Annotated in this window: 100 protein-coding genes and 1 pseudogene (1 of these 101 running past the window's edge); 55 read left to right on the top strand and 46 right to left on the bottom strand. The window is 73.6% G+C overall.

The genetic code is table 11. The annotated features are described in order from the left end of the window. The 4 genes and pseudogenes from ABZ576_RS08715 to ABZ576_RS08700 form a co-directional block, all read left to right on the top strand. Positions 1-668: pseudogene (locus ABZ576_RS08715) on the top strand (hypothetical protein); the annotation flags it as partial. Between the two features lie 4 nt (positions 669-672). Then, the gene (locus ABZ576_RS08710) at positions 673-1953 is read left to right on the top strand and encodes a CHAT domain-containing protein (RefSeq protein WP_360737610.1); all 1281 of its coding nucleotides are present in this window, start codon (positions 673-675) and stop codon (positions 1951-1953) included. Further along, positions 1950-2981: a hypothetical protein gene (locus ABZ576_RS08705; RefSeq protein ID WP_360737607.1), complete on the top strand. Its 1032-nt coding sequence runs from the start codon at positions 1950-1952 to the stop codon at positions 2979-2981. Before ABZ576_RS08710 ends, ABZ576_RS08705 begins: the two co-directional genes overlap by 4 nt. A gap of 230 nt (positions 2982-3211) precedes the next feature. Beyond that, a complete protein-coding gene (locus ABZ576_RS08700) occupies positions 3212-4231 on the top strand; it encodes a hypothetical protein (protein WP_360737605.1) in 1020 nt (339 codons plus the stop codon). A gap of 129 nt (positions 4232-4360) precedes the next feature. Here the strand turns inward: ABZ576_RS08700 and ABZ576_RS08695 are convergent, their stop codons facing one another. Further along, complete coding sequence (locus ABZ576_RS08695) at positions 4361-4594, bottom strand: hypothetical protein (protein WP_360737603.1); 234 nt, start codon at positions 4592-4594, stop codon at positions 4361-4363. Positions 4595-4816: 222 nt separating this feature from the next. On the opposite strand from ABZ576_RS08695, the gene ABZ576_RS08690 reads away from it, so the two are divergent. The 3 genes from ABZ576_RS08690 (at position 4817) to ABZ576_RS08680 (ending at position 7585) form a co-directional block, all read left to right on the top strand. Next, on the top strand, positions 4817-5224 hold the full coding sequence (locus ABZ576_RS08690; RefSeq protein WP_360737600.1) for a YciI family protein: 408 nt from the start codon (positions 4817-4819) through the stop codon (positions 5222-5224). A gap of 49 nt (positions 5225-5273) precedes the next feature. Next, entirely contained in the window at positions 5274-6419 is a 1146-nt protein-coding gene (locus tag ABZ576_RS08685; protein ID WP_360737650.1) for a DUF6596 domain-containing protein, read from the top strand. A gap of 707 nt (positions 6420-7126) precedes the next feature. Beyond that, entirely contained in the window at positions 7127-7585 is a 459-nt protein-coding gene (locus ABZ576_RS08680) for a cyclic nucleotide-binding domain-containing protein (RefSeq protein WP_360737597.1), read from the top strand. A gap of 34 nt (positions 7586-7619) precedes the next feature. Here ABZ576_RS08680 and ABZ576_RS08675 read toward each other — a convergent pair whose 3' ends face one another. After that, a complete protein-coding gene (locus tag ABZ576_RS08675) occupies positions 7620-9350 on the bottom strand; it encodes a GAF domain-containing sensor histidine kinase (RefSeq protein WP_360737595.1) in 1731 nt (576 codons plus the stop codon). Positions 9351-9674: 324 nt separating this feature from the next. Between ABZ576_RS08675 and ABZ576_RS08670 the strand changes: the two genes are divergently transcribed. Together ABZ576_RS08670 and ABZ576_RS08665 are read left to right on the top strand one after the other, a co-directional pair. Continuing rightward, positions 9675-10139, top strand: coding sequence for a pyridoxamine 5'-phosphate oxidase family protein (locus ABZ576_RS08670; protein ID WP_360737592.1), 465 nt, complete (start codon positions 9675-9677; stop codon positions 10137-10139). Between the two features lie 592 nt (positions 10140-10731). Further along, positions 10732-11484, top strand: a complete 753-nt coding sequence (locus ABZ576_RS08665; RefSeq protein ID WP_360737588.1) for a hypothetical protein — start codon at positions 10732-10734, stop codon at positions 11482-11484. Between the two features lie 397 nt (positions 11485-11881). Here the strand turns inward: ABZ576_RS08665 and ABZ576_RS08660 are convergent, their stop codons facing one another. The 3 genes from ABZ576_RS08660 to ABZ576_RS08650 all read right to left on the bottom strand — a co-directional run bounded on the left by ABZ576_RS08660 (position 11882) and on the right by ABZ576_RS08650 (position 14701). Continuing rightward, positions 11882-12772, bottom strand: a complete 891-nt coding sequence (locus ABZ576_RS08660) for a prohibitin family protein (protein WP_360737587.1) — start codon at positions 12770-12772, stop codon at positions 11882-11884. A gap of 129 nt (positions 12773-12901) precedes the next feature. Continuing rightward, the gene (locus ABZ576_RS08655; RefSeq protein WP_360737585.1) at positions 12902-13480 is read right to left on the bottom strand and encodes a hypothetical protein; all 579 of its coding nucleotides are present in this window, start codon (positions 13478-13480) and stop codon (positions 12902-12904) included. A 150-nt stretch (positions 13481-13630) separates the two neighbouring features. Beyond that, entirely contained in the window at positions 13631-14701 is a 1071-nt protein-coding gene (locus ABZ576_RS08650; protein ID WP_360737582.1) for a zinc-dependent alcohol dehydrogenase family protein, read from the bottom strand. Positions 14702-14962: 261 nt separating this feature from the next. Here ABZ576_RS08650 and ABZ576_RS08645 point away from each other — a divergent pair, with 261 nt between their 5' ends. Both ABZ576_RS08645 and ABZ576_RS08640 read left to right on the top strand, forming a co-directional pair. Further along, positions 14963-15358: an STAS domain-containing protein gene (locus ABZ576_RS08645; RefSeq protein WP_360737580.1), complete on the top strand. Its 396-nt coding sequence runs from the start codon at positions 14963-14965 to the stop codon at positions 15356-15358. Positions 15359-15520: 162 nt separating this feature from the next. Further along, positions 15521-16204 (top strand): response regulator transcription factor, encoded by a 684-nt coding sequence (locus ABZ576_RS08640; protein WP_360737578.1) that lies wholly within the window; start codon positions 15521-15523, stop codon positions 16202-16204. 30 nt (positions 16205-16234) lie between these two features. Here ABZ576_RS08640 and ABZ576_RS08635 read toward each other — a convergent pair whose 3' ends face one another. Genes ABZ576_RS08635 through ABZ576_RS08570 form a run of 14 tightly spaced genes read right to left on the bottom strand, consistent with a single transcriptional unit; the run spans position 16235 to position 33560 of the window. After that, positions 16235-17173, bottom strand: coding sequence for an LLM class F420-dependent oxidoreductase (locus ABZ576_RS08635; protein WP_360737576.1), 939 nt, complete (start codon positions 17171-17173; stop codon positions 16235-16237). Next, positions 17170-18441: a nucleotide sugar dehydrogenase gene (locus ABZ576_RS08630; RefSeq protein WP_360737573.1), complete on the bottom strand. Its 1272-nt coding sequence runs from the start codon at positions 18439-18441 to the stop codon at positions 17170-17172. Before ABZ576_RS08630 ends, ABZ576_RS08635 begins: the two co-directional genes overlap by 4 nt. Further along, a complete protein-coding gene (locus ABZ576_RS08625) occupies positions 18441-19322 on the bottom strand; it encodes a glycosyltransferase family A protein (protein WP_360737571.1) in 882 nt (293 codons plus the stop codon). Before ABZ576_RS08625 ends, ABZ576_RS08630 begins: the two co-directional genes overlap by 1 nt. Then, the gene (locus tag ABZ576_RS08620; protein WP_360737569.1) at positions 19232-20062 is read right to left on the bottom strand and encodes a polysaccharide deacetylase family protein; all 831 of its coding nucleotides are present in this window, start codon (positions 20060-20062) and stop codon (positions 19232-19234) included. The genes ABZ576_RS08625 and ABZ576_RS08620 overlap by 91 nt, the downstream gene beginning before the upstream one ends. After that, entirely contained in the window at positions 20059-21543 is a 1485-nt protein-coding gene (locus tag ABZ576_RS08615; RefSeq protein ID WP_360737567.1) for an Ldh family oxidoreductase, read from the bottom strand. The genes ABZ576_RS08620 and ABZ576_RS08615 overlap by 4 nt, the downstream gene beginning before the upstream one ends. Beyond that, on the bottom strand, positions 21527-22306 hold the full coding sequence (locus ABZ576_RS08610) for a thioesterase domain-containing protein (RefSeq protein ID WP_360737565.1): 780 nt from the start codon (positions 22304-22306) through the stop codon (positions 21527-21529). Before ABZ576_RS08610 ends, ABZ576_RS08615 begins: the two co-directional genes overlap by 17 nt. After that, a complete protein-coding gene (locus tag ABZ576_RS08605; RefSeq protein ID WP_360737563.1) occupies positions 22303-26094 on the bottom strand; it encodes an amino acid adenylation domain-containing protein in 3792 nt (1263 codons plus the stop codon). Before ABZ576_RS08605 ends, ABZ576_RS08610 begins: the two co-directional genes overlap by 4 nt. Then, on the bottom strand, positions 26091-27680 hold the full coding sequence (locus tag ABZ576_RS08600) for a condensation domain-containing protein (RefSeq protein ID WP_360737561.1): 1590 nt from the start codon (positions 27678-27680) through the stop codon (positions 26091-26093). The genes ABZ576_RS08605 and ABZ576_RS08600 overlap by 4 nt, the downstream gene beginning before the upstream one ends. Before the next feature lie 58 nt (positions 27681-27738). Then, positions 27739-29055: an MFS transporter gene (locus tag ABZ576_RS08595; protein ID WP_360737558.1), complete on the bottom strand. Its 1317-nt coding sequence runs from the start codon at positions 29053-29055 to the stop codon at positions 27739-27741. A gap of 40 nt (positions 29056-29095) precedes the next feature. After that, complete coding sequence (locus tag ABZ576_RS08590; protein ID WP_360737556.1) at positions 29096-29881, bottom strand: sulfotransferase; 786 nt, start codon at positions 29879-29881, stop codon at positions 29096-29098. Continuing rightward, positions 29878-30750: a sugar phosphate isomerase/epimerase family protein gene (locus ABZ576_RS08585; RefSeq protein WP_360737553.1), complete on the bottom strand. Its 873-nt coding sequence runs from the start codon at positions 30748-30750 to the stop codon at positions 29878-29880. The genes ABZ576_RS08590 and ABZ576_RS08585 overlap by 4 nt, the downstream gene beginning before the upstream one ends. Next, a complete protein-coding gene (locus tag ABZ576_RS08580; protein WP_360737551.1) occupies positions 30747-31709 on the bottom strand; it encodes a hypothetical protein in 963 nt (320 codons plus the stop codon). Before ABZ576_RS08580 ends, ABZ576_RS08585 begins: the two co-directional genes overlap by 4 nt. Then, the gene (locus ABZ576_RS08575) at positions 31706-32680 is read right to left on the bottom strand and encodes a Gfo/Idh/MocA family oxidoreductase (protein ID WP_360737548.1); all 975 of its coding nucleotides are present in this window, start codon (positions 32678-32680) and stop codon (positions 31706-31708) included. Before ABZ576_RS08575 ends, ABZ576_RS08580 begins: the two co-directional genes overlap by 4 nt. A 49-nt stretch (positions 32681-32729) precedes the next feature. After that, the gene (locus ABZ576_RS08570; RefSeq protein ID WP_360737545.1) at positions 32730-33560 is read right to left on the bottom strand and encodes an amidohydrolase family protein; all 831 of its coding nucleotides are present in this window, start codon (positions 33558-33560) and stop codon (positions 32730-32732) included. A gap of 222 nt (positions 33561-33782) precedes the next feature. Here ABZ576_RS08570 and ABZ576_RS08565 point away from each other — a divergent pair, with 222 nt between their 5' ends. Next, the gene (locus ABZ576_RS08565) at positions 33783-34286 is read left to right on the top strand and encodes an NUDIX hydrolase (protein ID WP_360737542.1); all 504 of its coding nucleotides are present in this window, start codon (positions 33783-33785) and stop codon (positions 34284-34286) included. A 139-nt stretch (positions 34287-34425) separates the two neighbouring features. Here ABZ576_RS08565 and ABZ576_RS08560 read toward each other — a convergent pair whose 3' ends face one another. Continuing rightward, on the bottom strand, positions 34426-35160 hold the full coding sequence (locus tag ABZ576_RS08560) for a sulfite exporter TauE/SafE family protein (RefSeq protein ID WP_360737540.1): 735 nt from the start codon (positions 35158-35160) through the stop codon (positions 34426-34428). A gap of 287 nt (positions 35161-35447) precedes the next feature. Between ABZ576_RS08560 and ABZ576_RS08555 the strand changes: the two genes are divergently transcribed. Then, positions 35448-36164 (top strand): helix-turn-helix domain-containing protein, encoded by a 717-nt coding sequence (locus ABZ576_RS08555; protein ID WP_360737537.1) that lies wholly within the window; start codon positions 35448-35450, stop codon positions 36162-36164. 30 nt (positions 36165-36194) lie between these two features. On the opposite strand, the gene ABZ576_RS08550 is transcribed toward ABZ576_RS08555, so the two are convergent. The 3 genes from ABZ576_RS08550 to ABZ576_RS08540 form a co-directional block, all read right to left on the bottom strand. Beyond that, on the bottom strand, positions 36195-36638 hold the full coding sequence (locus tag ABZ576_RS08550) for a universal stress protein (RefSeq protein ID WP_360737535.1): 444 nt from the start codon (positions 36636-36638) through the stop codon (positions 36195-36197). A gap of 108 nt (positions 36639-36746) precedes the next feature. After that, a complete protein-coding gene (locus tag ABZ576_RS08545) occupies positions 36747-37622 on the bottom strand; it encodes a universal stress protein (protein ID WP_360737533.1) in 876 nt (291 codons plus the stop codon). Positions 37623-38082: 460 nt separating this feature from the next. After that, on the bottom strand, positions 38083-38655 hold the full coding sequence (locus tag ABZ576_RS08540; RefSeq protein ID WP_360737531.1) for a dihydrofolate reductase family protein: 573 nt from the start codon (positions 38653-38655) through the stop codon (positions 38083-38085). Between the two features lie 83 nt (positions 38656-38738). Between ABZ576_RS08540 and ABZ576_RS08535 the strand changes: the two genes are divergently transcribed. Both ABZ576_RS08535 and ABZ576_RS08530 read left to right on the top strand, forming a co-directional pair. Beyond that, positions 38739-39011: a hypothetical protein gene (locus ABZ576_RS08535; protein ID WP_360737653.1), complete on the top strand. Its 273-nt coding sequence runs from the start codon at positions 38739-38741 to the stop codon at positions 39009-39011. Positions 39012-39067: 56 nt separating this feature from the next. Continuing rightward, positions 39068-41050: an acetoacetate--CoA ligase gene (locus ABZ576_RS08530; protein ID WP_360737529.1), complete on the top strand. Its 1983-nt coding sequence runs from the start codon at positions 39068-39070 to the stop codon at positions 41048-41050. Between the two features lie 382 nt (positions 41051-41432). Here the strand turns inward: ABZ576_RS08530 and ABZ576_RS08525 are convergent, their stop codons facing one another. After that, on the bottom strand, positions 41433-42761 hold the full coding sequence (locus ABZ576_RS08525; protein WP_360737526.1) for a helix-turn-helix domain-containing protein: 1329 nt from the start codon (positions 42759-42761) through the stop codon (positions 41433-41435). A 208-nt stretch (positions 42762-42969) separates the two neighbouring features. Here ABZ576_RS08525 and ABZ576_RS08520 point away from each other — a divergent pair, with 208 nt between their 5' ends. The 3 genes from ABZ576_RS08520 (at position 42970) to ABZ576_RS08510 (ending at position 47054) form a co-directional block, all read left to right on the top strand. Then, positions 42970-43992, top strand: a complete 1023-nt coding sequence (locus ABZ576_RS08520; RefSeq protein WP_360737524.1) for an alpha/beta fold hydrolase — start codon at positions 42970-42972, stop codon at positions 43990-43992. 343 nt (positions 43993-44335) lie between these two features. Next, the gene (locus tag ABZ576_RS08515; RefSeq protein ID WP_360737522.1) at positions 44336-45550 is read left to right on the top strand and encodes a glutamate--cysteine ligase; all 1215 of its coding nucleotides are present in this window, start codon (positions 44336-44338) and stop codon (positions 45548-45550) included. Positions 45551-45704: 154 nt separating this feature from the next. Further along, positions 45705-47054, top strand: coding sequence for a vanadium-dependent haloperoxidase (locus tag ABZ576_RS08510; RefSeq protein WP_360737519.1), 1350 nt, complete (start codon positions 45705-45707; stop codon positions 47052-47054). A 66-nt stretch (positions 47055-47120) separates the two neighbouring features. Here the strand turns inward: ABZ576_RS08510 and ABZ576_RS08505 are convergent, their stop codons facing one another. The 6 genes from ABZ576_RS08505 to ABZ576_RS08480 form a co-directional block, all read right to left on the bottom strand. Next, complete coding sequence (locus tag ABZ576_RS08505; protein ID WP_360737517.1) at positions 47121-47549, bottom strand: DUF5959 family protein; 429 nt, start codon at positions 47547-47549, stop codon at positions 47121-47123. A gap of 103 nt (positions 47550-47652) precedes the next feature. Continuing rightward, positions 47653-49050: an FAD-dependent oxidoreductase gene (locus tag ABZ576_RS08500; RefSeq protein WP_360737648.1), complete on the bottom strand. Its 1398-nt coding sequence runs from the start codon at positions 49048-49050 to the stop codon at positions 47653-47655. A gap of 43 nt (positions 49051-49093) precedes the next feature. Further along, a complete protein-coding gene (locus ABZ576_RS08495; protein WP_360737515.1) occupies positions 49094-50263 on the bottom strand; it encodes a polysaccharide pyruvyl transferase family protein in 1170 nt (389 codons plus the stop codon). Between the two features lie 136 nt (positions 50264-50399). Then, a complete protein-coding gene (locus ABZ576_RS08490; RefSeq protein ID WP_360737513.1) occupies positions 50400-51140 on the bottom strand; it encodes an alpha/beta hydrolase in 741 nt (246 codons plus the stop codon). Between the two features lie 132 nt (positions 51141-51272). Beyond that, positions 51273-52496, bottom strand: coding sequence for a beta-ketoacyl-[acyl-carrier-protein] synthase family protein (locus ABZ576_RS08485; RefSeq protein WP_360737511.1), 1224 nt, complete (start codon positions 52494-52496; stop codon positions 51273-51275). Continuing rightward, positions 52493-52801 carry an acyl carrier protein gene (locus ABZ576_RS08480; protein ID WP_360737508.1) on the bottom strand — a complete coding sequence of 103 codons (309 nt, stop codon included), beginning with the start codon at positions 52799-52801 and terminating at the stop codon, positions 52493-52495. The genes ABZ576_RS08485 and ABZ576_RS08480 overlap by 4 nt, the downstream gene beginning before the upstream one ends. Before the next feature lie 202 nt (positions 52802-53003). Here ABZ576_RS08480 and ABZ576_RS08475 point away from each other — a divergent pair, with 202 nt between their 5' ends. Then, positions 53004-54218, top strand: a complete 1215-nt coding sequence (locus ABZ576_RS08475; protein ID WP_360737506.1) for a cytochrome P450 — start codon at positions 53004-53006, stop codon at positions 54216-54218. A 99-nt stretch (positions 54219-54317) separates the two neighbouring features. On the opposite strand, the gene ABZ576_RS08470 is transcribed toward ABZ576_RS08475, so the two are convergent. Together ABZ576_RS08470 and ABZ576_RS08465 are read right to left on the bottom strand one after the other, a co-directional pair. Further along, positions 54318-55040: a carbohydrate-binding protein gene (locus ABZ576_RS08470; protein ID WP_360737645.1), complete on the bottom strand. Its 723-nt coding sequence runs from the start codon at positions 55038-55040 to the stop codon at positions 54318-54320. A 216-nt stretch (positions 55041-55256) separates the two neighbouring features. Beyond that, positions 55257-56195, bottom strand: a complete 939-nt coding sequence (locus ABZ576_RS08465) for an AraC family transcriptional regulator (protein ID WP_360737504.1) — start codon at positions 56193-56195, stop codon at positions 55257-55259. A 111-nt stretch (positions 56196-56306) separates the two neighbouring features. Between ABZ576_RS08465 and ABZ576_RS08460 the strand changes: the two genes are divergently transcribed. Together ABZ576_RS08460 and ABZ576_RS08455 are read left to right on the top strand one after the other, a co-directional pair. After that, the gene (locus ABZ576_RS08460) at positions 56307-57290 is read left to right on the top strand and encodes a LysR family transcriptional regulator (protein WP_360737501.1); all 984 of its coding nucleotides are present in this window, start codon (positions 56307-56309) and stop codon (positions 57288-57290) included. 254 nt (positions 57291-57544) lie between these two features. Continuing rightward, positions 57545-58912 (top strand): trypsin-like serine protease, encoded by a 1368-nt coding sequence (locus ABZ576_RS08455; protein WP_360737498.1) that lies wholly within the window; start codon positions 57545-57547, stop codon positions 58910-58912. An 81-nt stretch (positions 58913-58993) separates the two neighbouring features. On the opposite strand, the gene ABZ576_RS08450 is transcribed toward ABZ576_RS08455, so the two are convergent. Both ABZ576_RS08450 and ABZ576_RS08445 read right to left on the bottom strand, forming a co-directional pair. Then, positions 58994-59764, bottom strand: coding sequence for a GNAT family N-acetyltransferase (locus ABZ576_RS08450; protein WP_360737642.1), 771 nt, complete (start codon positions 59762-59764; stop codon positions 58994-58996). 145 nt (positions 59765-59909) lie between these two features. After that, positions 59910-60866, bottom strand: a complete 957-nt coding sequence (locus tag ABZ576_RS08445) for a LysR family transcriptional regulator (RefSeq protein ID WP_360737495.1) — start codon at positions 60864-60866, stop codon at positions 59910-59912. Between the two features lie 120 nt (positions 60867-60986). On the opposite strand from ABZ576_RS08445, the gene ABZ576_RS08440 reads away from it, so the two are divergent. Next, positions 60987-61682: a type 1 glutamine amidotransferase domain-containing protein gene (locus ABZ576_RS08440; protein ID WP_360737492.1), complete on the top strand. Its 696-nt coding sequence runs from the start codon at positions 60987-60989 to the stop codon at positions 61680-61682. Between the two features lie 169 nt (positions 61683-61851). Here ABZ576_RS08440 and ABZ576_RS08435 read toward each other — a convergent pair whose 3' ends face one another. Then, complete coding sequence (locus ABZ576_RS08435) at positions 61852-62244, bottom strand: nuclear transport factor 2 family protein (RefSeq protein ID WP_360737490.1); 393 nt, start codon at positions 62242-62244, stop codon at positions 61852-61854. Positions 62245-62385: 141 nt separating this feature from the next. Here ABZ576_RS08435 and ABZ576_RS08430 point away from each other — a divergent pair, with 141 nt between their 5' ends. The 5 genes from ABZ576_RS08430 (at position 62386) to ABZ576_RS08410 (ending at position 67246) form a co-directional block, all read left to right on the top strand. Beyond that, complete coding sequence (locus tag ABZ576_RS08430; protein ID WP_360737487.1) at positions 62386-62949, top strand: PadR family transcriptional regulator; 564 nt, start codon at positions 62386-62388, stop codon at positions 62947-62949. Between the two features lie 160 nt (positions 62950-63109). Continuing rightward, positions 63110-64099 carry a GNAT family N-acetyltransferase gene (locus tag ABZ576_RS08425; RefSeq protein ID WP_360737484.1) on the top strand — a complete coding sequence of 330 codons (990 nt, stop codon included), beginning with the start codon at positions 63110-63112 and terminating at the stop codon, positions 64097-64099. Next, positions 64096-65424: an ABC transporter substrate-binding protein gene (locus ABZ576_RS08420; RefSeq protein ID WP_360737482.1), complete on the top strand. Its 1329-nt coding sequence runs from the start codon at positions 64096-64098 to the stop codon at positions 65422-65424. Before ABZ576_RS08425 ends, ABZ576_RS08420 begins: the two co-directional genes overlap by 4 nt. Further along, positions 65418-66380, top strand: coding sequence for a sugar ABC transporter permease (locus tag ABZ576_RS08415; protein ID WP_360737480.1), 963 nt, complete (start codon positions 65418-65420; stop codon positions 66378-66380). The genes ABZ576_RS08420 and ABZ576_RS08415 overlap by 7 nt, the downstream gene beginning before the upstream one ends. Then, positions 66377-67246: a carbohydrate ABC transporter permease gene (locus tag ABZ576_RS08410; RefSeq protein WP_360737477.1), complete on the top strand. Its 870-nt coding sequence runs from the start codon at positions 66377-66379 to the stop codon at positions 67244-67246. The genes ABZ576_RS08415 and ABZ576_RS08410 overlap by 4 nt, the downstream gene beginning before the upstream one ends. A gap of 46 nt (positions 67247-67292) precedes the next feature. Here the strand turns inward: ABZ576_RS08410 and ABZ576_RS08405 are convergent, their stop codons facing one another. Then, the gene (locus ABZ576_RS08405) at positions 67293-69377 is read right to left on the bottom strand and encodes a SpoIIE family protein phosphatase (RefSeq protein WP_360737474.1); all 2085 of its coding nucleotides are present in this window, start codon (positions 69375-69377) and stop codon (positions 67293-67295) included. Between the two features lie 869 nt (positions 69378-70246). Between ABZ576_RS08405 and ABZ576_RS08400 the strand changes: the two genes are divergently transcribed. The 3 genes from ABZ576_RS08400 to ABZ576_RS08390 all read left to right on the top strand — a co-directional run bounded on the left by ABZ576_RS08400 (position 70247) and on the right by ABZ576_RS08390 (position 76418). Then, positions 70247-74449 (top strand): bifunctional nitrate reductase/sulfite reductase flavoprotein subunit alpha, encoded by a 4203-nt coding sequence (locus tag ABZ576_RS08400; RefSeq protein WP_360737471.1) that lies wholly within the window; start codon positions 70247-70249, stop codon positions 74447-74449. Between the two features lie 64 nt (positions 74450-74513). After that, positions 74514-75476 (top strand): alpha/beta hydrolase, encoded by a 963-nt coding sequence (locus ABZ576_RS08395; RefSeq protein WP_360737468.1) that lies wholly within the window; start codon positions 74514-74516, stop codon positions 75474-75476. 132 nt (positions 75477-75608) lie between these two features. After that, the gene (locus ABZ576_RS08390) at positions 75609-76418 is read left to right on the top strand and encodes a maleylpyruvate isomerase family mycothiol-dependent enzyme (protein ID WP_360737465.1); all 810 of its coding nucleotides are present in this window, start codon (positions 75609-75611) and stop codon (positions 76416-76418) included. A gap of 19 nt (positions 76419-76437) precedes the next feature. Here ABZ576_RS08390 and ABZ576_RS08385 read toward each other — a convergent pair whose 3' ends face one another. Further along, positions 76438-77622, bottom strand: coding sequence for a PP2C family protein-serine/threonine phosphatase (locus ABZ576_RS08385; RefSeq protein WP_360737462.1), 1185 nt, complete (start codon positions 77620-77622; stop codon positions 76438-76440). Between the two features lie 130 nt (positions 77623-77752). On the opposite strand from ABZ576_RS08385, the gene ABZ576_RS08380 reads away from it, so the two are divergent. From ABZ576_RS08380 to ABZ576_RS08355, 6 genes are all read left to right on the top strand, one after another. Beyond that, positions 77753-78646 (top strand): hypothetical protein, encoded by an 894-nt coding sequence (locus tag ABZ576_RS08380; RefSeq protein WP_360737458.1) that lies wholly within the window; start codon positions 77753-77755, stop codon positions 78644-78646. Continuing rightward, complete coding sequence (locus ABZ576_RS08375) at positions 78643-79347, top strand: NAD(P)-binding protein (protein ID WP_360737455.1); 705 nt, start codon at positions 78643-78645, stop codon at positions 79345-79347. Before ABZ576_RS08380 ends, ABZ576_RS08375 begins: the two co-directional genes overlap by 4 nt. Further along, positions 79305-79625 carry a GMC oxidoreductase gene (locus tag ABZ576_RS08370; protein WP_360737452.1) on the top strand — a complete coding sequence of 107 codons (321 nt, stop codon included), beginning with the start codon at positions 79305-79307 and terminating at the stop codon, positions 79623-79625. Before ABZ576_RS08375 ends, ABZ576_RS08370 begins: the two co-directional genes overlap by 43 nt. A gap of 314 nt (positions 79626-79939) precedes the next feature. Beyond that, positions 79940-82552, top strand: coding sequence for a SpoIIE family protein phosphatase (locus ABZ576_RS08365; RefSeq protein ID WP_360737449.1), 2613 nt, complete (start codon positions 79940-79942; stop codon positions 82550-82552). 133 nt (positions 82553-82685) lie between these two features. Next, a complete protein-coding gene (locus ABZ576_RS08360; protein WP_360737446.1) occupies positions 82686-84206 on the top strand; it encodes an MFS transporter in 1521 nt (506 codons plus the stop codon). A 242-nt stretch (positions 84207-84448) separates the two neighbouring features. Further along, the gene (locus ABZ576_RS08355) at positions 84449-84664 is read left to right on the top strand and encodes a hypothetical protein (protein ID WP_360737443.1); all 216 of its coding nucleotides are present in this window, start codon (positions 84449-84451) and stop codon (positions 84662-84664) included. Between the two features lie 290 nt (positions 84665-84954). Here ABZ576_RS08355 and ABZ576_RS08350 read toward each other — a convergent pair whose 3' ends face one another. From ABZ576_RS08350 to ABZ576_RS08335, 4 genes are all read right to left on the bottom strand, one after another. After that, positions 84955-85212: a hypothetical protein gene (locus ABZ576_RS08350; protein WP_360737440.1), complete on the bottom strand. Its 258-nt coding sequence runs from the start codon at positions 85210-85212 to the stop codon at positions 84955-84957. Further along, positions 85209-86072: an isocitrate lyase/PEP mutase family protein gene (locus ABZ576_RS08345; RefSeq protein ID WP_360737437.1), complete on the bottom strand. Its 864-nt coding sequence runs from the start codon at positions 86070-86072 to the stop codon at positions 85209-85211. Before ABZ576_RS08345 ends, ABZ576_RS08350 begins: the two co-directional genes overlap by 4 nt. Before the next feature lie 159 nt (positions 86073-86231). Beyond that, complete coding sequence (locus tag ABZ576_RS08340; RefSeq protein ID WP_360737434.1) at positions 86232-86888, bottom strand: ThuA domain-containing protein; 657 nt, start codon at positions 86886-86888, stop codon at positions 86232-86234. An 87-nt stretch (positions 86889-86975) separates the two neighbouring features. Then, positions 86976-87566, bottom strand: coding sequence for a membrane lipoprotein (locus ABZ576_RS08335; RefSeq protein ID WP_360737431.1), 591 nt, complete (start codon positions 87564-87566; stop codon positions 86976-86978). A gap of 61 nt (positions 87567-87627) precedes the next feature. On the opposite strand from ABZ576_RS08335, the gene ABZ576_RS08330 reads away from it, so the two are divergent. From ABZ576_RS08330 to ABZ576_RS08320, 3 genes are all read left to right on the top strand, one after another. Then, positions 87628-88260: a VOC family protein gene (locus ABZ576_RS08330; RefSeq protein WP_360737428.1), complete on the top strand. Its 633-nt coding sequence runs from the start codon at positions 87628-87630 to the stop codon at positions 88258-88260. Positions 88261-88359: 99 nt separating this feature from the next. Beyond that, a complete protein-coding gene (locus ABZ576_RS08325) occupies positions 88360-89217 on the top strand; it encodes a DUF817 domain-containing protein (RefSeq protein WP_360737425.1) in 858 nt (285 codons plus the stop codon). Positions 89218-89241: 24 nt separating this feature from the next. Further along, positions 89242-89646, top strand: coding sequence for a VOC family protein (locus tag ABZ576_RS08320; protein ID WP_360737422.1), 405 nt, complete (start codon positions 89242-89244; stop codon positions 89644-89646). Here ABZ576_RS08320 and ABZ576_RS08315 read toward each other — a convergent pair. The 3 genes from ABZ576_RS08315 to ABZ576_RS08305 form a co-directional block, all read right to left on the bottom strand. Further along, a complete protein-coding gene (locus tag ABZ576_RS08315; protein WP_360737419.1) occupies positions 89626-90315 on the bottom strand; it encodes a helix-turn-helix domain-containing protein in 690 nt (229 codons plus the stop codon). The genes ABZ576_RS08320 and ABZ576_RS08315 overlap by 21 nt on opposite strands. Positions 90316-90320: 5 nt before the next feature. Continuing rightward, on the bottom strand, positions 90321-91301 hold the full coding sequence (locus tag ABZ576_RS08310) for a VC0807 family protein (RefSeq protein WP_360737416.1): 981 nt from the start codon (positions 91299-91301) through the stop codon (positions 90321-90323). Positions 91302-91717: 416 nt separating this feature from the next. Beyond that, positions 91718-92893 (bottom strand): YihY/virulence factor BrkB family protein, encoded by a 1176-nt coding sequence (locus ABZ576_RS08305; protein ID WP_360737413.1) that lies wholly within the window; start codon positions 92891-92893, stop codon positions 91718-91720. A gap of 331 nt (positions 92894-93224) precedes the next feature. Between ABZ576_RS08305 and ABZ576_RS08300 the strand changes: the two genes are divergently transcribed. The 15 genes from ABZ576_RS08300 (at position 93225) to ABZ576_RS08230 (ending at position 108454) form a co-directional block, all read left to right on the top strand. Then, on the top strand, positions 93225-94862 hold the full coding sequence (locus ABZ576_RS08300; protein ID WP_360737410.1) for an acyl-CoA dehydrogenase family protein: 1638 nt from the start codon (positions 93225-93227) through the stop codon (positions 94860-94862). Positions 94863-95242: 380 nt separating this feature from the next. Beyond that, positions 95243-96547 carry a GAF domain-containing protein gene (locus ABZ576_RS08295; protein ID WP_360737408.1) on the top strand — a complete coding sequence of 435 codons (1305 nt, stop codon included), beginning with the start codon at positions 95243-95245 and terminating at the stop codon, positions 96545-96547. A gap of 302 nt (positions 96548-96849) precedes the next feature. Then, positions 96850-98184, top strand: a complete 1335-nt coding sequence (locus ABZ576_RS08290) for a hypothetical protein (RefSeq protein ID WP_360737406.1) — start codon at positions 96850-96852, stop codon at positions 98182-98184. Between the two features lie 166 nt (positions 98185-98350). Continuing rightward, positions 98351-98923 (top strand): GNAT family N-acetyltransferase, encoded by a 573-nt coding sequence (locus ABZ576_RS08285; RefSeq protein WP_360737404.1) that lies wholly within the window; start codon positions 98351-98353, stop codon positions 98921-98923. Positions 98924-99050: 127 nt separating this feature from the next. After that, entirely contained in the window at positions 99051-99134 is an 84-nt protein-coding gene (locus ABZ576_RS08280; RefSeq protein WP_309474722.1) for a putative leader peptide, read from the top strand. Positions 99135-99259: 125 nt separating this feature from the next. Then, complete coding sequence (locus ABZ576_RS08275) at positions 99260-100960, top strand: nitrite/sulfite reductase (protein WP_360737402.1); 1701 nt, start codon at positions 99260-99262, stop codon at positions 100958-100960. Next, positions 100957-101139 (top strand): hypothetical protein, encoded by a 183-nt coding sequence (locus ABZ576_RS08270; RefSeq protein WP_360737399.1) that lies wholly within the window; start codon positions 100957-100959, stop codon positions 101137-101139. The genes ABZ576_RS08275 and ABZ576_RS08270 overlap by 4 nt, the downstream gene beginning before the upstream one ends. Continuing rightward, positions 101136-101855, top strand: a complete 720-nt coding sequence (locus ABZ576_RS08265; protein WP_360737397.1) for a phosphoadenylyl-sulfate reductase — start codon at positions 101136-101138, stop codon at positions 101853-101855. The genes ABZ576_RS08270 and ABZ576_RS08265 overlap by 4 nt, the downstream gene beginning before the upstream one ends. After that, positions 101852-102418, top strand: a complete 567-nt coding sequence (cysC, locus tag ABZ576_RS08260) for an adenylyl-sulfate kinase (RefSeq protein ID WP_360737395.1) — start codon at positions 101852-101854, stop codon at positions 102416-102418. The genes ABZ576_RS08265 and cysC overlap by 4 nt, the downstream gene beginning before the upstream one ends. After that, positions 102415-103350: a sulfate adenylyltransferase subunit CysD gene (gene cysD / locus ABZ576_RS08255; RefSeq protein ID WP_360737393.1), complete on the top strand. Its 936-nt coding sequence runs from the start codon at positions 102415-102417 to the stop codon at positions 103348-103350. Before cysC ends, cysD begins: the two co-directional genes overlap by 4 nt. A gap of 2 nt (positions 103351-103352) precedes the next feature. Continuing rightward, the gene (locus ABZ576_RS08250) at positions 103353-104687 is read left to right on the top strand and encodes a GTP-binding protein (RefSeq protein ID WP_360737391.1); all 1335 of its coding nucleotides are present in this window, start codon (positions 103353-103355) and stop codon (positions 104685-104687) included. A gap of 220 nt (positions 104688-104907) precedes the next feature. Continuing rightward, on the top strand, positions 104908-106011 hold the full coding sequence (locus ABZ576_RS08245; protein WP_360737389.1) for an aliphatic sulfonate ABC transporter substrate-binding protein: 1104 nt from the start codon (positions 104908-104910) through the stop codon (positions 106009-106011). Between the two features lie 12 nt (positions 106012-106023). Next, entirely contained in the window at positions 106024-106827 is an 804-nt protein-coding gene (locus ABZ576_RS08240; RefSeq protein ID WP_360737386.1) for an ABC transporter ATP-binding protein, read from the top strand. Continuing rightward, on the top strand, positions 106814-107698 hold the full coding sequence (locus ABZ576_RS08235) for an ABC transporter permease (RefSeq protein WP_360737383.1): 885 nt from the start codon (positions 106814-106816) through the stop codon (positions 107696-107698). The genes ABZ576_RS08240 and ABZ576_RS08235 overlap by 14 nt, the downstream gene beginning before the upstream one ends. A 6-nt stretch (positions 107699-107704) precedes the next feature. Further along, a complete protein-coding gene (locus ABZ576_RS08230; protein ID WP_360737381.1) occupies positions 107705-108454 on the top strand; it encodes a sirohydrochlorin chelatase in 750 nt (249 codons plus the stop codon). A gap of 55 nt (positions 108455-108509) precedes the next feature. Here the strand turns inward: ABZ576_RS08230 and ABZ576_RS08225 are convergent, their stop codons facing one another. Then, complete coding sequence (locus ABZ576_RS08225; RefSeq protein WP_360737378.1) at positions 108510-108830, bottom strand: hypothetical protein; 321 nt, start codon at positions 108828-108830, stop codon at positions 108510-108512. 923 nt (positions 108831-109753) lie between these two features. Next, a complete protein-coding gene (locus ABZ576_RS08220; protein WP_360737375.1) occupies positions 109754-110770 on the bottom strand; it encodes a 2-dehydropantoate 2-reductase N-terminal domain-containing protein in 1017 nt (338 codons plus the stop codon). A 267-nt stretch (positions 110771-111037) separates the two neighbouring features. Here ABZ576_RS08220 and ABZ576_RS08215 point away from each other — a divergent pair, with 267 nt between their 5' ends. After that, positions 111038-112638, top strand: partial view of an MMPL family transporter gene (locus tag ABZ576_RS08215; RefSeq protein WP_360737373.1) — the 5' portion only. Its footprint extends 643 nt past the window's final position; only the first 1601 of its 2244 coding nucleotides appear in the window; it begins with the start codon at positions 111038-111040; its stop codon lies off the right edge, out of view.

The following is a 112638-nucleotide window of genomic DNA, read 5'->3' as shown; positions in this document are numbered from 1 at the left end:
GCGTGGACCCCGAGGACGCCCACGAGGTCCTCACCCGGGAGGAGGCCACCTGGCTGTGGGTGGACACCGCCGCCGCGGTCGCCGACCACGGTGAGCCGCCGATGCTGGTCCGGCACCTGGAGTCGGCGGTACAGGGCACCGTGCCCCAGCTGCTCGACGAGGTCCGCGCCGTCGGCCACCCGCGCACGGTGCAGGTGCTGGTCGCGCTCGCCGCCGCGCATCCGGACCCGGCCCTGGCCAAGGCCGTACGCCGGGCCGCCTTCCAGGTGCACGACGGCGTGCCGCCGCGCTGCCGTGCCCAGGTGACGCTCGTGGACGGCGCTGCCCGCGCGGGAAGTCCCGTACGCCTGGCCATGCGGCTGGTGGCCGAGTCCGGGCACCCCTGGGCCCGCCCGGGGGCCCGGCCCGCGCTGGACATCGTCGCCGTACCACTGAGCCGTGCGGACGTCGTACCCGCCACCGTGCTCTACGGCCCGGAAGACACCGGAGCCGCGCAGTTCAGCGTCACGGCGGCGGAGCCGGGCACGCACCGGATCCGGTTCACCTTCCTGCACCACGCCACCGGCGTCGCCCTCCAGCAGGTGGAGACGGACGTGGACATCGCCGTGGCGGCCGGTCCCACGGGGGTGGGCGGGGGTCCGCTGCGGCCGCACGGGGGGAGGGCCTGACGACGTGCCACGCGCATTGACCACCCGCGTCGTCCAGGACCCGAGCGACGGCTTCCGCTTCCTGCCGCACCTGGAGACCGAACCGCCCGATCTGCGCGTCAGTTTCGATGTCCTCGGTGGCGGCCGGATCCGTGCCCGCATGACGGGCGCGGCCGTTCCCGCGCTCGCGGGCAGCGAGCACAAGGCCGACCTCGTCTGCGGGCCGGACGAGGTGCACGGAGCGGCGGCCCGGCTGTGCGCCCGGTGGAAGGAGCGGTTCGTCGACTTCCAGCCGGTCGACGGCCAGGGCCGGGTCATACGGAGCCGGCGGCGCCCGTACGCGCTGGCCGTGGACCTCACCGGCGAACCCGAGGACGAGCTGCGCACGGTGGTGGCCGACCTGGCCCGCGGCGGGGAATCCCTCCTGTTCGACACTCTGCTGCGCGGGGACGACGTACGGATCGAAGCGTTCCGCACGTATCTCCGGTCGGCCCTGTCCAGGGAGGGGCTCCGGGTGCGGTTCGACTCGGACCTCCAGCTTCCCTGGCCGATGCTCTGCGCCGGAGAGGCACCCACCGCCCCGGCGAGCCTCGACCAACTCTTCGCCCGCTTCCTCGGCCACCGGCACCAGATCGAGTACACGGGTGACGCCTACGCGTGGATCGGACCACCGCGCAGGGCGCGGCGCCGGCCCGCCGTCAGCCTGAACCACGACATCCACGTGGGTGGTGCGACCCGGGCCGACGAAGTCGCGAAGGCGCTGGCGGAGGGCACGGAGTGCACCGAACGCACGACGTACGCGGAACTCGTCCGCGACCTGGAGGATCCGCGCCTGGACGAGCAGTTCATGTACTTCTGGTGCCACGGCGAGTTCGTCGGCAACGCGCCCGAACCACACGTCCTGGTCATCCGGTTGACGGACGGCATCGCCTTCGACGGGCACCTCGTGCGCGAGTTGCGGTCGGGGCAGCGGCACAGCTGCTTCCGGCCGCTCGTCCTGCTCAATGCCTGCCATGCCGGTCTGCCCGGGGCGAGCGCGGACCGGGCCTTCCTGGGGCGCATGTTCATCGAACACGGTGCTCAGGGCGTGCTGGGGCCGCATATCGCGATGCCGCAGGCGTTCGCCGCCGAGTACGCACTGGAGTTCGTCCGGCGCTATCTGCGGGGCGAGTCCACGGCCGGCCGGATCGTGTACGAGCTGGCGCGGCACTTCGCGGCCCGGCACCGCAATCCGCTGGGATTCGCCTACGGGCTGCACGGAGGCATGGACGCCCGTCTGGAACGGACGAGCGGAGGTGACGCGTGAACGGCGGCGTCGCGGTCGTCGAGGCCGTCGACCTGGACGAGAGCGGCTGGCTGCTCGACGCCGGCACAGGTGAGCCGGTGCCCGACCACCGGCTGCGTCACTATTTCACGGAGCGCCTCGCCCCGCCGCCGTGGGCGACGGACGTCTTCGTCTACGTGCACGGCTGGCAGACGTCACCCGGCTCCGCCCACCGCACGGCGGAGCGGCTGCTCACCCTGGCACAGGCGGGTCTGACCACGGCCCCCGACCGGTACCCGGCCCTGGCGGCCGAGGGCTTCAGCCCGTGGTGTGTCGTGGTCCGCTGGCCGTCGTCCAGCCCGGTCAGCCCGGCCGGGTACCGCAGGGTCAGGGACCGGGCGCACGCGATGGGTGCCCGCGACGGCGCGGGACACGCCGCGCACATCCTGGGCCGGCTGCTCGGCTACCTGGACGAGGAGCGCGCCGACCCCGAGGCGGCCCCGGTGCTGGCCAACCGGGACGGTCAGTACCTCCATCTCGTCGGACACTCCTTCGGCTGCCGGTTCCTGTGCGAGGCGGTGCAGTGGGCGGCGGACCCCCGGCGCGTGGACACGCTCGGCTGGAGTGCGCCGGGCCGTTCGCCGGACCGTCCGTTCACCGTGGACAGCATGCTGCTGTTCCAGATGGCCGCCCGGCGGGACGCCTTCCTCTCCCTCTTCCCCCGCCTCCTGCCGAGTGGCCGGCACGACGGTGCCCCACTGCGCGGTCCCATCGTGGCCACGTACTCCCGCCACGACCGGGCGAACGGGTTCTGGCACCTGCGTGCCGAGGGGCAGCACGGCATCGGGCACTCCGGCATCGGCCCGGCGCCCGCGCCCATGTTCACCACGCGCCTGCTGCCGCTGGAGGAGCGGTACCCGCTCTCCGCACTGAACCACCGCTTCGTCAACGTCGACGCCTCCGACCTCTACGTCCGCGGCCGCCGCCTCAGCCCGGCGGGCGCCCACTCCGACCACGTGCGCCCGGAGTCGGCCCACCTGCTGCTCACACTCGCGGACTACTCGCGCTGACCCGACACCGCGTCGTTGCCGCGCATGACAGCGACGCGAGGGGCACATAGCATGGGAAGGGCCCGGCATGGACAGCGTCTTGTCGCCCTCCGGCACGCTTCGCGGCCGCGTTTCCCACTGCTCCGGCCCCCATGCGTTCCGCAGGCTTCGCCCGGGGCCGTCGTCCCCCACCCGGTGATGCCGACCGCCCTCCGGGCCCCCGTCTCACGGCTCCCGGCGCGGGAGGAACCATGGACGTCCCCGACGACCTCGTCAAGGCGAAGACCCGCGTCGAGCGGGACCTGCTGGCGTTGCCCGGCGTCACCGGTATGGGGATCGGGCTGCGCGAGGAAGGGGGCGAACTGCTGGACGAACTCGCGGTCCGCGTCCAGGTGGACCACCCCCGGCACATCACCGAGGAGATCCCCGACGAGATCGGGGGGCTGCCCGTCAGCGTCATCGTCCGGGAGATCCAGCCGTGCGTGGCGCCCGACACCCTGCGCTACGGTGACCTGCCGGGCGGTGTGATGGTGCGGAACCCGCTGGTCGCCGAGGGGACCATGGGCGCCGTCGTGGAGGACGCCCACACCGCGGAGCTGTTCGGGCTCACCTGTTACCACGTGGCCGGAGGTCCCGAGAACGACTTCCCGCACACCGTCTGGCAGCCGGTCAACCCACCGCTGGTCGTGGGCAGCACGGTCCCTCGCACCGACCACCTGGGGAGGGTGGACCGCGTCGACGTCCCGCGGACGCCTCCGCTGCCGGGCTCCCCCGTGCTCGTGGGGCTCGTCGACGCGGCGGTCTTCCGTCTGGACGACGCGACGTCGAACGGCCGGACGCTCTCCCGGCGGATCGTCGGCCGGACACCCGGCGGGGCGGACCTGATCGCCAAGGTGACCGCGACGGCCCGTTCCTCCGTCACGCAGCCCGTCCGCAAGCGGGGCAGCCAGACCCTCCTCACGTTCGGCAGGGTCATCGCCAACTTCTGGACCGTCCAGTGGTCGGCGGGCGCGTCGAACACCTGGCTCATCGACCAGGCCGAGATCCTCGCGGACGACCCGCGGCCGGCGGAGGACATCAATCCGGACGGGATCTTCGCCCGGCCCGGCGACTCGGGCTCCCTGGTCCTCGACGCCACCCAGCCGACGGCCGTCGGTCTGCTGTGGGGAGCGAACAAGGCCGGGGAGTTCGGCAGCGTCGAGGGCAGGATCGGCATGATGTCGGAGATCGTCAACGTCGAGGCCCAGCTGGGCGTGACGGTACCGGTCTGAGCGAGCGCCCCGCGTGCGCGACGCCTCGCCGCGCACGATCGCTCGCGCGCGGCGGGGCGGGGCCGGACGGCGGTGGCGCGGGGCCGCACGGCGGTGACGGCGCGGGGCCGCGCGACCGTGACGGCGCGCTCAGCTGCGCAGGAAACCGTCCCCGTGCGTGGCGATGTGGGCCTCCAGAGCGGCGAGGGCGTTCTGAGTGGCCTGCGCCGACCCGCTGCCGCGCTGCTCCGCGTAGTACGCCGCACCGAGCTGCTTCAGCAGATCGGTGCCGGCGCGTTGCGCCTGGACCTCCTCCACCTTCTGCTTGCCCTGGTTCAGGGCGCTCTGAGCCTGTTCCTTGGCCCGATCGAGAAAACCCGTCATGACCGCCTCCCAACGTGTCCCGGCATCACTTCCCTCCCCCGGCACGGCATATCCATGCGTACCCGCGCATGGGCTAGTCGTCCGAGTCACCGGACATGCCTCCGGAAGCGGCCGTGATCCCCGAAAAAAGTTCGGACCGGCGATGTCGAGAACGTGTGATCGGCTCCGTCCCCGAGGTGAAGGCGACCACAATGGGCCGCACCAGCACCGAGGAGAAGCACCATGGCCAAGTACCTGCTCCTGAAGCACTACCGCGGCGCTCCGGCACCGGTGAACGACGTGCCCATGGCCCAGTGGACGCCGGAGGAGATCTCGGCGCACGTGCGGTACATGCAGGACTTCGCGGCCCGGCTGGAGAAGACCGGCGAGTTCGTCGACGGCCAGGCGCTCGCCCCGGAGGGGACGTGGGTCCGGTACGACGGTGAGGGGCGCCCGCCGGTAACCGACGGGCCGTTCGCCGAGACCAAGGACCTCATCGCCGGGTGGATGGTGATCGACGTCGACAGCCACGAGCGCGCCGTCGAGCTGGCCGGGGAGCTGTCGGCCGCCCCCGGCGCGGGCGGCCGGCCGATCCACGAATGGCTCGAGCTGCGCCCGTTCCTGACCACTCCGCCCACCATCACGGAGTGACCTCTCCCAAGTGACTCAGCGGGATGACCTCATCGACATGACCTCATCGATGGACGAGGCCCTGCTCCGCAGCCTCACACCGAGCGTGCTCGCCGTCCTCGTCCGCCGCGGAGCCGAATTCGCGGCGGCCGAGGACGCCGTACAGGACGCGCTGGTCGAGGCGGTCCGCGTCTGGCCGGCCGACCCTCCGCGGGACGCGAAGGGCTGGCTGGTCACCGTGGCCTGGCGCAGGTTCCTCGACCAGGCCCGGTCGGACGCCGCACGCCGCCGGCGCGAGGACCTCGTCGAGGAGGAGCCGGCGCCCGGGCCCGCGGCCGCGGCCGACGACACGCTCCAGCTCTGTTTCCTGTGCGCCCACCCGTCGCTGACACCGTCGTCCGCGGTCGCGCTCACGCTGCGCGCCGTCGGCGGGCTGACCACCCGCCAGATCGCCCGGGCCTACCTGGTGCCGGAAGCGACCATGGCCCAGCGGATCAGCCGCGCCAAGCGCACCGTCTCCGGCGTACGGTTCGACCGGCCCGGTGACGTCGCCACCGTGCTGCGCGTCCTCTACCTCGTCTTCAACGAGGGCTACTCCGGCGACGTCGACCTCGCCGCGGAGGCCATCCGGCTCACCCGGCAGCTCGCGGCCGCGATCGACCACCCGGAGGTGGCGGGGCTGCTCGCCCTCATGCTGCTCCACCACGCCCGGCGCGCCGCGCGGACCGCGCCGGACGGCAGCCTGGTACCGCTCGCCGAGCAGGACCGTGGCCGGTGGGACACCGCCTTGATCGCCGAGGGCGTCGGGATCCTCCAGGCGGCCCTCGCCCGCGACCGGCTGGGCGAGTTCCAGGCCCAGGCCGCCATCGCGGCTCTGCACGCCGACGCGCCCACCGCCGCGGAGACCGACTGGGTGCAGATCGTCGAGTGGTACGACGAGCTCGCGCGCCTGAGCGACAGCCCGGTCGTCCGGCTCAACCGCGCGGTCGCCGTCGGCGAGGCGGACGGGCCGCGTGCCGGACTGGCGGCGCTCGCCGGACTGGACGCCTCGCTGCCGCGCCACACGGCGGTGGCGGCGTACCTGCACGAGCGCGACGGCGACCTGGCGACGGCGGCACGGCTGTACGCCGAGGCGGCTCACAAGGCACCCAACCTCGCCGAGCGCGACCACCTGACGCGCCGGGCCGCCCGTATCAACGCCGGCCGGAGCCGCTGACGCGGCGCGCTCGTCGAGCGCCACGCCAGGATTCGGCCACGTCCACGCCGTGCGTCCGGCCGCGTCCACGCCGTGGGTCCGGCCGCGTCCACGCCGTGCGTCCGGCCGCATCCACGCCGTGGGTCCGGCCGCACGAGCCGTACGGATCGGGTCGCCGCAGGGAACCGGACGGTCGGCTCTGGTGCGCGTCCGGTTTCCGTGGTGTCCTGGTGGGGACGGGAAGGACCCGTTGGAGACGCGGGGAAGCGGCTCACAGCCGCGCACCGCGCAATTCGGATCCGCGAGAAGCGGGTGGCGCCCTTCCCGTCCCTTCCGCCTGTCCGGCGGTCTGGTGCCCGGCTCCGTCTGGCTCCTTCGGCCGTCCGGGCGTGCCGCCTGGCTCTCCGCTGTCCGGTCTCTCTGCTGTTCTCTCCGTTGTTCCCTCTGCTGTTCCCTCTGCTGTTCTCGCTGCTGTTCTCGCTGTTCTCTCTGCGTCTGCCCGTCCGCCGTGCCCCGGGCGGTGGTCACGTGTGCCTCGGCGGTCCGGACGGCGGTGTCCTGGTCTCGGCGGCGGAGCCGCGCCCCTCGGTCCGCCTCTCGGTCCGCCACCCCGGCCGCGTCGCCCGTCCCGGGGCCGAAGGGCCCCACCCCCGGCCCGAGTGGCCCGTGGCACCCCTGACCGTACGCGCCCACGCTGGGAGCAGACGCACAAGAAGGGAGTCGGCGCGATGACCTCCGCCACCACCATGACCACGGCTCTTGAGCCCGTGCACCGCGAACGGCTGATGCGCCTGGCTCACGAGGTCTCCTTCGAGGCCGGGGCCCGCCTGTTCGAGGAGGGTCGGCGCGCCGACCGTTTCTGGATCCTGCGCACCGGCACCGTCGCCCTGGACCTGCACGTACCCGGCCGCCGGCCCGCCGTCATCGAGACACTCGGGCGCGGTGAACTCATCGGCTGGTCCTGGCACTTCCCACCGTATCTCTGGCAGCTGGGCGCCGAGACGACGAGCCCGGTGCGGGCCTGGGAGTTCGACGCCGAGACCGTGCGCGCGCTGTGCGCGGAAGACCCGGCGTTCGGCCGGGCGATCGCGGTCTGGGTCGGTCGCGTGGTCGCGCAGCGGCTGCACGCCTCCCGGATCCGGCTGCTCGACCTCTACGCCCCCTACGGCAGCGGTGGCCTGACGTGACCGTCGGGTTTCCGGTACCGCCGGGACCGGGGCCCTACGCGGTGGGCAAGGGGACCCGCCAGTCCAGCGTGGTTCCGTGACTTTCTTGGCCTTCTCCGGGGCCGGCCACCTCCAGTCCCCCGCCGAGGCTCTCCGCCCGCTCGGCCATGTTGCGCAGTCCGCTGCGCCGGCCGCCGGGCGCGATGCCCACGCCGTTGTCGGAGACCTTCAGGCACACCGCGCGGCCGTCGGTCGTGAGTACCACGTGGGCCCGGTCGGCGTGGGCGTGCCGGGCGATGTTGGTGAGGGCCTCGGAGAGCACGGCGACGACGTGGTCGGCGATCTCGGCCGGCACGTCGGTGTCGAGCAGCCCCTCCATGCGCACGCTGGGAGCGAAGCCGAGCACGGGGGCGGCCTCGCCGGCCACCCGGACGACCCTCGACCGCAGTCCGCTGCCGGCGCTGCCCTGGCGGGCTCGCAGCCCGAAGATCGTCGACCTGATGATCTTGATGGTCTCGTCGAGGTCGTCCACGGCCCGCAGCACCCGCTCGGCGGCCTCCGGGTGCTCGATGAAACGGCCCGCGCTCTGCAAGGTCATCCCGGTGGCGAACAGCCGCTGGATGGCCAGGTCGTGCAGGTCGCGGGCGATCCGGTCGCGGTCCTCCAACAGTGCGATCTGCTGGGCGTCCTGTCTGCGCTCGGCCAGCTCCATGGCGATCGCGGCCTGGGCGGCGAAGCCCTGGAGCATCTCGGTCTCCTTCTGCCGGAAGACCGGCCTGCCGGCTTCGCGGACCACCAGGACCACCCCTCGGACGCCGCCCTCCCCGGTGCCGATCGGGACGGCCGCGGCGGGGCCGAGCCCGCCGAAACGCGGGGGCTCGGGCGTGATCCGGGAGTCGTGCACGACGTCGTCGCTGGTGACCGGGGCACTCGCGATGTACGCCAGTCCCATCAGGCTCTCCTGCATGGGCAGCACCAGCCCGCGGTGTGCCTCCGCGTCCACGCCGACCGCGATCTCCACGGTGAGCGACTTGGTGCCCTCCATGGGCATGGCGACCGCGGCCAGCGCCGAGCCGGAGATCTCCCGGGCCCGCTCGGCGATCAGACCGAGGGACTCGGCCCGGTCGGTGCCGGACATCAGGCTGTGTCCGATCTCCGCGTTGGCCCGCAGCCAGCGCTCGCGCAGCCGGGAGTCCTCGTACAGGCGGGCGTTGTCGATGGCCACGCCGGCGGCCACGGCCAGCGTGGAGAGGACCGACTCGTCCTCCTCGTCGAATTCCAGCCCGCCGCGCTTCTCGGTGAGGTACAGGTTGCCGAAGACCTGGTCGCGGACCCGGATCGGGACACCCAGGAAGGTGTTCATCGGCGGATGGCCCGGCGGGAAGCCGTAGGAGGCCGGGTGACCGGAGATCTTCGCGAGCCGGAGCGGCTGCGGGTTGCGGATCAGCTCGCCGAGGATGCCGTGGCCCTCCGGGTAGGGACCGATCGCGGCGATCTGCTCCGCGCTGACGCCGACCGTGTGGAACGCGGAGAGCCGGGTGCCGTCGGGGCCGATGACGCCCAGGGCCGCGTACCCGGCGTCCACGAGCACCGCGGCCGCCTCCACGACGGAGCGCAGCGCCTGCTCGAGTTCCAGCTCGCGGCCGACGGTGAGCACCGCTTCCAGCAGGCTGTGCACACGGTCCTGGGTGCCCCGGGCCGCTTCGATGCGGGCCCGCAGCTCTTCCAGCAGTTCGTCGAGCTTCAGCTGCGGAAGTCGTACGCGGGGCTCCTCCGGGCTTGCCACCACGTTCCTCCTGGTTCTCGTCGCGCCGACCCGGCACCGGCGGGTCAGCTCCACCGTATCCCCTCCCCGGGGCACGACGGGACGCCGCAACGGCAATCGGCCACTCGTCCCCCTGCGGCCGGCCGGTGTCCGTGAGGCAGCCCGGGACGACCGGCCCCGGACCGGGGGCCGAACGGCACTGGAGCGGCGGCGGCCCGCGGAGGAGAGTGGAGTCAGGAGCGGCACTGAATCCCCCGCGGTGCCGCTCCGCCCGTGCGGCGCGGCAGCGCGCACCGGCGCCTCGTTTCCGGCGAGAAGGTAGCCATCGGCGCGAAGAAGCCAGTCATGATCCGTCATCCAGAACCGACGCGCCACCGCGTCGAACTCGACCGCTCCGAAGCCTTGCGCCTGCTCGGCAGTGTGCCCTTGGGCAGGGTCGTCTTCACGCGGCAGGCGCTGCCCACCGTCCGCCCGGTCAACCACATCCTGGACGGCGGTGACATCGTGATCCGCACGCACGAGGGCGCGTCCCTGACGTCCCAGGCCCAGCAGTCCGACGGCGCCGGTGTGGTGGTCGCCTACGAGGCCGACGCGATCGACATGGACACGCGCCTCGGCTGGAGCGTGGTGGTGACCGGCTACGCCCACCTGGTCACGGATCCCGCCGAACTGGCGCGCATACACGCGCTGTTGACACCCTGGGCGCCGCACGGGGGAACGGACCACGCCGTCCGCATCCATCCCGAACTGGTCACGGGGGTGCTGCTCACCGGGGCGGGCGACGCCTGGGGCGGGGGCGGGGGCGGTTAGCGCGCACGCGCTGCGGGTGGTGACTGGCAGCCAGCGCCTTCCGGGCGCAGGGAGGTGACTGGCAGCCAGCGCCTTCCGGCCGCAGGGAGTTGCAACGTGAGCGGGCTTGCGGCAGCATCTGTGGCCGGGCCGGACAGGCGGCCCGCCCCGGTGCCGCGCCACCTCACCTGCGGTGCCTTCCGAGGGGCGAAGAAGCCAGCGCTCCACCTGTCGTGGTCGAACTCTGCGCCGCATGCCCGGTCTCGGGCGTACCGATCAGTTTTCGAGTGCTTCGGGGTGGCAGCGCTCGGGGACGGATCTGACTATGGCCGCCGGTGGTCGTCTCACCCATCTTGCGCGCACTCGCAGTCGCTACTCGGGCGAGTCGGTTCAGTACGCCGCAGAGGCTATTCGGACGCAGCGTCAGCAGTCACTGCTCCCGGATGCTCGTGGGGAACAGGCGCTTCTCGAGGCCGAGGTGATGCGGGAGCTCGGCCGCGGAGGCGAATGGTGGGCACACCCGGTGGGGATCGCCGGAGTGCGCCTGGCACCCGGGTTCTCCGTGGTCATCCTCGACAGTCACAGCGGGTCGCGGCCCGGCCGAAGGTTCCCCATGAGCGACTATGCGCTGGCGCATCTGCTGCCGGTCGCGGAGCCCGGCTTTCAGGTCGGCGGTGTGATGCGGCTGCGTGTCGCCGGTGTCCGCGGCACTGATCTTCATCTCAAGCTGGCCGACACCGACAGTCGACTGGTACTCAGGGGAGCGCCGGGCACCCGCTGGCGTCACCTGCTGGCGGACCGAAGGCGCGCCCTTGAGGAGGACGGCTTCGTGCCCTTGTGGGACGAAGCCGAACCGTCGTCCTACGAGCTCGAGGACGAGCGTGAGTACGCGTCCCTGGTGTCGAGGAGCCAGGACCTGGCGTGGCTCGGCTCAGCGCTGCTCCGCCGTATCGCGATCTTCCAGAACTTCAGCACCGCCTACTCGACTCGATCATGGATCACCGGCGATGAGTGGATCTTCGAGCTGGATACACACCGAGATGTTCCGCTTGCGCACGACGTGTTCGTTGATCGCCTCGTGGACGACGTCTGGGGCCTGCCTCTGCGGGTCGCGCGCCGCCACTGCGACTGCGGCCTTCGGAGCACAACGGGGCGGGGATACCAGTGCACGTACTACCTACGGCATCGGAACCCCGACATGCCAGGGGTGATGCAGATTCGTTTCAGGTGGGGAGACCCCGTCTACGGCGATCCGCGGGAGAGGCTGCAAGAACTCCACGCTGATCGGGCATGGCTGGACAGGGTGTTGCCCTGCCGCCCGCACCGGCCCGCCGGGCCTGCTCTGCGGAAGGGTGGGCCCCGATGAACTGGGACAGCCTGGCCCTGTTGATCCTGGCTCTGTCGGGGGCCCTGAGTCTGCTGTTGTCACAGGTTCGCGATGTCCTGACGAAGACGGCAGAGGTCCTCCATGCCTGGCATGAGGTGCGCGGAAGTCTCCGAGAACGGGGCAGCGCCCGGAGCCGGCAGGAGACTGCTCGCGACCGAGGAGGCAGGCCGTCGGTGCACCGGTGACCCGTGTCGATCATCTTGACGTACGTGCTGGTCACCGCCGCGCCTGCATCAGCGATCCCCTGCGGCCTTCGCTGGACCGCCGGCACGGGTGCCGTGGGTGGCCACCGTTGGTCACCCATGACACCCATGACACCCATGACACCCATGACCCCCAGCGTGCTCGGGGCGAGGAGAGCGTTCCCCCGGCGGCCTCAGTTCTTGCCGGTGTCCACGATGACCGGTGTGCCGTTCGAGTCGGTGCCGCACGGCACCGCGTACACCGGGTGGGCCTTCGCGGCTTCCTTGTAGGCCTCGAGGCACTGGTTGTACAGCACCTTCTCGCTCAGCGACTGCTCGATGATCTTGTTGGCGCGGGCGGTGCCCTCGGCCTCGATCCGCTTGCGTTCCGCCTGCGCCTTGGCCGTGCGCGCCGCCTCGGTGGCCCGCTCGGTGGCCTGCTCCTGCTGGATCTTCTTGTCGATCTGCTCCTGCAGCTTCTTCGACGGCCGCACGTTGCGCAGGTTGACGGACGTGACGTCGATCCCGCGCGGTGCCAGGCGCTTCTTGACGAGGCCGGCGAGCTCCGAGCCGATCTGCTCGCGGGCGGACGCGTAGCCTTCCTCGCTGGTGTGCTTGGCGAAGACGTTGCGGATGATCTCGCGGCTGTCCGGCATCACCAGCCGCTCCTCCACGGCTTCCTCGCTCCCCGCCAGCCGGTACAGCGCGACCGCCTTGCCCGGTACCACGGCCCACTTGATGGTGACGTCCGCGTAGAGCACACCGCCCTGCGAGGAGCGGACCTCGACCACGTCCTCGTCGTTCAGGTCGAGGTCCACCGGGCGGGTGGAGAAGGACGTGACGTCGGTGAACGGTGACTTGACGTGGATGCCCGAGGTCAGCGGCGTGCCGATCCTGCCGAAGGTCACCGGCACGCCGACCTCGTAGGCGCTGACGACATGGACACAGGCGAAGGCGCCTGCCAGCACGCCCGCCACGGCGCTGAGCGCCGCCCCGAGCCTCCAGTGGCCCGCCGGGGTGCGGCCTCGGCCGACGAGAAGGAGCACTACGGCAGTTATGAGCAGCAGGATGGACAGCACGAACACAGGTATCCCCCTCCGGAAACGTTTCCGCGCCACCTGGGACGCGGCCCCGGCGCATCGTAGCGATCTCCGGTGACACGCGCCGCGGCTCCGGAGGGCATCCTCCGGCTCGGCGAATGACGCGTTCCCCGGTCAGGTCACCGAGACCCGCCACTTCCCGTGGTCGGAGAGGGTGACGTAGCCGTGCTGCGGGAGACGCAGGGTGCCCTTCTGGTTGACAGCGGAGGTGAAGCGGATCAGCTGCTTCCCGCCGTTGGCCGGCGTGTAGACGACGGTGCCCGGGGAGTCGACGAAGTCGTAGTGCACGACCGGGGCGTACTCGAAGTACGGCTTGGGGTCGAAATAGCCGAAGGTCTTCGTCCCCTTCCCCTGGGCTGCTCCGGCCGGCAGCCGGGGCAGCGCGTCGCTGTCCACCACGCGCAGCCTCCACCGGCCCAGGCCGCTGGCGCCCTCGTTGCCCACCGTGACGCGCCGGATGGCGAGGGCGTCGCAGTCGGCAGGCAGGACGATGTGCGACGGCCCGGCTCGGCCGATGGTGACGAACGTGTCCCGGGCCCGCTGGTGGTGGGAGCCCTTGCGCACGGTCGCCAGGTCGAAGCTGCTGGTGAGTCCCGCGCGGAACTCCAGGACGACCGGCTTCCCGTCCCCTGCCCCCGGTATTTCGACGGTCCGGCTGCGCCAGCCGGACCACGCGGCGGAGCTGCTGCCCACGTTCCCTCCCCTGTGTCGGTTGCGAAGCGCTCGGGAGGCATGGTGGCACGCGGGACCGGCAACCGGCTGCCACCAGAAAGGTGTTGTGCGCCCGCCCGGGGCGCTGCCTCCTCCGTGCGTCCGTCACATGGCCGCCGCGTCCCTGCTTCGTCAGGGCGTGGGGACGGCCACCTCCGCGTGCTGTTCGCCGCCGAGCACGACCTTCAGCGCCCCGGTCTCGGCGGCGCGGGAGAAGACGTCGTACGCCTGCTCCATGTGGTCGAGCGGGAAGGTGTGGGTGACCAGCCGGCCGGTCGGCAGCCGGCCCGCGGCGGCCATCCGGAGCAGGGTGGGGGTCGAGGAAGTGTCCACCAGGCCGGTCGTGATGGTCACGTTCCTGATCCACAGCTCTTCGAGGTGGAGCGTGGCCGGCCTGCCGTGCACGCCGATGTTGGCCACGTGCCCGCCGGGGCGGACCATGCGGGTACAGAGTTCGAAGCTCTCGGGGACGCCGACCGCCTCCATCACCACGTCCGCGCCGAGCCCGTCGGTCAGGTCGGCGACCAGCTGGGCCGGTGCCTCGCGCGCGTCCGCGACCGCGTCGGCGCCGAGCCGCCGGGCCGCCTCCAGGCGGGCCGGGACCATGTCGACCGAGATGATCCGTTCCGGGGCGAGGAGCCGGGCCGTGGCGATGGCCGCGAGACCGATGGGGCCGGCGCCGACGATCACGACGGTGTCGCCGGTGCGCACCCGTCCGTTGCGGACGCCCACCTCATAGGAGGTCGGGAAGATGTCGGCGAGCAGGACGGCGTCCTCGTCGCGGACGGCGCTCGGTAGCGGATGCACGGACAGGTCGGCGTGGGGCACGCGGACGTACTCCGCCTGCGTGCCGTCGACGAGGTGGCCGAGAATCCAGCCTCCGCCGCCCCGGCACTGACCGTAGGAGCCGTCCCGGCAGAACCGGCACCGGCCGCAGGCGGTGATGCAGGAGACCAGCACCCGGTCCCCGGGCCGTACGGTGCGTACGTCGCTGCCCGCCTCGACGATCTCGCCGACCGCCTCGTGTCCGAGTACCGTGCCGGTGCGGACCTCGGGCACGTCGCCCTTCAGGATGTGCAGGTCCGTCCCGCAGATGGTGACGGTGCCGACCTTCACGATCGCGTCCGTGGGTTCCTTGATCGCGGGGTCCGGGGCGTCCTGCCAGGACGCCTCTCCGGGACCGTGGAAGACGAAGCCCTTCATGGCGTTGTTCACCCTCTTCGGTCGGTCCGCCGCGGGACCCGCCGTCGCGGCACGCTGCCGGGACCGGTCCCGCGGGTCCAGCTTCGCCGACGGGTGGGCGGTGCCGCTTGGGCCGTCCGGCCCTGGCGTCCGGCCGTACGGTGCCCTCCCCCGCAGCCGGCGGCGGATCCGCCCGTACGCCTGGCGCGGTGCCCGGACGGGCCCTCGGCCAGGGCCGGACGGCCCTACCGCCCCGTCCGGTGTTGCCGGTTCGCTTCTCCCATGTCCGAGAAGCACACGGCCCGGGTGGCCGAGCACCGCGCCGCACAGGACGTGGTCGTGGCCCATGGGACCAGCGGCGGGGCCACCGTCGTGTCCCTGCGCGGCGACATCGATCTGCTGAGCGTCGCCACGCTGTCGGAACGGCTCGACGCACTCACCGCACACACGCGGCCCGACCTGGTGGTGGACCTGCGGTCGGTCACGTTCATCGACTGCACCGGGCTGGGCGCGCTGTGCCGCGCGCGCAACCGGACACTCGCCCGCCAGGGCCGGCTGCGGCTGGTCACGGAGAGTACGGCCTTCAGGCGGATGCTGCGGATCACGGGCCTGGCGGAGGTCTTCGAACTGCACACCCGGCTCCCGCGGCCGCTGCCCGGGGACCAGGAGGTCTCGTAGCACGGGTGGTGCCCGGCGGGCCGGGGCGCCCAGGTTCGTACTCACCTCACCACGCGGCCTCCGGTGGGGCCGGTCGGCCCTAGCCGTGGGGGCGGTGGCGGATGCATGATCAGGCGCGTGAACAGCACGCAGCGTCCGTTACCCGCGGAACGAGGGGTCGTCATGGCCGAGACACGCACCTTCACGGAGCAGGACCCGATCCGGGTGTTCCTGCTGGACGACCACGAGGTGGTACGGCGCGGACTGACCGACCTGCTGGACGCCGAACCGGACATCTCCGTGGTCGGCGACGCGGACACCGCCGAGCACGCCCTCGCCCGCGGCCCCGCCCTGCGCCCCCATGTCGCCGTGCTCGACGTCCGGCTCCCGGACGGCGACGGCATCACGGTCTGCCGCGAGCTGCGCAGCCGGATGCCGGAGCTCGCGTGCCTGATGCTGACCTCCTTCGACGACGAGGACGCCCTGCTTGACGCCATCATGGCCGGGGCCTCCGGCTATGTGCTGAAGCAGATCAAGGGCTCGGACCTGGTGTCGGCCGTACGCACCGTCGCGTCCGGGCAGTCGCTGCTGGACCCGGCGACGACGGCCCGCCTGCTGAGCTCCCTGCGGGCGGAGCCCGCCGCGACCGCGTCGCTGCCGCCCGAGCTCGCGAGCCTGTCGCCGCGCGAGCGGGACATCCTCGCGCTGATCGGGGACGGTCTGACCAATCGCGAGATCGGCCAGAGGCTGTACCTGTCGGAGAAGACCGTCAAGAACCACATCTCGCGGATGCTGGCCAAGCTGGGCGTCCAGCGCCGCGTCCAGGCCGCGGTCCTGGCGTCCCACCTGGAGCCACGGGAGTCCTGAGGGGCGTCACGGCGGCGGCCGTCACGGGCCTCAGGCGAGCTGGGGCATGACCTCCGCGGCGACGACTTCCAGGTGGTCGCGGTCCTCCAGGTCGAACGGCTGGAGGTAGACGCGGTCGACGCCCGCCTCGACGAACCGGCCGATCCGGTCGACGACCTCGGACGGCGTGCCGGAGATGCGGCTCTTGGCGAATGCGCCGCCCTCGGGCCCCAGGGCGGCGGCGCGGCGGCGCCATTCCGCGTCGGTGCGGCCGCAGCACAGCACCTGGGCGACGGAGAGGCCGAGGCTGTCCGGGTCGCGGCCGGCGCTGCGGCACGCCTCGCGGACGCGGTCGAAGAGCGGAACGGTCGCGTCCAGGGAGAGGAAGGGAACGTTGAACTCGTCGGCGTAGCGGGCGACCAGGCGGGGGGTGCGGATCGGTCCGTCGCCGCCGATCAGGAGGGGCGGCCTGGGCCGCTGGACCGGCTTGGGCAGGGCCGGCGAGTCCGTGAGCCGGTAGTACCTCCCCTCGTGGGTGAAGGTCTCCCCCGGTGGGGTCTCCCACAGGCCCGTGATGACGGCGAGCTGCTCCTCGAAGCGGTCGAACCGCTCCCCCAGCGGGGGGAAGGGGATGCCGTAGGCGGTGTGCTCCGCCTCGTACCAGCCGGTGCCCAGGCCGAGTTCGACCCTGCCGCCGCTCATCCGGTCCACCTGCGCCACCGTGATCGCCAGGGGACCGGGGAGGCGGAAGGTGGCCGAGCTCATCAGGGTGCCCAGCCGGATCCTGCTCGTCTCCCTGGCCAGTCCCGCAAGGACGGTCCAGGAGTCGATCGGACCCGGCAGACCCGGTACGTCGCCCAGCTTCAGGTAGTGGTCGGAGGTGAAGAAGCCCTCGTATCCGCAGTCCTCGGCGGTGCGGGCCACATCGAGCAGCCGGGCGTAGTCGGTGCCCTGCTGCGCTGCCGTGTAGACGCTCAGCCTGGGTTTCATGCGTGCCTCCGGGGGTCGTACACAAGACGTGCGCGGTGCAGGAGTGCGGTGTCGTAGACGGAGTGGTGCTGGGCGACGAGCACGAGGTCGGCCTCGGCGATCACCGCGCCGAGGCGGGACACGGACTTGTGGTGCGTGCCGTCCACCACCAGTTCGGGGACGTGGGGGTCGTGGACGCGGACCTGGGCGCCGCGGGCGGTCAGCTCGCGGACGAGGGGTACGACGGGGCTGTTGCGGATGTCGGACACATTGGGCTTGTAGCTGACGCCGAGGACGAGGACCTCGGCTCCGGCCAGTGGGGTCCCCGCCGTCCGCAGCAGCGTCTCGCACAGGTCGACGACCCTGACCGGGCGTTCGTCGTTGATGCGCTGGGCCAGCTCCACCAGGTGCAGCGGTGTCCCGGCGGCGCGCGCGGAGTGCGCCAGGTACAAGGGGTCCACGGGGATGCAGTGGCCGCCGACGCCGACGCCCGGGTAGAAGGGCTGGAACCCGAACGGCTTGGTCGCGGCCGCGTCGATCACCGCCGTCGCGTCGATGCCCAGGGCGTCGCAGTAGGCGGCGAACTCGTGGACGAGTCCGAGGTTGACCTGGCGGTAGGTGTTCTCCAGGACCTTCGTGGCCTCGGCCTCGCGCAGCCCTCCCGTGACGTGCACCGAGGACACGACGCCTTCGTAGAGCTCCTTCGCGCGCAGGGCGCACACCGGGGTGAGACCGCCGATCACGCGCGAGGTGTCGGCGGAGTCGAACACCGGGTTGCCGGGGTCCACGCGCTCCGGGACGTGCGCCAGGCCGAAGTGCACGCCGGCGACGAGACCGGAGCGTTCCAGGACGGCCCGGACCACGCCGTCCGTCACCCCTGGGTAGACGGTGGACTCGATCACCACCAGCTGGCCGGGGCGCAGGTGGGCGGCGACCGTGCCGCAGGCGGCACGCAGGGCGGTCAGGTCCGGTTCCCCGGCGGCGTCGACGGGGGTGGGCACGCAGACCACCACCGCGGAGCAGTCGGCCAGGGCCTCGGTGTCGTCCACGGCGGACAGCGCGTCACCGAGCCGTCGTATCCGGTCGTCGGGGACGGTGTCGACGGGGCTGCGGCCGTCGCGGAGCGTCGCCGTCACCTCGGGGCGGCTGTCCACACCGACCACCGGGTGCCCGGCCTCCGCGAAGGCGACCGCCTGCGGCAGTCCGGCGTAGCCGAGGCCGACGACCCCGACGCGGCAGCGTGCCGTCACGGGGGTGCGCCTGCTGACCGGCAGGGTGAGTTCCGTCATCACGCACCGCGCCGGATCGTCGTGGCGGCCGCGCTCTGCGCCGGCCGGTCCCCGGGTCCGTGCCCTACGGCCGCCGGGGCCGCCGTCTCCTCCCGGGTACGGGGCATCAAGCGGCCGAGGGCGTGCAGGACGCCGAGGGCCCGGTTCAGCTCGCGCACCGCGTGGTCGTCACCGACGGCGCTGTGGCGGGCGGTGGCGACGAGGTCGGAGACGGTCATGCGCTCGGGGTGATCGATTCCCGCGGACCAGGCGTTGCGCAGGGCGGCGGGCCAGCCCTTGCCGTTGCGGTGGGCGATCACCAGGTCGGGGTGGAACCGGACGGGCGTCCCCGCCTCGCGGAGGGAGCGGGCCAGGCTGTTGTCACCGCCCACCCCTTCGTTGCTGAATCCGTGCACCCCGTGGAACGCCGAGGTGAGCACGGAGCCGTTGCCGCAGGCGAAGAAGTCGACCGGGGTGCCCTCGCCCAGTCCCCGGTAGCGGGCGTCGTAGCGCGCCTGCCGGGCGCGGGAGACGAGACCGGCGTCGAAGCCCAGGACCCGGCCGGTGAGGGCCGGCCGGTCGGTGTCCACCCCGGCCGCCACCGCAAGCCAGTCGCCCCGCGGTACGGCGTCGTCGTCCAGGAAGGCCAGCACGTCGCCGTCCGCGACCTCGACGCCCAGGCGCCTGCTGGCCCCCGCGCCGAGCCGGTCGCGGTTGCGCAGCAGGACCACGGGGAGGCCGCTGTCGCGGGCCGGTGCCGTGGCGTCGGGGTCGGTGGAGGCGTCGTCCACCACGACGACCTGGTGCAGTGTCAGTCCGGCGGGCAGCCGGTCGGCGCACTCGGCCAGGCCGTCGAGACATCGGCGCAGGTCCGCTGCCCTGTTGCGGGTGGGGATGAGCACCGAGATCCGTACCACTGTTCTCTCCAATCTGCGGCCATCGCGGGCCAGCGGTCGGTCTCGTCGACCGGCAGGTAGGTGCGCCGGATCTCCAGCGGGCGATCCGTCCAGGGCGCGGGGGCGGACTTCACCGTGCCGAAACCGAGCACGGTGGACGGCACCGGGTTCACCTCGGGGACGAGGCCGTAGGGGTAGGCGAAGGAGTGCACGGGGCGGCCGGTCCGCTCGGCCACGTCCCGCAGCGCGCCGTGCACCTCGCGGGCGGCGCCCGCCGGGTCCAGGCGGTCGAGTTTCGGGTGGGTGCGGGTGTGCGCGGACAGGACGTGACCGGCGGCCGCCAGGTGACCGGCTTCCGCCCAGTCGAGGTAGGACTCCCTCGGCGGCAGGGCGGCGCGCTGCCGCGGCGTCATCGCGGACGCGGCGTCGAGCCGTTGTGTGGTGCAGAACAGCAGGACGCGGACGTCGAACTCGGCCAGTACGGGCGCGGCCAGGGTGAGCGTGTCGCGGTAGCCGTCGTCGAAGGTGAACAGCACGCTCGGTTCGTCGGGTGGTCGGAAGCCCGGTACGACGCCGGCGGGGTCCAGCGCCGGTCCGACCCGGCGCAGGACCGTTTCGAGGCCGCGGCGGAAGTCGTCCGGGTCCAGCGAGGTGTAGTGCCGGACCTGCGGGTTGACGTGGTGGAAGTAGAGCACGAGCGGCCAGCCCGCGGCGCTGCCGAGGGCGGGGTCGGCGAGCGGCGTCATGAGGCGTCCCAGCCCAGTGCCGTGACGATCGACGCGGGCAGTTCCAGGCCCTGCTTCTCGGCGTGTTCGGCCTTGGTCTCCTCCAGCTGGTCGGGGAAGTAGGGCCGTTCGGGCACGGTGTCGTGGCCCGCCTCCACGGCATCGCGCAGCTGTGTGACGAGCGCTCCGAGGCCGGCCGGTGCGGCGGGCGCGTCGGAGCGCACCGCGGGGTCGGTGAAGTGCCGGACCGAGAACCCGACGAACAGCTGCGCGCAGCGCATGACCTCGCCCGTCCGGGTGACCTGCCGGGCCACGTCCGGGCTGACCAGGCCGCCGGCCAGGCCGCCGGCCAGGATCTCGGCGATCAAGGTGATGCACAGGCCCTTGTAGTCGCCGAACAGGGGGATGGAACCGCCCTGGTCGAGTGCGGCGGGGTCGGTGGTGGGGGTGCCCTCCGGGTCCAGCAGCCAGCCCGGGGGGACGGGTTCGCCGCGGTGCCGGGCGTCCCTGATCTTGCCCGCGGCGACGACCCCGGTGGCGAGGTCGATACAGAACGGCTCTTCGGCCGGCGTGGGGGTGACCAGGCAGACGGCATTGCTGCCGAGGGTGGGGCGGCGGGCGCCCGGCGCGGCCACGGAGGGTGCCGAGATGTTGAGCAGCAGGCCGGCCACGCCGTGCTCCTGGAAGGGCCGGCGGTAGGCGGCGAGCATGCCCACGTGGTTGTTGGTGTGCACGGCGACGGCGGCCAGGCCGTGCTCGGCGGCGGTGCCGGCGCACCAGCGGGCGGCCAGGTCGGCGGCCGGCTGGCCGAACCCGCCGCCCGCGTCGACCGAGGCCAGCGTGGACGTGACGGGGGTGAGCCGGGGTTCGGCGGCGGCGACGATGCCGCCGTCCGCGATCCGCCGCAGATAGGTCGGCAGCAGGGCGACACCGTGCGAGGCGTGGCCGCGCCGGTCGGCGTCGACGAGGACGTCGGCGACGAGGGAAGCGGTGGCGGCGCCGGTGCCGGCCTCGGTGAGGGAGCGGTGGGTGCGCCGCCGTACCTCGTCCAGGGTCATGCGCACGGCCGGCGGGGGCGCGGGCCGCCGCGGCTCGGCCAGGAAGCGGCCGCCCTGGAGGGCCAGCGTGCGGTGGTCGCCCGGGACCGGCGCCGACGTCCAGCCGGGGCCGCCGAGCACCAGGACGGCGGCGCCCGGCCCGTTCGGGAGGGCCGGGCCGGTCCCCGTCCCGGCCGGACGGTCGCCGGCGTCCAGGACGAGCGTCTCCCCCGCGCGGGGGCGCGCGCCGAGGGTGGCGGTCCGGGCGCGGGCCGCCCGGACCGTGCCGTAGCGGGGGCGCAGGCGGCCGGTGAGCAGCGCGGTGAGGCTCCGCCGGGCCGGGGCGTCGAGACCGGTGACCAGCACCGTCTCGCCCTCGGCGACGCGCAGGTCGGCGCCGCGCAGCAGGACGCGTTCTCCTCCGTCCGGTCCCAGGGCCAGTACGACGTCAGACAGTTCCAGCACGGTGGTCCCCCTCCGGAGCGGTCGGCGGCAGCCAGGCGGTGAGCGCGGCGGCGACGCCGACGGGGTTGGTGGCCAGCAGCAGGTGGCCCCCCTTCACGGGAGCGATGTCCAGGGCCAAGACGCTGCCGCGCCATGCCTCCACGGAGTCGACCGGGCAGCCCGCGTCGTCGGGGGCGTGGAGCGCCAGGGCGGGAGCGGGCGAGGTCATCGCCGGGTCGGTCCGCTCGGGCAGCCACTCGGCGAGGGCGGTGAAGTCGGCTCTCAGGGAGGGCAGCAGCAGTTCGAGCAGCTCGGGCATGTCGGCGATCTCCTCCGGGACGCTTCCCATGGCGATCACCTGACGGATGAACTCGGCGTCTGGGGCGGTGGCGTCCGGCAGGTCGCCGGGCCAGGAGGGAGCCGACCGGGACACCAGGACGAGTCCCGGCACGGTCGTGCCCCGCCCGGCCAGCTCGATCGTGGCCAGCCAGGCGACGAGGGCGCCGGAGCACTGGCCCAGCAGGACGGGGGCGGCGCCGGTGAGGGCCGCGGCCTCGGTCGCTGCGGCGACGGTGTCCCCGACCATGTCGGCCAGCCGGGAGGGGGGTTCGTCGAGGAAGCGGGACTCCCGGCCGCCGAAGGCGACGCCTGCCACCAGCCAGTTCTCCGGGAGGGCGGCCCGCAGCGGGTTGGCGGTCGCGGAGCCGCCGCCGGCGTGCGGGACGACGAGTACGGTGCGTGCCGGATTCTCGGGGTGTTCCTCCGGCAGGGCGAATGTCGTCATGACGGGCGGCCTCCCACCGTGGTGAGCTCGGGGCGGATGAGTTCGGACAGCGTGCGGAAGGTGGGCGAGGCGTACAGCTCCCGGGGGGCGACACGCACTCCGTGCTCCCTGGTGAGCCAGGCCAGCAGACGGGCGAAGGCCAGGGAGTCGCCGCCGGAGCGGAAGAACTCCGCGTCCGGCCCGGAGGGCGGACGACCGAGCGCCTTCGTCCAGGCGAGCCGGGCGAGAGCGGCGGCGGGGTCCGGGGCCGGGTCGGCGGTGCGGGCCGGCCCCACCGCGGCAGCCGACTCGGGAACGGCAGCCGACCCGGGAGCGGCGGACGCGCGGGGTCCGGAAGCCGCGTCGGGACGGGCGGACGCCTCGGATCCGGAAGACGCCTGGGACCGGGGAGCCGCCTCGGGTGCGGCAGCCTCCCCGGGCCCCCCGGCCGCCTCCGGCCCCGATGCCGCCTCGGACCCCCAAGCCGCCTCGGACCCGGCGGACTCCCCGGCCCCGGCGGGCGCGTCGGTCGCCGAAGCCGCCGTGGCCCCGGAGGACCGCTCGGGCGAGGGAGCCGGCGGGCCCGGTTCCGGTGCCGTGGGTGGCCGCTCCTCGTCCAACGGCCGTGCCCCGGCCGCGACGGCCTCCGCGTCCACCTTCCCGTTGGTGGTCAGCGGGATCGTGTCGAGCACCGACCACAGGGCGGGGACGCAGTAGCCCGGCAGGATGCGGGAGAGGCGGGCGGCCAGTTCCGACGCGGACGGGCCGGACGGGCCGTCGGGTACGACACCGGCCACCAGGCGCCGCTGTGCCGCGTCCGGGCCGACGGCGACGACCGCGGCGTCCTTCACACCGGGCTGTGCGGCCAGCGCGAGACGGATCTCGTCCAGTTCCACCCGGTAGCCCCGGATCTTCACCTGCCGGTCCGCGCGGCCGAGGAAGCGCAGCTGCCCGGTACCGGTCAGCCGGACGAGGTCACCGGTGCGGTAGGCGCGCTCGCCCGCGGCCGGGACCACGCGGAAGGAGTCCGCCGTGCGTTCGGCGTCGCCCGCGTAGTCCAGCGCGAGGCCCAGCCCGGTGACGTACAGCTCGCCGGTGCCGCCGGGCGGCACCGGCCGTCCCGACGCGTCGAGGACCAGCGCTCCGCTGCCGGGCAGGGGGGTGCCGATGGGCAGTGGGCCGATCGCCTCGGAAGGGTCGTCGAAGTGGGCCACGGTGCTGAACGTGGTGTTCTCCGTGGGGCCGTAGCCGTTGGTGACGCGCAGGCCCGGGTACCGGGTGAGCAGGTCGCGCACCTGCTCGGGCGGCACCACGTCACCGCCGGCGAGGACGTGCGAGGCGCGGGCGAAGCCGTGCGGCGCGAAGTCGGCCATGAGCCGGAAGAGCCCCGCCGTCAGCCACAGCACGTCGACCTCGCGTTCCAGCAGGAAGCGGGCCAGCTCCGCCGGGGTGACCAGGCCGGGCGGATGGACCTCGACGCAGCCCCCGGCGACCAGCGGGGCGAAGACCTCCAGGGTGGAGGCGTCGAAGGCGAGCGGAGCGAGCCTCAGCATCCGCCGTCCGGGGCCGCAGGAGACGACCCGGCCGGGCGAGGGCCACACCAGCCGCGCCACGGCCCGGTGCGGCACCCGCACCGCCTTGGGCAGCCCGGTCGAGCCCGAGGTGAAGGCCGTGTAGGCCACCCGGTCGCCGCGCGGGGCGGGCGGCCGCACCTCGGGCCGCCGCTCGCGGGACGCGGGACGGGCGTCGGCGGCCGCGAGACGGCGTACCGCGCGCGGGCAGGCGCTCTCGGCCCGCCGGGCGAACGCGGCGCTCGCCGGATCGCTGCCGGCGAGGACGGCCGCGGGGGGCAGGACCCGCAGGAGCGTGCGCAGCCGTTCGTCGGGGGTGCCCGGGTCGATGGCGACGTAGTGGGCGCCGACGGCGAGGACGGACAGTACGGCGACGATCTCCTGGGCGCCGCGCTCCAGGGCCAGCAGCACCGGGTCGCCGTCGGTGACGCCGGCCTCGGTGAGTGCGGCGGCCTGGGCGGTCACGGCCCGGACCAGCTCCGTGTAGGTGAGCGTGGTGTCCCCGTCCCGGACGGCCGGGGCGTCGGGGTGGGCGCGGGCGGTGGCCAGCACCAGGGACCACAGGTCGCTGTCGGCGACCTCCGGCGGCAGCGCGGGCCCGGTGCGCAGCGCGTCGAGCCGGGCCTGCTGGGCGGGGGATATGGTCCGGACCCCGGCGAGCGGCCCGGCGGGCCGCCCGGCCAGTTCCTGCAGGGTCCACTCGACCGCGTCCAGCAGGTCGTGGGCCTCGTCGGGCAGGAAGGCGCCGTGCGCGTACTCGAGGACCAGTCGCGGCTCGTCGCCCGTGCGCTGGACGTAGAGGGTGGCGTCGAACGGGGCGCCGTGGCAGTGCCCTTCGTGCAGGCGGAGGGTGACCCCGCCCCGCCGTACCCGTTCCGGTACCAGGTCGTCGTGCGCGCCGAGGACGAACTGCACGAGCGGGTTGCGCCGGCGGTCGTGCGGCACGCCGAGGGCCGGTACGAGGTCCTCGACGGGGACGTCGGAGGCGGCCACGGCGTCCGCGAGCGCGTCGGCGACGGCTGTGACGTACTCGGTGACGGTCGCGGTGTCGTCCGGGACGCAAGCCACGGGGACGAGGTTGGAGCAGGGGGCGAGCACGCCGTGCAGGGCGGGGTCGCGGCGGCCCGCGACGGGCACGCCGACGAGGAGTTCCCGGGCGCCGCTGCGCCGGGCCAGGACCAGGGCGTAGGCGGCCAGCAGTACGGCGGTGCCGGTGGTGCCGGTGGCGCGGGCCAGGTCGCGCCAGGCGCGGGCCGCGGCCGGGCCGAGGGCGGCGGGCAGCCGCTCGCCGACCACCTCCCAGCGGGCGGGACGCCGGACGTCGCCGGGCAGTTCGAGCACGTGGGGCACCGAACGCAGGCGGTCGGCCCGGTCGCGCAGCGTCTCCTGCCAGGCGGGCGTGGCGGTGCGGGCCCGGTGGGCGGCGAGCACGCTCTCCGGGCTGGGGGCGGGGGCGGGCGGGGCCTGTCCGGCGAGCAGGGCCGCCAGTTCGTCGAAGAGGACGCCGAACGACCAGGCGTCCAGCAGCGCGTGGTGGGCCAGGACGGACACCAGCAGGCGGTCGGCGGCGCCGCTCCGGGTCACGCGGGTCACGGTGAAGTGGACCGGGGGCCGTTCGTAGGGGCGCAGCAGAGCCGTGCCGGCCCCCGCCAGCTGCGTGTGCACGACGGCGACGGGGTCGGTGCCGTCGGAGATCCGCAGGTTCTGGTGCCGGATGACGGGCCTGGCGTACGGGACGATCCGGCGGCCGACCCTGCCGGTCTCGGGGTCGGCCGGCAGGAACACGGTGCGCAGGCCCTCGTGCCGCTCGACCAGTGCGGTCAGCGCGGCGGGCACAGCGGAGGCGGGGGCGCCGTCCACCTCGGCGGTGAACAGCAGGTGGTAGGCGGCGCCGGGGGCGAGGTCCTCGACGCCGAGCATGCCGGTCTGCCCGGGCAGCGCGGCGCGTCCGGCGGCCGGCTCGGCGGGGTCGGGCGGGGGTGCGGCCGGGGGCGGCGGGCCGGCGGCGCGCAGCACCGCGGCGACGGGTTCCCGGCCGAGAATCCGGTGCAGGGGCAGGTCGGCGCCGGCCCGGGCGGCGTCGCCGACGAGACGCAGGGCCTGGAGGGAGGAGCCGCCCAGGGCGGTGAAGGACAGGCGCTCGGACCGCTCGCGTACCTCGGCGGGCGGCAGGCCCAGCGCGCCGGCGGCCAGCGGCAGCAGGGTCGCGAAGCCGGGTGCGGCGGTGGGCCCGGTCATCGGGGCGTACCCCCGTCGGCCGGGACGGGGTCGCCGCCGGCGAGTTCCGGCAGCAGCGCCGTCGCCCCGTCCAGCAGCTGCCGTACCGTTTCCTCGGTGTAGTGGTCCGTGCTGTACCGGATGGTCAGCACGAGCCGGTCGGCGACCACGTCGCCCTCCACGTTGAGCACCCACGGTTCGCTCTGCCGCGCCGACCGTCGGCTGCCGCCCGCGGTGTCGGCCGGGCGCAGCCAGCGGCCCACCCGGTCGTTGACCTGGTTGATGCGGCTGCGGAAGTTGAGCCGGATACCGCTGCCGCGCAGGGCGTCGGAGCCCTGCGTGCCACCGGCCGGCAGCCGGTCCCCCGCGTGGCGCAGTGCGTCGAAGCCGAACGTGTGCCGGGGGACGGCCGCGAGGTCGGCGAGGGCGTCGGTCCGCCAGGAGGCGCGCGGCCCGGAGTGGATGACCACGGGGTAGGTGGACTGGAGGTAGCCGAGTGCGCTGGTGATGTCGTGGCCGCCGGGGACGCCGTCCCGGCCGTGGTGGTACGTGTCCACGCTGACGGCGGGCAGGCCGAACCGCTCGGCCACGGACCGGGCGACGGCGGCCAGGACGAGCAGCCCGACCGGGTGTCCGAGCCGCCCGGCCGCCGTCTGGAGGGCGGCGGTGTGCCGTTCGTCCAGCCCTGCCGTGACGGCGGTGGAGGTCGCCAGCGTTCCCGGCCCGCCGGAGTCGGTGGGCACCGCGGGCACGTCCGGCAGGCCGAGCGCGGCCCAGCGCGCCGCGTCCTCCTCGGCCCGCGGGGACGCGAGCCAGCCGGCCAGGTCGGCGGCGAGGTCACGGGGCTGGGCGGCGGGCCGCCCGGGATCGCGGCCGGTCAGCGCGTCCTCCAGTTCGTCGGCCAGCATCGTCAGGGAGTAGCCGTCGAGGGTGAGGTGGTGCACGGCGATCTGGAGGTAGCGCTGCCGGGGCAGCCACAGGGCGTTGAACACGCGGCCCTCGGCGAGGCGGTGGCCGCGCACCGCCTCCTCGAACGCCTCGGCGAGCCGGCTGTCGTCGGTGTCCACGGTGGTGAACTGTCCGTCCGGTGCCCGCGCGAGGACCTCGGCGGCCGGGCCGTCGGGGCCGTCCAGCAGGTAGCGGGTGCGCAGCGCCTCGTGCCGGTCGCTGAGCCGGCGTACGGCGGCCTCGATCCGCTCGGCGTCGACCTTGTCGCCGCCGGGTGTGGTCTCGGGCACGTCGAAGACCCAGACGAAGCCGAAGTGGTCGGGGTCCGTGAAGGCGTTGGAGATCCAGCGCGACTGGCAGGGCAGCAGGGGCACGGGTCCGGCGGAGGGCGCCTGCGGTGCCCGGCTCGCGGTCGAGTTGTCCGCGTGCAGGCGGGCGAGGATGCCGCCGAAGGTACGGCCGTGCAGGAAGTCGGCGGGACCGGCGGCGTAGCCGGCCTTGCGCAGCTGGGTGACGCTGCGCACCATCAGCAGCGAGTCCCCGCCGGCGGCGAAGAAGTCGGCGTCCCGGCTGGACGGGGGCTTGCCCAGGGCGGCCTGCCACACGTCCGAGAGCAGCCCGGCGAGGGCGTCCGGGCCGGAGTCGACGGATTCCGTCATGGTGAACTGGGTCCTTTCCTTACGGTCTCGCGTACCGGCCGTGAGCCGGCGGTGGCGCTCAACTCGCGGGAGGGGTGGCGCTCTCGGACTCGGTCGGGGAGGCGGCGGGGGGCTGCGCGGTGTCCGGTCCGGCCGCCGTGCGCACCAGCCGCGCCGACGCCAGGCAGCCGACGGCGAGCAGGGCGGCCAGGGCGAACCAGGCCAGGTCCGCGTCGGCGGCGACGAGGGTGGTGACCAGCACCGGCCCGACCGCTTCCTGGGCGGCCAGACTCAGCCCGAACAGGGACAGGTAGCGGCCGCGCAGCCGCTCCGGTGCCAGGCTCATGGACACCGTCCACTCCCCGACCGCGCCGAAGAGCTCGGTCAGGGTGTGGGCGAGGACCGCCAGCACCAGCAGACCGATCACCAGCGCCGTGGTGTCGCCGGAGCGGTGCGCCGCCCAGTATCCGAGCGCGGCGAGGACGAACAGCAGCGCGGCCGCCCGGTAGACGCGCGGCGCCTGGGCGGGCGAGGTGCAGCTCTTGGCCGTGCGCATCTGCAGCAGCACGACGAGCACGGTGTTGAAGGTGAACAGCAGGCCGACGAGTCCTGCGGGGGCGCTGGTGTACTCGTACACCCACAGTGGCATGCCGATGGTGAACGCGGTCGAGTACATCAGGACGAGGACGTTGAGCACCGCGAGGCTCGTGTAGCGCCGGTCGGCCAGCACCTGCCGGTAGCCGGCGCGTGGGCCGCCCGGCTCGCCGGTGTGCGCGGGCCGCACGGGACGGATGACGGGGATGGTGAGGACGAGGGCGATGGCCCCCGTGTAGGAGACGGCGTTGACCACCAGCACCGCGTGGTAGCCGGTGTGCGAGCCGAGGGCCAGGACGGCCGCGGTGGCCAGGCCGCCGATGCCGAACCCGACGTTGAGCACGGCCCGTTGGAAGGCCATGAGGGGGACCTGGTCCTCGGCGTCGGCGATGGTGGTGAGGAAGACCTTCCGGGCCGGGTTGACCATGCGGTCCGCGGCGTGGGCGACGCTCGCCACGACGACGAGACCGGCCCAGTCGCGGACGCCGAGGAAACCGGCGTACGCCGCCGCGCCCGCCGCCCAGCAGGAGACCACCACCTTGCGCGCGCCGAACCGGTCGATCAGCGTGCCGGACAAGGGGGTGGCGAGGCTGCCGACGAGTCCGGCGATGCCGAGGCCGGCTCCGACGGAGCCGGCGCTCAGGCCGACCACGACCGTGAAGTAGAGGACCGAGATCGGCAGGAACATGCCGGTGCCGACGGCGTCCACGATCGCGACCAGGGCCCAGCGCTTCGCCGCGGGTGCGTCCGGCACGCCCGCGCGGCTCAGGACGGCCCGTCCCCACGCTCCCCTTGTGCTCATGGAATCTCCCTCGGCTGGTCGGTGGCGTCGGCCCGGCGGGTCACGGGGTGCGCAGGCCCAGCAGCGTCTGCCACAGGCGGGTGATGTGCTCGGGCAGCGGCTCCTGCTCGGGCTCGCCGGCCCGTTCGGTGAGCTGCGGCGCGTACGGCGACAGGTCCAGTCCGATCGCCCGGGACAGCCGGCCCAGGTCCTCGCCGGCGCAGACACGGCCGTATTCCACGACGGTGGCGCGGGCGGGGTCGCGCGTGGCGGGATGCGCCAGCCACTGCTGGTGCCAGGCGGCCCACTTCTCCAGCGCGTCCCGCCAGGTGCCGGGCCGCCACGGCCGGTCGCCGGTCCACCTCAGCATGGAGCGGGCCACGGCGGCCGGGTGGCGCACGAGGAGCACCCAGTGGGCGTCGGGCAGGGTGTCGGCGAGCCCGTCGAGTTCCAGCAGGTACTCGTTGTACTTGTCGCCGTAGCGGGTGGCGCCCGCGTACGCCTCCCGTACCAGGTGTCTGCGCAGGGCCGCCGCGTCGGTGACGCGGCCGTCGGCCACGTCGGCGGCCGCCGTGCGCAGGACCTTCTCCACGTTCTCCAGCCAGCGCTCGCTGTGCCGGCCGTAGGGCGGCTTGCGGTGCAGGGCGTGCAGGATCTCGTCCACCCGCAGGTGCCGGCCGGTCACGTCCGTCCGGCTGCACCAGCGGTGCAGCAGGTAGGGCAGTTTGCCGTTGATGGTGAACGTGCCGCCGACGTCGGCGAAGGCCTCGTCGAGGACACCGGCGAGGGCGGTGGTTCCCGAGCGTTGGGCGCCGAGCAGCACCACCGGGGGCGCGGCCGGGCTCATGAGGTCTCCAGCAGTTCCCGGGGGAGCCGGTCGCACAAGGCCCGCAGCAGCTGCATGCACTCGACGCTGGCCGCGAAGCCGTCCCGGGAGAAGTCCTCGCCCCAGGGACGGTCGCGGTTGACGGGCGAGAGGACCCGGCCGTGGCGCCAGTGGGTCTCGAGGCTGAGGAAGCCGGTGTAGCCGTCGTCGGCCAGGCGGGCGAGCATCGTCGGCCAGTCCAGGTCCCCGTCGCCCAGCCGGACATAGCCGTTGGTGCCGTCCGGGTCTTTGACGTGCACGTGCCTGATGAGGTGGCGGCCCATCAGGTAGTCCGAGGGGTAGCGCACGGGGCCCCAGCCGCCGCGTACGGCGTTGGCGGGGTCCCAGAGCACGCCGATGTCGTCCCGGCCCAGCGCGTCCAGGAAGTCGAGGACCTCCCGCATGTGCGGGGTGTTGCTGCGGGACTCGGTCTCCAGGACCAGGGGGAGGCCCGGGTCCACGCCCTCGAGGAGAGCGGCGACGGCCTCGGCCGCCCGCCGCGGCTCGGGGGCGTGTTCGGTGTCCGTGAAGAAGCTGAATATGCGGGCGTGCGGCGCCCCGAGGCGCACCGCGCGCCGGCAGGAGTCCACCAGTACCCGGCGGGCCTCGGCGAGTTGGTCGTCCGTGGTGGGCAGCGGGCCCTTGAAGATCGGCGGCGCGAAGCCGGCGACGGCCAGTCCGCGCTCGTCGAGGAGCCGGCGGTGGTGGTCGATCTGGTCGTCGGTCAGCTCGTGGGGCGGTGTTTCGTCGTACGACCGCACCTCGACCCCGGCGAAGCCGAGCTGGGCGGCGGTGTCGGCCACCAGGACCGGGTTCTGGGACAACTCGTCACCTATGACGGCGAGTTTCATGAGTGAGCGGCTCCTGGCTCGGTCGGGTACGTCGGGGCGGCCGGCTGCCGGCCGGACGGCGTTCCCGGGCGGATGGCGCCCGGGAGGGGCGGTCGCGTGGTGTCGGGGCCTGTGTCCGCAGGCGCGGCCCGCCGGGGGGTGCCGGATCCGGCGGGCGAGGCCGACTCGGTGCTGCGCGGAGCCCGCTCGGCGGCGGGCGAGGCCGACTCGGTGGCGCCCGGAGCCCGCTCGGCGGCGGGCGAGGCCAGCTCGGCGGCGAGCACGGCGAGGTCGGCGTCCGGGGTGCCGGCGCGCGACTCGACGGTCACGGCGTGCAGCGGGCCGAGGCCGAGCAGGTACGACAGGTCGGACAGGTCGTGCGGGGCCAGCGGGCGGTGCCGGGTGCCCTGCGGAGTGCGCAGGACGCCTTTGACCTGCGCCGCCCGCACGAACGGGGCCAGGGCCCGCAGCTGGGCGCGGTCGGCGCCGCCGATCTCGGCCAGGCCGAGGAGGTCGACCAGGACGCCGACGCCGGTGCGGTCCGCGAGATCGATGAGGCCGGCGGTGTCGGGGCCGCCCGCGTGGGTCTCCACCCACGGCCGCAGGCCGGCCTCGGCGGCGGCGGCGAGCTGCTCGGTCACCAGGGCCGGGTCGGGGCGTTGGACGCAGAAGACCTTGACCGGGTATTCGGCGGGCACCGCCTCCTCGCCGACGGGCCAGCGCGCGGGGTCGCCGAGGTGCCAGCCGACACCGACGAAGAAGACGTCGGCGCCGGTCCGCAGGATGCGGTCGATGCCCGGCCGTACGCCGTCCCGTTCCCAGCCGTGGCCCTTGCCGATGCGCAGGTCCACACCGGTCCCGCCGGCGCCGAGCACCGCGCGGGCCAGTTCCTCGGGGCCGGCCCCGGGCAGGGTGCCGGAGGAGTAGCCGAGGGGCGGGTGGCGGAGGCTGGAGGAGGGCGTGGCGCGGGTGCCGGTCATGCGGCCACCCGGCGGGTCGTACCGACGCGGGAGTGGAGCAGGCCGTCGAGGACCGCGACCACTCCGGTGCTGCGGTCGAGCCGGGACAGGTCCGGGGCCGGGCCGCCGCGCAGCGCGCCGGCGAGCTCGCGGTAGACGTCCTGGCGCAGCTCGGCCGCCGGGCGGGCGGGTGCGGTGAGCGGCCGGCCGTCGAGTTCGCCCGTCGTGGCGCCCGCCCGCACCTCCACCCAGTCCTGCCGCCCCAGCACGGTGAGCTGTTCGAAGCGGGCCGCCGCCCGGCAGGTCACGGTCACGGTGAGCCGCGCGCCGGAGCGGAAGGCGATGTGGCCGGACAGTTCCGTGTCGATGCCCGCGGCGGCGTCCGTCCTGGACAGGCAGGTGACCGCGACGGGTTCGCCGAGCAACTGGCAGGCCAGGTCGAGGTAGTGGGCCCCGAGGTGGACGCTGACCCCGCCCACGGCCGCCTCGGGCTCGGCCCGCCAGCCCTCCCGGTAGTGGTCGTCCGAGCGCGGACGGGAGATCAGCAGGCTGCCCACCGCGTCCGCGAACCGTTCCGGCGCCTTGGTCCGCAGCTGGTCCGGCAGGGCGAAGCGGTGCTGGAACATCACCGTGCTGAACAGGTCCGCGCGGTCCGCGGCGGCGAGGATCCCGTCGAGTTCCGCAGGTGAGCGGGCCGGCAGTTTCTCGACGACCAGGTGTTTGCCCGCGGCCACGGCGTCCGCGACGACGGGTGGCCGGCCGCCCGGCGGCAGGCAGACCGCGACCGCGTCCACCCCCGGGTCGGCCAGCGCCTCCCCCAGGGGGCGCACGGGCAGGCCCGCCTCGCGGGCGCGTCGTGCGGCCGCCGGGTCGGTCTCCACGACGCCGGCCAGCCGTACGCCGTGCAGCGCCTGTACGGCGGCGACGTGCTGTCTGCCCGCGTTGCCGAATCCGACGACGGTGATCCCGACACCGTGTGTGTCTGCCGCCACTGCCCCGTCCTTCCGTGTCACGCCCGGTTGCCCGGCTTCCGTCGCCATGTCAGCGGCCGGCCGGCGACCCGGGCGGCGGACACCACAGCTTCGCGGCGGTCCGTCCGAGGTAGTCCGCGGCGCCCTCCCCGGGCAGCGCGCCGGCCACCTCCCGGGCGTAGTCGACGAGTCCGGCGTAGCCGCGGTCGTGGGTGTGCGGGTAGTCGGAGCCCCAGACGAGGCGGTCCGTCCCGAAGCACCGGCCCAGCTCCCGCAGGAGCGGCGCGGGGTCGGCGTCGGCACCCACGCCGTACAGGTTCATGGTGGAGACCTTCACGTAGAGGTTGTCGTGGGCTCCGACGTCGAACAGAGGTGCCGCGCCCCTGCCGCCGGGGCCGTCGCCGAAGTCGACGAAGCCGCAGTGGTCCAGGATCAGGTCGACCCCGGGGAACCGTTTGGCCAGGGCGGGCACCTGCGGCAGCTGCTCGGGGGTGACCCGCACCAGGACCGGGAGGCCGAGTTCCTCCGCGCTCTCCAGCAAGGGGTGGCAGCGGGGATCGATGGTCCCGGATCCGGTCGCCAGGTTCAGCCGTACGCCCGCCAGTTGCTGTTCGCGGACCATCCGGTGGAGGGCGGCGCGCGACGCGGCCGGTTCGCCGATGTCGACGACGGCCACGCCGCGCAGCCGGTCGGGGTGGGCCGCACAGCTGTCGGCGAGGTAGCTGTTGTCACTGCCGTAGACCTGGATCGGCTGAACGAGGATCGTCCACGCGACGCCCCCTTCGTCCATGAGCGCCAGCAATTCCTCCGCAGTGACGGGATGAGTGCTGTACCAGGCGTTCTCGTCTCCGCCGCGGAGAATCGACGGATAGCGAGAGGCATCCTCCGCGATGATGTGCACGTGCGAATCCACTATCACTGTTGGCGACCCCCGTCGATTCGTGGCGCGTTTCCGCGATCTTTTGCTATCACAGCGCTTTCGATCACGTCAACGCATTAATTTCTGCGTGACGCGCTTCGGACGCGCTTCTCCTCCGGCCCATCACGGACCTCGTCCGCACAGTTTCTTCACGGGTTAGCAACCCCTTGACACGAGCACGCCGCCGGACGGACGATTCCCGGCGTGGCCGATTCACAGAGCAATTCATCGACAGCTCGCGCCCGCGCTGCCGCAGGCGTCCTTTTCTTCGACGAGCAGGGTCGCATCATGCTCGTTCAACCGACCAACCGCGACGACAAATTCCTCGGCATTCCGGGCGGTTATGTCCCGCCCGGGGAGACTCCTTACGAAACCGCCGTACGCAAGGTCAGGGAAGAACTCGGAATCGATGTACCGGTAGGTCGCCTCCTTGTGGTCGACTGGGCCCCTTCCGGCGACGACGAGAAGATCGTTTTCGTTTTCGAGGGGACGGTCCTGGACGCGGCGACACAGGCCCGGATCCAGCTCAATCCGGAATCGACGAGTGCTTTCGACTTCTACGAGCCGGAGCGTACGTCGGATCCCGAGATGCTCATGCTCCGGCTCATCAAGCGCATCGAGGCGGCGGTGCCCGCGCGTGCCGCGCGAACGACCGCGTACCTGGAGCACGGCGAACCGCTCGCCCAGGCCCCGGTGACCGCCGGCTAGGCGCCGGTGACCGCCGGCCGTGGCGGCGGGCCGGCCGCCCGTGGACGGGGCGCGCACGCCGGCCGGCCGTCACCGGGCGGTCTTCGCCGCCGCGGGCCAGGCCCCCGCTCGGGGGCGGCCGACGGGCACGGGCAGGGCGTCACAGCATGCCCTCCAGGCCCTTGACCAGGACGGAGAGGCCGCCGGTCAGGGCCAGGGCGAAGATGAGGCGACGCACCCACCGCTCGGGGACCCTCGGCGCGAGCGCCCTGCCGAGGAGGGCGCCCGTCACCATGGCGGCCGCGGCCACCGACCAGGCCGGCCCGCTCAGCCGGGGCACGCCGTTGGCGGCCACCGAGAAGACGTTGACCATGATTCCGTAAAATTGCGCGTTCGGCACGAATTCCCGGACCGACCACCCCGCATTCACCGCGTACAGCGAATACGGCGGCCCGCCGACGCCGGCGGCGGAATTCATGAACCCACCCATGGCACCCGCGGTCACCGCGCCTTTGGTACCGGCCAGAGCCGGTATGCGTACGCCTCCCATGACGAAAGCGACGGCCAGCGTCACCAGCATTCCGATACCGGCCAGCAGTACGGGTTCGGGAAGTCGGGCGGCCACCCACGAACCTGCGGGAACCGTGCACGCCGAGGCGATGACCAGGGGAATCATGGCGCCGATCCGAACCTGCCGCCATCCGGCGGCGAGGCCGACGACACTGATGACTCCGGCCACGCAATTCGCGAGCACGACGCCCTGTGCCGTCCCGAGCACCAGAACGAGCGCGGGCACGGCGATGAGTGCGAAGCCCATGCCGGTGAGCCATTGCACCGACGCACCCAACACGACTATGCCGCCCAGCAGTAGCTCGGCCGCCCCTGCGCTCGCCACAGCACACACCTACCGTCACCCGGGAAGATCTCCGCCATCCTCTCCGGACGACGGCCGCGAACGCAACGGCCCGGCACCGAAGAATTTCGGCGGACCCGCGATCCCTCGCCCGGACAACCATCTGATCCCTCGCTTACAGAAGCCTTACAAGCGGAGGTCATGCGGAGATTCACGTCTTCCGGGACATCTCTTGCGCAACCCGTCCCGCACTCTCCTCAGCCTGGTGAATGCATGACACACTCATCCTCGCTGCCGTCGGTGCCGTCGGAGTCGAAGGAGGCCGCCGCATGTCCCGTCCCATCCAGTCCCTGTCCCGTGCCGCGGCGGTCCTGCGGTTGTTCGCCACCGGGACGGGACGGTTCGGCCTGACCGACACCGCCTGCGCCCTCGGGCTGCCGAAGAGCACCGTCCACGGGATCCTGCACACGCTCGAACAGAAGGGCCTGGTCGCCCACGACGCGGAGTCCGGCACCTACGGACTGGGTCCCGAACTGGTGCGGCTGGGCGGCAGTTGGCTCCGCGGCCACGAGTTACGCGCGCGTGCCCTGGCCTGGGCGGACGACCTGGCCAGGGTCACGGGGGAAGCCGTGCACGTGGGAGTGCCGCACCCGGCGGGCGTGCTGATCGTCCATCACGTCCTGCGGTGCGACGACACGCGGCGGGTCCTGGACACCGGACGGGTGGTGCCCGTCGAGGGGACCGCGCTGGGTACGGTGCTGGCGGTCCACCGCTCCGGTCCGGCCGGCACGTCGGCCGGCTCGCCCGACCTGGTGCGGGCCGCCCGGGAGCGGGGCTGGGCCTGCGCGCCCGACCCGGACCGCGCCGGCATGGTGTCGGTCGCCGCGCCCGTCCGCGACCGGTACCGGGCGACCGTGGCCGCGCTGAGCGTGTCCGCGCTCGCCGCGCGGATCGACGAGGACACGGCGGCGCGCGACCGACTGGTCTCCTCGCTCAGGACCTGTGCCCGCGCGATCTCACACGACCTCGGTGCCGGCCACCCGTGAAGCGGGCGGCCCCCGGCGAACGGCCCGCGGTCACTTCTCCTCGCAGCGCACGATGACGACCGGACAGCGGGCGTGCTGCGACACGTGCTGGCTGACCGAGCCGAGCAGGGCGCGGGCGAATCCGCCCCTGCCCCTGCTGCCGACGACCAGCGCTTCGGCTCCTTCGGCCGCCCGCAGCAGTACGTCGGCGGGGTTGCCGTGCACCACGTGGGTGCGGACGGAGCCGGCGCTGTCCGCGCCGAGCACCTCGGTCAGCTCCCGGCTCATCTTCTGCCGGGTCTCCTCCTCGTCGACGTCCATGTCGACGGCGGGCCCCGACCAGCCGTACAGCCCCGGCAGCTCCCACACCGCGACCGCCTCCACGCCGCCGCCGACCAGGCCCGCGTAGCGTACGGCCCAGCGCAGTGCCTCGTACGAGGACGGTGACCCGTCGACACCGACCACCACCCGGGGCTCGGTGACATCCGTATCCATGTCTCCCACCTCTCCTGCCGCTCTCCCGCCCCGTCGTCCCCTCGCTACCACGCTGCACGCGGTGCCGCCGTCGCGCGACCCATGCGGAGGTTCGGTGAGCCATCGGCGTCACAGGCGCTCACGCCCGCTCGGTACGACCGCCACCGGGCACTGTGCGTGGTGCAGCAGCGCGGGGACCGCCTTGCCGATCCGGGGGCCGAGACGGCCCGTCCCGCGTCGGACGCCGACGACGACGAGGTCGGCGGCTGCCGACAGGTGCACGAGGATCCGGCCGGCCGGCCCCTCGTGTACGGAGCGGTGCGTGCGTACCCGCGGATACCGGGCAATCATGGAGTCGATCGAGTCCTCCAGCGATGCCGGGGCCCGCGCGTCAGCCGGCTCCTCGGCCCGCGGGCGACCGCCGCCCGTCTGGTGGGCGGAGTGGTGCCCGGTGCGGACGACGTCCAGGGCGCAGTCCCGCGCGTCGGCCTCGCGGAAGGCGAACCGGGCGGCCTCGGCGCCGGTGTCGGCCTCCTCCGGACCGAGCAGGATGCGCCCGTGCGTGCCGCTGACGCCCGCGTGGTCGCCCCGGACCACCACCACCGGGCAGTGCGCCCGGGACGCGACGGCGAGTCCCACCGAGCCGAGCAGCAGCCCCTTGACCCGGCCTCGCTCCCGCGAGCCGGTGACCAAGGCGAACGCGCCCTCGCCCGCGCGCACCAAGGCGTCCGCGGCATCTTCCGGGAGGATGTCCGTGGTGGCCTTCACATCCGGATTGCGCCGCTCGGCACGGTCGGCGGCGGAGGCGACGATCCGCTCGGCCAGCACCTGCTCGGAGGAGCGCTCGACGCCGGTGGCGGGCACCGTGCCCTCGTAGTGCTCCCAGACGCAGGCGTAGACGAGCCTGAGGGGTAGTCCGTGGCGGGCCGCCTCGTCCACGGCCCAGTCGACCGCGCGCAGACACGCGTCCGATCCGTCGACGCCCACGACCAGCGGGAGTGTCATCGTCCCCACCGCCTTTCATGGGGCTGCCACGTCGTGCAGCACAGGGGGGCGGTTTTCACTGTCGCACTGTTCGCGTCCGCGCACGAGGCCACTCGGCCCGCACGCCGGATCCCCACCGCCCGCCCGCGCACGGGGCCACTCGGCCCACGGGCGAGGTTTCACCGACAGCGCCCTGGGTGAGGGCAGCGAACGGTGACCCCGCTCCCCCGGCCGCGCGGGAGGAAGGCGCCCCGCGCGGCCGCGCAGCCCATGGCCGCGTGACGGTCCTGAACCCGGCCCACCGTGTTCGCCGGTCCGCCGGGCGGCGCGGCGGCCGGCGCCGGGAGCAAGGGCTCGGCGCCGGGAGCAAAGGCTCAGCACGGGGAGCAAGGGCTCAGCACGGGGAGCAAGGGCTCAGGCGCCGGGAGCAAAGGCCCCGCGCCGGGGGCCGGCCTGTGCGGCCGGGACCGCGGAGAGCCGGTCAGCGTACGACGTCGAAGACGTTCTTCTGCAGGCCGTTGGCGTAGACCTCGTGCTCGACCAGCTTCAGCTTCTGGGTGTCCTTGTCGGTGGTGCTGAACAGCCGCTTGCCGGCGCCGAGCAGGAGCGGGAAGACCAGCAGGTGGTAGCGGTCGATCAGGCCGGCGTCGGAAAGGCTCTGGTTCAGCGCGGCGCTGCCGTGGACGATGATCGGGCCGCCCTCGGTCTCCTTCAGGGCGGCGACCTCGTCGAGCGAGCGCAGGATCGTGGTCTCACCCCAGTTCGAGACCAGGTCGCCCTCGGTGAGGGTGGTGGAGACGACGTACTTCGGCATCACCTTGTAGTCGGCGAAGTCCACCATGTCCGGCCAGACCGGGCTGAAAGCCTGGTAGCTGACCCGGCCCAGGAGCATCGCGGTGGCCTCCTTCTGCTCCCGGCCCTTTATCTCGAACGCCTCGGGGAGGAAGTCGATGTCCTTGAAGGTCCACCCGGCGTTCCGGTAACCGGGCTCGCCGCCGGGGGCCTCCACGACGCCGTCGAGCGAGACGAAGGCGGTGCTGATCAGGGTGCGCATTGTGATCCTCGGTATCTCGTGTCGGTGGCCGGCGGTAGCAGGGGCTGCGTGCGCGATCACCTCGCGGCCGTAGCACCCCGTCCATGATCTCTGACTCCCGGACGCGCGGAAACTCATCGGCCCTCGTCCGGTCGCCCCGGCGGGAACCGACTCGGAACCCGGTGGTCGTGGTCACCGCCCTGGTCGGGTCGCGGTCCGACGTCCTGTTCCCGGACGGGCAGCGCGACCGCGGTCCGACGATGGCGTTCCTCCGCTGCGACCAGGGCAGCCGGGCCGTGGACCACCACACCCTCCCCTCCGGCGGCCACGGCTTCACCGGTACCGCCGACCGGGCGGCCCGGCTGTACACCGCATGAGATTCTGTGCACGCCCAAAGCGCCTTCGATCAGAGCCCGTTGAGGAGCATCACACGATGAACACGCCGTACCCGGAGCCGTTCTTCACGCCCGATCCCGAGGCCGCAGCGGCCAGCCGCATCGTGGACTTCGCCCGCCGCGCCGGACTGGAGGGCTCCGACTACGCCGCCCTGCACCGCTGGTCGGTCACCGACCTGGAGGGCTTCTGGAAAGCGGTCTGGGAGTACTTCGACATCGATGCGGACACCCCCTACGAGCGGGTCCTGGCGGAGGAGACCATGCCGGGGGCCCGCTGGTTCCCGGGCGCCACCCTCAACTACGCCCATCACGCCCTGCGTCGTCTCACGGACGACGGCGTGGCGATCGTCGCTCTCGACGAGACCGGCTCCGGGTACGAGGTGACCGGCAAGCGGCTGCGTTCCCAGGTCGCGTCGGTGGCCGCCACCCTGCGCCGGCTCGGTGTGGGGCAGGGCGACCGCGTGGTCGGATACCTGCCCAACACCCCGCACACCATCGTGGCGTTCCTGGCCGCCGCGAGCCTGGGCGCCGTGTGGTCCGTGTGCGGGCAGGACTACGCCCCGAAGGCCGCCGCCGACCGGTTCGCCCAGCTCGAACCCACCGTTCTGATCGCCGCCGACGGCTACCTCTTCAACGGCACCACCCACGACCGCCGCGAGGCCGCCCTCGAACTGGCCCGGTCCCTGCCGACCCTGAAGGCCACGCTGCTGGTGGACCACGTGGGTCTGCCCTGGCCCGCAGCCGGCCACCCGTCCGTGGTGGTGCCGTGGGAGGAGGCCTCCGGCCAGGACGCCGAACTGTCCTGTACGCCGGTGCCGTTCGACCACCCGCTGTGGGTGGTGTTCTCCTCCGGGACCACCGGCCTGCCCAAGGGCATCGTGCACGGCCACGGCGGTGTCGTGCTGGAGCACCTGAAGACCCTCGGCCTGCACTCCGACCTGGGCCCGGGCGACCGCCTGCTGTGGTACACCACCACCCACTGGATGATGTGGAACCTGGTCGCCTCCACGCTGCTGACCGGTGCGACGACGTGCACGTACGACGGCAGCCCGGCGCCGCACGCCGCACCGGACGTGCTGTGGGAGCTGGCCGCGCGGCACCGGGTGACCGTCTTCGGCACCAGCCCCCAGTACCTGCTGGGAATGGCCAAGTTCGGTATCGACCCGTCCCGGCACGACCTGTCGTCCGTCCGGGTGCTCGGCTGCACCGGCTCCACCCTGCCGGCCTCCGCCTACCCCTGGGTCCGCGACCACGTCGGCGGCCATGTGCTGCTCGCGTCCACCAGCGGCGGCACGGACGTGGTCTCCGGCTTCGCCGGCAGCGCCCCCAACACACCCGTGTGGGCCGGGGAACTGTCCGCGCCGCACCTGGGCGTGGCGCTGGCCGCGTACGACACCGAGGGGCGGCCGGTCACCGACCAGGTGGGCGAGCTGGTCGTCACCCGGCCCATGCCCTCCATGCCGCTGTACTTCTGGAACGACCCCGACGGCAGCCGCTACCGCGACGCCTACTTCTCCTCCTACCCCGGCACCTGGCGGCACGGCGACTGGATCACGGTCACGGGGCACGGCTCGGTGATCGTCCACGGCCGGTCCGACAGCACGCTGAACCGCAACGGCGTGCGGCTGGGCAGCGCCGACATCCACGACGTGGTCGAACGCCTCCCCGAGATCACCGAAGCCCTCGTCATCGGCGCGGAGGAACCCGACGGCGGCTACTGGATGCCGCTGTTCGTGGTCCCGGCCCCCGGGGTCACCCTGGACGACGCGCTGCGCGAGAAGATCAGGGAGGCGATACGCAGCGGTGCCTCGCCCCGCCACGTCCCCGACGAGATCCTCGGCGTACCGGGCATCCCGCACACCCGCACCGGCAAGAAGCTGGAGGTGCCCGTCAAGCGCCTGCTCCAGGGCGCGCCCGCCGGGCAGGTCGTCAACCCCGCCGCCGTGGACGCCCCGGAACTCATCGACCACTTCGCCCGCCTGGGAGCCGAGCGACGGGGCCGCAAGGCCGACGGGGCCTGAGAACGGCGGGGCCGGAGGGGCGGCGAGGGCTGGAAGCGGCGGGACCGCAGGGGCGCCGAAGGCCGGGAGCGGCGGGTTCGGAGGGCCGCCGAAGGCTGGGAACGGCGGGCTCGGAGGGCCACCCAAGGCTGGGAGCGGCGGGCTCGGAGGGCCGCCGAAGGCTGGGAACGGCGGGCTCGGAGGGCCACCCAAGGCTGGGAGCGGAGGGGCCTCAGGGGCGCCGGGCGGCCGAGAGCGGCGGAGCCGGGAGGTCGCCGAAGGCCGGAGGCGGCCGGGAGCGTCGCGGGTCGGCACGGCCCGCTGACAGGCGGCGACTCGGCTCTCGCCGTTACGCGGAGGCCTACGGGTCCGCTCCCGCACCCCGGCGTGCGGGAGCTGCCGTTCACCCCCGGGCCGCCGTGCGCGGCGCCCCTCCCGCCGCCGTCCGCGACCCCCCGCCCGCCGCCGGCGTCCCCCCTCCCGGCGCCAGCGCCCTGGTCCGCAGGGCCAGCAGTGCCTCGAAGCGGAAGGCGGGGTCGTCGAGTCGTTCGCCGAAGAGTTCCTCCAGCCGCCGCAGCCACCTGCGTGCCGTCTGGGGGTGGATGTCCAGCGCCCGTGCCACCTCCGGGGCCGTACGGCTCCAGGACATCAGCAGCGCGTCGAGGGTCTGGGCCAGCCGTGCGGCCCGCCCCGGCGGGAGGTCCCGCAGGACACCCAGGACCCGGTCGCCGAGCAGCCGTCCGATGTGGATGCCGTGCCGGAGGTGCGCCTCCGCCAGCCCGTCGCCGGCGCTGACGAACGTGCCCGCGCCGGACGGGCCGCCGCCCGCGGTGGGGGCGTGCCCGGCCAGCATCAGGCGGGCGCAGTGCAGTGACACCCACGCGTCCCGTGGGGGCACCGCGGGGCCGAGCGCCGCCGTCCGCCCCCGGACGGCCGTCCGCAGCCGCTCCAGCGTGCCCTCGCGCTCCGGGTCCGGGACGATCAGTACCAGATCGGCGCCGTGCGTCACCGCGAGGATCTCCGCGCCGTGCTCCCGTGCCGGTCCGGACGGCCCCGACAGGCGTCCGGCGCCCGCGCCCTGACGCACCAGCAGGCACGCGACCGCCTCCGGCAGGGGCCACTCCGCCTCCCTGGCGAGGCGCTCCACCAGGTCCCCGTGCACCGCGCGCTGCTGGTCCAGCAGGCAGGCGGCCAGCGTCCGCCGACTGCGCTGGAGCCCGCCCTCCGCGGCGGCCTGGGCGGCGGTGTAGCCCTTGACCGACTCGTTCGACAGGACGTTGATGTGGGTGAGCACCGCCTCGTGCAGCGGCACCACCACCTCCAGCGGCAGTGACGCGGACTGCGCGGTCTCGGCGTAGAGCCGGGCGCCGACGCGCGCGCCCACCCGGAAGGCGGCCTGGAGCGCGTCGGTGGTGCGGCCGTTGGCGAACTCCAACCGGCCCAGCGTGCGGAAGTGGTGGACGTGGTGCTCCTGCCGGCTGTGCGGTTCCTCGGTCAGCTCCACGAACTGCCCGATGGCCCGGCGTACGGAGCCGGCCAGGTCCCGGCCGAACGCGGAGTCCAGCGGCCGGTGGTACGCCGGGACCTCGTCCCGGATGACGTCGATCATGTCGGAGGCGATCGCCTCGATCCGCGGCCGCAGCGCCACGGCGAGCCCCGGCGGCAGTTCGCGCCACGGGCGCCGGGTGAACACCTCGTCCGGCACCTGCACCGGCATCATCTCCTTCCCCACGCCCGCCAGCGTGCCCGGCGATGTCCCCCGGTTGCGCCGCCGTCACGCAGAAGTGTCATGCGGGTGACACCTTTCGCCCGGTCCGCGCGACTTCGCTGGTGCCGGGCACGGGCCGGAGTCCAGCGTGATCCCGATGCTACGCGCCGGTAACACCGTGACACCCCCGTGCCACGGACCATGACGGCGCCCTGGGACAAGGAGATCGAGCATGAGCGGCAACGGAACCACTCCCCCGCGTCCGTACGACCGCCGGCGCGGACTGACCGCGGGCGCCACGGGACTCGCGGTGACCCTCGCCCTGGGCCTGTCCTCCCTGCCCGGCGGGCACGCCGCGGCCGCGCAGGACCCGGCGGCCGGCGGCGTGTCGTCGGCCGCCGCGGTCACGGAGGACCAGGCCGGCACGGTACAGGCCGCCACCGACCCGCAGGGGCCCGAGCAGTCCGGCTTCCCCTCCGCGTTCGGCTACTCCCTCACGCACCCCACGGCGGCGCCCGCCGGTGCGAACGACTGGTCGTGCCGTCCCGACGCGGCCCACCCGGAACCGGTCGTCCTGGTGCACGGCACCTTCGAGAACCGCTACGCCAACTGGGCCGCGCTCGCGCCGCGCCTGAAGCGGGCCGGGTACTGCGTCTACGCGCTCAACTACGGCGCTCCGGAGGCCGCCCCGCTGAAGGCGACCGGTGACATCGTCGCGTCCGCCGGACAGCTCGCCTCCTTCGTCGACCGGGTGCGCGCCGCGACCGGCGCGGCCAAGGTGGACCTGGTGGGCCACTCCCAGGGCGGGTTGATGCCGCGTTACTACATCGACAGACTCGGGGGCGCGGCCGAGGTCGACAAGCTCGTGGCGCTCACCCCGCCCAACCACGGCACCACGCTGCAGGGCATGGGCCTCATGGCGCGCGCGATACCGGGGGCCGACGTCCTGCTCGGTGTCTCCTGCACCTCCTGCGACCAGCAGATCGTCGGCTCGGAGTTCCTCACGGACCTCAACTCCGGTGAACGCACGGCGCCGGGGGTCGACTACACCGTCATCACCACGGTCCACGACCAGGTCGTCACGCCCTTCGCCTCCTCCTACCTGGTCCCGGCGGCCAACGTCAGCAACCGGACCGTGCAGACGTACTGCCCCGCCGACACCAGCGACCACGTGGACATCAGTTACGACCCGGTCGCCACCCGCCTGGTCCTCAACGCCCTGGATCCGGCGCGGGGCGAACACCCCGCCTGTTAGGCCGAGGCACGGTTTCTCGGCCATGCGGGGCGGTGTGCCCTGGAGCACCATGGGCCCGACCCGCCCCGCGTGCCCTCCGCACCCGGCTGCCGGACCTGCGGCTGCCCGCACCGGGGACGGCGCCGCCCCGGACCGCCCGGCGGGCCGGGAGCGGTCGGGGCGGCCCCGATGGTGACCGGGCAATCGCTTGCCGCGGCCACGTACGCCGAGGAGCATGACCCCACCCCCTCCGTCAGGGAGTGGCCCGTGTCCCCGAGCGCGTCTGTGGTGAGCGCGAGCGGTGCAGCGCCCGCGCCGTGTGGTTGTCGTTGTCGGTGCCCCTTGTCTTCCGGAAGGGCTGGACGTGCCAGAGCCGTTTGACGCCGTGACCCCCGCCTCCGCCGGTGCGCCCGTGTCCCCGGTGGACCCGGCCGCACCGCCGACGGTCGGCGTGGAAGAGGAGTTCCTGCTGGCCGAACGGCACAGCAGGGCGGCGGTGTACCGGGCCGTCGCCGTGGTGTCCGCCGCCCGCGGCCGTCTCGGCGCGTCGCATGCCGTGCCGGAGGTCTCGCAGGCACAGCTGGAGACCGTCAGCGCGGTGTGCCGTACCGCCGCCGGCCTGGAGGCGGAGATCCTCCGGCTCCGCGGCGGCGCGGCCGCGGCGGCCGCCGAGTACGACTGCCTCCTGGTCCCCAGTGGCACGGCGATCCTCGGCCGCACCGGACCGCCGCCCGTCGTGGACAAGGCACGGTACCGCGCCTTCGTGCGCCGTTTCGGGCCGCTGGTCCACAACCAGGGGGTCAACTCCTGCCACGTGCACGTCGGGGTGGCCGACCGCGACGAGGCCGTGCGGGCGATCAACCACTTACGGGGCTGGATGCCGCTGCTGCTGGCCGTCACCGGCAACTCCCCGTTCAGCGAGGGCCAGGACACCGGATACGCGAGCTGGCGCGCCATGGTCTGGGGCCGGTGGCCGACTGCGGGCCCTCCGCCCTACCTGCGGGGCGCCGCCCACTACGAGCAGCTCGTCGAACAGCTCGTGGCGACCGGAGCGGCGTTGGATCCGGGCATGGTCTACTGGCACGTCCGGCCCTCGCCCCACCTGCCCACCCTCGAGGTGCGCGTCGCCGACGTGCTGCCCGAGCCCGCGGTCACCACCGCCTACGCGCTTCTCGTCCGCGCCCTCGTCGGCTGCGCGGTGGACGCGGTACGCGCCGGTGAGCGCGCGCCCGAGACCCCCGACCCGCTGCTGAGAGCCGCCTGCTGGCAGGCCGCCCGGCACGGCACGGCCGGCACCCTGCCCGCCACCCACACCCGGGACTGCGCGCCCACGGCCGTCGGCCGGCTGGTCGACGAGCTGTGGAAACGCGTCGAGCCGCACCTCAGCCGCTACGGCGACGACCACTGCGTCGGCGACTGGCTGAGCGAGGTCCAGCTCCGGGGCACCGGCTCCGCGCGACAACGACGTGTCGCCGAACGCCATGGGGGCCGCCTGCAGGCCGTGGTCGACGAACTCGCCGTCCGGCCGCCCGGGATACCGCCAGGGTTTACGCCGGCCCGCTCTGCGCCCCAGGGTTGACGGCGGTGTCCTCCACCTGCTCGATGTGTCCCGCACCCGGCCGCGCCTAGGTTGCGAGGCGAGCGATCGACGCATCGGCAGAGAGGATACGTCCCGCATGTCCCGCACATCGATGTCCCGCACGTTCCGCACGAGAAGAGGCAGACGGGGCCGCGTGCGCAGTGCGGCGGTGGCCCTCGCGACCGTGTTCGCCACGGCCGCGGGCGCGCTCGCCCTCACGCCCCAGCCGGCCTCCGCGGCCCCGAACTACACCGGTGACCCGGTCCTGTACTGGAACGACGTACTGCTCGGCGCCGTCAAGACCGCCGGGGGCGCCCCGGGCCCGGTCTCCCGGGCCGCCGCCGAGATGAACGCGGCGATCTACGACGCGGAGAGCTCCTACCGGCTCCGCTGGCACACCATGACCTCCGACCCCTACCTCCAGGCGGTCGACTACGCGGCGTGGATGGAGGGCCCGGGCGAGGAGGAGCGGGTGATCGGGCGCACCGCCTACAACATCCTGCTCAAGCTGTTCCCCGGCCAGACGACCTACCTCGACAACAAGTTCAGGGAGAGGTTCGGCACCAGCCCCAAGGACTTCGACCTCCTCGACGCCACCGTGGTCAACACGGTCGTCGGCAACATGTGGAACTTCCGCAACGCGGACGGTTCCGACAACCAGGCCGTCTACACCCCGGACGGCAGGCCCGGCGCCTGGCTCCCCACCAGCTATCCCGACCTGCCGGACCCGGACTGCTCCCGGCCGGGTCAGGCCGCCATCCCCGAGTGGGGCAAGGTCAAGCCGTGGGCGCTCACCTCCGGGTCCCAGTTCCGGCCGTCGACACCGGGGCAGTACGCCTCGTACGAGAGCCTGCTCGCCAGCCCGGCCTACGCCGAGCAGGTACGGCAGGTACGCAGCCTCGGCTCGGCCGGTTCCACGACCCGCACGACCGACCAGACCGCGGCCGCCTGGTTCTGGGCCAATGACGCGAACGGCACCTACAAGCCGCCGGGGCAGCTGCTCGACATCACCGCCCGGGTGTCCCGTGACCGAGGACTGACGACGTACCAGAACGCGCGGCTCTTCGCCCTGGTCTCGGTCGCCATGGCAGACGCGGCCATCGCGGAGTGGGACGTCAAGTACCAGACGCCGATCGACCTCTGGCGTCCCGTCTCGGCGATCCGCGAGGGCCTCGGGGACACCACGTGGAAGCCGCTGTCCGGCACCACGCCGTGCTTCCCGGCCTGGGCCTCCGGTCACTCCGCGTTCACGGCCGCCTGGGCCGGGATCATGCGGCAGTACTTCAAGAGCGACGACATCACCTTCACGGCCTCGACCGACGAGCCGAAGTCCCCGGTGCGGACCCGCACGTTCACCAGCTTCAGCCAGGCCGCGCGCGAGGCCGCCGACAGCAGGGTCTGGCTCGGCGTGCACTACCCGTGGGACGCCGACGACGGACTGACCCTCGGTGAGAACATCGCCACCTGGGTCTTCACCCACAAGATGAAGAGCGTGGGGTCGTAACCCCGCCGGTTACCGGAACCTGCGGCGCCCGCCTCCGCCCATGGCCGGGGCGGGCGCCCGCGCAGCTCAGGCCTGATCGCCGCTCGGGGGCCAGGTCTCCCAGATCCGGTCGAGGCGGTCGTACGCGTCGTCGAACCAGGCGTCGGTCAGGGGGACGGTCACGGTCACCGCCGTCAGGGACATCGAGTGGTCCTGGAGGGTGACGCGGCACCGGTCGTCGTCCTCGTCGCGCTCGATGAACAGCCACGGGGCACGGCCGCCCTCACGCCACGCGGCGTCGCGGCCCGCGTCGAGCAGGTCCAGGGCCTGCTGCCACTGCCGCAGGTCGTCCGGGAACACCCAGGTCTGCAGGCTGCCCCGCACGAAGGGCGTGCGGACCTCGAACTCTCCCACCAGGACGTCGGTCCGCTCATGTCTCTGCTTGCCGTCGATGCGGAGGACGACGCTGTTGCGACCGCCTTCCAGGCGGATCAGATCGATCGGTTCACCGGCCATGCGGGCACCTCCCCGTTCGTGCACGTGGTCGCAGACTAACGGCCTGCACTGACAATGGATCCGCCCGGAGGGTCCGGCGCCCGCCGGCGGTCTCGGGGAGGGGTCAGGGCAGGCTCGCGCCCTGAGCGCGCAGTTCCTGCTGGACGGCCTCCACCGGGATGTCCCGGGGCCGGGCGCCCCGGGCCGCGGCGAGGGCCGCGCAGACGCCCGCCGCCTGCCCGGTGGCCATCGAGATCGGCATGACGCGGTACGAGGAGTGGGCGACGTGGTCGCCGGAGATGCAGCGGCCCGCGACGAGGATCCGGTCCAGGTCGACGGGGAGGAGACAGCGCATCGGGATGTCGTAGGACTCGCCGCGCGGCAGCCGTTTGAGCGTGGTGCCGCGACCGCTGGGGTTGTGGATGTCCACCGGGTAGGCGCCGCGGGCGACGGCGTCGTCGAACTTGCGGGCCGTGAGCACGTCCTCGCCCGTCAGCTGGTACTCGCCCGCGATCCGCCGCGTCTCCCGCACGCCGACCTGGACACCGCTCTGGACGACGTAGGAGTCGGCGAAACCCGGTACGCGGTCGCGGAGGAAGCGGGCGATCTGCGCCATCTGGCGGTGGGCCGTGAACTCCGCGCGGGTGAGGTCCCACACGCTCGTGCCCAGCACTTCGGTGATGCGGGTGGAGTTGACCGCCACCTCCCCGGCGTTGGGGGTGGCGAAGAAGAGCACGTCCTCGCGGGGGAGGTCCAGTTCCCCGGCGTCCGTGGCGGCGCGGACCAGGTCCCACAGCCCGTGCACGCCCCTCCACTGGTCGGGGTTGGCGCGGGTGTAGGCGGTGAACTCCTCGTGGTCGAAGCGGACCATGCGGAACATCAGCGTCATGGGCTGGGTCCAGCCGTCCTCCGGCCGGCCGATCTCGTACTTGGCTCCGGCCGCCGCGGCGATGTCGCCGTCCCCCGTGCAGTCGACGATCACGTCCGCGTCCATGACGAGCGGCCCCGACTTCGTCTCGAACACCGCGCGTGCGCGATCGGGCAGGGTGAGGACGTCGGAGGCGAAGGCGTGCAGCAGCGTCCGCACCTCGTGGATCTCCAGCAGCTCGTACACCACCAGCTTGAACAGCTCCGGGTCGAAGGGCACCGTGTAGCCCGTTTCGAGGGAGGGACGGATCGCCGCACCCGCGCGGACGAGGTGGTCGAGCAGCATCCACAGCACGCCGCCGACGACCGGCTCGCCCTCACCGTGGTCGGGCGGCAGCAGGCGCCCGGTGTCGCCCGCCACGGCCTGCTTCATCTCGTTGTGGAAACTCATCAAAGGCATCACCAGCGCCGCGGTGGCGTTGCCGCCAAGGAAGCCGTAGCGCTCGACCAGGACCACCTCGGCGCCCGCGTTCGAGGCGCCGAGGGCCGCGCCGATACCGGCCGGTCCGCCGCCGATGACCAATACCTGGGTGGTCCCCGCGTGCAGGGCCCGGCGCGGGGGAAGCTCGACTGTCCTGGGTATGCGGGGCGGCATCAGGTGGGACACGGTGACTCCCTCGAACGGGTGGCGGTCGGCGTCAGCCCGCGGTGGGGGCGGGAACCGGTGCGCCGTCCTGGACAGGGCGCGGAGCGACCTGCTCCAGACAGGCCAGGAGCCGGTCCGCGGTCTCGGCCGCGCGCGACCGCAGCACCGCCGTGCGGACCGTCGTGTCGGCCGTGCGGGCGGGTCGCTCGTCCCACAGGCGGTCGACCTCCGCCAGCAGCAGTCCCGTCGTCTCCCTGATCACACCGCGCAGGGCGGGCGCCCCGATCCGCTGGGCGAAGTCGAAGACCTTGCCCGCGTAGGGCAGGGGCAGCAGCGGGATGCCGGCGAGCGCGGCGAAGATCAGGAAGTGCAGCCGCATGCCGACGGCCAGGTTCAGCTGGGTGACGATGTCGAGGACCTGCTGGGGCCCGTAGTCGCCGTGCAGCACCGTGCAGCGGTCCGCCGTGGCCATGCGGGAGACCACGGCGTGCGCGTGCCGGATGTCGCCGCGTTCCATGGAGATGAAGACGACGTGGGCGTCCAGGCGGTGGACGAGGAAGTCGCCCACACCGGCCAGCAGCTGGTGGTATCCCTCTTCGTCGAGGTGCTCGGCGGCGCGCCCGGGCTCCCGCACGCTCATGCCGACGAGGCGCACCCCCCGGGGTACGGCCTCCCCGCGCAGCAGCGCCCGGCCGCGGTCGCCGGGTTCGAGCAGCAGCGCCGGATCGGCGGTCACGGTCACGGACCGGGTCAGCCCGGCCTCTTCGAGGACGAGCTTCGACTCCTCGTCGCGGACCGTGACCTCGACCGCGTCGGAGAGGACGGTGCGGGCCCAGGCGCAGTCGGTCTCGTCGCTCAGCGGACCGGCTCCGAGGGCGTAGGCGAAGACGGGGACGCCGAGTTCCTGGGCGGTGCGGGCCAGGCGCAGGTAACGACGCGCCTCGGTGTCGTAGAGGATGCCCCCGCCTCCGAGGACGAGGACGCTCAGCCGGCTCAGATGGCCGGCGATGCCCTCCCGGCACACGCCTTCCCAGCCGACGACCTCCACGTCCGGATGGACGGCGCGGGTGTGCCCGGGAGTGCGCGAGAAGACCACGATCCGCGCCTCGGGCCGGCCGGCCCGGACGCGCTCCAGCAGGGCGGTGAGGATCGCCTCGTCACCCACGTTGCGGCCCCCGTAGGAGCCCAGTACGCCCACGGTCACGTTGTTCGCGCCGGTCATGACCGCTCCCTCACGACGTTCACCAGAAGTGCTCCCACGACTCGTGTGCGGAGAGGCGGCCGTCCACAGGTGACCCTTTTCAGCCCCTCTGCACCAGTGTGCCGTCAATCCGGCGGTACGCGCGCCGAGGCCGCGCTCAGCCGTCGGCGCGCGCGGCGGCGCGGCCTGCTCCGGCCGCTTCGCGCAGGAGGACCTCCGCCAGCTCGTGCGGCCTGGAGAACATCGGCCAGTGGCCGGTCTCCAGCTCGACCAGCCGCCACTGTCCTCGGCCGAGCAGGGCGGTGACGTCGGCGCCGAGCGCGGCCGGGTTGCGCAGGCACCTGACGTAGGTCGTCGGTATGTCCCGGAGGGGGCTGGTCAGGACGGCCGGCTCGGTCAGCGTGTCACCCGGATGGGGTGTCGAGGCTTCCATGACGCGGGTGATCCGCTCTTCGGTGAGGTCGTGGCCCGCGTAGAAGCGTCGATCAGGCGGTGGCCAGAATCCGCCGTTCCGGGCGATCGCCGCCTCGACCGCCCGCCGGTCGGGCCACCGGGCGAGGCACGGCTCCCCGTCGACCGGAACGGGAGAGTCGACGAGGATCAGGCGGGCCGGCCGGGCACCGGTCCGTCCGGCGGCCTGGGCGGCCGGGAAACCGGCGTAACTGTGCGCGACGAGGACGACGTCCCGGGGCCCGGCGCCCCCGGGCGCGGGCTGCGTCACCGCACGGACGATGTCCTCGACATGCGTGTGCTGCCGTGCCGGCACCCCTCGCTTCTCGGCGAGCCCGGACAGGGTCAGCGGCTGCGTACCGTGGCCGGCGGCGCGCAGGTCCGGCACGACGTCGTCCCAGGCCCACGCGCCGAGCCAGGCGCCTGCGACCAGCAGAAAATGCGCCACGGCAGACAGCGTATCGAGTCATGGCGACGAGAACGCCCGCCCACCGCGCGAGCGCGGGGACGAGGCCGGTGTCACGGCCACCGGCCCGAACCAGGGACCGGGTACGGCCGTCCGGGGCGTCGGTGTGCCGGGTCAGGCGGTCTGGAAGACGAGCGCGGCGTTGTGTCCGCCGAAGCCGAACGAGGTGCTCACGACGGTGTCGATCCGGCAGGCGCGCGGGGCCTTGGTGACGATGTCGAGGTCGATCCCGGGCTCCGGAGCGTCGAGGTTGGCGGTCGGGTGGATGGTCTGGTGGTGGAGCGACAGGACGCACACGACCGCTTCGACGGCACCGGCGGCCCCGAGGGAGTGCCCCAGGATGCTCTTGGTCGCGGTGACCGGGGGCGGCCGGCGGAAGACCCGGTGCAACACGGCGGCCTCGGTGCGGTCGTTCAGCGGCGTGGAGGTGGCGTGGGCATTGACATGGTGGATGTCGCCGGGCGTCAGCTCCGCCTGTGCCAGCGCCTGACGGACGGCGCGTACGGCGCCCTCTCCCTCGGGGTGCGGGGTGGTGGGGTGGTGGGCGTCGCTGGTGGCACCGAATCCGGACAGGACCGCCTTCGCCCGGACGCCGCGGGCGCGTGCGTGGTCCGCGCGCTCCAGGACGAGCACGGCGGCACCCTCCGCCAGGACGAACCCGTCGCGTTCCGCGTCGAAGGGACGCGAGGCGCCCTTCGGGTCGTGGCAGCGGGTGGACAGGGCACCGAGCCGCCAGAAGCCCATGGCGGACAGCGGCCCGCAGGCACTCTCCGCCCCGCCGACCAGCGCGATGTCGCACAGCCCGCCCGCCAGGAGCTGCCGGCCGACGCCGATGGCGGTCGCACCGGACGCGCAGGCGGTGCTGACACCGAGGCCCGGGCCCTTGGCGCCCAGGTCGGCGGCGACCTCGCCGGCCGCCATGTTGGGCAGGGCCCTCGGGACCGTGGTCGGCGAGATCTTCTGGTAGGCGCCCGCCTCCAGGCACTGCATGAAGCGCTGGTCGGTCTCGCGGCTGCTGCTGCCCACTCCGATGACCACGCCGACCCGGTCGCCGTCCCACTCCTGCGGCCGCAGACCGGCGTCCCGGACCGCCTCCCGTGCGGCGACGAGGGCCAGGTGGATGAAGCGGTCGGTGCGCCAGCGCAGCCCGCGGCCCAGCGACGCGGCGAGTTCCTCGTCCCGGACCCGGCAGCCGAAGTCCACGGGCAGGCCCGCGAGCCGCGGGTCGGTGGCCGCCGTGGGGGTGCCCTCGCACAGCCGCTGCCAGGTCGCGTCGGCGCCGACGCCTGCCGGGGTGACCAGACCGATGCCGGTGACGACGGTCCGGGACGCCCTCATGCGTCCGCGTCCGCCGGAGCGGCGGCCAGAGCGTGCAGGGCGGCGCGGGCGGACTCGTCGGCGAACCGTGCGACGTAGTCGGCCACCACCGCCACGGTGACGCCGGGGCCCGTCGGCATCGTCTCGTCCGTGAGGGGGACGTCGATGCCGGTCTCCTCCTCGACCACGACGAGCAGTTCCGCCAGGGCGATCGAGTCCAGACCCAGCTCCCGCAGGTCGCTGTCGGCGCTCAAGTGCGCCGGGTCCATCTCGAAATGGCGGACGATCAGCCGGATGAGGGTGTCGACGAACAGCTGGTCAGCCACGAAGCGCTCCTCGGGACGGCGGGTGTCTCCCGGTGGGGGGATGGCCAGCAAAGCGCAGCCGGGGCGGACCCGTCCGTGAGGTGCCCGCGCGTGTCGGGCGAGAATGACCGGTGTGGTCTAGTTCGCTGGGTGTGCGGGATGCCGCCGCGACGACATGTTCCGGGCGGCTGGAAGCGACAGCGGAATGACGGGCGAGACTCGTATGGACACATCCGATACCTTCATCGACTGCCTGCTGAGGCAGTTGCCCTTCGACGCCGGCAGCGAGGAGTTCCTGCGCGACCCGTACCGTTTCTACGAACGGGTGCGCCGTACGAGTGGTCCGGTCCACCGCACCCCTTCCGGGCACGTGGTCGTGCTCGGCTACTTCGAGGCCCAGGCCGTCCTGGGCGATCCGCGCTACGGTCACGGCGCCCAGACCCCGCAGGAGCGGACCGGCTACGGGGTGCCGGCGCGTACGTTCCTGCTGACCGACCCGCCCGGCCACACCCGTCAGCGCGAGCGCGTACGGCGGGCCTTCACGGCGCGCGAGGTGCTGTCCCTGCGCCGGAGGATCGGTCACCTGGCGGCCGGCCTGGTCGCGCAGGCGGCGCGGTCCGGCACGGCGGACGTCGTCGCGGACGTCGCCCGGCCCCTGTCCGCGAGGGTGGTGGCGGACCTGATCGGTGTGCCGGAAGACCTGCGGGACCGGTTCACGCAGGCGGCGGCGCTCCTGGTCCGCGGGCTGGATCCGCCCGATCTGATTCCCCCCGAGACCCATGAGCGGATCGCGCGGGCGCGGGTCCTGCTGGCGCGCGACATCACCGTCGCGCTACGGCGTCCGGACACCGGCGGCCTGCTGCGCGTCCTCGCCGAAGGCGCCGACGACCGGAGCGCCCGGGCGGAGGCGGTGGCCACGTGCGCGCAGCTCGTCGCGGCCGGGTACGAGACCACGGTGGGTCTGATCGGCAACGGCCTGCACGCCCTGCTGCGCCACCCCGACCAGCTGGCGTACCTCGCGGCCACCGGGTACGCGGAACAGGCCGTCGCCGCGGCCGTGGAGGAACTGCTCCGCTTCGATCCGCCCATTCAGCTGGCGCCCCGCACCGCCCTCGTCGACGCCGACATCGCGGGTACGCCCGTTCCGCGCGGCACCGTCGTCTCCGTGCTCCTCGGCGCCGCCAACCGTGATCCGCGCGTCTTCCCGGAACCGCACCGGCTCCGGCTCGACCGGCGGCCACGGCACCTCGCCTTCGGCCTGGGCGGCCACTACTGTCTCGGCGCCGCGCTGGCCCGTCTGGAGGCCACCGCCGCGCTGCGGCACCTGCTCGCCCGCCGGCCCCGGCCGGCCGGCCGCCCGGTGTGTCACAGCCCGGCCCGCGTGGCCCGCGGCATCCAGAGCCTGTACGTCCGGCTGGACCGGGACGTGCGGCCGTAGCCCGGCGCCGTCCGCGGCGTAAGGCCTGTGCCGACCGCCGGGGCGGCGACCGTGCCGTACGGCCGCCGCCGCGGGTCACCGCACTGCCGTGCCGTTCCCTCAGGCCGCCCGCCACAGAGCCGGTACGGCCGGCGGCTCCCAGCCCGGCTGGGCCGTGTGCGGCTGGAGGCAGACGTAGCCGCGGCCCGCGTACGTGACCCGGTCCCCCGCCCGGTAGGCGACCCCCACGGTCCACGCGTCACCCGGCGGGGTGGGGGTTCCCGGGCCGGGGTCCTGCGGGACGTCGAGGACGAAGTCGAAGGCCGCCTCGCGGCCGCCGCCCGCGTCCCGCACGGTCATCAGCAGCCGCGGGTCGAAAATCGTGTCGGTGTTGTTGCGCGGTTCGTTCGGGAAGTACAACTGCGTGGTCAGCACGGGCCGGTTGGGCGCCTGCAGTTTGACGTGGAGGTGCCGGGTGCGTCCCGGGTAGAGGCCCGGCACGATCGTGGTCAGTGCGAAGGAGCCGCGGGAGTCGGTGTACTGGTGCCCGCGCAGTCTGAAACCGGTGTTGTCGTAGGCGCCGTTGCCGTCGGCCTGCCAGAAGTCCAGCAGGACGCCGGACAGGGGGCGGCAGGCCCGGCCGAAGACGTAGCCGGTCACGGTGAGCCGCGTGCCGGGCAGGCCCGGCTCCAGGAGGCTGGTGCGCTCGGGGGAGTTCGGTTTGAAGTAGGGGCCTTCCGTCTGTTCCGGGGTGGGGTCGTCGCCGTCGTCGCACGCCGGGGTGAGCGCGGGTACCGTGCCGGTGCCGGTCAGGGTGCGGGCGAGGGCCGTACCCCCGGTCATGGCCACGGGGAGGGCCGCGGCGGCCGCGAGGGCCGCGCGCAGCACCGTCTTGCGGCGCACGAGCCGGCCGGCCCCCGGCTCGCCGCCCGTACCCGCGCCGCCCGTACCCGCGCCGTCCGTGCCTGCGCCGTCCGTGCCTGCGCCGTTCCTGCCTACGCCGTTCGTGCCTGCTCCGTCCATGTCTCCTCCTCGTGGGGGGTGGGCTCGGCAACGAAGTTAGGCGCGCGTCAGCGGGGCTTCGAGGGACGGATGACGGCGGCCGTGGTGTTTTCGGAAGTCGCCCGGGCTGCTGCCGGTCTCCCGGCGGAAGAACCGGCTGAAGTAGGCGGGGTCGGTGAACCCGGTGCGCGCGGCGACCTGCCGTACGGACAGCTCGGTATGGGCCAGCAGCCGCTGCGCCTGGTACACCCGCGCCTCGATGAGCAGCCGTCCGGGTGGCCGGCCGGTGGCGGCCCGCACCGCCTGGGTCAGGTAGCCGGGTGTGACCCCCAGGTGGTCGGCGCACTCCCGTACGGTCCGGCCCGCCGTCCCGGGACGGCTGACGAGCCGCGTGAACGCCTCGGCGACGGCGGCCGGCCGGCCCTGGGCGCCCGGGGCACGGCCGCCGCCGGTGCGGCCCGGCAGCCGGGCGGCGCGGACGACGAGCACGTGGAGCAGGGCGCGCAGGACGCTCTCGTGTCCCGGGGCCCGCTGCCGGTGCTCGGCGACGAGTTCGCCCATCAGGCGCCGGACGGACCGGTCGTGCTCGGTGTCCAGTTCGAACCAGCACTGCTCGCCCAGCCGCCGCAGTACGTCCCGGTCGCCGGGGTGGTCCATCAGGAAGTCGTCGGTGAACAGGACGAGCGTCCCCTCCGGGCCCCGGCCGCCCTCCCAGTGGTGCACCTGGCCGGGCACGATCACGGCCAGGTGCGGGGGCCGCACCGGCCACCGCGCGAGATCGACGACGTGGGTGCCGGAGCCGGCGCTCACGTGGACGATCTCGTAGAAGGTGTGCCGGTGCGGCCGGTCCCACCGGGACAGCGGCCCCACGGCCTGGAAGGTCCCCGCGGCGAACGGTACGGAGCCGGGCCCGGCCACCTCCAGCCGGTGCAGGGGCACGTCCCCGGCCGGGGGCGGAAGGCCGGGGGTGCCCGGTAAGACGGTGGTGCCGCGCATCGGCAACGCTCCCCTCACGTGGTTCCGGCGGATCACTCGTCGTTCCTACCCGCCCCGCTTGGTCTGTACCAGCCCCTTGCCCCGCGTCCCGCCACCCCGCAAGCTCCCCTCATGGAGTTGGAGTTGCGGCACCTCAAGACCATTCGGACCATCGCGGACGCGGGCAGTCTGACCAGGGCGGCGACGCTGCTCGGGCTCGCGCAGCCGGCGCTCAGCGCGCAGCTGCGACGCATCGAGCGGGCCCTGGGCGGCACGCTGTTCGAGCGCGGACGGTACGGCGTCCGCGCCACCGCTCTCGGTGAGCTGGTGCTGGAGCGCACCCGGATCGTGCTGCCCGCGGTGAGCCAACTCCAGCAGGAGGCGGCCCGGTTCGCCCGCACCCAGCGGGACGGGAAGCGGCTGCGGCTCGGCGGCACGCACGGTCCGCTGCTGGGCGCGCTGGTGGACCGGCTCGCGGACGCCGCCCCCGGCACCACGGTGACCACCTGCGCCTCCTGGTCGGAGCGGGAGCTGGCCGGGCAACTGGCCGAGGGGCGCCTGGACTTCGCGCTCACGGGCGCCTGCGGCTCCGCTCTCCCGCCCGACCCCCGGCACCTCGTCTGGGAGGAGATCGCCGTGGACCCGGTCTTCGTGATGCTCCCCGAAGGTCATCCGCTCGCCCGCGGCCGCGAGGTGAGCCTGGCCGCCCTCGCACCCGAGGAGTGGGCGTGTGTTCCGGGCGACGGCTGTTTCGCGGACTGCTTCACGGCGGCCTGCGCCCGCGCCGGTTTCACCCCTCGCCGCATGTACGAGACGGACACCGCGTCCTGTGTCCATCTGGTGCAGGTGGGCCGGGCGGTGGGGTTGTGCCGGGCCACCTTCCCGCCGACACCCGGTCTGACCACCCGCCCACTCGCCGGCACCCCGCTGGTGTGGCGGCACCTGCTGGGCTGGCACCCGGCCGGCCAGCGGCCGGACACCGCGGCGACGGTCGTGGCGGAGGCCCGCAGGGCACACGCGGGGGCGGCGGCGCGCAGCGACAGCTACGCACGCTGGCTCGCGCGGCGCGCGGAACCGGACGCCGCCCCTCGCCCGCGGGCCGACCGCGCGTCGTGAGCCGGGGACGCGTCCTCGGGGACGGCCGACGCCGGAGGCGTGCGAGCCGGGACTTCACGCCGGAGACGGGCGATGCGGGCCGGGTCACGCCGGAGACGGGCGATGCGGGGGCATGCGGAGACCGGGGGCGTGCGAGCCGGGCCCCGGTCTCCGGGGGCATAACACGGAGCCAGGGGGTCGGCTGACGTCTTATGGGCCGGGGGCGGACCTCCCTACGGTTTCGGCACTCCCACCGAATCCGAGGAGACCTCCCCATGCTCCAACGACACCTCAGAGCCGCGTGCGCCGCCGCCGCGGCGGCGGGTGCCCTGCTCGTGGCCGGGCTCAGCGGCTCCGCGAGCGCCCAGCCGTCCGCCTCCCCCGCCCACCCCACGGCAGCCGCGACCCTGCGGACCGGTCAGACGCCACCCGCCCTCCTCGGCGCGCTCCAGCGTGATCTCGGCCTGGACCGGCGGCAGGCCGAGCGGCGCCTGGCGAACGAGGCCGAGGCGGGTGCCACGGCGGGCCGGCTGCGGGCCGCGCTGGGCGCGGACTTCGCCGGCGCCTGGGTGCGCGGCGCCGAGTCGGACACGCTGACCGTGGCGACCACGGACCCGGCCGACGTGCCGGCGATCCGGGCGCGGGGCGCCGAAGCGGTCGTCGCGGACCGCTCCCTGGCCGCGCTGGACGCGGCCAAGGCGCGGGTCGACCGCGCGGCCGCCCACCGCGCCACGACCGACACCCCCGTGTGGTACGTCGACGTCCGCACCAACGCGCTGGTGATCCAGGCGGTACGGCCCCACGCCGCACGCGCCCTGCTGGCCGAAGCCGGCGTCGACGCCTCCCTCGCCCGGATCGTGAAGTCGTCCGGACACCCCCGTCCGCTGTACGACCTGCGGGGCGGTGACGCCTACTACATCGGCAGCGGCAGCCGCTGCTCGATCGGTTTCCCGGTGACCCGGGGCACCCAGCAGGGCTTCGCCACGGCCGGTCACTGCGGGCGCGCCGGCAGCAGCACCACCGGCTCCAACCGGGTCGCGCAGGGCACCTTCCAGGCGTCGGTCTTCCCCGGCAACGACATGGCGTGGGTGGCGGTCAACTCCAACTGGACGGCGACGCCGTACGTCAACGGCTCCGGCGTCCAGGTCGCGGGGTCGGCACAGGCCCCGGTGGGCTCCTCCGTGTGCCGCTCCGGTTCCACGACGGGCTGGCACTGCGGCACCGTGCAGCAGCTCAACACCAGCGTGACGTACCAGGAGGGCACGGTCACCGGCGTCACCCGCACCTCGGTGTGCGCCGAACCCGGTGACTCGGGCGGCTCGTTCATCTCCGGCAGCCAGGCACAGGGCGTCACCTCGGGCGGTTCGGGCAACTGCACGAGCGGCGGCACGACGTTCTTCCAGCCGATCAACCCGATCCTCCAGTCCTACGGCCTGACGCTGAAGACGACCGCCACCGGTCCCGGCGATCCGGGCGACCCCGGTGACCCGGGCGACCCCGGCGGCACGTGGTCGGCCGGCACCGTCTACCAGGCGGGCGACACGGTGACGTACGGCGGTGCCGGCTACCGGTGCCTGCAGGGCCACCAGGCCCAGCCGGGCTGGGAACCGCCGAACGCCCCGGCACTGTGGCAGCGGCTGTGAACGGCTGACCCGCGAGGCCGCCTCGGGCCCGGGCGCTCGTGACGGGGCGCCCGGGCGACTCGCCTGTCCGGCCGACCGGCGTCAGCCCTTCAGGGCGTAGAAGCCCATCGGCGAGTTCGGCTTGAATCCGATGCGGGGGTACACCGGCGCCCCGGCCGCCGTCGCGTGCAGGGTGGCGCGGGTCAGACCGGTGGCCCGGGCGCCCTCGTACAGGGCCTTGCGTGTCACCGCCTCCCCGTAGCCCCGGCGCTCCCAGTCCGGGTCGGTGGCGACGAGCACGACGAACAGCCGTCCCTCCGCTTCCACCGTCGCGGCGCACGTCACCGGGACACCGTCCCGCAGACCCAGGTAGGCGTGCACCTCGTTTTTCCACAGCGCCGACCCGCAGAGCCCGTCCCGGCCGGCCTCCGGCGCGAATCCGTAGGCCCGTGAGTTCAGGTCGGCGTACGCCACCAGCTGCTCGTCGGTGGTGACGCGGACGAAGGTGAGGTCGGGGTGCGAGGGCTCGGGGACGGGCAGCAGGTCACCGGCCATCCCGGTGCCGGGGAAGGCGTATGCGAGGCCCGCCTTCTCGGCCGCCGCCCGCAGCTGCGCGCGGGCCTCGCCGTCGAGGAGGTCCTCGAAGAGCCACAGGAAACCGGGGTGCTTCTTGGAGCGCATGATGTCCGCGGCCTGGCTCAGGCGCTGACCGACGAGCGCGCTGTCCGCGCCGACCTCGGTCAGGGTGACGCAGTTCCAGAACGGGAACCGGCAGTCGGCCCAGCGGACGGCGATGCCCGGGAGGTCCCGCACATCGGCATCCGGGTCACGGTCGAGCACCATGGCGCGCCAGACCACGGCGAGCTGCTCCATCGATTCGATCGACTCCGTACGGTTCGTCACCGGGGCCTCCTGGGTGGGCGGTTGGTGGGCGATTGGGGAAGACGACCCAGTCATACGCCACTTCCCGGCCCGGGGGCAGTCGCCCGTTCGGCCGACACCTGCCCGGCGCGGGTGGTCACGACCGGCCGCGGGCGGCCTCCAGCAGGTGGTCGCGGACCCGGACGACGTCGGGGTTGTCGGGGACGCCCGGTCGCTGCACCAGGTACGCGGTGTTGATCGGGGGGTCGTCGGGTTCGTGCAGGGGGACCAGGGCGCCGGAGGCGAGTTCGTCGGCGCACAGGTAGCGGGGCAGCACCGTGAAGCCCGCACCGGCCACCACGGCGGACTTCACACCGCGCAGGTCCGGCACCGTGAGGGCGGCGGGGCAGGAGAGTCTGCGGCCGAACACGTGGCGCCAGTAGCGGCGGGCGATGGGCAGGTCCTCCGCGTACGCCACCAGAGGGACCTGGTGCAGGGCCGAGGGGCCCTGGGCGGCGAGCGGCCCCTTGAGCCGCTCGGCCCACGCGGGTGCCGCCACCAGCACGAACTCCTCGTCCTCCAGGGGTACCGCGGACAGCGCGCGGCCCCGGGGGCGGGTCGTGGCGATCACCAGGTCGTGGCGGCCGGCCCGCAGTTCACCGAGCAGCGCGTCGGTCAGCCCCGTCGCCACGCGCAGGCGCACTCCGTCGGCCACGAGGGGCGCCAGCGCCGGCATCGCGCTGAGGCACAGGAACTCCGCGGGACCCGCCAGGTGCACCGGTTCCGCCGTACGGCCCGTCGTCGTCTCCGGGCCGGTCGCCGCGGCGAGCAGGTCGAGGCCCGGGGCGACGCGTGCCGCGAGCTCGTCGGCGACGGGGGTGGGCGCGACCCCGCGCGGCAGCCGCTCGAACAGTTCCCGTCCCGTCTGCCGCTCCAGGGAGCGCATCTGCGTGGTCACCGTGGGCTGCGAGAGCCCCAGCAGCTGGGCGGCGCCGGTGAAGGAGCCCGACCGGTAGACGGCCAGGAAGGTGCGCAGCAGGTTCAGATCGGGCTGCTGAGCAGCGCCGGCCGGGGGCGGGGCCGGGGAGCGGCCCGGAGGGTGTCTCTCGCTCATGGAGAGAATGTGCCATAGGAAGTCCTATGGCGGGTATTGAAGCCTTCATTGGAAACGAATGGCTCGTCGTCCTACGTTCGAAGCCGACACCTCAAGGCTCTCATCGAAGGAAGCACCCCGATGTCGAAGATCCTCTTCGTGATGACCGGCGCCGACCACTGGACGCTGGCGGACGGCTCCAAGCACCCGACCGGTTTCTGGGCCGAGGAGGCCGTCGCCCCGTACCAGGCGTTCAAGGCCGCCGGGCACGAGATCGTCGTCGCCACCCCCGGCGGTGTCGTCCCCACCGTCGACCAGGGCAGTCTCGCCGCGGAGGCGAACGGCGGCCAGGAGGGCGCCGACAGGATCGCGGCCGGGCTCGCCGCCATGGCCGAGATCGAGAACCCCCTCCGCCTGGAGGACGTCGACCTGGGCGACTACGACGCCGTCTTCTACCCCGGTGGCCACGGCCCGATGGAGGACCTCGCCGTCGACGCCGCCTCCGGCCGGCTCCTGATCGACACGCTCGACTCCGGCAAGCCGCTCGGCGTCGTCTGCCACGGCCCGGCCGCGCTGCTCGCCGCCGAGCGGAGCGACGGTTCCAACGCCTTCGCCGGGTACCGGGTGGCCGCGTTCTCCAACGCCGAGGAGACGCAGGCCGGCCTGGCCGGGAAGGCCAAGTGGCTGCTGCAGACGCGTCTGGAGGAGGCGGGCGTCGACGTGCGGGTGGGCGAGCCGTGGGTGGCGAACGTGGTCGTCGACCGCAACCTCGTCACCGGCCAGAACCCCTCCTCGTCCGCTCCGCTGGCCGCCGAGCTGCTGAAGAAGCTGGGCTGACCCGAGGGGCCCGGCCGGCGGCCCACGCCACCCGGCCGGGCCTCGGCCGCCACCGCACCGGCCGCCGTCCGACCTGTCACCGTGACCGGCCGACGCGGACGGCGGTCACCCTCCGGACCGGCCGACGCGGACGGCGGTCACCCTCCGGACCGGCCGACGCGGACGGCGGTCACCCTCCGGACGCCTCGCGGGTGATCCGGTCGAACTGGGCCCCCATGGCCTCGGCGAGCGCCTGCGCGGCGGACAGCGGGCGGACCATGACCTGGAAGTCGTCGATCCGGCCCTCCTCGTCGAAGTGGAGGAAGTCGCAGCCCTGGATCTGCCTGCCGCCGACGGTCGCGGTGAAGACGAAGGCGTGGTCGCGGCCGTCGGGGTTCGCGATCTCCCGGACGTACGTGAAGTCCTCGAAGACCCGCATGACGGCGCGCAGGATCGCGGCGGTGATCGCCTTGCCGGGGTACGGCTTGAAGGCGACCGGACTGGTGAAGACGACGTTCTCGGCCAGCAGCGCCTCGATGGCGGCACCGTCGCGGTTCTCGACGGCTGCGCGGAAGGGGTGCACGGGACCACCTTTGGTCAATTTGTTGAGTAGGTGCGGTGGAGACTAGGGCCGAGCCGCGCAGGTCGTCCACCCCCTGGGGCGAGAAGGGGCTGGGCGGATAGTCACATCCGCGACTAGTCAACGGCGTGCTACGTTGCGCCCATGGCATTGCGTCACGCGGTGATGGCCGCGCTCCTCGGAGGGGAGGCCTCCGGCTACGACCTCGCGAAGCAGTTCGACGCCTCGGTCGCGAACTTCTGGATGGCCACCCCCCAGCAGCTCTACCGCGAGCTCGAACGCATGCAGGCCGAGGGGCTCATCGCGGCCCGGGTCGTGGAGCAGGAGCGCCGGCCGAACAAGCGGCTGTTCTCGCTGACTGCGGCGGGGATGGCGGCCGTGCGCGCCTACGCCGCCGAGCCGCCGGGCAAGCCGACGACGATCCGGGACGAGCTGCTGGTCAAGGTGCAGTGCGCGGACGTCGGCGACATCGAGGCGGTGCGCGCGGCGATCGGCGAGAGCGTGGAGTGGGCCAGGGCCAAGCTCGCACGGTACGAGCGGCTGCGGGAGCGCCTGCTGAAGGGGCGCACGGAAGACGCGTACTTCGCCGAGGCCGAGCGGGTCGGACCCTACCTGACACTGCTGCGCGGGATGGCCTTCGAGCGGGAGAACATCCAGTGGGGCGAGATCGCCCTCCGCCGTCTCGAACGCAGACGCGAGCGGACCTGACGCCGGGCCCCGGACGACCGCTGACGGCGCGTCAGTCGCCGACGACGCGCCGGCCACCGACGGCACGACACCTGCGCCTCATTGCGAAATAACAGGACATAGACGTACATTCCGTGCACTGCTTTCGGTGTCGTTGCCGTTGTACGGAAGGACCACTGCGATGACCATCCCCCCGACGACATCGCAGGCGGACCGTGCGGACACGCGTGGCTTCCGCGCAGGCGACGGGCCGCGGCTGGTGGAGGCGTGGGGGCGGAGCGCACCGGCCGACCCGATCACTGCGGACCGCTTCCGCTCCCTGGTGCTGCTCGACCCGAACTTCGATCCGGAGGGGCTCCGGGTCGCCGTCGCCGGTGACCGTGTCCTCGGCGCGGCCTACGCGGTGCGCCGCCTGACCCCCATGGCCGGCACCGACCTGGAGCCGGACCAGGGCTGGATCCCGTTCTTCTTCGTCGATCCGGCCGCCCGCGGCCGCGGCCTCGGCCGCCGGCTGGTGACCGAGGCCCTCGACTGGCTGCGCGGTCACGGCCGCACCCGGGTGGACTTCTCCTCGTACACCCCGAACTACGTGCTGCCCGGTCTGGACGCCGAGGAGTACCCGGAGGCGGCCAAGCTCCTGGAGTCCCTGGGCTTCGGCACGCTGTACGAGGCGGCGGCGATGGAGCGCCGCCTGGTCGGCCACCGCATGCCCGGGGACGTCGCGGACCGCCTGGAGGAACTCACGGAGCGGGGCTACCGGTTCGGCACCCCGGGCGACGACGACCTGGTGGACCTGCTCGCGCTCGCCGGGAACCACTTCGGCCCGGACTGGGCGTGCATGATCCGCGACTGTGTGGCCGCGGGCACCCCGCTCGACCGGATCGTCGTCGCCCGCGACCCCTCGGGCCGTCTGGTCGGCTGGGCGATGCACGGCACGTACGAAGCGGTGGACGAGCGGTTCGGCCCGATCGGCGTGCTGGAGGAGATGCGCGGCACCGGACTCGGCAAGGTCCTGCTCCACCTGATCCTGGAGCGGATGCGGGCGCGCCGTGCGCAGACCGCGTGGTTCCTGTGGACCGGCGAGCGGTCCCCGGCGGCACACATGTACCGCGCGAGCGGTTTCACCACCACCCGGGTGTTCCGAGTGATGCGCCGGGAAGCCGCACGGTGACGCCGGCGCGCCGCGGCCGCGGCCTGAGCCGCCGTCACTTCGCGCTCGCGCTCCCCTCGGCGCTGCTCGCCTCCGGATGCGCCGCGCCGCACCGGGGCACCGGGCGGCCCGGGGACCCGATCGTCCTGACCCTGCTCACCCACTACGCGAGCGGCGAGTCCAAGGCGGCCCTGCAAAGCCCGGTGGACGAGTGGAACGCCACGCACGACCGGGTCAAGGTACGCACGACAGCGGTCGAGTACACGGACCTGCTGACCACCTTCATGGTCCGCCAGGCCGCGGGCCGGGGCGCCGACATCATCCACCCGTACTGCCTGTGGAACGGCCAGCTCGTCCGGGCCGGCGTGCTGCGGCCCGCTCCGCCCGAGCACGCCGAGGAGATCACGCGCGGCTACAGCGCGGCCGCGGTGCGCGGCGCGTCGGTGGGGGGCAGGGTCTACGGCTATCCCACCGAGGCGCAGACGTACGCCCTCTACTACAACAAGCGGCTGCTGCGCGAGGCCGGCCTGGACGGCCCCCCGCAGACCTGGCGGGAGCTGGAGGAGGCGGCCCGCCGCACCGCCAGGCGGGACCGGTACGGCAACACCCTGGTCCAGGGGTTCGGTCTGTCGACGTACGACGACTCCACCACCGTCGGCCAGACACTCGCGCTGCTCAACGCCGCCGGCGGGTCGTTCGTCTCCGCGGACGGCAGGAGCACCTCCATCGACTCGGTGGCCGGCCGGGCCGTGTTCGAGCTGGAGCACCGGCTCGTCACCGCGGGGCTGAGCTCGCCCGGTGTCAACGTCTACAAGGCGTTCCCGTCCGGACAGGTCGCCATGGTGGTCGGCGCCGGCTGGTGGACCGGGAGCCTGAAGCCGCTCATGCGCTCCGGCTACCGCGATGTCGGCGTCGCGCCGGTTCCCGTGCCCGAGGCGGGCGACGTGCGGGCCACGCTCTCCACCGGCTTCATGATGGGGGTCAACACGGCCAGCCGGTACCCGCGCGAGGCCTGGGAGTTCCTGCGCTGGCTCAACGCCGACAAGGTACGCGGCAGGGGCGCCACCGCGACCCGGATGAGTTCCCTGCAGGTGTCGGCCGGCTCCCTGACCGGCCGGGCCGACGACATGCGGGCACTGCTCGGCGGGGGCGGCGATCCCAACCTGCGCCCGTTCCTGGACGCGCTGGCGTACGCCGTGCCGGAGCCGAACGTGCCGGGGGCGCAGCAGGCCAAGTCGCTGCTGCGCAAGAACATCGAGGCGCTGTGGACCGGTCAGCAGTCGGTCGAGCAGGCGCTGCGCACCACCCGCCGCCAGGTCGACCAGGAGGTGTCGCGCTCATGGTGAACACCCTGGCGCCGGAGACGGCCGGACGGGCGGCGGGCGGCCCGCGGTCCGCCGCGGCGCCCGTCGACGGCGGCGGCCGGTCCCGGCGCCGCCAGGCCGTCGTCGCCTACTTGTTCCTGGCGCCGACGCTGCTGTTCTTCGCGGTCTTCCTCGTCCTGCCGCTCGGCTTCGCGCTGCTGCTGTCGACGTCCCGTTGGGCCGGGTTCGACCCCGGCGACATCGAACCGGTCGGGCTGGACAACTTCACCGCCCTGTTCGCCGACGGATCGACGTTCCTCGCGCCGGTCCTCACCAACACGCTGCTGTTCGCGCTGGGCACCGTCGCGCTCGCGCTCGCCGGTTCCCTGCTCGTCGCCACCTGCATCGACAAGCTGCGGTTCCAGGGCCTGTGGCGCACCCTGTACTTCCTGCCGATCGTCACGACCGTCGTCGCCGTCGGCAACGTGTGGAAGTACATGTACGAACCGGGCGGGCTCGTCAACGGCGTCCTCAACGCCCTCGGGATCGGCTCGGTGGCGTTCCTCCAGGACCCGGACACCGCTCTGCCCTCGGTCGTGGTCGTGCAGGCGTGGGCCTCGGTCGGCTCGGCGATCCTCATCCTGACCGCCGGGCTGAAGGCCGTTCCCGAGTCGTACTACGAGGCGGCCGCTCTCGACGGCGCCGGGCCCGTCACCGTCTTCTTCAGGATCACGCTGCCGCTGCTGCGGCCGTCCTTGCTGTTCGTGTGCGTCACCCAGTTCCTCACCGGCCTCCAGTCGTTCGCACTGATCATCGTGATGACCAAGGGCGGGCCGGGTGACGCCACCGACGTGGCCGCGCTCGAGATGTACCGGCAGGCGTTCTCCTACGGCGACTGGGGCACCGCGAGCGCCGCCGCCTTCGTGCTGTTCACGGTCGTCCTCCTGGTCACCCTGGTGCAGTTGTGGATCTTCCGGCGCACCGGGGAGGACACGTGACGCGCCGCCGGTTCCCGTGGGTGTCGTACCTGCTGGTCGTGACCGGCGCCGCGCTGACGGTGGTGCCGTTCGCCGACATGGTGATGACGTCCTTCAAGGGGGCGGGCGAGGCGGGCACACTGCCCTACCGGTTCCTGCCCGAGGCGTTGGACCTGTCCAACTACCGCGCGGCGGTCGACCAGTTGAACCTTCCGGTGCTCTTCCGCAACAGTGTCGTCGCCACCGCCGTGATCACCGGTTCGGTGCTGCTCACGTCGTCGCTCGCGGGGTACGCCCTCGCCAAACTCCGCTTCCCCGGCCGGGACCTGGTGTTCCGGCTGGTGCTGGCGACGATGATGTTCCCGCCGTTCCTCTTCTTCATCCCGCACTTCCTGATCCTGGTGCACTGGCCGCTCGCGGGCGGCAACGACCTGCTCGGGCGGGGCGGTGCGGGGCTGACCGTCAGCATCGTGGCGCTCGCCATGCCGTTCCTCGTGAACGGCTTCGGGATCTTCCTGATGCGCCAGTTCATGGTGGCGATCCCGGACGAGGTCCTGGAGGCCGCACGCATCGACGGGGCCGGCGAGTTCGCCGTGTGGTGGCGGATCGTGGTGCCGCAGACCAAGCCGGTGCTGGTGACGCTCGGGCTGCTGACCTTCGTGGACGCCTGGAACGAGTACATCTGGGCGCTGCTGGTCTCGACGGCCCACCCGGACGTGATGACGCTGCCCGTGGGCATCCAGCTCCTCCAGGACCACGTCGATCCGACCCGCACGATGCCCGTCGTCATGGCCGGCCTCGTGCTCAGCGTCCTGCCGGTCCTGGTCCTCTTCCTGCTGCTCCAGAAGTACTACATCCGCGGGGTCATGCTCAGCGGCCTGAAGTGAGGAGGCGGACGGTGGCGGCGCGGAGGTTCCGGTGCCCCGGGGCGGCTCAGGGTTCGGCCGTGAGGGGGAGCGCGTGGGCGATCAGGAGGGCGACGTCGTCGTGGCCGGCGGGGTGGCGCAGCTGCCGGAGGAGACGGTCGCAGGTCTCTTCTATGGACTGGTCCGCCGGCGTCAGCAGACGCACCAGGTCCTCAAGGCGTTCGTCGATGGGGTCGTGACGGGTTTCGACCAGTCCGTCGGTGTACAGGACCAGGCGGTCACCCGGCCCGAGCTCGCAGGTGGTGGTCTCGAAGGGGACTCCTCCGACGCCGAGCGGCAGGCCCGTCGGCAGGTCGAGGAGTTCCGGGCGCCCGCCGGCCCGCACCACGACCGGCGGCAGATGGCCCGCGGACGCCACGTGCAGTCGGGCGTGCCGGGGGTCGTAGACCGCGTAGACGCAGGTGGCGAGGTACGGGTCCAGGTCGCGGGTGATCTTGTCGAGGTGCGTGAGGATCCGGGCGGGGTCGAGGTCCAGGTCCGCCAGGGTGGAGGTGGCGGTGCGCAGCCGGCCCATGGTGGTGGCGGCCGGGATCCCGCTGCCCATGACGTCCCCGACGGCCAGGGCCGTCCGCTGACCGTCGAGCGGGATCACGTCGTACCAGTCGCCGCCGACCTCGCTGAAGGCCTGGGCGGGGCGGTAGCGGGCGGCGACCTCCAGGCCGGGGCACCGGGGCGGCACCTGCGGGAGCAGGCTGCGCTGGAGGGTCTCGGCGGCGCTGCGGATGTGCTGGTGCAGGATCGCGTTGTCGATGCTCAGCGCGGCGGACGAGGCCAGCTCGCAGGCGAGGGTGAGGTCGTCCTCGTCGAAGGGCAGCGGGTTGCGGGCCCGGGCCAGGCCCATCACGCCGATGATCTGTCCGCGGGCGATGAGCGGGACGGCCATGTCGGTGTGGACGCCGGCCCGGGCCAGCAGGCCGGCGGCCTCGGAGTCGGCGGCGATGCGCGAGTGGTCGCCACCGGCCACGTGGCTGATCAGGTGCGGGCGGCGGGTGCGGACGCAGTGCGACGCCGGGTGGTCGGCGTGGTAGGTGGTGAGCCGGCCGGGTGGCACGATCGCCTGGGCGGCGTCCGTGGGGTAGGCGGTCTTCACCGCCAGGGCACGGAAGAGGGCCGGTTCCTCGGCGAGGTCCGTACGGCCCGTCTGGAGGACCGAGTCCAGCAGGTCGACGGCGACCATGTCGGCCAGGTCGGGCACCACGACGTCGGCCAGTTCCCGTGCGGTGCGCTCCACCTCCAGGGTGGTGCCGATCCTGGCCGAGCCGTTGGCGATGAGACGCAGCCGCTGCTGGGCCTGGTCGGCCTTCTTGGCCGCCCGGTAGCGGTCGGTGACGTCGACGACCACGTTGGCGATGCCGAGGACGTTCCCGTGGTGGTCCTCCAGGCGGTAGATCGACACCGCCCAGGCGTGCTCGTTCTCCGGGTCGGCGGCGGTGCGGCCCACCACCTGCTGGTCGATCACCGGGGCGCCCGAGGCCAGGACCTTGCGCATCACGGCCTCCGCCGCGATGAAGGGCGAGCCGGGCAGGATCTGGCGGAAGCTCCGGCCGATGTGTTCGGCCTCGGGGACGCCGTGCATGGCCGCCAGAGCCGGGTTGATGTCCAGGTACCGCAGATCGCTGTCCAGTACGGCCACGCCGATCGGGGCCTGGGTGACCAGCCGGGTGGAGAGGGCCACCTTCCGCTCCACCTGCCGCAGGGTGCTCCGGTCGGTGGCCAGTCCGAGGGCGTAGTGGTCACCGAGGTTGTCCGTGAGGCGCATGTTGCGGAACTCGATCATCCGAGTGCTGCCGTCCTTGCGCCGGACGGGGAACGCCCCCGCCCAGCTGCGGCCGGTCGCCATCACGTCGGCGAACAGGGTGACCGCCGCGTCCTGGTGCTCCGGGGCGAGGAGCAGCGGCGCCGCGTACTGTCCGACGGCCTCGCTGCGGGGGTAGCCGAACAGTTCCTCGGCCTGCGGGCTCCACATGTCGATCCGGCCGTCGGCCTCCAGCAGCACCGCGGCGACGCCCAGCAGATCAATCAGCCCACTCGGCTCCGCGGCGGCACCGGCCGGACGAGCCGCCTGCTCGGGGCGCCGCTTCGCTCGCCTCATCGCACGCGCTCCTTCCGCCTGCCGGCACCACCGGCGTACCCGCCTCGCCGCGCAGGCCGGACAAGCCGGTCCCGCGCCCGGACGGCGGCCCTTCCGACGCGGCGCGGGGCCCGGTCCGGCCGGCACCGCGAGCCGGCGGGAGCGCCGCAACCGCGGGTCCTCGCCGCGTCCCGGGCACCCCGTGCACGATCCGTGTGGGTCCTCCTCACTGGTCCGGTCCTCACTCCACTACTACCCCTACTCGGCGCCGACGGTCGGCCCGGGACACCGGCACGACACTCGGTCGGCGGCAGGAGAGGCCCGGACGAGGCGTCCGCGGGACGGCCGCCGCCGCGCCGGGCTCCCCTGGCCACCATCACGGCAAGGACGACGAGGAGCAAGACGACATGGGCGGCGGAGTGCACGAGGACCGGGGCACGACCGATCCGGAGGGCGCCCGTACCCGGCCCCCGGCGCGACCGACCCGAGGCCCTGCCGGTCCGCGGGCGCGTCCGGTCCCGGGGGGAGGCCGACCCGAAGCCCTGCCAGTCCGGGCGCGGCCGATCCGGGGACGCGGCCGATCCGGGGGCGCCGCCGATCCGGGGGCGCCGCCGAGCCGGGGGCGCCGCCGAGCCACGGCGCCACGCCGGTCGTCGGTCCCGCCACGCCGGTCGTCGGTCCCGCCACGCCGGTCGTCCGTTTCGCCGCGGCGGCCGGCCCTGCCTCACACATCCGCTCCGCGGCGTGTGCGGGGGGCGTAACCCCGGACGCGCCCGGCCTGTGACGGGTCGGAAATTCGATCTTCCTACGGTGCTGGTCATGGGGCTGCCGCCGGCGGCGGGCCGGTCCCCGGACCGGGAAGTCACACACACCACGGGGTGAGGGTTTCGGTGGCATCTGGCGCGACGGACGGCAGTGTCCGCACGGTGTGCTCGTACTGCGGCGTCGGCTGCGGAATCGTGCTGGACGTGGCACGCGACCCCGCCGACGGCCGCCGCCGTGTCGTGAAGGCGTACGGGGACAAATCACACCCCGCCAATGCCGGCCGCCTGTGCACCAAGGGGGCGACCAGCGCGGACATGATGGCCGCGCCGGGACGGCTGGACCGGGCGCTGGTGCGGGCGGAGCGGGGTGCCGAGGCGGTCGGGACGGACGTGGACGAGGCCGTGGCGGCGGTCGCGGGCCGGCTGCGGGCGATCCTGGACGAGCACGGCCCGGACGCACTGTCCTTCTACGTGTCCGGGCAGATGTCCCTGGAGGCGCAGTACCTGGCGAACAAGCTGGCCAAGGGTTTCGTCCGCACCAACCAGATCGAGTCGAACTCGCGGCTGTGCATGGCGTCCGCCGGCTCCGGTTACAAGCTGTCGCTGGGCGCGGACGGCCCGCCGGGCTCGTACCAGGACTTCGACCACGCGGACGTGTTCTTCGTCATCGGCGCCAACATGGCCGACTGCCACCCGATCCTGTTCCTGCGCATGATGGACCGGGTGAAGTCCGCCGGCGCCCGGCTGATCGTCGTGGACCCCCGGCGCACCGCCACCGCCGACAAGGCCGACCTCTTCCTCCAGATCAGGCCCGGCACCGACCTGGCCCTGCTGAACGGCCTGCTGCACCTGCTGGTCGCGGACGGCCGGACGGACGAGGAGTTCATCTCCGAGTACACCGAGGGCTGGGAGGAGATGCCCGGCTTCCTCGCGGACTACCCGCCCGGGAAGGTCGCCGAGATCACCGGTGTCCCCGAGAGCGACATCCGGCGGGCCGCGCGGTGGATCGGCGAGGCCGGCGAGTGGACGAGCTGCTGGACCATGGGCCTGAACCAGTCGACCCACGGCACCTGGAACACCAACGCCCTGGTCAATCTGCACCTGGCCACCGGCGCCATCTGCCGCCCCGGCTCCGGCCCCTTCTCGCTGACCGGCCAGCCCAACGCGATGGGCGGGCGCGAGATGGGGTACATGGGGCCGGGTCTGCCCGGACAGCGGTCCGTGCTCGTGGACTCCGAGCGCGCCTTCGTCGAGGAACTGTGGAACATCCCCGCCGGTTCCCTGCGCACCGAGGTCGGGCACGGCACGGTCGAGATGTTCGAGCGGATGGCCGCCGGCGACATCAAGGCGTGCTGGATCATCTGCACCAACCCGGTCGCCTCGGTCGCCAACCGCAAGACCGTCATCGCCGGTCTGGAGGCCGCGGAACTCGTCGTCACCCAGGACGTGTTCGCCGAGACGGAGACCAACGCGTACGCCGACGTCGTGCTGCCCGCGACGCTGTGGGCGGAGTCCGACGGCGTGATGATCAACTCGGAGCGGAACCTCACCCTCGTGCCGGGGGTCGTCGACCCGCCCGGACAGGCGCTGCCCGACTGGCAGCTGATCGCCCGGGTGGCCTGCGCGATGGGGTTCGCGGAGGGCTTCACCTACGGCTGTGCCGAGGAGGTCTTCGAGGAGCTCAAGCGCGCCTGGAACCCGACGACGGGGTGGGACCTGCGCGGGGTGACCTACGACCGGCTGCGCACCACCCCCGTCCAGTGGCCGGCACCGGCCGCCGACGGAACGGACCGCAACCCGATCCGCTACCTCAACGACGGCGTCAGCCGGACCCTGCTGGAACGCGAGGACGGCACCCGCCCCCGTCTGGCCTTCCCCACCGCGAGCGGACGCGCCCGGTTCTTCGCCCGGCCGCACCTGCCGCCCGCCGAACTGCCCGACGCGGACTACCCGTTCGTCCTCAACACGGGCCGGCTCCAGCACCAGTGGCACACGATGACGAAGACCGGCAAGGTCGCCAGGCTCCGCAAGCTCACCCCGGGCCCGTTCGTGGAGGTGCACCCCGAGGACGCCGAGGCCCTCGGCGTCGTCGAGGGCGACCACCTGGAGGTGGCCTCCCGGCGCGGACGTGCCGTCCTGCCCGCCGTGGTCACCGACCGCGTCCGGCCCGGCACCTGCTTCGCCCCCTTCCACTGGAACGACCTGTTCGGGGAGTACCTCGCCATCAACGCCGTCACCAACGACGCCGTCGACCCGGTCTCCTTCCAGCCCGAGCTGAAGGTCTGCGCCGTCGCCCTGGTCCGGACGGCCGCGCCCGTCGAGGCGGCCCGGCCCGGCACCCGGCCGGAGACCACGCCCGTGCCCCCGGCTCCCCTGCCGGTACCGGCCGCCGCCCCGGCGGACTCCCCCGTCCACGCCCTCGCCACGCTGTTCGGCATCACGGACCTCGCCCCGGTGTCCCTGGCCGAACCGGAGCGCCGCTACCTCTCCGGCTACCTCTCCGGCCTCGCCGCGACCCCGCCCGACGGACGCGTCCCCGTGCTGCCGCCGGACGCGCCGTTCGACCCCGGGCACGCCCTCTGGGTCGACGGCGTCCTCGCCGGCATGTTCTCGCGCTTCTCCCCCGCGGCCGCCGGTGCTCCCGCCCCGGTGCCCGCGCGGGCCGGCGCACCGGCCGCCCGCCCGGCCGCACCGACCCGCCGCCTGCTGGTGCTGTGGGCCTCCCAGACCGGCACCGCCGAGGAGTTCGCCACCGGCACCGCCGCCCACCTCACCGACACCGGCTTCACCCCCGAGCTGCTGCCCATGGCGGACACGCATCCGGCGCACCTCGCCACCGACGCCGACGTCCTCCTCGTCACGAGCACCTTCGGCGACGGCGACGCCCCGGACAACGGCACCGGCTTCTGGCAGGCGCTGTCCGCCCCCGACGCGCCACGGCTGGAGGGGGTGCGGTACGCGGTCCTGGCGTTCGGCGACTCCAGCTACGACGACTTCTGCGGCCACGGCCGCCGGCTCGACGAACGCTTCGAAGCCCTCGGCGCCACCCGCCTCGTTCCCCGCACCGACTGCGAACCCGACTTCGAGGGGACCGCCGAGCAGTGGCTCGGCCGGGTGGTCACCGCCCTGGCCGCCGCCGACGGCCGGCGCCCCCTGCCCACGAGGGCGCCGCGGACGGCAGCGACGGCGCCCGGTCCGGCGCCTTCCGGCTACACCAGGTCGTCCCCGTTCGCGACCCTGCTCATCGGCAACCGGCTGCTGAGCCTGCCCGGTTCCGAGAAGGAGGTACGGCAGTTCGCCTTCGACACCCGGGACGGCGAACTCGCCTACGACGCCGGTGACGCCCTCGGTGTGTGGCCGGTCAACAGCGCCGGGCTCGTCGCCGAGTGGCTGGCGCTCACCGGGCTCCACCGCGACGAGCCCGTGGACCTGGGCGAGGGTGCCGCGCTCCCCCTCGAAGAGGCGCTGCGCACCCGTCTGGACATCTCCCGCATCACCCCCGACCTGCTCAGGTTCGTGACGGAGCGCACCGGCGGCCAGGAACTGAAGCGGCTGCTGCGGCCCGACAACAAGGACGCGCTCGCGCAGTGGAGCTGGGGCCGCCAGGCCGCCGACGTCGTCGCCGCGTTCCCGGTCCGGGCGTCGGCCGCGGAGTGGGCGGCCGTGCTCCGGCGCCTCCAGCCCCGGTTGTACTCCATATCCTCCAGCCCCCTCGTCCACCCCGGGGAGGTCCGCCTCACCGTCTCGGTGGTCCGCTACACCAACGACCTCGGCCGCGACCGCAAGGGGGTGTGCTCCACCTATCTCGCCGACTGCGCCGACGACGGCCCGGTGCAGGTCTTCGTGCAGCGCTCACCGCACTTCCGCCCGCCCGCCGACCCCGCCACACCGATGATCATGGTGGGTCCCGGCACCGGCGTGGCGCCCTTCATCGGCTTCCTCGAGGACCGCCGGGCCCGCGGCCACACCGGGCCCAACTGGCTCTTCTTCGGCGAACAGCGCCAGGCCACCGACTTCTACCACCGCGAGGACCTGGAGGCGCACCGCTCCTCCGGCCACCTGCACCGCCTGGACCTCGCCTTCTCCCGCGACCAGCGCAACAAGGTCTACGTCCAGGACCGGATGCGCGAGAACGGCGCCCGCCTGTGGCAGTGGCTCCAGGACGGCGCCCACTTCTACGTGTGCGGGGACGCTGGCCGCATGGCGAAGGACGTCGACCGGGCGCTCAGGGACGTCGTCGCCGCGCACGGCGGCATGGACGCGGACGAGGCCACCGCCTACGTCAGGCGGCTGTCGGCGGAGAAGCGCTACGTCCGCGACGTCTACTGACCCCGGCGCGCTCCCCGGACGTCGTTCCCCCGGCGAACGGGGCTGGGCACGTACCCTCGTGCCCATGGTCGAGCACCGGATGATCGACGTGAACGGCGTGCGGCTGCACATCGCCGAGCAGGGCAGCGGGCCCCTGGTGGTGCTGCTGCACGGCTTCCCCGAGTCGTGGCACTCCTGGCACCGCCAGTTCGGCCCGCTGGCCGCCGCCGGCTTCCGCGTGGTCGCGCCCGACCAGCGGGGGTACGGGCGCAGCGACCATCCCGAGGACGTCGGCGCGTACACCATCCTGCACCTGGTCGGCGACGTCGTCGCACTGATCCGGGCGCTGGGCGAGGAGAAGGCGTACGTCGTCGGCCACGACTGGGGCGCGCCGGTCGCCTGGCACACCGCGCTGCTGCGACCGGACCTGGTGCTGGGGGTGGCCGGGCTGAGCGTCCCGCCGCCGTTCCGCGGGACGGAACCGCCGCTGGCCGCCATGGACGAGAGGTTCGGCGGCCGCTTCTACTGGAACTACTTCAACCGGCCCGGCGTGGCCGACGCCGAGTTCGCGAAGGACACGCGCAGCACGTTGCGGAGGTTCTTCTACTGGGCGTCCGCAGACGCTCCCGACGCCGGCTCGGGCCGGCAGCCGCTGGTCGACCCCGAGCGCGGCTGGCTCGCGGACATGCCGGAGCCCGAGGTGCTGCCGCGGTGGTTCACCGAGGAGGATCTCGACGCGCTCACCGAGAGTTTCTCCCGGGGCTTCACCGGGGCCCTCAACTGGTACCGCAACCTCGACCGCAACTGGGAGCTGACCGCCCCGTGGCACGGCGCCGTCGTCACCCGGCCCGCCCTGTACGTCTACGGCGACCGCGACGCCGTCCCCGCCTTCCCGGGCACGCCGGAACTCATCGAGCGGCTCCCCGAGCTGATGCCCCGCCTCCAGCGCGCGCCGGTCAGACTCGCGGGCTGCGGGCACTGGACCCAGCAGGAGCGCCCGGACGAGGTGAACGAGGCACTGGTCGCCTTCCTCCGTTCCTGCTCCTGAGGAGCGCCGGCCGGACACCGGGGGTCCTGCGCGGGCCGCGCCCGTGCGCCTTCGAGTTGCCTTCGAGCGCACTCCAGCGTCCAGACTGACCGCGACGGCATTGCGAGCCGAGAGAGAGGACGGCGGCGGCTGATGGCTACGACGAGCGGGGCGGGGCATCCCCTGCCGTACGACACCTACCGGGACGCGATCGAGCGGGAGACCGCCCGCTTCGTCGAGGCGGTGCGCGGCGCCGACCCCGCGGGCGCCGTGCCGTCCTGCCCGGACTGGACGCGGGCCGATCTCACCCGGCACGTCGGTTCGTTGCAGCGCTGGTTCTGCGCACTGCTGACCCAGCGCGTGCAGGAGCCCCCGCGCAGCCGTGACGTGGAGCTGGGGCTGCCCGAGGACACGCGGGAGTACGCCGACTGGGTGGCGGCCGGCGTGCCCGGGGTGGCGGCCGTGCTACGGGAGACCGACCCGGACGCGGCGATGTGGGCCTGGGGCGCGGACCGGCACGCGCGGTTCTGGGCGCGCCGGATGCTCTTCGAGACGCTGGTGCACCGGGTGGACGCCGAGCGTGCCGCCGGCCGGGAGCCGGACCTCGATCCCGTGCTGGCGGCGGACGGAGTCGACGAGTTCCTCGTCAACCTGCCGTACGCCGGTGTCTTCGCCCCCGGTGTGACGAAGCTGCGCGGCGACGGCGAGACCCTCGCGTTCCGGTGCGCGGGTCACGGCGGCGCGGCGGACGAGGAATGGCGGGTACGGCTGGACGCGGAGGGCTTCCGGCTGCTGCCGCCCGGCGGCGACGCGGGGGCCGGGCCGGTCACGGCGGCGGTACACGGGCGGGCCGCCGGCCTCCTGCTGCTGCTCTACGGCCGCCGGTCGTACCGGGAACCCGCCTTCGACGTCTCGGGAGATCCCACGCTCCTCGACCGCTGGTTCACCCACACGGCGTTCTGAATCGGGTGCAGCACCGGGTTCAGCCCGCCGTCGCCCCGGCCGGTGGCGGTGGCTCCGGGGCCGGCAGGCAGCGGACGGCGAGGGCCGCGATGTCGTCCTGGAGCCGGTTGCCGCTGTAGGCCATCAGGTCGTGGTGGAGCCGTTCCAGGAGCTGACGGGGCGGCAGGGAGCGCCAGGAGCCGAGGCGCTCCAGCAGGGGGTAGAAGGAGCCGTCCGCGTTCCGCGTCTCCGTGATGCCGTCCGTGTACAGCAGGAGCTGGTCGCCGGGGCGGAACGCGTAGTCGTCGACGTGGTAGGGCTCGCCGACCAGCACGCCGAGGTTGAGCGGGGGCGCCGAGCGTCCCCGGTCGAGTTCGCGCACCCCGTCGGGGCCGATGAGGACCGGGGGCGGGTGGCCGCAGTTGACGACGCGGATCAGCGGGGCCGCCAAGGGAATCTCGGCGAAGACGGCGGTGACGAACCGTTCGCCCGTCTCGCCGCCGCCCAGCAGCATGGCCCTGCGGTTCATGCTCGTCTCCACCCGGTCCGCCAGGGCGGGGAGCGCGGGTTCGTCGTGCGCCGCCTCGCGGAACGCGCCGAGCAGGGCAGCGGCGGTCTCCACCGCGAGCAGCCCCTTGCCCCGGACGTCGCCGATGAGCAGCCGTACCCCGTACCGGGTGGGGACGGCCTCGTAGAGGTCGCCGCCGATGCGCGCCTCGGCGGCGGCGGACAGGTAGAGGCTCTCCAGGTGGAGGGTGCCGATGCGGCGGGGAACGGGCCGGAGCAGGACCCGTTGGGCGATGTCGGCCACGAAGCGCACGTCGGCCAGTGTCCGTTCCCGGTGGGTGCGGTGCGCGGCGAGGATCGTGCCGAGGACGCCCACCAGGGTGGTGCAGAAGTAGGCAGCCACGTAGTGGCGGTCCCACAGATAGCCGACGGCCCGGCCGGCACAGCAGGGGGTGCCGGCCAGGACCCCTTCCATGACGACGGCGAAGACCGTGGTGCCGGCGACGACGACGGGACCGTGCGCGAAGGCGGCCACCAGGGGCAGGGCGATGAGCAGGAAGCTGACCGGCCACTCCACCGGCGTGACGGGCTCCAGCAGCAGAACGGCCACCACGTACAGGGCCGGCAGCCACCGCATCCACGCCGGAGGTGCCGGCAGCCGCGTCCGCACTCCGGCGCCGCACTCCGGATCCCGGCCGGCGGGTCCGGGCTTCGGCATACGTGGTCCTCGCACACGGACTCCTGTCCAGGAAATCGACAACACTCCAGCCTGGTGCGCCGGGTCGCGGCACGCCGGTGATTGCTCCATTCAGCGGCATGTTCCGGCGCCGGCACGGCATCTCCCTTTCGTGCCCGGCCGCACCACCCTGACCGACCCGGTGACCGGCAGCGGTGTCTGGCTGCACCACGAGGCCGTCGCCCCGTGCGACGGCGCACCCGCCCACGCGCACGGCTGGATCGCCGTGTTCCCCCCGGGCGGCCCGGTCGAGCACGCCCGCTTCGGCCCCGCCCCCTGGACGGCACCGTCCGACGGCTTCACCGCCGGGGGCACCACCGTCGCCCCCGGCCGCCTCACCGGTTCGGCCGGACCGTTCCGCTGGGCGCTCACCGAGCAGCCCCAGGGGCCGCCGCTGCACACCTTCCCGCGCTGGTCCTGGCGGCGCCCCTGGCTGCCGGCCACGCACATGCTGCCGGCCGCCCGCGCCCGCTACCGCGGGACGGTCCGCCATGCCACCGGCGAGCTGCGGCTCGTCGACGCGCCCGGCGCGAGCGCCCGCATCTACGGCCACGGCAACGCCCGCCGCTGGGCCTGGCTCCACGCCGACCTCGGCGACGGTGACGTCCTGGAGATCGTCGCCGCGGTGTCGACACGACGCGGACTCGACCGGCTGCCGCCGCTGGTGTTCCTGCGCCTGCACCGCGACGGCCGCACCTGGCCCCGGCGGGCGGAGCGGACCGCCGTGGGCTGGGCGGGCCTCGGCCGGTTCCGCGCGGACATCGGGCTTCCGCGGTGGCGGGTCGAGGGCCGCGCCGGCCTGCGCCGCATCCGGGTGACGGTGACCCAGCCCCCGGACGGGACGCTCGCCCTCGACTACACCGATCCGGACGGTTCCGCCGCGGTGTGCCGCAACAGCGAGCGGGCGGACGCGCGGGTGCGCCTGGAGCGCCGGCGGGGACGGTGGCGGCCGGAGGCGACCTGGCACCTGTCGGGCACCGCGCACGCGGAGGTCGGCGAGCGATGACCCCCTCCGACGCCCTGGCCGGGCTCGCGGCCGCCGCCCTCGCCGACGACGGGACGGCCGAGTGGACCCGGGCCGTGCCCCGGCGTGCCGCGGACCTGCTCGCCGCCATGCCGGCTCCGGCGCGGACCGCCGTACGCGGCGCGGCCGCGGCGATCGACGCCTACGCCGTGGCCCGCACCGGCAGGCGGCTGGCGGCGCTCGGCCCCGCGGAACGCGAGCGCGTCATGACGTCGCTCGCCGCGCGCCGGTCCCTGCTGCCGCTGCTGGACTCCGTCAAGGTGCCGCTCCTGCCGGCAGCCGGCACCGAGCGGATGCTGCACCTCGCGCCCACGCCCGCGGTGTCCGCCCCCGCGGACCCGCCGCTGGACTGCACGCCGTCGCGCCACTGTCCCGCGCGGTCCACCGCCGACGCCGTCGTCGTCGGATCGGGCGCCGGCGGCGCGATGGCCGCCCGGACGCTCGCCGCCGCCGGCCTGCGCGTCGTCGTGCTCGAGGAGGGGCGGCACCACTCCACCGAGTCGTTCGGCCGGCGGGCTCCGCGCGACCGCTTCATCGACCTGTACCGGGACGGCGGCGCGACCGTCGCCGCGGGCGCCCGCTGCCGCGCTGCGACCTCGCGGCGCGCGACGCGGGCCGGCTGCTGCGCGCCCAGCGGGCCATGGGGCGTCTGCTGTTCGCCGCCGGAGCCGAGGAGGTGCTGACGGGCGTCCCGCACGCCCCGCGCGCCTCCTCCCCGGCCGCACTGGAGGCCCTGCTGGACGGGGTGACCGCGCGCCACCTGCACTTCTCAGCGTTCCACCCCACGGGCACGGTGGCGGCCGGCGCCGCCCCCGAGCGGTTCCCGGCCGACCCGGAGGGCCGGCTGCGGGGCGTCCACGGCGTGCTCGTCGCCGACGGTTCCGTGCTGCCGAGCTGTCCGGAGGTCAACCCGCAACTGAGCATCATGGCCGCGGCGCTCGCCTCGCCGACCGCCTCGTGACGCGGTCCCGGTGACGGTGAGCGGCGCCCGCCCCGGCTCCCCCACCCTCCCGGGGCGGGTGCCGCTCGCCGCCCGTCACCCCGATGCCCCGGTGAAGCGGTGTGCGGTCGCCGATCGCGCAGCTCCAGTGCTAGAAAAGGTAGATGAGCGGACGTTTTCGCCGGCCCCGGGCGAGAGCGGCGCCGCCGCCCGGCACACGGTGGCCATCCGATCCGTCCCGTCGAAGCCTCTGGCCCGGACGCGGACGCCGCCTTTCGCGATCCCTGAGCGTCGGCACGCTCGCCGCCCAGGTCTTCCTGCTCCAAGTACTGATCATGCTGGTGCTGGTGGCGGTCGCGGTCGCCGCACTGGTGGTGCAGGGGCAGTACGACGCCGAGCGCAGTGCCATGGACCGCTCGCTGGCCGCCGCGGAGGCGTTCGCGCACGCCCCCGGCACGGCGCTCGCACTGCGGTCGCCGGACCCGACGGCCCGGCTCCAGCCGGCGGCGGAGCAGGCCCGCAAGGGTGCCGGCGTCGACTTCGTGTCCGTCCTGGACGCCCACGGGGTGAGGCTCACCGACCCCGATCCCGCCCTGATCGGCACGAAGGCCGAGGGCGTCGGCCGGGCCATCGGCGGGGAGACCTACACCGAGACCTTCCACGGCCGGCCGACGGACGCGGTGCGCGCGGTCGTACCCGTGACGGATGCCAGCCGGCGCGTGGTCGGCATCGTGAGCGCCGGCATCCAGTACGCCAACGTGGGGAACGTGCTGCACAAGCAGCTGCCGCTGCTGCTCGGCGCGGTGGCGGGCGCCCTCGTGCTGGCGACCGGCGGCGCGGCCCTGGTCAGCCGCCGGCTGCTCCGGCAGACCCATGGGCTCGGGCCGGTCGAGATGACCCGGATGTACGAGCACCACGACGCCGTGCTGCACGCGGTGCGCGAGGGGGTGCTGATCGTGGGCGGCGACGGCCGGGTACTCCTCGGCAACGACGAGGCACGCCGGCTGCTGGACCTGCCGGACGACGCCGACCAGCGGCACGTGACCGAGCTGGGGCTGGGTCCGGCCCTGACACGGTTGCTGGCGGCGGGCGAGGCCGCCACCGACGAGGTCATCCCGGCCGGTGACCGGCTGCTGGCGGTGAACATCCGGCCCACCGCCCCCTTCGGAGGCGCGCAGGGGCTGGTCGCCACCTTCCGTGACAGCACGGAGCTGCGGGCCCTTTCCGGGCAGGCCGAGGTGGCGCGGGGCCGGCTGGCGTTCCTGTACGAGGCGGGCGTGCGGATCGGCACCACGCTCGACGTACGCCGGACGGCGGAGGAGCTGTCCGAGGTCGCGGTCCCGCGCATGGCCGACTTCGTCACCGTGGAACTCCTCGACTCGGTGCTGCGCGGCGAGGAGCCGACGAGCGCGGTGCGCGAGATGCGCCGGACCGCGCTGCGCGCGGCACGGGGCGGGCACACCCTCCAGCCGGTGGGCGATGTGATCCGCTTCGTGATGGCCGACACGCCGATGGTGGTGGCGCTGCACCGGGGCAAGGCCGTCCTGGTGCCGGACCTGAACACGGCCCAGGACTGGCGGGCGCAGGACCCGGAGGGGGCCCGGCGGGCCCTGGCGTACGGCATCCACTCGCTGATCACGGTGCCGCTGCGGGCTCGCGGGGTGGTCCTCGGCATGGCCAACTTCTGGCGTGCCACGGGCTCCCCCCGCTACGAGGAGGAGGACGTCGCCGTCGCCGAGGAGCTGGTGGCGCGGGCCGCCGTCGCGATCGACAACGCGCGCCGGTACGACCGCGAGCACGCGATGGCCGTGACGCTCCAGCGCAACCTGCTCCCGCTCGGCCTGCCGGAGCAGGACGCGCTGGAGGTCGCCTCGCGCTACCTGCCGGCGCAGTCCGGTGTGGGCGGCGACTGGTTCGACGTCATCCCGCTGCCCGGGTTCCGGGTGGCGCTCGTCGTCGGGGACATCGTGGGGCACGGGCTCCAGGCCGCGGTGACCATGGGGCGGCTGCGCACGGCCGTACTGAACTTCTCCTCCCTGGACCTGGCCCCGGACGAACTGCTCGGGCACCTCGACGAGATGGTGACCCGGCTGGACACGCAGAGCGCGACCGCCGGTGACGACCGGGTGCCGCTCACCGGTGCCACCTGCCTCTACGCCATCTACGATCCGGTCGGCGGGCACTGCACCGTCTCCCGCGCCGGACATCTCGCCCCGGCCGTGGTGGACCCGCAGGGCCGGGTGACCTTCCCCGACCTCCCGCTGTCGCCGCCCCTGGGAGTGGGCGGGCACCCCTTCGAGGCCGGCGAGCTGGAGCTGCCCGAGGGCAGCCGGCTCGTCCTGTTCACCGACGGTCTGATCGAGCACCGCGGGCGGGACGTGGACGAGGGGCTGGCGATGCTCTCCGCGACCATCGCCGACGCCGGCCTGACACCGGAGGAGACGTGCCGCCTCCTGGTGGACAGGATGCTGCCCGAGCACCCCGGCGACGACGTGGCGCTGCTGGTGGCCCGGACCCGGCTGCTGCACCCCTCGTGCGTCGCGGCGTGGGACGTACCGTTCGACGTGGAGGCCGTCCCCCGGGTGCGCGGCGAGGTGAGCCGGCGGCTCGCCGCGTGGGAGCTGGAGCAGACGGCGTTCGCCACGGAACTGATCCTCAGCGAACTGCTGACCAACGCGATCCGCTACGGCGCCCCGCCCGTCCGGGTCCGGCTGCTGCTGGGGCGCACCCTGGTCTGCGAGGTGTCGGACGGCAGCAACACCTCCCCGCGGCTGCGCCGTGCCGCCACCACCGACGAGGGAGGCCGCGGGCTGTTCCTCGTCTCCCAGTTCGCGGACATCTGGGGGGTCCGCTACGCGTCGCGGGGCAAGGTCATCTGGGCCGAGCAGACCCTGGACCGGGCACCGGAACCGGATGTGTCGGCCCTGTTCGACATGATGGATTTCTGACCCCGGCCGCCCCGCTCGCCGGTGGCACGCCCGGCGCGGGGACGGGAGGCGGCCGGCGGGAGACCGGGGCATGTGTGCCGGGGCCCGGCGGGGGAACCTGGTCGCGGGTGTGGACCTGGTGAGAGGAGCCCGGGTGGAAGCGTCGACGTCGGCGGCGGGCGGCCGTAACCCGGGCGGCGGCCAGGACGCCGGTTACGAGCCGGACCCGCAGCGGTGGCGCGCACTGTGGGTCACCCTGGTGGCCGGTTTCATGAGCCTGCTCGACGTGACGATCGTCGCCGTGGCCCTGCCGACCATCCAGCGCGATCTGCACGCCTCCCCCGCCGAGGTGCAGTGGGTGGTCTCCGGATACGCCCTGACCTTCGCCCTCGCCCTCGTCACCGCCGGCCGCCTCGGCGACGCGCTGGACCGGCGCCGTATCTTCCTGCTGGCCCTGAGCGGCTTCGTGCTCTTCAGCGCGGCCTGCGGAGCTGCCCCGGACATCACGCTCCTGGTGGTGGCCCGCCTCGCCCAGGGGCTGGCGGCCGGCTTCATGGCCCCGCAGAATTCCGCGCTCATCCAGCAGATGTTCCGCGGCGCCGAACGCGGTCGCGCCTTCGGCTTCTTCGGCGCCACCGTCGGCATCTCCTCCGCCGCCGGACCCCTCACCGGCGGCGCCGTCCTCGCCCTCGCCTCCGGCGACCAGGGCTGGCGGTGGATCTTCTACGTCAACCTGCCCATCGGCATCCTCGCCGTCCTGCTCGGCCGGCGCCTGCTGCCCCGCACCCGGCCGTCCGGCCGGGGCCGCGTGGATCTGCCCGGCATCCTGCTCCTGGGCCTCGGCGTCCTCGCGCTCATGTACCCGATGGTCCAGGCGGACTCCGGCGGTCTGCGCCGGCTGTGGTGGCTCTTCCTCGCCGGGGCCGCGCTCCTCGCCGCCTTCACGTGGTGGCAGCGTCGCCTGGTGGCCCGCGACGCCCAGCCGCTCCTCGACCCGCGCCTGTTCACCACGGTGCGCGGCTACGCCGTCGGCGCCGGCATCGGCACCCTGTACTTCATCGGCTTCAGCGGTGTCTGGCTGGTCTTCGCCCTCTTCTACCAGCGCGGACTCGGCTTCTCCCCGCTGCGGTCGGGCCTCGCCGTGACCCCTTTCGCGCTCGGCTCGGCGAGCGCGGCCGTGGTGGCCGGCCGGCTGGTGGAGAGGTTCGGCCGACTGCTCACCGTGTGCGGCCTGACGGGTGTGATCGCCGGCCTCGGCGGCACCGCGCTGCTGCTCCGCTTCGCGCCCCCGCACATCGCGCCCTGGGTCGCCGCCCCGGTGCTGTTCCTCGGCGGCATCGGCGGCGGTTTCGTGGTCTCCCCCAACATCACCATGACGCTGCGGGACGTGCCGGTGCGCATGGCGGGTGCGGCGGGCGGCGCCCTGCAGACCGGGCAACGGCTGGGCGCCGCCCTGGGGACCGCCGCATTGCCCGGCCTCTTCTACCTGGTGCTCGGCAGGAACGGCGACTACCGCGGCGCCCTCTTCACCGCGATGTGCGCCGCCCTCGCCGGGATGGCGGCGTCCCTGGCCCTGGCGACGCTCGACTGGCAGCGCGACCGGCGGACGCGCCGCCCGGGCCACAGGTGCCCGGACGAGGTCGCCAACGACCCGGTACACGCCCGGCAGACCTGACGGCCGCCTCGCGGAGCCCGGCCACGCCAGGCAGGCCCGACGGCCGCGGCGCGCGGCTCCCGGCAGTCGGCGTACGACGGACCCGCCCGGTGAGTGACGGGGCGGGGGCGGGCGTGGTCGCCCGCGTGCTCGTGCGGCGGGGCCATCAGAGTGGTCCCGGGCCGTGTCGGGAGGCCGACGCGTGCGCGGTTGGCCATGCTGGGCCGAGAGCGGCCCCCTGAGCGGCGACGGAGGAGCACTGCATGCCGACGGACCCGGTTGAACGTTTCCTGGCGGCGCTGGACCCCGACCACCGGCAGGCCCTCGGCGCCAGGCCGCGCGAGGAGCAGGAACGTCTCGCGGCGGCCTGGGAACGGGAACTCGAAGCCGACGACGAGCTGGACATCCTGGACGAGCTGTCCCCGCCGGCGGCGGAGGCGGAGGCGGCCCGCCGGGTCCTGGAACGCGAAGGCGACTAGGCCGTGTCTTTCGGATCAGCCCGACTCCGGGGTGCGGTTCGTTGGTGGTGCCGGTGAGCGGGGCTTGGTGCGTGCAGCTGCAAGGCGGAGGAGGGAGTCGACGCGGCGCGTCGGCGACCGACGACAACGCGGCAGATGTGCGTGCCAAGCCCCGCGGCCCCGGGGTGATCCGAAAGACACGGCCTAGGCGCCGGGGGAACCAGGCGGCACGGCGACGGCCGGGCACGTCCCGCACGGGGTGCCCGGCCGTCGTTTCGGTCCGCGGGTCCGCCGGTGGCGGAGCGGCTCCCTCAGTCCTCCCCGTCCTGGTCGGCGGAGGGGAAGAGCGCCTCCACGACATCGACGGCGCTGCCGTCGTGGTCGCTTCCGGCGGTGCCGCTGCCGTTCTGGACGTTGCCGGCGCGGTCGACCTCCAGCCAGGAGTCGGCGTGGGAGTTGTCGATCACCGTGATCAGGCTCTCGGACGCCACGGCGGGTGCGGCACAGACCCCGAGGAGCGTGACGGCGACCGCCGCGGCCACGCCGAGCCGGGGCACGGCACCGGTCACACGCCCACGCCCTCGGGGGCGAGCCGGTCCCGGGCGATGTTGCGCTCCAGCAGGTCGGTCGACGCCTTCACGCCGATCCCGCTGGCGGGGTCCACCTCCGGCAGCCGGCCGTCGGCCGCCTTCAGGCCGGCCAGCGCGGAGTCCATCGCCTCGTGCGCGGCGAACAGGCACGGGGTGCTGTAGATGGCGACGTCCACGCCCAGTTCGGACAGCTCGCCCAGGGAGAGGCGGGGCGACTTGCCGCCGGCGATCTGGTTGAACAGCAGCGGCTTGTCCCCGACGACCTCCCGGATCCGCTTGATCCACTCGACGCTGCGGACCCCGTCGACCAGCACCACGTCGGCGTCGGTGGCCGCCAGCCGCTCGGCGCGGTGCAGGATGTCGTGCTCGTCGGTGGCGTCCGTACGGGCGACGACGACCAGGTCCTTGCGGGTTTCGAGCACCTTGTGGAGCTTCTCCAGGTACTCCTCCAGGGGCAGTACCTGCTTGCCGTCCGCGTGGCCGCAGCGGCGGGGCCGCTTCTGGTCCTCCAGGATCACCCCGGAGGCGCCGATGCGCTCCAGCCCCTCGACGACGTGACAGGCGACCTCGGGGTCGACGTACCCGTCGTCGATGTCCACCAGCAGGTGGTGGTGCGGGAAGGCGCCCCGCAGCCGCTGGACGAAGGCCACCATGTCGGGCCAGGCGATGAATCCGATGTCCGGCAGTCCGTAGTACGACGCAGCGAATCCGAAGCCCGAGACGAACATCCCGTCGTAGTGCTTGGCCGCGATCGACGCGGAGTACATGTCGTACACGCCGATCAGCGGTGTGGTCCCGGGCCCGGCGATGCGCTCGCGCAGCTTCTTACCGTAAGTCAAGGTCCGGCTCCTTGTGTGGGTGGGTGACGCGGGGCGGGAATGGCCGACCGCGTCTCGACGCCCTTTGCCAAGACAAGAGCATGTCTAGATAGTCGCGTGACCTTGTGCGGATGCCAGCTTTACTCACCCCAATGGCGGAACCGGTTCACCGCAGAAACGTCACTCGGAGAGCCGGCCCGCCCAGGTGAGGCCCCCGTCCAGGTGAGCCAGGAAGGCCGGATCGCGATAGGCGTCGGCCGCGTGGCCGAGAGCCGTGTAGAACACCCGTCCGCCTTCCGGGCCTTCCTCGCGGCACCAGGCCAGCGGATGGTCCGCCCCCATCCCGCCACCGGCGTACGACGTCTCGTCGGCGCGCAGCAGCACCCGGGCCCGGCCGCCGGGAACGTGGTCGAAGTCGTACCACTCGTCGGTGAACTCCCACACGGCCGGCAGCCGGCGGGTGGCGGGGTGTCCCGGGTCCGCGACGAGGACCCGGCCCGGCTGGTACGCGGGGTGCCGGGTGAAGCGGGCGCCGAGGAGCGCGCCGTAGTACGGCCACCCGTACTCGGTGCAGGCCGCCGCGTGCACCCCGGCGAAGCCTCCGCCCGCCCCGGTGTACCGCCGCAGCCGCTCGCGTCCGGCCGGGGTCAGCACGTCTCCGCTGGTGGAGAGGAACAGCACGACCGCGAACCCGTCCAGGGGCCGTTCCAGGTCCGCGGGGTCCTCGGTGTGCTCGACGGCGAACCGGCCGAGCGCCCGGACCGCGGCGACGGCGTCCGGGATCGAGTCGTGGCGGTAGTCGGCGGTACGCGTGTACAGCAGCAGGCGGGGAGGCATGTCAGGGGACTCCGGGCTCGGTTCGGGTGCGGGCTGCGGTGGCACGGCTCACGGCGCCGGATGCGGCCGGGGCCGGGCCCGATCCGCTCACCCCCCTTGGCCCACGCTGTTGTCCGGCGCCCCGTCGCCGTACGAGGGGAGGTCGCCGCGCTCCACCGGGGCCGTCGCCGTCGGGGCCGGGGGCAGGATCGCGGCGAGCTCCGCCCGTGCGGGGCGGCGCACGGCGTCCGCGGCCCGGCGGAGCACCTCGGGCGGGACCTTCTCGCCGTAGAGCCGCACCACCTGCCCCTTCGCCGGCGCCCGGCACACGTGACGCTCCGGGCAGTCGGCGGCGCTGCCCCGCTCCGCGTACAGGTGCAGCACGGCCCCGCCCTTCGCCCAGTAGGCGACGGAGAAGCCGTCGTCCCCGTTCACCCCGACGGACTGCCGGGCGAGCGTGAACCCCGGTACGTCGGTGACGTACACCAGTTCCGGTGCGATGCCCAACGCGCGCAGCCGGCCGTCCGGGTCGGGCGCCTCCGAGACACCGGGTGAGGGCGTCCGGGTGTGTCCCGCGTCCGCCTCGGAGGCACTGGGCGCGGGTGTCCGGGGGTGTCCCGCGTCCGCCTTCCCGGTGCCGCACGCCGTGAGCAGCGCGGGGAGGAGCAGCAGCGGCAGGGCGCGTGGGGTTCGGATCATGTGCCCATGGTGCCGCACGGCCGTTCCCCGGGGCGGGCCGCTTCCCGTAACCTCCTCCGGAATGAACGCCATTCCACCGCTGCTGGACCATCTCGTGCTCGCCACACCGGACTTGGACGCGACGGTCGCGGAGTTCGCCCGGCGCACCGGGGTCACGCCGGCGCCCGGCGGGGAGCACCCGGGGCTGGGCACGCGCAACCACCTGGTGGGGCTGGGGGGCCGCAGTTACCTGGAGATCCTCGGCCCCGATCCGGAACAGCCCGAGCCCGCCGGGCCGCGGCCGTTCGGCGTCGACCGGCTGGCCGGACCCGCCGTGCTGACCTGGGCCATCAGCCCGCCCGACCTGGACGCGGCGATCGCGGCGGCCCGGGCCCGGGGCCACGACCCGGGCCCCGTGCGGCCGATGAGCCGCCGCACCCCGGACGGCACCGTACTGCGCTGGCGCCTGACCGACGGCGACCCCGGGGACGCGTCGGGCCTGGTGCCCTTCCTCATCGACTGGCAGGAGTCCCCGCATCCGACGGCCTCGGGACTGCCGGTCACCCCCCTGCTGGCGATGTCGGCCTCGGCCCCCGACCCGGAGAAGGTGCGCGGCCCGCTGGCCGCCCTGGGCACCGCGCTGACGCTCACCACCGGACCGGCCGCCTTCTCCTTCACCGTGGACACCCCGAACGGGCCGGTCGTCCTCGGCTGAGCGCCGGGGCGGTGGCGGAACCTCACCCGCCCACTATTTGAACACGTTCAACAGTCCCCCTAGGATCGGGGCCCTCGCCGTCGACGTGGAGGAGGGGGCATGCGTCGCGAGGAACGGTCCGCCGTGGGAGGGCTGCGGCACGGGATCGGCCAACTGGTGCGCTTCGGCGTCGTACAGGCCCGCGCCTGCGCCTACGCCGTGGCGCTGCTGGCCGGGATCGGAGCCTCCCGGCTGCTGCCGCCCCTGCCGGTGGCCCGCTACGACCTGGTCCTCGTCTACGGCGTGCTGCTCACCCTCGTCGCCCGCCGGGTGGGCTGGGAGACCCGGCGGGACACCGCCGTGATCGCCGTGTGCCATGTGCTGGGGCTGCTGTTCGAGCTGGTCAAGGTGCGCCTGGGGTCCTGGAGTTACCCCGAGGACGCCCTCACCAAGGTCGGCGGCGTGCCGTTGTACGGAGGTTTCATGTACGCGGCGGTCGCCTCCTACGTGTGCCGGGCCCGGCGGCTGATGCGGCTGCGCTACACCCGCTACCGCGCCGCCGCCACGGCCCTGGTGGCCGCCGCCGTCTACGCCAACTTCTTCACCCACCACTGGATACCTGACCTGCGCTGGCCGCTCGCCCTGGCGATGGCCGCCGCGACCGCCGGAACCTGGGTGGGCTTCAGCGTGGGCGCACAGCGCTACCGCATGCCACTGGCCGTCTCCTTCGTGCTGATCGGCTTCTTCCTCTGGGTCGCCGAGAACGCGGCGACCTACGCGGGCGCCTGGAGCTACCCGCAGCAGCTCGGCGGCTGGCAGCCGGTGCCGCTGACCAAGTTCGGCGCGTGGTCCCTGCTGATCAGCGTCACGTTCGTGCTCGCCGAGCACCTCGCGGCAAGCGGCCCGGACGGCCGCGCCGGGCGCCGGGAGGCCGGCCGGTGTCCGCCACCGGTGTCCGATTCCTTCAAGACCGGCTGACCGGCCGCCGCCTACCGTGGCCGCATGACCCCACGCTTCGCAGTGATCGGCCTGATGACCTCCGATCTGACCGCCTCCCTCGCCTTCTACCGCCGCCTCGGGCTCGTCTTCCCCGAGGGCGCCGAGGACCAGCCGCACGTCGAGGCCGAGTTGCCCGGCGGGCTGGTGCTCGCCCTGGACACCGAGGAGACCATCCGCTCCTTCCACCCCGGCCGGCGGCCGCCCGCCGGCGGCGGGCGGGTCTCGCTCGCCTTCCGGTGCCACTCCCCCGCCGAGGTCGACGCCCGGTACGAGGACCTGGTGGCCGCCGGCCACCACGGGGAGCTGAAACCGTGGGACGCCTTCTGGGGGCAGCGGTACGCCATCGTGCACGACCCCGACGGCAACGGGGTCGACCTGTTCGCCCCGCTAGACGCGCCCGCCGAGTAGCTTCCCGAGCGGCACACCCGCCAGCTCCCGCACCTCGCGCGCCATATGGGGCTGGTCCGCGTACCCGGCTCGGACGGCCGTCTCGGCGTACGGCGTCCCGGACCGGGCCAGCGCCAGCGCCCGCCGCAGGCGCAGGATGCGGGCCAGGGTCTTCGGGCCGTATCCGAACGCGGCCAGGCAGAGACGGTGCAGCCGGCGTTCGCCGACGCCGAGCGCGACGGCCGTGGCGGCGACCGGACGGCCCTCGTCCAGGCACTCCACCAGCCGCCGCAGCAACGGGTCGGGGGCCGCCGTCCGCGCCGCCCGCTCCAGAGCGATGTCCTCCAGCGCGCTGCCCGGGTCGGGGGCCGCCGCCACGCGGTCGATCAGGTCCCGCACCCGCGCCGCGGGCCACAGGTCCGCCAGTTCCACCCGCAGATCGCGCAGTTCGTGCGCCGGGACGCCGAGCAGGGCGGGAGCGGTACCCGGGAAGAAGCGGATGCCCACCCAGGAACGGGCCGGGCCCTCGGGGACGTGGGGGCGGGTGTCGGGGCCCGCGACCAGCAGCCGGCCCTCGCTCCACAGCAGGTCCATGCAACCGTCCGGCAGCACCGGCCCGAAACCGGTTCCGGTCGGGGAGTTCGTCCACACGACCGCGCCGGTCAGCCGGGACGCCCGTTCCGCGTACACGCCGGTCAGCCTACGCCGCCGTACGGCGCCCGCCGTGGCGGCCGGGGCCCGCTGTCCGCCGTCCCGCCCGGGGCGGTCGGTTCGGGCGCGGGGCCGGCCGTCGCGGAAGCGGGCGGGCCGGGTGTGCCGCCGGGTGCGCTCACCGGTGCGGGGGCGCCGAACAGCGGGAGGGCGTGGCGCAGGCGGAAGCGGCGGGCGTAGCCGGCGGTGATCACGGCGGTCAGGCCCAGCAGGGTGAAGGAGACGGCGCGGTCGAGCAGCGGGACCGTGTCGGTCGGCAGCGTGGCCGCGGCGAGGGAGCCCAGGGCGCCGTCGAGGAACTGCTCGGCTCCCCACACCAGCGTCAGGACGCGCAGGCCGTGCCGGAACGGGGCGCTGCGCTGCCAGAGCCTGTCCCGGGCGCGGGCCGCGCTCGCCGTGTGCAGCCGCTGTCCCAGCTGGTACGCCAGGGGTCTGCTGGTGAACACCGTGCCGAGCGCCCAGCCACCGACCGCGAGGGGGAGGACCGCGTTCTTGAACAGCAGGACGCGTGGGCCGCCGCCGATGACGGACACCAGCGCGGCGGTCGCCAGCAGGGCCGTGAAGAACAGGTCCAGGCCGTCGATCCGGCGGTACCGCACCGCTCCGGCCAGCAGCCGCAGGGCCGGCGGCGCGCCGCTCAGCAGCAGGGCGGGGGCCTGGCCGGCGCCGAGTGCCCGGGCGGCGTAGTAGACGACCAGCGGGAGGAGGAGGTCCACCGCGAGGGAGAGCAGAGCGCCGCGAACGGTCCCGGCGGGCCCGGCAGACCTCGCGGGCCTTCGGGGCTCCACCGGCTCGGGGGGCCCGAGGGGTCCGTGCGGCCGCGGGGGCCTGGCCGACTCGGGCGACGGGGCCGGCTCGGCCGGGCCGGCCGACGCCGCCCGCTCGGGTGACCCCGTCGGCTCGGACGGCTCGGCCGTGTTCCACCTCGTGCCGCCCCCGGGCCCGTGTCCCGTGGTGTCCGCCATGTCCGCCGCCTCCTGCTCGGTCCCTGGGCGGTGCCGGGCGGTGCGTCGGTGGCGGCGCCCGGCTGTCGTGCCGCGGCCGGACGGCTCCGGCCCGCACCATCACGCTAGGCGGGCGGAGGTGTCCGGCGGATCGGCGCGGGGGTGGAGTGCCGGGTGGACATTCCGGGGACAAGTACGGCCGCCTTCTCCGCCTCCGGGTCGACACCCGAGGGGGGAGAAAGGACGCCGGGCGCATCGGTGACCAGCCCCTGGGGACAGCCGCGGTCACCGCGCGACCACCTCTGCGCGGGCGCCACGCCCCACACGCCCGCCACTCGAAGCGGCACGCCACCCGGGCCGGTCGGCCCCACCGCAGCACGCCACCGGGGTTCCCCTCACCCCTGGGAGCCGGTCGGCGGCGCCGTCGGCCGGGGCGGTCAGTGCTCCGGGGGTGCCGTGTCGCCGTCGCCCGTGTGGCCGCCGTTGACCTTGTGCGCGTGGTGGTGCGGGTTCTTCGCATGGGTGCGGAGGCGGGCCGTCACGTCCTCCGGGGGCAGGAAGCGGGACCAGCGCTCGGGGAACTCGGACGGCATGTCGGGGTCGTCGGGGTCGGCCTCGCGGGCCGCCGCGGCACGCGCGACGTACTCGGCGACCTGCGCGTGGCGCATCCGCTCGTTGGCCTCGCGCGCGGCGGCCGTGGCGGCGGCGGGCCACACCCGGTCGATGGCCGCGTTCACGGCCGCGCCGACCAGCACGGCGAAGGCGGACACGCCGATCCACAGCAGTACGGCGACGGCGGCGGCGAGGGAGCCGTAGATGGTGGCGCCCTCGATGGTGTTCGTGAGGTAGATGCGCAGCAGGAAGCTGCCCAGGACCCACATCGCCAGGGCCACCAGGGCTCCGGGGACGTCCTCGATCCACGGGGAGCGGACGGGCACCGAGACGTGGTACAGGGTCGTCAGGAAGACGATGGACAGCACGATGACGACCGGCCAGTACAGGACCTGGACGAGCGTCTCCGACCAGGGCACGATCCGGACCACCGCGTCGGGGCCGGCCACCATCAGCGGCAGCGCCACCGAGCCGATCAGCAGCGCCACGATGAACAGCAGGAACGCCATGATCCGGGTCTTGACGATGCCCCGGACGCCGTCCAGGCCGTACATGACCGTGATGGTGTCGATGAAGACGTTCACCGCGCGCGAGCCGGACCACAGGGCGAACAGGAAGCCGATGGAGATGACGTCGGGCCGGCCGCCCTTCATCACGTCGTGCAGGATCGGCTCGGCGATCTCCTTCACGCCCTTGTCGGACAGCACCGTCCGGGAGGCCTCCAGAAGGTTGGTCTCCAGGCTGTGGATGGTGTCGGCGCCGGTCCAGTCGTCGACGTAGCCGAGCAGCCCGATCAGGCTCAGCAGCAGCGGCGGCACGGACAGCAGGGTGAAGAACGCCGCCTCCGCCGCCAGGCCGAGGATGCGGTACTCCATGCAGGAGTCGACGGTGTCCTTCAGCAACAGCCAGGCGGTCCTGCGCTTGGAGACGTTCCGGTAGAGGGCCCTGGCCCGGTGGAGCCGACCGGCCGGCCGCTCGGGGGTATCACTTGCTGGCTGCACGACCCAAAGGTATCCGCCACACGGGACCGCCCTCACCTTCCGGCCCGCTCCCCGACCCGCCCGGGCCGGAAAGAGGCCCCGCCGGCCCCCGCGGAGGGCTCCACCGGGCCTCCGAACGGCCCCCGATCCGGCACCCGCGTCCCCTCGCCCCCGGCACGGCCCCGAACGGCACCGCGTCCCCCGAACGGCACCCGCGTCCCCCGTCCCCGGCGCCCGGCAACCAGGCACGGCGCACTCCGCCATCGGCCCGAACCCCCTTTCCGCGCCCCCGCGCCCCCGCCGTGCCACTCTGGAAGCCATCACCTCCGCCATCCCGGGTAGGTTCGCAGTCATGGCAGGCACCTCCACCCACACCGTGACGAACCAGCCGCCCCCGCTGGTCGCCTACGACGTCTTCACCGCCGACCGGGCGCTCGCCGAGGCCGTCGACCGGTACACCGGCCCGGACGTGCTGGACGAGGTGCGCTCCGAGCTGTCCGCGCTCGGCCGGGCCGCCGGATCGGCGCAGCTCCAGGAGTGGGCGGTGCAGGCGGAGGAGTACCCGCCCCGGCTGCGCAGCCACGACCGCTACGGCCACCGGATCGACGAGGTCGAGTTCCACCCGGCCTGGCACCGGCTGCTCGGCAAGGGCGTCTCGGCCGGACTGACCGGCGCCTGGACCCGGCCCGCCGGGCATGTGCGGCGGGCGGCCGGGTTCCTGCTGTGGACGCAGGTCGAGGCGGGCACCTGCTGTCCGCTGTCGATGACGCACGCGGCCGTGCCCGCGCTGCGCGCCGACCCCGAGCTGGCCGCGGAGTGGGAGCCCCGGCTGGCGTCCACCGTCTACGACCGGGAGCTGCGGCCCGCGGGAGAGAAACCCGGCGCGCTCTTCGGGATGGGCATGACCGAGAAGCAGGGCGGCAGCGACGTCCGCGCGAACACCACCGCCGCACGGCCCCTCGCGGAGGACGGCACGTACCTCCTCACCGGGCACAAGTGGTTCTGCTCGGCGCCCATGTCGGACGCGTTCCTGGTCCTCGCCCAGGCACCGGGCGGGCTCACCTGCTTCCTGGTCCCGCGGGTGCTGCCCGACGGCAGCCGCAACGTCTTCCTCGTGCAGCGGCTGAAGGAGAAGCTCGGCAACCGCGCGAACGCCTCCGCGGAGGTCGAGTTCGACGGCACCTGGGCGCGCCGGGTCGGCGAGGAGGGGCGCGGGGTGCGCACCATCATCGGGATGGTCGCCGCGACCCGGCTGGACTGCGCGCTCGGCTCGGCGGGCCTGATGCGGCAGGCGGTGGCCCAGGCCGTGCACCACTGCACGCACCGGGAGGCCTTCGGCGGGAAGCTGGCCGACAAGCCGCTGATGCGCAACGTCCTCGCCGATCTCGCACTGGAGTCGGAGGCGGCGACCGCGCTCGCCCTGCGGCTCGCCGCGGCCTGCGACGACGGCGGCGAGCAGGAGCGCGCCTTCCTGCGGCTCGCGGTGCCGGCCGCCAAGTACTGGGTCACCAAGCGCTGTACGCCGGTGGCCGTCGAGGCCGCCGAGTGCCTGGGCGGCAACGGGTACGTCGAGGAGTCCGGCCTGCCCCGGCTGGTGCGGGAGTCGCCGCTGAACTCGATCTGGGAGGGCGCCGGGAACGTCCAGGCGCTGGACGTGCTCCGGGTCCTCGGCCGGGAGCCCGCCGCGCTGGACGCCTGCCTCACCGAGATCGGCCGGGCGCACGGCGCGGATCACCGGCTGGACCGGGCGGTCAAGGACCTGTTCAGCGAACTCGCCGATCTGGAAGGCGCCGAGGGGCGGGCCCGGCGGCTGGTGGAGCGGCTCGCGCTGGTCCTCCAGGGGTCCCTGCTGGTGCGGCACGCGCCGCCCGAGGTCGCCGACGCGTTCTGCGCCTCCCGGCTGGGCGGCGACCACGGAGCGTCCTTCGGCACCCTGCCGACGGGCCTGGACCTGGAGTCGGTGGTGGACCGGGCGCGCCCGACGCGGTGAAACGCGGGTCCACCCGGCCGGCGGGGAACCCGCACGCGGAGCCACGGGCACGCACAGCCCCGAGCCCGAGAACACGCGGAACCGCGCACCCGGCACACCGCTGAGGGGGGAGGCAGGGGGTGGTGCTGCGCCGACACGGCACCACCCCCGGCGACGGGGCCCGTGTTGAGCCCGCGGACGCGCAACGCGTCGTCGTCAAGTCTCAGCCACCCCACGGCCGTCCACCAGGGTTGCAGGGGGTTGCAACTTATGGGGGCACATGCGCGGAGTCTGTGCCTCCGCCATGCGCGGACCGGCAGTATGAGAGGCACAGTCGGACCGGAAACCGCCGCCCGGACGGCTTGACAAGTGTGTTCGACGCCTTTTCCGGGAGGACCGCAGTGGTGAACCCGCCGATGAACGTGGCGCGCCTGGCCGCCGTGGACGCGGCGCAGGCGGCGCGGCTGCTGAGCGAGGTACGCGAGGCCAGGCTCGCCGGACAACGTGCGCGGATCGCGCCCCGGCCGGTGATCGAGCAGTCGTGGGGACGGATGCTGCGCAGCGGCATGGATCCCGAACGCGATTTCCGGTCCAGGCTGCTGCCGTCCGACGAGGTGCGCCGCCGGCGGGAGGAGTCACCGCTGCGGCACGTCCTGCCGGTGCTGCGGCGCGGACTGCTTTCGGTCGCGGACGTCGCCCAGCACATCATGGTCGTCGCGGACGCCGACGGGCGCGTGCTGTGGCGGGAAGGGGCGCCTCCGGTACTGCGCAAGGCCGACGGGCTCGGCTTCGAACTCGGCGCGGACTGGCGGGAAGACGTCGTCGGCACCAACGGGGTGGGCACCCCCGCGGTGGTACGGCGGCCGGTACAGGTGTTCGCCGCCGAGCACTTCGTGCGTTCGCAGACCTCGTGGACGTGTTCGGGTGCCCCGATCACGGATCCGCGGGACGGCCGGCTGCTCGGTGTGGTGGACGTCAGCGGTCCGCTGGAGACCATGCACCCGGCGACCCTGGCCTGGGTGGACTCGGTGGCCAAGCTGGCCGAGGCCCGGCTGCGGGAGCTGCACACGGCCTCGCTGGAGGGGCTGCGGGCGGTGGCGGCGCCGGTGCTGGCACGGGTGGCCGGGCGGGCGCTGGTGGTGGACCGCAACGGCTGGACGGCGGCCGTGACCGGGATGCCGTACGTGCGGCGCGTGACGCTGCCCAAGTCGCTCACGCCGGGCCGCCGGTGGCTGCCCTCGCTCGGTACCTGCGCGGTGGAGCCGCTGGCCGGGGGCTGGCTGCTGCGGGCGGAGGACGAGCCGCTCACCGCCCCGGCGCGCAGGATCGTGCTGGACCTCGCGCGGCCGGGCCGCTGCACGGTGACGGTCATGGCCTCGGCGGGTCCCTGGTCGCGGGAACTCAGTCCGCGGCACGCCGAGTTGCTGTTCCTGCTCGCCGAACACCGTGCCGGGCGGGGGGCGGCGGGGCTGGCCGAGGATCTGTTCGGCGACGCCGCCAGGACCGTGACCGTGCGGGCGGAGATGTCCAGGATCCGGCGGTACCTCGGGGGGCTCCTCCAGCATCGGCCGTATCGTTTCTGCGACGACGCGGAGGTAGAGGTGCTCTTTCCCGAGGACCTCCGCGACCTGCTCCCCCAGTCCACGGCACCGGCGGTGATCCGGAAACGGCACGCCCCGGGGGGCGGTCCGGCCGGAGCGCGCTGACCGAGTGCGGCGGCCGCGCCCCGCCGGCCGGCGGCCCGGGCCCTGTCCCCGGCCCCGCACGGCCGCTCCGCGCCCCCGGCCCGGGCCCTGTCCCCGGCCCCGCACGGCCGCTCCGCGCCCCCGGCCCCGGCCCCGTTGCGCCGGCCCCGGCCCCGGCCCCGCACGCGTGTATTCCGCCCGTCTGTGCATCTTGGCCCTCCCCGGCCCCTTCCTGCCGTAGCATCCCCTACGGGCCTCCCCACCTGTTCCTCGCGTCAAAGTACGGACCAAGAGGCGCAGTTGGCCCATCCTCTGGAGGAGAGATGAAGCAACGCGGCAGACACCGCAGGCGCAGACGGGGCGCGGCGCTGCGCGCCGTCCTGACCGGGACCGCGCTGGCGCTCACCGCCGCCGCCACGCTCATCAGCACGTCCCAGGCCGGGGTCGCCGAGGACCCGGGCGCGCTCACGCCGTTGACCTCCCCGGCGGACACCGGCCGGCTCCGGCTCCAGGAACACCTGGTGCCCGCCCGCACCCTGGACCGCCTCGCCGCCTCGATGGGCGGCCCGGTCGGTGTGGACGCCGTGCTCCAGAGTGCCGACCGCGTCCTGCCCGAGGCCGCCGACTGCTCCGCCGAGGACCGCGCGTCCCTGCCGGTCGCCCCGGCCGCCGGCCACGCCTACTGCTGGGACCCGGCCGACACCACCGCCACGGCCTGGCGGCCGACCGCGGTGACCACCTCCGGGGACGCCGACGACGACGGTGTCTGGGGCACCCACCGGGTCGTCCTCGCCGGCTGGACCCACAGCACGACCACCGGCCGGACCGCCGAGCGGGGTCTCGCCAGGGTCGCCTTCGTCGACGCCGACGACCCGGCGCACCTGGCCTACCGCTGGGCGCTCCTGGTCGTCCCGGTCGACGGCGGCCGGGACTACCGGGGCCTCGCCTCCGAGGTCTCCGGGATGGTCTGGTACGAGAACAAGCTGCTGGTCACCACCACGGCGGGCAGCGCCGACGCGCTCTACGTCTACGACCTCGACCGCATCCACCGCACCACGGTCACCGGGCCCGCGATCGGCCGGGTGCCCGGCGGCTGGTCCGCCGACGGCTACGACTTCGTCCTGCCCGCGGTCGGCTCCTACCGCTTCGCCTCCGGGCCCTGCGCCTCCTCCGGCCCGCCCTGTCCCGGTGCGCTCGGCCTCGACCGCGGTACGGCGCCCGACAGCCTGGTCGCCGCGGAGTCGACCCCGCCCGACGGCGACCGGCCGGCCCGGCTGTGGCGGTACGCGTTCAGCGCGGATCCGGCGCGGGCCGGGCTGCTCGCCACGGATGCCGGGGGGCGGGCGGACGCGGTGGAGGCGTACCGGACGCGGGCCGCCGGGATCCGGGGCGTGCTGTCGTACCGGAAGCCGGGGGCGGACCGGGCGTCCTGGTATGTGGGACGGCTGCCCGGTACGCAGGACGGGCACGGCGGGATGTGGCGGCAGGACACCGGGCGTGCCCGGGCGGCCCGCTGCGGCGCCGACGCCTCCGACCGCTGCTGGGCGCAGGGGGCCGGCTCGCTCTCCTACTGGCAGGAGACGGGCGAGGTGTGGTCCCTCTCGGACCGCATGCTCTTCTCGCTGCCCCTGGCCGACCTCGACGGCTCCCTGGACTGACCCACCGGGCAGACTCCACCTGGTGGACACCGGCCTCGGCCGGAAGACGCCGGAGCGGACCGGCCGACCCCGTGGACCGGCGGCCCGGCCGACCCCACAACCCGGTGACCCGGTGACCCGGTGACCCGATCGACAGACCCGGCGGCGGGATGGTTCCCTGGCACGCATGAGCAGCGTCCCCGTCACCACCTGGTCCCTGGAGCAGACCTCCCCGGCCGATCTCCTGCCTGCCGCCGCACCCGACGGCGACGTCCGGATCGTCCGCGCCGAGGTCCCCTCCCCCGAGTTCAGCCGGTTCCTGTACGCGTCCGTCGGCGGCGACATCCGCTGGACCGACCGGCTGGGCTGGTCGTACGCGCGGTGGCTCGAGTACCTGGACCGGCCCGGTGTGGAGACCTGGGTGGCCTACGACCGGGGCACTCCGGCCGGCTATGTGGAACTGGAGCCGCAGGAGGAGGGCGTGGTCGAAATCGTCTACTTCGGGCTGATCCCAGCCTTCCGCGGCCGGCGCATCGGCGGCCATCTGCTGTCGTACGGCACGGCCCGCGCGTGGGACCTGGCCGAGCGGTGGCCCCAGCGGACGCCGACGAAGCGGGTGTGGCTGCACACGTGCAGCAAGGACGGCGAGTTCGCCATGGACAACTACCAGCGGCGGGGCTTCAAGCTGTTCGACACCAAGGTGGAGCTGGAACAGGACGGGCCCACTCCGGGACCCTGGCCCGGTGCATACCCCGCCTGATCTGGCAGGACAAGCCTCACGGCGGCGCATGTGAGCGACGACACCCTCGTTTCACCCTTCGAGACAAGGGTGTCCGCATGCCGGACGAAGCTGGACTGTGTCCAGATCGCCGTGACACGCTTCCGTCATGTCTGGAACTGGAATTGCCTTGGTGAGTCGGCGGCACGTCGACCTCGGCCGCATGTCCAGCGCCATCTGTCCGGTGAGCTGAGCCTCCCAGCACCGCCGCGAACCCCGTAACCCCAACCTCCTTGCGCAAGGACGCGCACGCCTGCCCGCGTGCGCGCATCTGTGCAGGTCAGAGCTGACTCCCACCCAGTCCCGAAGGACGTAACCATGGCCGCCACCCCGCAGAACCCCGCCGCCTCCGCGCCCCGCCGCAAGGTGAGTCGTCACCGCGGTGAGGGCCAGTGGGCCGTGGGCCACTTCACGCCGCTCAACGGCAACGAGCAGTTCAAGAAGGACGACGACGGTCTCAATGTGCGGACACGCATTGAGACGATCTACTCGAAGCGGGGCTTCGACTCGATCGACCCGAACGACCTGCGCGGCCGGATGCGCTGGTGGGGGCTGTACACCCAGCGCAAGCCCGGGATCGACGGCGGCAAGACCGCGATCCTGGAGCCGGAGGAGCTGGACGACGAGTACTTCATGCTGCGCGTCCGCATCGACGGCGGCGCGCTCACCACGCGGCAGCTGCGGGTGATCGGCGAGATCTCGCAGGAGTTCGCGCGCGGCACCGCGGACATCACCGACCGGCAGAACGTGCAGTACCACTGGATCCGCATCGAGGACGTGCCCGAGATCTGGGACCGGCTGGAGGGCGTGGGCCTGTCCACCGTCACCGCCTGCGGTGACACCCCGCGCGTGATGATCGGCTCGCCGGTGGCGGGCATCGCCGAGGACGAGATCATCGACGCGACGCCGGCGCTGGAGGAGATGAAGCGCCGCGTCCTGAACAACAAGGCGTACTCCAACCTCCCACGCAAGTTCAAGACGGCCATCTCGGGCTCGCCGCTGCTGGACGTCGTGCACGAGATCAACGACGTCGCGTTCGTCGGCGTACGCCACCCCGAGCACGGGCCGGGCTTCGACGTGTGGGTCGGCGGCGGCCTGTCCACCAACCCCAAGCTGGGCGTGCGACTGGGTGCCTGGGTGCCGATCGACGAGGTCCCGGACGTCTACGAGGGCGTCATCTCGATCTTCCGCGACTACGGCTACCGGCGGCTGCGCACCCGGGCCCGGCTTAAGTTCCTGGTCGCCGACTGGGGCGCGGAGAAGTTCCGGCAGGTGCTGGAGGACGAGTACCTCGGCGGGCGCAAGCTGATCGACGGGCCCGCGCCCGAGCAGCCGGTGCAGCAGTGGCGCGATCACATCGGTGTGCACCGGCAGAAGGACGGCCGGTTCTACGTCGGGTTCGCCCCGCGGGTCGGCCGCGTCGACGGCGCCACGCTCACGAAGATCGCCGACCTCGCCGAGGCGCACGGCTCCGGCCGGGTCCGCACCACCGTCGAGCAGAAGATGATCGTCCTGGACGTCCCGGAGGACCAGGTCGACTCGCTGGTCGAGGGCCTGGAGGCGCTGGACCTCACCGCCCGGCCGTCCTCCTTCCGGCGCGGCACCATGGCCTGCACCGGCATCGAGTTCTGCAAGCTGGCCATCGTGGAGACCAAGCAGCGCGGCTCCCAGCTGATCGACGAACTGGAGCGCCGCCTGCCGGACTTCGACGAGCCGATCACCATCAACCTCAACGGGTGCCCGAACGCGTGCGCCCGTATCCAGGTGGCGGACATCGGTCTCAAGGGACAGCTGGTCCTGGACGACCGGGGCGAGCAGGTCGAGGGCTTCCAGGTGCACCTGGGCGGCGCGCTCGGCCTGGAGGCGGGCTTCGGCCGCAAGGTGCGCGGTCTGAAGGTGACCGCGGAGGAGCTGCCGGACTACGTCGAGCGGGTGCTCAAGCGGTTCCAGGCGGAGCGCGAGGACGGCGAGCGGTTCGCGGCCTGGGCCGCGCGGGCTTCCGAGGAGGCGCTGTCGTGAGCGAGCGGGCCGCGCCCTTCTACTGCCCCTACTGCGGCGACGAGGACCTGCGTCCGCATGAGCAGGGCCATGGCGCCTGGGAATGCGGGGCGTGCAACCGCGCATTCCAGCTGAAGTTCCTCGGGCTGCTCGCCCGGGGCGTTCAGCGGGCCGACAACGGAGGGGATGACCGGATATGACGACGGCTCAGGAAGGCCGTACGGCACAGGAGCTGAAGGCGCTCGCCGAGCAGGCGGGCCGTGACCTGGAGGACGCCTCCGCGCTGGAGGTCCTCCAGTGGGCGGTGGACACCTTCGGCAGCGGGTTCTGCGTCACCTCCTCCATGGAGGACGCCGTGGTCGCCCACCTCGCCTCGCGCGTGCGGAAGGGCGGGGCGCCCGTGGATGTGATCTTCCTGGACACCGGCTACCACTTCCCGGAGACCATCGGCACCCGGGACGCCGTGGAGGCCGTGATGGACGTCAACGTCATCACCCTCACCCCGAGGCAGACGGTCGCCGAACAGGACGCGGAGTACGGTCCGAAGCTGCACGACCGCGACCCCGACCTCTGCTGCGCGCTGCGCAAGGTGCGGCCGCTGGAGGAGGGCCTGAAGGGCTACCAGGCCTGGGCGACCGGCCTGCGCCGCGACGAGTCCCCGACCCGGGCCGGTACCCCGGTCGTCGGCTGGGACGAGAAGCGGCAGAAGGTCAAGATCTCGCCGATCGCCCGCTGGACCCAGGACGACGTGGACGCGTACATCACCGAACACGGCGTGCTCACCAACCCGTTGCTGATGGACGGTTACACCTCCGTCGGCTGCGCCCCGTGCACCCGCAGGGTCCTGGAGGGCGAGGACGCGCGCGCCGGCCGGTGGGCGGGCCGCGCCAAGACCGAGTGCGGGCTGCACGGATGACGACCGATCAGATTCAGGAGAACCACGTGACGACCGGAGCCACCGTCTGGCTCACGGGTCTGCCGAGCGCCGGCAAGACCACCATCGCGTACGAGCTGGCGGGCCGGCTGCGTGCCGAGGGCCACCGTGTCGAGGTGCTCGACGGCGACGAGATCCGCGAGTTCATCTCGGCGGGCCTCGGATTTTCCCGGGAGGACCGGCACACCAACGTGCAGCGCATCGGCTTCGTCGCCGAGCTGCTCGCCCGTAACGGCGTCAAGGTGCTCGTGCCGGTGATCGCGCCGTACACGGACAGCCGGGACGCGGTGCGCAAGCGGCACCAGGAGAACGGGACGCCGTACCTGGAGGTCCATGTGGCGACCCCGGTCGAGGTGTGCAGCGTGCGCGATGTGAAGGGGCTGTACGCGAAGCAGGCCGCCGGCCAGCTGTCGGGGCTCACCGGGGTCGACGACCCGTACGAGGAGCCGGAGACGCCCGATCTGCGGATCGAGTCGCAGCACCAGACCGTGCAGGAGTCCGCGGCGAGCGTGTACGTTCTGCTCAGCGAGAGGGGACTGGCATGACCACGATCGCCACAGTCGAGAACGGCACGGACAGCCCGTACACCCTGTCGCACCTGGACGCGCTGGAGTCCGAGGCGGTGCACATCTTCCGCGAGGTGGCGGGCGAGTTCGAGAACCCGGTGATCCTGTTCTCCGGCGGCAAGGACTCCATCGTCATGCTGCACCTCGCGCTGAAGGCGTTCGCCCCGGCCGCGGTGCCCTTCTCCCTGCTCCATGTGGACACGGGACACAACTTCCCGGAGGTCCTTGAGTACCGGGACCGTGTGGTGGCCGCACATGGGCTGCGCCTCCATGTGGCCTCCGTCCAGGACTACATCGACCGCGGTGTGCTCAAGGAACGGCCCGACGGCACCCGCAACCCGCTCCAGACCCTCCCGCTGACCGAGAAGATCCAGTCGGAGAAGTTCGACGCGGTCTTCGGCGGCGGCCGCCGCGACGAGGAGAAGGCCCGCGCCAAGGAACGCGTCTTCTCCCTGCGCGACGAGTTCTCCCAGTGGGACCCGCGCCGCCAGCGCCCCGAACTGTGGAACCTGTACAACGGCCGGCACGCCCCCGGCGAGCACGTCCGGGTCTTCCCGCTGTCCAACTGGACCGAACTGGACGTCTGGCAGTACATCGCCCGCGAGGGCATCGAACTGCCGGAGATCTACTTCGCGCACGAGCGCGAGGTGTTCCAGCGCAACGGCATGTGGCTGACCGCCGGCGAGTGGGGCGGCCCGAAGGACGGCGAGACCGTCGAGAAGCGGCTCGTGCGCTACCGCACGGTCGGTGACATGTCCTGCACGGGTGCCGTCGACTCCGACGCCACCACGCTGGACGCCGTGATCACCGAGATCGCCGCGTCCCGGCTGACCGAGCGGGGCGCGACCCGCGCCGACGACAAGCTGTCCGAGGCCGCGATGGAAGACCGCAAGCGCGAGGGGTACTTCTAAGCATGAGCACGACCACGACCGAGGCGCTCTCGGCCACGACCCTGCTGCGGTTCGCCACCGCCGGCTCCGTCGACGACGGCAAGTCCACGCTCGTCGGACGGCTGCTGCACGACTCCAAGTCGGTCCTCACCGACCAGCTGGAGGCCGTGGAGCGCGCCTCCGCGAGCCGCGGCCAGGACGGCCCGGACCTCGCCCTCCTCACCGACGGCCTGCGCGCCGAGCGGGAGCAGGGCATCACCATCGACGTCGCCTACCGCTACTTCGCCACGCCCCGCCGCCGGTTCATCCTCGCCGACACCCCGGGCCATGTGCAGTACACGCGGAACATGGTCACCGGTGCCTCCACCGCCGAGCTGACCGTCATCCTCGTCGACGCCCGCAACGGCGTGGTCGAGCAGACCCGCCGGCACGCGGCCATCGCCGCCCTGCTGCGCGTCCCGCACGTCGTCCTCGCCGTCAACAAGATGGACCTCGTCGGCTACGAGGAGCGGGTCTTCGCCGCGATCGCCGAGGAGTTCACGGCGTACGCGACCGACCTGGGCGTCCCCGACGTCACCGCGATCCCGATCTCGGCGCTGGCCGGCGACAACGTGGTGGAGCCGTCCGCCACCATGGACTGGTACGGCGGCCCCACGGTGCTGGAGCACCTGGAGACCGTGCCGGTCACCCACGACCTGGCGCACTGCCACGCGCGGCTGCCCGTGCAGTACGTGATCCGCCCGCAGACCGCGGAGCACCCGGACTACCGGGGCTACGCGGGCCAGATCGCGGCCGGCACCTTCCGGGTCGGCGAGCAGGTGACCGTCCTCCCCTCCGGCCGTACGACGACGATCTCCGGCATCGACCTGCTGGGCGAGCCGGTGGACGTGGCCTGGACGACGCAGTCGGTGACGGTGCTGCTCGCGGACGACATCGACGTCTCGCGCGGTGACCTGATCGTGCCGACGAAGGACGCGCCGGCCACCACGCAGGACGTGGAGGCGACCGTCTGCCATGTCGCCGACGCCCCGCTGACCGTGGGCCACCGGGTGCTGCTCAAGCACGGCACGCGCACGGTCAAGGCGATCGTGAAGGACATCCCGTCCCGGCTCACGCTCGACGACCTGTCGCTGCACCCGCACCCGGGCCGGCTCGTCGCCAACGACATCGGCCGGGTGAAGATCCGTACCGCCGAGCCGCTGCCGGTCGACTCCTACGCCGACTCGCGCCGCACCGGCTCCTTCATCCTGATCGACCCCGCCGACGGCACCACGCTCACCGCGGGCATGGTCGGCGAGTCGTTCGCTTCGCCGGAGCCCGTCAAGGGCGAGGCCGACGAGGACGGCTGGGACTTCTGACCATGAGATCCGACGCCTACTCGACGTTCGCGAAGGAGGGCGGCCGCGTCGGCAGCGGCGCCCTCGGCAGCGGGCAGGGCGGGGTCGCGCGATGTGTGTGCTGACGTACGCGCACCGCTCGCGCGCCCACACCCCCCACCGCCGTAGACGAAGACCTGCCGACCTCCCGGCCACGACCTGAGAGACCGTGACCGCCGGGCCTCCGAGAGGAACACCTCCCGTGCCTGCTACATCCGCTCTTCGCCGCACCTTCGCCGTCATCACCGCGCTCCCCCTCCTCACGCTGGCCGCCTGCGGCTACGGCTCCGAGGCCAAGGACGAGAACACCGTCGAGGTCGCCGCCGGCGCCAAGAAGATCGACGGGCTCGACTCCGTGAAGATCGGCTACTTCGGCAACCTGACCCACGCGACGGCGCTGGTCGGCAACCAGAAGGGCTTCTTCCAGAAGGCGCTGGGCGCCACCAAGGCCGACTACCAGGTCTTCAACGCCGGCCCGTCCGAGATCGAGGCGCTGAACTCGGGCTCCATCGACATCGGCTGGATCGGCCCGTCCCCGGCGATCAACGGCTACACCAAGTCCGCCGGCAAGAACCTGCGCATCATCGGCGGTTCGGCGTCCGGCGGCGTGAAGCTGGTCGTCGACCCGAAGAAGATCAAGTCCCTGAAGGACGTCAAGGGCAAGCGGATCGCCACCCCCCAGCTGGGCAACACGCAGGACGTGGCGTTCCTCAACTGGATCGCCGAGCAGGGCTGGAAGGTCGACGCCGAGAGCGGCAAGGGTGACGTGTCCGTCGTCCGCACGGACAACAAGGTGACCCCGGACGCCTACAAGTCCGGCTCCATCGACGGTGCCTGGGTGCCGGAGCCGACCGCGTCCAAGCTGGTCGCCGAGGGCGCCAAGGTGCTGCTGGACGAGTCCTCCCTGTGGCCCGACAAGAAGTTCGTGATCACGAACATCATCGTGTCGCAGAAGTTCCTGAAGGATCACCCGAAGGCCGTCGAGGCGGTCCTGAAGGCGTCGGTCGAGACCAACAAGTGGATCAACGCCAACCCGGACGAGGCGAAGGCCGCCGCGAACAGGCAGCTGGGTCTCGACTCCGGCAAGGAGCTGCCGGCCGACGTCCTGGACCCGGCGTGGGAGTCCATCCAGATCACCGACGACCCGCTGGCCGCGACCCTCAACACCGAGGCGCAGCACGCCGTCAAGGCCGGCCTGCTGGAGAACCCGAAGCTGGACGGCATCTATGACCTCACCCTCCTGAACAAGGTCCTCGCGGCCGCGGGTGGCACGTCCGTCAGCGACGCCGGGCTCGGCGCCGAGTAAGTCCGACAGCCGATGAGTTCCCAGGAGGTGACGACCATGGCCACGACCCTCGCCCAGGCCGCCGAGTCGGTCGAGCACGCGGCGCGTATCGAACACGTCTCGAAGTCCTTCGCGACCCCGGGCGGGCAGCAGCTCGTCCTCGACGACATCAGCCTCGATGTCGCACCCGGCGAGTTCGTCACCCTCCTGGGGGCCTCGGGCTGCGGCAAGTCGACGCTGTTGAACCTGGTGGCGGGGCTGGACCAGCCCTCCGCCGGCAGCATCACGACCGACGGGCGTCCGGCCCTGATGTTCCAGGAGCACGCCCTGTTCCCGTGGCTGACCGCGGGCAAGAACATAGAACTCGCCCTGAAGCTCAGGGGGGTTCCCAAGAGCGAGCGCCGCGAGCGCGCCGAGCAGCTGCTCGAACTGGTGCGGCTGCAGGGCTCGTACGGCAAGCGGGTGCACGAGCTGTCCGGCGGTATGCGGCAGCGGGTGGCAATGGCCCGGGCGCTCGCGCAGGACAGCCAGCTGCTGCTGATGGACGAGCCGTTCGCGGCGCTGGACGCGATCACCCGTGACGTGCTGCACGACGAACTGACCCGGATCTGGGCGGAGACGGGCCTGTCCGTCCTGTTCGTCACGCACAACGTGCGCGAGGCGGTACGGCTCGCCCAGCGGGTGGTGCTGCTGTCCTCCCGCCCGGGCCGGGTGGCCCGCGAGTGGGAGGTGGACATTCCGCAGCCGCGGCGCATCGAGGACGCGCCGGTCGCCGAACTGTCCCTCGAGATCACCGAAGTACTGCGTGGGGAGATCCGGCGTCATGGCCAGCACTGAGACGAAGACCGTCACGGACACGGGGAGCGTCGAGGCGGGCCTGGACGCCCTGGAGACCTCCGCCACCGGACGTACGCCGTTCCGGCAGACGTTCACCAGCAAGATCCTGCCGCCGGTCGTCGCCACCGTCGTGGTGCTGGTCGCGTGGCAGGCGCTGATCACCTTCAAGGTCGTCGACGATCCGACGAAGCTGCCGTCCCCGGCCGAGGTCGGCGACGAGTTCAAGCGCGCCTGGCTCGAGGGCAGGCTGCTGGACTACATCTGGACCAGCGTCTCGCGCGGTCTGCTGGGCTTCCTGTTCTCGCTGGCCATCGGCACCCCGCTCGGACTGCTGGTGGCCCGGGTGAAGTTCGTGCGCGCCGCCATCGGCCCGGTGCTGTCCGGCCTCCAGTCGCTGCCGTCGGTGGCGTGGGTCCCGCCGGCGGTGCTCTGGCTCGGTCTGAACAACTCGATGATGTACGCGGTGATCCTGCTCGGCGCCGTGCCGTCCATCGCCAACGGCCTGGTCTCCGGCATCGACCAGGTGCCACCGCTGTACCTGCGGGCGGGCCGCACCATGGGGGCGACCGGTGTGAAGGGCGCCCTGCACATCGTCCTGCCCGCCTCGCTGCCGGGCTATCTGGCCGGGCTGAAGCAGGGCTGGGCGTTCTCCTGGCGCTCGCTGATGGCCGCGGAGATCATCGCTTCCTCACCGGACCTGGGCATCGGGCTGGGCGCCCTGCTCGAAAACGGCCGCAACGCCAGCTCCATGCCCATGATCTTCGAGGCCATCCTGCTCATCCTGTTCGTCGGCATCGCCATCGACCTGCTGATCTTCAGTCCCCTGGAGCGGCGGGTGCTGCGCAGCCGCGGCCTGCTGGTGAAGAGCTGACGTCCCGTGCACAGCAAGCCGGTCCGCCCCGTCCTCGTGGTCGTCGCCCACGGCAGCCGTGACCCGCGGCACGCCGCGACCGTGCACGCCCTCGTGGAGCGGGTACGGTCGCTGCGGCCGGGGCTGCGCGTGGAGACCGGCTTCCTGGACTTCAACGTCCCCTCGGTGAGCGGGGTGCTGGAGTCGCTGGCGGCGGAGGGCGTGCGGGACGTCGTCGCCCTGCCGCTGCTGCTCACCCGCGCGTTCCACGCCAAGGCCGACATCCCGGCCGTGCTGCGGGAGGCGCCGGCCCGGCTGCGGATCCGGCGGGCGGACGTGCTCGGCCCGTCCCCGCTGCTGCTGTCCGCGCTGGAACGGCGCCTGTACGAGGCGGGGTTGACGCCCGCCGACAAGTCCTCGACCGGAGTCGTGCTGGCCTCGGCGGGGTCCTCCGACCCGGAGGCGATCGCAGTGATCGCCGACATCGCGCGGGAGTGGTGGCACACCGGTTGGTGCGCCGTGCGGCCTGCGTTCGCCTCCGCATCCCTTCCGCGCACCGAGGACGCGGTGCGCGAGCTGCGGCGGCTCGGCTGCGAGCGGGTCGCCGTGGCGCCGTACGTCCTGGCCCCCGGCTTCCTGCCGGACCGCATCGCGCGCGGCGCGGCCGGGGCGGACGTCCTGGCCGACGTGCTGGGCCCGGCACCGGAGGTGGCCCGGGTGCTGCTGGAGCGGTACGACGCGGCCCGCAGGCCGGTACTGGCCGCGCTGGGCGCCTGACGGCCGGGGGCGGCCCCGTGGCACCGGGACCCCGTGGCGGCGGGGCCCCGGCCGGTCACAGGCCGAGGGCGTTGGTGAGCTGCTGGGTGAAGACGAGGCTGCCGGTGCCGGCCGCCGCGCCGATGGCGACCGCCTCCAGCGCGGAGCGGATCCGGCCCCGGTTCGGCGGCAGACCGTCCTCGGCGGACTCCTCGAACTGGGCCTGGATGATCTCGCCCTGCCGTACGAGGTGCGGGTACTCGGCCTGCAGGGCCTCGGTGAGCCGGTCCGCGAGCTGCATGAGGGTCGCCAGGTCCGGGGTGTGGTGGTTCTGGACGTGGTGGTGGTCGCCGAAGTCGGCCGGACCGCTGACGTGTCCGAAGTTGTAGGTGCTCATGGCCTGTCCTAGCTTTCGGGCCGACGGCTCACGTCCTGGCCGGAGGAGCCGACGGATGGCTGGGGGTTGGGGCTTCGGCGCGGGCGGTCCGACCCCGCGGGTGCGGGGCCGCCCCGGACGTCCGGGCCGCCGTGGGGTCCAGGCCCCTGCCGCCCGCCCGGGAAGAGCGTCCCGTACGCGCCGAAGTTGCTGGGGCCGCTGACGTTACCGATGGTCCACGTCGGCGTGTCGATGACTTGTACGGCCCTGTCCGGAGGGCTGGTGTCGATGTGGTGGTCGCACGGGAACCGTTCCGTGGCCGGCCGTTCGCGGCGGCGGTCGCACCGGCGCCGAGAGGGCCGAAAATCGCCACCCATCCGAGTGAACGGTGTCCGTTGACCAGCCCCCGGAGTCCGCCGGGGAAGGCGAAGGGGGCGGCCGTCCGGAGGCGGGCGAGCCGGCGGTCGAGGCCCTCGCGGCGGCGGACGGCCACGCGCGCGTGGCGGGATCGGGCGACGACGCCGATACCGTCGTTCCGTCGGAGGGCGTTTCGCCGGTCGCCGGTGAGGACCCGGCCGGCGTACGGGGCCGAGTCGTCGTCGAGGTGCGCGGAGGCGCTCGGGCGCCGGGTCACTCCGTCGTCGCGGTACTGCGGCGATGACGGTGATGGTCTGCCGGTCACACTCATCCGTCCGTTCCCCTCGGGCCTTCAGCGCGCTTCACCCTAGGGACAACCTCGCGGATTTGTCGCGTGGTTCGGTGAGGCGTGGTGCCGGGGGCGAGTGTGTGGTAAAGGCCGCCGCGGTCCGGCGCTCCCCTGTGGCGTCGGACCGCGGTGGCTCTTCTCTCTGCGCCGGTCGGTGCCGCCGTGTCACACGCGGGGTGCGCCCGGTCTCGCACAGGGGCGTTTATCGGCCACTTTCCTTCCGCGCTGCCGCGAGGGCTCAACCACCGTGCCGTACGGCCTCGTCGGCGAGCCGGACCAGGTCGGCGACCGGCAGCGAGCCGGCCGCCCGGCGTTCCCGCGCGAACCGGTTGGCGAGGCGTCGCAGCAGGTCGTTCAGCGGGGTCGCCACCCCGTGCAGCCGGCCGAGCAGGACGATCTCGCCGTTGAGGTAGTCCGCCTCGATGGTGCCGGTGCCCCGGACGAGGGACTGCCAGGAGGAGCCGCCGCCGCGCGGGGTGCCGTCGAGCGGGACGAGGGTGACCTTGTCGCCGCGCGCCGCCCGCTGTTCCGCCACGCTCGCCCAGGGAATGCCGGCGGCGTCCAGCACGGCCTCCCCTTCGGCGCGGACGCGCGCGAGCAGGGCCTGGGCCTCCTCGCTCGCCACGGGTCCGCCGACCGCTTCGAGGGCGTTGCCGAGGTTGTCGAGCAGCTTGGCGTACTGCCAGCGCGCGACGTCGGGCACGACCGGCGCCTCGAAGCGGGCGTCCGCGAGGTCGGCGGCGATCCGGCGGGCGGTGTCGTCGGTGCCGTGCGGGGTGCGGCCGAGGTGGAGGACGCCGGTGAGCGGGGTGCCGGCGGCGGAGACGACACCGGGTTCCACGAAGGTGGAGGGCAGCCAGACGCAGACGCCGTACACGTGCCGGAAGCGGCGCAGTGCGAGCCGGTTGCTCTCGACGCCGTTCTGGAGGCAGACCAGCGGCAGGAGTCCGGCCGCCGTACCGCCGCCGGCGACGGGGACGTCGGCCCAGGTCTCCAGCGCGGCCACGGTGTCCTGGGTCTTCACGGCGAGGACGAGGACGTCGTCGGCGCGCAGCTCGCCGAGCGGTCCGGGTCCGTCCACGGCGGGCAGCCGGTGCGTCGACTCGCCGTCGGGAACGCGCAGCCGCAGCCCGTGCTCGCGGAGGGCGGCCAGGTGCCGGCCGCGGGCGACCAGGACGACCTCGCGCCCGGCCTGGGCCAGCCGGCCGCCGACGGTGCCGCCGACCGCTCCGGCCCCGATGATGATGTAGCGCATGCCGAGAGCCTCGCACACACGTCGGACCGCGCCCTACCCGGACTTACGCCGGTGACGTGGTCGGCGAGGCCGCGCGACCCTGAGCCGTGCCCCCGAGAACCGGCGGTAGATGTAAGGGGCCGCCGTCCTCCCCGGCGGTGATCCGTGCGCCGCGCACTTCACCGGCCAGTACGACGAGTTGCCTTTATCCGGCCCATACCGTCGATGACGAGAGCGCGGAGGTGACGGCAGGTGGCCGGCACCGCACACGAGGGGGGCAGACCCGTCATGGGGAACACACAGGTGCGGACACGGGGGCTGGCCGCCCGTGCCGGCGGCTGGAGCGCCCGGCACCGCTGGGCGGCCGTCGGCATATGGGTGCTGTTCGTCGTCCTGGCGATGGGGCTCGGCTCGGCGGCGGGCCGGGTCGACGTCGACCAGAGCGACCAGCTCAAGGGCGAGACGCACACCGCCGCCACAATCATCGACGACGCCGGGATCGAGGAGCCGGCCTCGGAGACCGTCCTGATCCAGGCGAAGGACGGCTCGGTGAAGGCCACCGACGGCGCGTTCCGGGCGGCCGTCGCCGACGTCGTGGAGGCGGTGCAGGGCACGGGCGAGGTCACCGGCGTGACCTCGCCGTACGACACGCACACCGTGTCGCGCGACGGCCGCAGCGCGCTGGTCCGGTTCGACCTGCGCGGTGACGCCGAGACGTCCGCCGACCGGATCGAGCCGGTACTGGAGGCCGTCGCCGGGGTGCAGGAGGAGCACGACGCCGTGCGGATCGAGGAGATCGGCGGCGCCAGCATGCAGAAGCAGTACGCGGACGCCTTCGGCGACGACTTCCGGCAGGCCGAGTACTCGGCGGTGCCGGTGGCCCTCGGCATCCTGCTGATCGCGTTCGGCGCGCTGGTGGCCGCGCTGCTGCCGGTGGCCCTCGCGATCACCGCGATCATGGCGACGATGGGCCTGATGGGCCTGGTCAGCCATCTCCAGCCGATGAGCGACACCGCCAACTCCGTGATGCTGCTGGTCGGTATGGCCGTCGGCGTCGACTACTGCCTGTTCTACCTGCGCCGTGAACGCGAGGAGCGGGAGGCCGGCCGGGACGCGGACACCGCGCTGCGGATCGCCGCCGCGACCAGCGGCCGGGCGGTCATCGTCTCCGGTGTCACGGTGTGCGTGGCGATGGCGGGCATGCTGTTCACCGGGCTCGCCGAGTTCGAGGCGATGGGCCTGGCCTCGCTGATGGTGGTGGCGGTCGCCATGGTCGGGTCGGTGACCGTGCTGCCCGCGCTGCTCTCCCTGCTCGGCCGGCGGGTCGAGAAGGGCCGCATCCCGTTCCTTGGCCGCCGCCGGCGCAACGGGAACGGGGACAGCCGGTTCTGGTCGGCCGTGCTGCGGGGCGTGCTGGCCCGGCCGCTGGTCTCGGCCGTCGTCGCGGGCGGTGCGCTGCTCGCGGTCGCCGCGCCGGCGCTCGGCATGAAGACCCAGCAGCTCACGCTGGACCAGGAGTTCGGCGACTCGCTGCCCATGGTGCAGACGTACAACCGCGTCAACGACGCCTTCCCGGGCGGCAGCGAGCCGGCCCAGGTCGTCGTCAAGGCCAGGGACATCAACGCCCCCGAGGTGCGGCAGGCGCTGGCCGGCTTCAGGCAGCGGGCGATCGCCTCGGGCGCTTCGCGCGGCCCGGTCGACGTCAAGCTGTACGACGCCCAGAACGTCGCCCTGGTCTCTGTACCGCTGGTCGGCGGGTCCGACATGGACCAGGCGACGAGGAGCCTGGAGAAGCTGCGTGACGAGGTGCGGCCCGCCACGCTCGGGAAGGTCGCCGGGGTGCAGGCGCCGGTGACCGGTCAGGTCGCGGGCAACCACGACTTCAACGA

The organism is Streptomyces sp. NPDC013455 (genome assembly GCF_040632975.1).
Taxonomy (GTDB): domain Bacteria; phylum Actinomycetota; class Actinomycetes; order Streptomycetales; family Streptomycetaceae; genus Streptomyces.
This window is presented reverse-complemented; position numbering and strand designations above follow the sequence as displayed.

Bases quoted from the DNA above. Each gene is read 5' to 3' on its own strand.
- ABZ576_RS08700 (WP_360737605.1), top strand. From the start codon at position 3,212: ATGGACGTCCCCGACGACCTCGTCAAGGCGAAGACCCGCGTCGAGCGG.
- ABZ576_RS08695 (WP_360737603.1), bottom strand. From the start codon at position 4,594: ATGACGGGTTTTCTCGATCGGGCCAAGGAACAGGCTCAGAGCGCCCTG.
- ABZ576_RS08690 (WP_360737600.1), top strand. From the start codon at position 4,817: ATGGCCAAGTACCTGCTCCTGAAGCACTACCGCGGCGCTCCGGCACCG.
- ABZ576_RS08685 (WP_360737650.1), top strand. From the start codon at position 5,274: ATGGACGAGGCCCTGCTCCGCAGCCTCACACCGAGCGTGCTCGCCGTC.
- ABZ576_RS08680 (WP_360737597.1), top strand. From the start codon at position 7,127: ATGACCTCCGCCACCACCATGACCACGGCTCTTGAGCCCGTGCACCGC.
- ABZ576_RS08670 (WP_360737592.1), top strand. From the start codon at position 9,675: ATGATCCGTCATCCAGAACCGACGCGCCACCGCGTCGAACTCGACCGC.
- ABZ576_RS08665 (WP_360737588.1), top strand. From the start codon at position 10,732: ATGAGCGACTATGCGCTGGCGCATCTGCTGCCGGTCGCGGAGCCCGGC.
- ABZ576_RS08650 (WP_360737582.1), bottom strand. From the start codon at position 14,701: ATGAAGGGCTTCGTCTTCCACGGTCCCGGAGAGGCGTCCTGGCAGGAC.
- ABZ576_RS08645 (WP_360737580.1), top strand. From the start codon at position 14,963: ATGTCCGAGAAGCACACGGCCCGGGTGGCCGAGCACCGCGCCGCACAG.
- ABZ576_RS08640 (WP_360737578.1), top strand. From the start codon at position 15,521: ATGGCCGAGACACGCACCTTCACGGAGCAGGACCCGATCCGGGTGTTC.
- ABZ576_RS08635 (WP_360737576.1), bottom strand. From the start codon at position 17,173: ATGAAACCCAGGCTGAGCGTCTACACGGCAGCGCAGCAGGGCACCGAC.
- ABZ576_RS08630 (WP_360737573.1), bottom strand. From the start codon at position 18,441: ATGACGGAACTCACCCTGCCGGTCAGCAGGCGCACCCCCGTGACGGCA.
- ABZ576_RS08620 (WP_360737569.1), bottom strand. From the start codon at position 20,062: ATGACGCCGCTCGCCGACCCCGCCCTCGGCAGCGCCGCGGGCTGGCCG.
- ABZ576_RS08610 (WP_360737565.1), bottom strand. From the start codon at position 22,306: ATGACGACATTCGCCCTGCCGGAGGAACACCCCGAGAATCCGGCACGC.
- ABZ576_RS08605 (WP_360737563.1), bottom strand. From the start codon at position 26,094: ATGACCGGGCCCACCGCCGCACCCGGCTTCGCGACCCTGCTGCCGCTG.
- ABZ576_RS08600 (WP_360737561.1), bottom strand. From the start codon at position 27,680: ATGACGGAATCCGTCGACTCCGGCCCGGACGCCCTCGCCGGGCTGCTC.
- ABZ576_RS08595 (WP_360737558.1), bottom strand. From the start codon at position 29,055: ATGAGCACAAGGGGAGCGTGGGGACGGGCCGTCCTGAGCCGCGCGGGC.
- ABZ576_RS08590 (WP_360737556.1), bottom strand. From the start codon at position 29,881: ATGAGCCCGGCCGCGCCCCCGGTGGTGCTGCTCGGCGCCCAACGCTCG.
- ABZ576_RS08585 (WP_360737553.1), bottom strand. From the start codon at position 30,750: ATGAAACTCGCCGTCATAGGTGACGAGTTGTCCCAGAACCCGGTCCTG.
- ABZ576_RS08580 (WP_360737551.1), bottom strand. From the start codon at position 31,709: ATGACCGGCACCCGCGCCACGCCCTCCTCCAGCCTCCGCCACCCGCCC.
- ABZ576_RS08555 (WP_360737537.1), top strand. From the start codon at position 35,448: ATGTCCCGTCCCATCCAGTCCCTGTCCCGTGCCGCGGCGGTCCTGCGG.
- ABZ576_RS08550 (WP_360737535.1), bottom strand. From the start codon at position 36,638: ATGGATACGGATGTCACCGAGCCCCGGGTGGTGGTCGGTGTCGACGGG.
- ABZ576_RS08545 (WP_360737533.1), bottom strand. From the start codon at position 37,622: ATGACACTCCCGCTGGTCGTGGGCGTCGACGGATCGGACGCGTGTCTG.
- ABZ576_RS08540 (WP_360737531.1), bottom strand. From the start codon at position 38,655: ATGCGCACCCTGATCAGCACCGCCTTCGTCTCGCTCGACGGCGTCGTG.
- ABZ576_RS08535 (WP_360737653.1), top strand. From the start codon at position 38,739: ATGATCTCTGACTCCCGGACGCGCGGAAACTCATCGGCCCTCGTCCGG.
- ABZ576_RS08530 (WP_360737529.1), top strand. From the start codon at position 39,068: ATGAACACGCCGTACCCGGAGCCGTTCTTCACGCCCGATCCCGAGGCC.
- ABZ576_RS08520 (WP_360737524.1), top strand. From the start codon at position 42,970: ATGAGCGGCAACGGAACCACTCCCCCGCGTCCGTACGACCGCCGGCGC.
- ABZ576_RS08505 (WP_360737517.1), bottom strand. From the start codon at position 47,549: ATGGCCGGTGAACCGATCGATCTGATCCGCCTGGAAGGCGGTCGCAAC.
- ABZ576_RS08500 (WP_360737648.1), bottom strand. From the start codon at position 49,050: ATGCCGCCCCGCATACCCAGGACAGTCGAGCTTCCCCCGCGCCGGGCC.
- ABZ576_RS08495 (WP_360737515.1), bottom strand. From the start codon at position 50,263: ATGACCGGCGCGAACAACGTGACCGTGGGCGTACTGGGCTCCTACGGG.
- ABZ576_RS08485 (WP_360737511.1), bottom strand. From the start codon at position 52,496: ATGAGGGCGTCCCGGACCGTCGTCACCGGCATCGGTCTGGTCACCCCG.
- ABZ576_RS08475 (WP_360737506.1), top strand. From the start codon at position 53,004: ATGGACACATCCGATACCTTCATCGACTGCCTGCTGAGGCAGTTGCCC.
- ABZ576_RS08470 (WP_360737645.1), bottom strand. From the start codon at position 55,040: ATGACCGGGGGTACGGCCCTCGCCCGCACCCTGACCGGCACCGGCACG.
- ABZ576_RS08465 (WP_360737504.1), bottom strand. From the start codon at position 56,195: ATGCGCGGCACCACCGTCTTACCGGGCACCCCCGGCCTTCCGCCCCCG.
- ABZ576_RS08460 (WP_360737501.1), top strand. From the start codon at position 56,307: ATGGAGTTGGAGTTGCGGCACCTCAAGACCATTCGGACCATCGCGGAC.
- ABZ576_RS08455 (WP_360737498.1), top strand. From the start codon at position 57,545: ATGCTCCAACGACACCTCAGAGCCGCGTGCGCCGCCGCCGCGGCGGCG.
- ABZ576_RS08450 (WP_360737642.1), bottom strand. From the start codon at position 59,764: ATGGAGCAGCTCGCCGTGGTCTGGCGCGCCATGGTGCTCGACCGTGAC.
- ABZ576_RS08445 (WP_360737495.1), bottom strand. From the start codon at position 60,866: ATGAGCGAGAGACACCCTCCGGGCCGCTCCCCGGCCCCGCCCCCGGCC.
- ABZ576_RS08440 (WP_360737492.1), top strand. From the start codon at position 60,987: ATGTCGAAGATCCTCTTCGTGATGACCGGCGCCGACCACTGGACGCTG.
- ABZ576_RS08430 (WP_360737487.1), top strand. From the start codon at position 62,386: ATGGCATTGCGTCACGCGGTGATGGCCGCGCTCCTCGGAGGGGAGGCC.
- ABZ576_RS08425 (WP_360737484.1), top strand. From the start codon at position 63,110: ATGACCATCCCCCCGACGACATCGCAGGCGGACCGTGCGGACACGCGT.
- ABZ576_RS08415 (WP_360737480.1), top strand. From the start codon at position 65,418: ATGGTGAACACCCTGGCGCCGGAGACGGCCGGACGGGCGGCGGGCGGC.
- ABZ576_RS08405 (WP_360737474.1), bottom strand. From the start codon at position 69,377: ATGAGGCGAGCGAAGCGGCGCCCCGAGCAGGCGGCTCGTCCGGCCGGT.
- ABZ576_RS08395 (WP_360737468.1), top strand. From the start codon at position 74,514: ATGGTCGAGCACCGGATGATCGACGTGAACGGCGTGCGGCTGCACATC.
- ABZ576_RS08390 (WP_360737465.1), top strand. From the start codon at position 75,609: ATGGCTACGACGAGCGGGGCGGGGCATCCCCTGCCGTACGACACCTAC.
- ABZ576_RS08385 (WP_360737462.1), bottom strand. From the start codon at position 77,622: ATGCCGAAGCCCGGACCCGCCGGCCGGGATCCGGAGTGCGGCGCCGGA.
- ABZ576_RS08375 (WP_360737455.1), top strand. From the start codon at position 78,643: ATGACCCCCTCCGACGCCCTGGCCGGGCTCGCGGCCGCCGCCCTCGCC.
- ABZ576_RS08370 (WP_360737452.1), top strand. From the start codon at position 79,305: ATGGGGCGTCTGCTGTTCGCCGCCGGAGCCGAGGAGGTGCTGACGGGC.
- ABZ576_RS08365 (WP_360737449.1), top strand. From the start codon at position 79,940: ATGCTGGTGCTGGTGGCGGTCGCGGTCGCCGCACTGGTGGTGCAGGGG.
- ABZ576_RS08355 (WP_360737443.1), top strand. From the start codon at position 84,449: ATGCCGACGGACCCGGTTGAACGTTTCCTGGCGGCGCTGGACCCCGAC.
- ABZ576_RS08340 (WP_360737434.1), bottom strand. From the start codon at position 86,888: ATGCCTCCCCGCCTGCTGCTGTACACGCGTACCGCCGACTACCGCCAC.
- ABZ576_RS08335 (WP_360737431.1), bottom strand. From the start codon at position 87,566: ATGATCCGAACCCCACGCGCCCTGCCGCTGCTGCTCCTCCCCGCGCTG.
- ABZ576_RS08330 (WP_360737428.1), top strand. From the start codon at position 87,628: ATGAACGCCATTCCACCGCTGCTGGACCATCTCGTGCTCGCCACACCG.
- ABZ576_RS08325 (WP_360737425.1), top strand. From the start codon at position 88,360: ATGCGTCGCGAGGAACGGTCCGCCGTGGGAGGGCTGCGGCACGGGATC.
- ABZ576_RS08320 (WP_360737422.1), top strand. From the start codon at position 89,242: ATGACCCCACGCTTCGCAGTGATCGGCCTGATGACCTCCGATCTGACC.
- ABZ576_RS08310 (WP_360737416.1), bottom strand. From the start codon at position 91,301: ATGGCGGACACCACGGGACACGGGCCCGGGGGCGGCACGAGGTGGAAC.
- ABZ576_RS08300 (WP_360737410.1), top strand. From the start codon at position 93,225: ATGGCAGGCACCTCCACCCACACCGTGACGAACCAGCCGCCCCCGCTG.
- ABZ576_RS08290 (WP_360737406.1), top strand. From the start codon at position 96,850: ATGAAGCAACGCGGCAGACACCGCAGGCGCAGACGGGGCGCGGCGCTG.
- ABZ576_RS08285 (WP_360737404.1), top strand. From the start codon at position 98,351: ATGAGCAGCGTCCCCGTCACCACCTGGTCCCTGGAGCAGACCTCCCCG.
- ABZ576_RS08280 (WP_309474722.1), top strand. From the start codon at position 99,051: ATGTCTGGAACTGGAATTGCCTTGGTGAGTCGGCGGCACGTCGACCTC.
- ABZ576_RS08275 (WP_360737402.1), top strand. From the start codon at position 99,260: ATGGCCGCCACCCCGCAGAACCCCGCCGCCTCCGCGCCCCGCCGCAAG.
- ABZ576_RS08265 (WP_360737397.1), top strand. From the start codon at position 101,136: ATGACGACGGCTCAGGAAGGCCGTACGGCACAGGAGCTGAAGGCGCTC.
- cysC (WP_360737395.1), top strand. From the start codon at position 101,852: ATGACGACCGATCAGATTCAGGAGAACCACGTGACGACCGGAGCCACC.
- cysD (WP_360737393.1), top strand. From the start codon at position 102,415: ATGACCACGATCGCCACAGTCGAGAACGGCACGGACAGCCCGTACACC.
- ABZ576_RS08250 (WP_360737391.1), top strand. From the start codon at position 103,353: ATGAGCACGACCACGACCGAGGCGCTCTCGGCCACGACCCTGCTGCGG.
- ABZ576_RS08240 (WP_360737386.1), top strand. From the start codon at position 106,024: ATGAGTTCCCAGGAGGTGACGACCATGGCCACGACCCTCGCCCAGGCC.
- ABZ576_RS08235 (WP_360737383.1), top strand. From the start codon at position 106,814: ATGGCCAGCACTGAGACGAAGACCGTCACGGACACGGGGAGCGTCGAG.
- ABZ576_RS08225 (WP_360737378.1), bottom strand. From the start codon at position 108,830: ATGAGCACCTACAACTTCGGACACGTCAGCGGTCCGGCCGACTTCGGC.
- ABZ576_RS08220 (WP_360737375.1), bottom strand. From the start codon at position 110,770: ATGCGCTACATCATCATCGGGGCCGGAGCGGTCGGCGGCACCGTCGGC.